The 115,343-nt window shown below is 56.8% G+C and carries 94 protein-coding genes and 1 pseudogene (2 of these 95 cut by a window edge); 42 read left to right on the top strand and 53 right to left on the bottom strand.

Features of this window, described 5'->3' with window-relative positions; translation table 11 throughout:
* Positions 1-65, bottom strand: the 5' portion of a protein-coding gene (locus tag LPW13_RS00885) for an isopeptide-forming domain-containing fimbrial protein (protein WP_230437571.1). It extends 5,824 nt beyond the left edge of the window; the window shows 65 of its 5,889 coding nt (coding positions 1-65); it begins with the start codon at positions 63-65; its stop codon lies beyond the left edge, outside the window.
* Positions 66-609: 544 nt separating this feature from the next.
* Between LPW13_RS00885 and LPW13_RS00880 the strand changes: the two genes are divergently transcribed.
* Complete coding sequence (locus tag LPW13_RS00880; protein ID WP_230437570.1) at positions 610-990, top strand: hypothetical protein; 381 nt, start codon at positions 610-612, stop codon at positions 988-990.
* 46 nt (positions 991-1,036) lie between these two features.
* Here LPW13_RS00880 and LPW13_RS00875 read toward each other — a convergent pair whose 3' ends face one another.
* From LPW13_RS00875 to LPW13_RS00845, 7 genes are all read right to left on the bottom strand, one after another.
* On the bottom strand, positions 1,037-1,771 hold the full coding sequence (locus LPW13_RS00875; protein WP_230437569.1) for a hypothetical protein: 735 nt from the start codon (positions 1,769-1,771) through the stop codon (positions 1,037-1,039).
* A 159-nt stretch (positions 1,772-1,930) separates the two neighbouring features.
* Entirely contained in the window at positions 1,931-2,839 is a 909-nt protein-coding gene (locus LPW13_RS00870) for a tyrosine-protein phosphatase (protein ID WP_230437568.1), read from the bottom strand.
* A gap of 93 nt (positions 2,840-2,932) precedes the next feature.
* On the bottom strand, positions 2,933-5,479 hold the full coding sequence (locus LPW13_RS00865; RefSeq protein ID WP_230437567.1) for a TonB-dependent receptor: 2,547 nt from the start codon (positions 5,477-5,479) through the stop codon (positions 2,933-2,935).
* A gap of 169 nt (positions 5,480-5,648) precedes the next feature.
* Positions 5,649-6,707: a hypothetical protein gene (locus tag LPW13_RS00860; RefSeq protein ID WP_230437566.1), complete on the bottom strand. Its 1,059-nt coding sequence runs from the start codon at positions 6,705-6,707 to the stop codon at positions 5,649-5,651.
* Entirely contained in the window at positions 6,697-7,584 is an 888-nt protein-coding gene (locus tag LPW13_RS00855; protein WP_230437565.1) for a hypothetical protein, read from the bottom strand. The genes LPW13_RS00860 and LPW13_RS00855 overlap by 11 nt, the downstream gene beginning before the upstream one ends.
* A 139-nt stretch (positions 7,585-7,723) precedes the next feature.
* Complete coding sequence (locus LPW13_RS00850; protein WP_230437564.1) at positions 7,724-8,791, bottom strand: helix-turn-helix transcriptional regulator; 1,068 nt, start codon at positions 8,789-8,791, stop codon at positions 7,724-7,726.
* Positions 8,792-9,214: 423 nt separating this feature from the next.
* Positions 9,215-9,631, bottom strand: coding sequence for a CBS domain-containing protein (locus LPW13_RS00845; protein ID WP_230437563.1), 417 nt, complete (start codon positions 9,629-9,631; stop codon positions 9,215-9,217).
* A gap of 218 nt (positions 9,632-9,849) precedes the next feature.
* Between LPW13_RS00845 and LPW13_RS00840 the strand changes: the two genes are divergently transcribed.
* The 5 genes from LPW13_RS00840 to LPW13_RS00820 all read left to right on the top strand — a co-directional run bounded on the left by LPW13_RS00840 (position 9,850) and on the right by LPW13_RS00820 (position 13,683).
* Positions 9,850-10,290 (top strand): host attachment protein, encoded by a 441-nt coding sequence (locus tag LPW13_RS00840; protein ID WP_230437562.1) that lies wholly within the window; start codon positions 9,850-9,852, stop codon positions 10,288-10,290.
* A gap of 118 nt (positions 10,291-10,408) precedes the next feature.
* Entirely contained in the window at positions 10,409-11,362 is a 954-nt protein-coding gene (corA, locus tag LPW13_RS00835; RefSeq protein ID WP_230437561.1) for a magnesium/cobalt transporter CorA, read from the top strand.
* A 275-nt stretch (positions 11,363-11,637) separates the two neighbouring features.
* Positions 11,638-12,285, top strand: coding sequence for a hypothetical protein (locus LPW13_RS00830; RefSeq protein WP_230437560.1), 648 nt, complete (start codon positions 11,638-11,640; stop codon positions 12,283-12,285).
* Between the two features lie 227 nt (positions 12,286-12,512).
* Positions 12,513-13,097 (top strand): cytochrome b, encoded by a 585-nt coding sequence (locus LPW13_RS00825; protein WP_230437559.1) that lies wholly within the window; start codon positions 12,513-12,515, stop codon positions 13,095-13,097.
* Positions 13,098-13,116: 19 nt separating this feature from the next.
* Positions 13,117-13,683: a YceI family protein gene (locus LPW13_RS00820; protein ID WP_230437558.1), complete on the top strand. Its 567-nt coding sequence runs from the start codon at positions 13,117-13,119 to the stop codon at positions 13,681-13,683.
* Positions 13,684-13,835: 152 nt separating this feature from the next.
* Here LPW13_RS00820 and LPW13_RS00815 read toward each other — a convergent pair whose 3' ends face one another.
* The 10 genes and pseudogenes from LPW13_RS00815 to ectA all read right to left on the bottom strand — a co-directional run bounded on the left by LPW13_RS00815 (position 13,836) and on the right by ectA (position 28,569).
* On the bottom strand, positions 13,836-14,234 hold the full coding sequence (locus LPW13_RS00815) for a hypothetical protein (RefSeq protein ID WP_230437557.1): 399 nt from the start codon (positions 14,232-14,234) through the stop codon (positions 13,836-13,838).
* Positions 14,231-14,662, bottom strand: coding sequence for a hypothetical protein (locus tag LPW13_RS00810; RefSeq protein ID WP_230437556.1), 432 nt, complete (start codon positions 14,660-14,662; stop codon positions 14,231-14,233). Before LPW13_RS00810 ends, LPW13_RS00815 begins: the two co-directional genes overlap by 4 nt.
* 36 nt (positions 14,663-14,698) lie before the next feature.
* Entirely contained in the window at positions 14,699-19,990 is a 5,292-nt protein-coding gene (locus tag LPW13_RS00805; RefSeq protein ID WP_230437555.1) for an RHS repeat-associated core domain-containing protein, read from the bottom strand.
* Between the two features lie 51 nt (positions 19,991-20,041).
* A pseudogene (locus LPW13_RS18210) lies at positions 20,042-20,719 on the bottom strand (hypothetical protein); the annotation flags it as partial.
* A 1,311-nt stretch (positions 20,720-22,030) separates the two neighbouring features.
* Positions 22,031-23,449, bottom strand: a complete 1,419-nt coding sequence (locus tag LPW13_RS00800; RefSeq protein WP_230437554.1) for a sodium/proline symporter — start codon at positions 23,447-23,449, stop codon at positions 22,031-22,033.
* A gap of 107 nt (positions 23,450-23,556) precedes the next feature.
* On the bottom strand, positions 23,557-24,546 hold the full coding sequence (locus LPW13_RS00795; RefSeq protein ID WP_230437553.1) for a tetratricopeptide repeat protein: 990 nt from the start codon (positions 24,544-24,546) through the stop codon (positions 23,557-23,559).
* A complete protein-coding gene (locus LPW13_RS00790) occupies positions 24,534-25,979 on the bottom strand; it encodes an aspartate kinase (RefSeq protein WP_230437552.1) in 1,446 nt (481 codons plus the stop codon). Before LPW13_RS00790 ends, LPW13_RS00795 begins: the two co-directional genes overlap by 13 nt.
* Before the next feature lie 94 nt (positions 25,980-26,073).
* Positions 26,074-26,478: an ectoine synthase gene (locus tag LPW13_RS00785; RefSeq protein ID WP_230437551.1), complete on the bottom strand. Its 405-nt coding sequence runs from the start codon at positions 26,476-26,478 to the stop codon at positions 26,074-26,076.
* An 83-nt stretch (positions 26,479-26,561) separates the two neighbouring features.
* Positions 26,562-27,890, bottom strand: a complete 1,329-nt coding sequence (gene ectB, locus LPW13_RS00780) for a diaminobutyrate--2-oxoglutarate transaminase (protein WP_230437550.1) — start codon at positions 27,888-27,890, stop codon at positions 26,562-26,564.
* A 67-nt stretch (positions 27,891-27,957) separates the two neighbouring features.
* Positions 27,958-28,569 (bottom strand): diaminobutyrate acetyltransferase, encoded by a 612-nt coding sequence (ectA, locus tag LPW13_RS00775; protein ID WP_230437549.1) that lies wholly within the window; start codon positions 28,567-28,569, stop codon positions 27,958-27,960.
* Between the two features lie 380 nt (positions 28,570-28,949).
* Between ectA and LPW13_RS00770 the strand changes: the two genes are divergently transcribed.
* From LPW13_RS00770 to LPW13_RS00740, 7 genes are all read left to right on the top strand, one after another.
* Entirely contained in the window at positions 28,950-29,465 is a 516-nt protein-coding gene (locus tag LPW13_RS00770) for a MarR family winged helix-turn-helix transcriptional regulator (RefSeq protein WP_230437548.1), read from the top strand.
* Between the two features lie 459 nt (positions 29,466-29,924).
* On the top strand, positions 29,925-30,908 hold the full coding sequence (locus LPW13_RS00765; RefSeq protein ID WP_230437547.1) for an FHA domain-containing protein: 984 nt from the start codon (positions 29,925-29,927) through the stop codon (positions 30,906-30,908).
* A gap of 84 nt (positions 30,909-30,992) precedes the next feature.
* Positions 30,993-32,504, top strand: a complete 1,512-nt coding sequence (locus LPW13_RS00760) for a serine/threonine-protein kinase (RefSeq protein WP_230437546.1) — start codon at positions 30,993-30,995, stop codon at positions 32,502-32,504.
* Positions 32,505-32,677: 173 nt separating this feature from the next.
* Positions 32,678-33,631, top strand: coding sequence for a tetratricopeptide repeat protein (locus tag LPW13_RS00755; protein ID WP_230437545.1), 954 nt, complete (start codon positions 32,678-32,680; stop codon positions 33,629-33,631).
* A 103-nt stretch (positions 33,632-33,734) separates the two neighbouring features.
* The gene (locus tag LPW13_RS00750; protein ID WP_230437544.1) at positions 33,735-36,065 is read left to right on the top strand and encodes a serine/threonine-protein kinase; all 2,331 of its coding nucleotides are present in this window, start codon (positions 33,735-33,737) and stop codon (positions 36,063-36,065) included.
* A gap of 70 nt (positions 36,066-36,135) precedes the next feature.
* Complete coding sequence (locus LPW13_RS00745; protein WP_230435866.1) at positions 36,136-37,104, top strand: IS30 family transposase; 969 nt, start codon at positions 36,136-36,138, stop codon at positions 37,102-37,104.
* The gene (locus tag LPW13_RS00740) at positions 37,101-37,436 is read left to right on the top strand and encodes a tetratricopeptide repeat protein (RefSeq protein WP_230437543.1); all 336 of its coding nucleotides are present in this window, start codon (positions 37,101-37,103) and stop codon (positions 37,434-37,436) included. The genes LPW13_RS00745 and LPW13_RS00740 overlap by 4 nt, the downstream gene beginning before the upstream one ends.
* On the opposite strand, the gene LPW13_RS00735 is transcribed toward LPW13_RS00740, so the two are convergent.
* The gene (locus tag LPW13_RS00735; protein ID WP_230437542.1) at positions 37,433-37,930 is read right to left on the bottom strand and encodes a hypothetical protein; all 498 of its coding nucleotides are present in this window, start codon (positions 37,928-37,930) and stop codon (positions 37,433-37,435) included. The two genes, LPW13_RS00740 and LPW13_RS00735, sit on opposite strands and share 4 nt — an antisense overlap.
* Positions 37,931-38,766: 836 nt before the next feature.
* Here LPW13_RS00735 and LPW13_RS00730 point away from each other — a divergent pair.
* The 8 genes from LPW13_RS00730 to LPW13_RS00695 all read left to right on the top strand — a co-directional run bounded on the left by LPW13_RS00730 (position 38,767) and on the right by LPW13_RS00695 (position 46,009).
* Complete coding sequence (locus tag LPW13_RS00730) at positions 38,767-40,134, top strand: S1C family serine protease (RefSeq protein WP_230437541.1); 1,368 nt, start codon at positions 38,767-38,769, stop codon at positions 40,132-40,134.
* The gene (locus tag LPW13_RS00725; RefSeq protein WP_230437540.1) at positions 40,125-41,186 is read left to right on the top strand and encodes an FHA domain-containing protein; all 1,062 of its coding nucleotides are present in this window, start codon (positions 40,125-40,127) and stop codon (positions 41,184-41,186) included. Before LPW13_RS00730 ends, LPW13_RS00725 begins: the two co-directional genes overlap by 10 nt.
* Before the next feature lie 84 nt (positions 41,187-41,270).
* Positions 41,271-42,338: a histidinol-phosphate transaminase gene (hisC, locus tag LPW13_RS00720; protein ID WP_230437539.1), complete on the top strand. Its 1,068-nt coding sequence runs from the start codon at positions 41,271-41,273 to the stop codon at positions 42,336-42,338.
* A gap of 392 nt (positions 42,339-42,730) precedes the next feature.
* Positions 42,731-43,249 carry a hypothetical protein gene (locus tag LPW13_RS00715; protein WP_230437538.1) on the top strand — a complete coding sequence of 173 codons (519 nt, stop codon included), beginning with the start codon at positions 42,731-42,733 and terminating at the stop codon, positions 43,247-43,249.
* Entirely contained in the window at positions 43,246-43,467 is a 222-nt protein-coding gene (locus LPW13_RS00710; RefSeq protein ID WP_230437537.1) for a hypothetical protein, read from the top strand. Before LPW13_RS00715 ends, LPW13_RS00710 begins: the two co-directional genes overlap by 4 nt.
* Positions 43,454-43,600 carry a hypothetical protein gene (locus LPW13_RS00705; RefSeq protein WP_230437536.1) on the top strand — a complete coding sequence of 49 codons (147 nt, stop codon included), beginning with the start codon at positions 43,454-43,456 and terminating at the stop codon, positions 43,598-43,600. Before LPW13_RS00710 ends, LPW13_RS00705 begins: the two co-directional genes overlap by 14 nt.
* 366 nt (positions 43,601-43,966) lie before the next feature.
* A complete protein-coding gene (gene mepA, locus LPW13_RS00700) occupies positions 43,967-44,839 on the top strand; it encodes a penicillin-insensitive murein endopeptidase (protein ID WP_230437535.1) in 873 nt (290 codons plus the stop codon).
* A gap of 147 nt (positions 44,840-44,986) precedes the next feature.
* Complete coding sequence (locus LPW13_RS00695; RefSeq protein ID WP_230437534.1) at positions 44,987-46,009, top strand: D-alanine--D-alanine ligase; 1,023 nt, start codon at positions 44,987-44,989, stop codon at positions 46,007-46,009.
* Here the strand turns inward: LPW13_RS00695 and LPW13_RS00690 are convergent.
* Entirely contained in the window at positions 45,997-46,569 is a 573-nt protein-coding gene (locus tag LPW13_RS00690) for an HNH endonuclease (RefSeq protein WP_230437533.1), read from the bottom strand. The genes LPW13_RS00695 and LPW13_RS00690 overlap by 13 nt on opposite strands.
* 888 nt (positions 46,570-47,457) lie before the next feature.
* Here LPW13_RS00690 and LPW13_RS00685 point away from each other — a divergent pair.
* Positions 47,458-48,909, top strand: coding sequence for a PQQ-dependent sugar dehydrogenase (locus LPW13_RS00685; protein WP_230437532.1), 1,452 nt, complete (start codon positions 47,458-47,460; stop codon positions 48,907-48,909).
* A 111-nt stretch (positions 48,910-49,020) separates the two neighbouring features.
* On the opposite strand, the gene LPW13_RS00680 is transcribed toward LPW13_RS00685, so the two are convergent.
* The 4 genes from LPW13_RS00680 to LPW13_RS00665 form a co-directional block, all read right to left on the bottom strand.
* Positions 49,021-49,560 carry a response regulator transcription factor gene (locus tag LPW13_RS00680; RefSeq protein ID WP_230437531.1) on the bottom strand — a complete coding sequence of 180 codons (540 nt, stop codon included), beginning with the start codon at positions 49,558-49,560 and terminating at the stop codon, positions 49,021-49,023.
* Positions 49,557-50,840 carry a sensor histidine kinase gene (locus tag LPW13_RS00675; protein WP_230437530.1) on the bottom strand — a complete coding sequence of 428 codons (1,284 nt, stop codon included), beginning with the start codon at positions 50,838-50,840 and terminating at the stop codon, positions 49,557-49,559. Before LPW13_RS00675 ends, LPW13_RS00680 begins: the two co-directional genes overlap by 4 nt.
* 105 nt (positions 50,841-50,945) lie before the next feature.
* Positions 50,946-52,505 carry a PepSY domain-containing protein gene (locus LPW13_RS00670; RefSeq protein WP_230437529.1) on the bottom strand — a complete coding sequence of 520 codons (1,560 nt, stop codon included), beginning with the start codon at positions 52,503-52,505 and terminating at the stop codon, positions 50,946-50,948.
* 21 nt (positions 52,506-52,526) lie between these two features.
* Positions 52,527-54,683, bottom strand: a complete 2,157-nt coding sequence (locus LPW13_RS00665) for a TonB-dependent receptor (protein WP_230437528.1) — start codon at positions 54,681-54,683, stop codon at positions 52,527-52,529.
* 243 nt (positions 54,684-54,926) lie between these two features.
* Between LPW13_RS00665 and xseB the strand changes: the two genes are divergently transcribed.
* Both xseB and LPW13_RS00655 read left to right on the top strand, forming a co-directional pair.
* Positions 54,927-55,184 (top strand): exodeoxyribonuclease VII small subunit, encoded by a 258-nt coding sequence (xseB, locus tag LPW13_RS00660; RefSeq protein WP_230437527.1) that lies wholly within the window; start codon positions 54,927-54,929, stop codon positions 55,182-55,184.
* A 24-nt stretch (positions 55,185-55,208) separates the two neighbouring features.
* On the top strand, positions 55,209-56,108 hold the full coding sequence (locus LPW13_RS00655; RefSeq protein ID WP_230439228.1) for a polyprenyl synthetase family protein: 900 nt from the start codon (positions 55,209-55,211) through the stop codon (positions 56,106-56,108).
* Positions 56,109-56,178: 70 nt separating this feature from the next.
* On the opposite strand, the gene LPW13_RS00650 is transcribed toward LPW13_RS00655, so the two are convergent.
* Positions 56,179-56,904, bottom strand: coding sequence for a response regulator (locus tag LPW13_RS00650; RefSeq protein WP_230437526.1), 726 nt, complete (start codon positions 56,902-56,904; stop codon positions 56,179-56,181).
* A 231-nt stretch (positions 56,905-57,135) separates the two neighbouring features.
* Between LPW13_RS00650 and LPW13_RS00645 the strand changes: the two genes are divergently transcribed.
* The 12 genes from LPW13_RS00645 to LPW13_RS00590 all read left to right on the top strand — a co-directional run bounded on the left by LPW13_RS00645 (position 57,136) and on the right by LPW13_RS00590 (position 69,753).
* Entirely contained in the window at positions 57,136-57,555 is a 420-nt protein-coding gene (locus LPW13_RS00645; protein ID WP_230437525.1) for a Rap1a/Tai family immunity protein, read from the top strand.
* Positions 57,556-57,630: 75 nt separating this feature from the next.
* On the top strand, positions 57,631-58,206 hold the full coding sequence (locus LPW13_RS00640) for a Na+/H+ antiporter subunit E (protein ID WP_230437524.1): 576 nt from the start codon (positions 57,631-57,633) through the stop codon (positions 58,204-58,206).
* Positions 58,200-58,484 carry a monovalent cation/H+ antiporter complex subunit F gene (locus tag LPW13_RS00635; RefSeq protein WP_230437523.1) on the top strand — a complete coding sequence of 95 codons (285 nt, stop codon included), beginning with the start codon at positions 58,200-58,202 and terminating at the stop codon, positions 58,482-58,484. Before LPW13_RS00640 ends, LPW13_RS00635 begins: the two co-directional genes overlap by 7 nt.
* Positions 58,477-58,812 (top strand): monovalent cation/H(+) antiporter subunit G, encoded by a 336-nt coding sequence (gene mnhG / locus LPW13_RS00630; protein ID WP_230437522.1) that lies wholly within the window; start codon positions 58,477-58,479, stop codon positions 58,810-58,812. The genes LPW13_RS00635 and mnhG overlap by 8 nt, the downstream gene beginning before the upstream one ends.
* Entirely contained in the window at positions 58,812-59,891 is a 1,080-nt protein-coding gene (locus LPW13_RS00625) for a DUF4040 domain-containing protein (RefSeq protein WP_230439227.1), read from the top strand. The genes mnhG and LPW13_RS00625 overlap by 1 nt, the downstream gene beginning before the upstream one ends.
* Before the next feature lies 1 nt (position 59,892).
* Positions 59,893-60,309 carry a cation:proton antiporter subunit C gene (locus tag LPW13_RS00620; protein WP_230437521.1) on the top strand — a complete coding sequence of 139 codons (417 nt, stop codon included), beginning with the start codon at positions 59,893-59,895 and terminating at the stop codon, positions 60,307-60,309.
* Position 60,310: 1 nt separating this feature from the next.
* A complete protein-coding gene (locus LPW13_RS00615; RefSeq protein WP_230437520.1) occupies positions 60,311-61,801 on the top strand; it encodes a monovalent cation/H+ antiporter subunit D family protein in 1,491 nt (496 codons plus the stop codon).
* Positions 61,798-63,273 carry a proton-conducting transporter transmembrane domain-containing protein gene (locus LPW13_RS00610; RefSeq protein WP_230437519.1) on the top strand — a complete coding sequence of 492 codons (1,476 nt, stop codon included), beginning with the start codon at positions 61,798-61,800 and terminating at the stop codon, positions 63,271-63,273. The genes LPW13_RS00615 and LPW13_RS00610 overlap by 4 nt, the downstream gene beginning before the upstream one ends.
* A gap of 1 nt (position 63,274) precedes the next feature.
* Positions 63,275-63,607: a hypothetical protein gene (locus LPW13_RS00605; protein ID WP_230437518.1), complete on the top strand. Its 333-nt coding sequence runs from the start codon at positions 63,275-63,277 to the stop codon at positions 63,605-63,607.
* Positions 63,600-65,327 (top strand): Na(+)/H(+) antiporter subunit D, encoded by a 1,728-nt coding sequence (locus LPW13_RS00600; RefSeq protein ID WP_230437517.1) that lies wholly within the window; start codon positions 63,600-63,602, stop codon positions 65,325-65,327. The genes LPW13_RS00605 and LPW13_RS00600 overlap by 8 nt, the downstream gene beginning before the upstream one ends.
* A gap of 188 nt (positions 65,328-65,515) precedes the next feature.
* Positions 65,516-67,447, top strand: a complete 1,932-nt coding sequence (dxs, locus tag LPW13_RS00595) for a 1-deoxy-D-xylulose-5-phosphate synthase (protein WP_230437516.1) — start codon at positions 65,516-65,518, stop codon at positions 67,445-67,447.
* 422 nt (positions 67,448-67,869) lie between these two features.
* On the top strand, positions 67,870-69,753 hold the full coding sequence (locus LPW13_RS00590; protein ID WP_230437515.1) for a DUF885 domain-containing protein: 1,884 nt from the start codon (positions 67,870-67,872) through the stop codon (positions 69,751-69,753).
* 84 nt (positions 69,754-69,837) lie between these two features.
* Here LPW13_RS00590 and LPW13_RS00585 read toward each other — a convergent pair whose 3' ends face one another.
* The 4 genes from LPW13_RS00585 to rsgA all read right to left on the bottom strand — a co-directional run bounded on the left by LPW13_RS00585 (position 69,838) and on the right by rsgA (position 75,306).
* Positions 69,838-71,817, bottom strand: a complete 1,980-nt coding sequence (locus tag LPW13_RS00585; RefSeq protein ID WP_230437514.1) for a TonB-dependent receptor domain-containing protein — start codon at positions 71,815-71,817, stop codon at positions 69,838-69,840.
* Between the two features lie 168 nt (positions 71,818-71,985).
* Complete coding sequence (locus LPW13_RS00580; RefSeq protein ID WP_230437513.1) at positions 71,986-73,362, bottom strand: sensor histidine kinase; 1,377 nt, start codon at positions 73,360-73,362, stop codon at positions 71,986-71,988.
* A complete protein-coding gene (locus LPW13_RS00575) occupies positions 73,359-74,054 on the bottom strand; it encodes a response regulator transcription factor (protein ID WP_230437512.1) in 696 nt (231 codons plus the stop codon). The genes LPW13_RS00580 and LPW13_RS00575 overlap by 4 nt, the downstream gene beginning before the upstream one ends.
* A gap of 130 nt (positions 74,055-74,184) precedes the next feature.
* Positions 74,185-75,306 carry a ribosome small subunit-dependent GTPase A gene (rsgA, locus tag LPW13_RS00570; protein ID WP_230437511.1) on the bottom strand — a complete coding sequence of 374 codons (1,122 nt, stop codon included), beginning with the start codon at positions 75,304-75,306 and terminating at the stop codon, positions 74,185-74,187.
* Between the two features lie 941 nt (positions 75,307-76,247).
* Here rsgA and pulA point away from each other — a divergent pair.
* Complete coding sequence (gene pulA / locus LPW13_RS00565) at positions 76,248-79,688, top strand: pullulanase-type alpha-1,6-glucosidase (protein WP_230437510.1); 3,441 nt, start codon at positions 76,248-76,250, stop codon at positions 79,686-79,688.
* Positions 79,689-80,059: 371 nt separating this feature from the next.
* Here the strand turns inward: pulA and ribA are convergent, their stop codons facing one another.
* The 18 genes from ribA to LPW13_RS00475 all read right to left on the bottom strand — a co-directional run bounded on the left by ribA (position 80,060) and on the right by LPW13_RS00475 (position 95,665).
* Positions 80,060-80,668 (bottom strand): GTP cyclohydrolase II, encoded by a 609-nt coding sequence (ribA, locus tag LPW13_RS00560; RefSeq protein WP_230437509.1) that lies wholly within the window; start codon positions 80,666-80,668, stop codon positions 80,060-80,062.
* A 31-nt stretch (positions 80,669-80,699) separates the two neighbouring features.
* Positions 80,700-81,374 (bottom strand): retropepsin-like aspartic protease family protein, encoded by a 675-nt coding sequence (locus LPW13_RS00555; RefSeq protein ID WP_230437508.1) that lies wholly within the window; start codon positions 81,372-81,374, stop codon positions 80,700-80,702.
* A 12-nt stretch (positions 81,375-81,386) separates the two neighbouring features.
* Positions 81,387-81,869, bottom strand: coding sequence for a phosphatidylglycerophosphatase A family protein (locus LPW13_RS00550; RefSeq protein WP_230437507.1), 483 nt, complete (start codon positions 81,867-81,869; stop codon positions 81,387-81,389).
* A 19-nt stretch (positions 81,870-81,888) separates the two neighbouring features.
* Positions 81,889-82,890 (bottom strand): thiamine-phosphate kinase, encoded by a 1,002-nt coding sequence (gene thiL / locus LPW13_RS00545; RefSeq protein WP_230437506.1) that lies wholly within the window; start codon positions 82,888-82,890, stop codon positions 81,889-81,891.
* A gap of 9 nt (positions 82,891-82,899) precedes the next feature.
* Positions 82,900-83,340 carry a transcription antitermination factor NusB gene (gene nusB / locus LPW13_RS00540; protein ID WP_230437505.1) on the bottom strand — a complete coding sequence of 147 codons (441 nt, stop codon included), beginning with the start codon at positions 83,338-83,340 and terminating at the stop codon, positions 82,900-82,902.
* Between the two features lie 16 nt (positions 83,341-83,356).
* Positions 83,357-83,827 carry a 6,7-dimethyl-8-ribityllumazine synthase gene (ribH, locus tag LPW13_RS00535; RefSeq protein WP_230437504.1) on the bottom strand — a complete coding sequence of 157 codons (471 nt, stop codon included), beginning with the start codon at positions 83,825-83,827 and terminating at the stop codon, positions 83,357-83,359.
* A 211-nt stretch (positions 83,828-84,038) separates the two neighbouring features.
* Complete coding sequence (ribBA, locus tag LPW13_RS00530; protein WP_230437503.1) at positions 84,039-85,154, bottom strand: bifunctional 3,4-dihydroxy-2-butanone-4-phosphate synthase/GTP cyclohydrolase II; 1,116 nt, start codon at positions 85,152-85,154, stop codon at positions 84,039-84,041.
* A gap of 332 nt (positions 85,155-85,486) precedes the next feature.
* The gene (locus LPW13_RS00525) at positions 85,487-86,149 is read right to left on the bottom strand and encodes a riboflavin synthase (RefSeq protein ID WP_230437502.1); all 663 of its coding nucleotides are present in this window, start codon (positions 86,147-86,149) and stop codon (positions 85,487-85,489) included.
* Positions 86,150-86,161: 12 nt separating this feature from the next.
* Positions 86,162-87,271, bottom strand: coding sequence for a bifunctional diaminohydroxyphosphoribosylaminopyrimidine deaminase/5-amino-6-(5-phosphoribosylamino)uracil reductase RibD (ribD, locus tag LPW13_RS00520; protein ID WP_230439226.1), 1,110 nt, complete (start codon positions 87,269-87,271; stop codon positions 86,162-86,164).
* Between the two features lie 14 nt (positions 87,272-87,285).
* A complete protein-coding gene (gene nrdR, locus LPW13_RS00515; RefSeq protein WP_230437501.1) occupies positions 87,286-87,771 on the bottom strand; it encodes a transcriptional regulator NrdR in 486 nt (161 codons plus the stop codon).
* 95 nt (positions 87,772-87,866) lie between these two features.
* Positions 87,867-88,964, bottom strand: coding sequence for an extracellular solute-binding protein (locus LPW13_RS00510; RefSeq protein ID WP_230437500.1), 1,098 nt, complete (start codon positions 88,962-88,964; stop codon positions 87,867-87,869).
* A 409-nt stretch (positions 88,965-89,373) separates the two neighbouring features.
* Positions 89,374-90,639: a serine hydroxymethyltransferase gene (gene glyA, locus LPW13_RS00505; RefSeq protein WP_230437499.1), complete on the bottom strand. Its 1,266-nt coding sequence runs from the start codon at positions 90,637-90,639 to the stop codon at positions 89,374-89,376.
* A gap of 288 nt (positions 90,640-90,927) precedes the next feature.
* Positions 90,928-91,710 carry a heme ABC transporter ATP-binding protein gene (locus tag LPW13_RS00500; protein ID WP_230437498.1) on the bottom strand — a complete coding sequence of 261 codons (783 nt, stop codon included), beginning with the start codon at positions 91,708-91,710 and terminating at the stop codon, positions 90,928-90,930.
* A gap of 26 nt (positions 91,711-91,736) precedes the next feature.
* Complete coding sequence (locus tag LPW13_RS00495; RefSeq protein WP_230437497.1) at positions 91,737-92,804, bottom strand: FecCD family ABC transporter permease; 1,068 nt, start codon at positions 92,802-92,804, stop codon at positions 91,737-91,739.
* 23 nt (positions 92,805-92,827) lie between these two features.
* Complete coding sequence (locus LPW13_RS00490; protein ID WP_230437496.1) at positions 92,828-93,724, bottom strand: heme/hemin ABC transporter substrate-binding protein; 897 nt, start codon at positions 93,722-93,724, stop codon at positions 92,828-92,830.
* Positions 93,725-93,783: 59 nt separating this feature from the next.
* On the bottom strand, positions 93,784-94,239 hold the full coding sequence (locus tag LPW13_RS00485; protein WP_230437495.1) for an ExbD/TolR family protein: 456 nt from the start codon (positions 94,237-94,239) through the stop codon (positions 93,784-93,786).
* The gene (locus tag LPW13_RS00480) at positions 94,236-94,934 is read right to left on the bottom strand and encodes a MotA/TolQ/ExbB proton channel family protein (protein WP_230437494.1); all 699 of its coding nucleotides are present in this window, start codon (positions 94,932-94,934) and stop codon (positions 94,236-94,238) included. Before LPW13_RS00480 ends, LPW13_RS00485 begins: the two co-directional genes overlap by 4 nt.
* A gap of 35 nt (positions 94,935-94,969) precedes the next feature.
* Positions 94,970-95,665 (bottom strand): energy transducer TonB, encoded by a 696-nt coding sequence (locus LPW13_RS00475; RefSeq protein ID WP_230437493.1) that lies wholly within the window; start codon positions 95,663-95,665, stop codon positions 94,970-94,972.
* A 344-nt stretch (positions 95,666-96,009) separates the two neighbouring features.
* Between LPW13_RS00475 and LPW13_RS00470 the strand changes: the two genes are divergently transcribed.
* The 3 genes from LPW13_RS00470 (at position 96,010) to LPW13_RS00460 (ending at position 99,392) form a co-directional block, all read left to right on the top strand.
* Positions 96,010-98,088, top strand: a complete 2,079-nt coding sequence (locus LPW13_RS00470; protein ID WP_230437492.1) for a TonB-dependent hemoglobin/transferrin/lactoferrin family receptor — start codon at positions 96,010-96,012, stop codon at positions 98,086-98,088.
* A 206-nt stretch (positions 98,089-98,294) separates the two neighbouring features.
* Positions 98,295-98,807: a heme utilization cystosolic carrier protein HutX gene (gene hutX / locus LPW13_RS00465; protein ID WP_230437491.1), complete on the top strand. Its 513-nt coding sequence runs from the start codon at positions 98,295-98,297 to the stop codon at positions 98,805-98,807.
* 15 nt (positions 98,808-98,822) lie between these two features.
* Positions 98,823-99,392 (top strand): HugZ family pyridoxamine 5'-phosphate oxidase, encoded by a 570-nt coding sequence (locus LPW13_RS00460; RefSeq protein ID WP_230437490.1) that lies wholly within the window; start codon positions 98,823-98,825, stop codon positions 99,390-99,392.
* Positions 99,393-99,396: 4 nt separating this feature from the next.
* Here LPW13_RS00460 and fnr read toward each other — a convergent pair whose 3' ends face one another.
* The 4 genes from fnr to LPW13_RS00440 all read right to left on the bottom strand — a co-directional run bounded on the left by fnr (position 99,397) and on the right by LPW13_RS00440 (position 103,855).
* Positions 99,397-100,122 carry a fumarate/nitrate reduction transcriptional regulator Fnr gene (gene fnr / locus LPW13_RS00455; RefSeq protein ID WP_268932659.1) on the bottom strand — a complete coding sequence of 242 codons (726 nt, stop codon included), beginning with the start codon at positions 100,120-100,122 and terminating at the stop codon, positions 99,397-99,399.
* A 77-nt stretch (positions 100,123-100,199) separates the two neighbouring features.
* Positions 100,200-101,606, bottom strand: coding sequence for an oxygen-independent coproporphyrinogen III oxidase (gene hemN, locus LPW13_RS00450; RefSeq protein WP_230437488.1), 1,407 nt, complete (start codon positions 101,604-101,606; stop codon positions 100,200-100,202).
* Between the two features lie 102 nt (positions 101,607-101,708).
* On the bottom strand, positions 101,709-102,617 hold the full coding sequence (mmsB, locus tag LPW13_RS00445) for a 3-hydroxyisobutyrate dehydrogenase (RefSeq protein WP_230437487.1): 909 nt from the start codon (positions 102,615-102,617) through the stop codon (positions 101,709-101,711).
* A gap of 131 nt (positions 102,618-102,748) precedes the next feature.
* Complete coding sequence (locus tag LPW13_RS00440; protein ID WP_230437486.1) at positions 102,749-103,855, bottom strand: enoyl-CoA hydratase/isomerase family protein; 1,107 nt, start codon at positions 103,853-103,855, stop codon at positions 102,749-102,751.
* Positions 103,856-104,215: 360 nt separating this feature from the next.
* Between LPW13_RS00440 and ettA the strand changes: the two genes are divergently transcribed.
* A complete protein-coding gene (ettA, locus tag LPW13_RS00435) occupies positions 104,216-105,880 on the top strand; it encodes an energy-dependent translational throttle protein EttA (RefSeq protein ID WP_230437485.1) in 1,665 nt (554 codons plus the stop codon).
* 210 nt (positions 105,881-106,090) lie between these two features.
* On the opposite strand, the gene LPW13_RS00430 is transcribed toward ettA, so the two are convergent.
* Complete coding sequence (locus LPW13_RS00430; RefSeq protein ID WP_230437484.1) at positions 106,091-109,126, bottom strand: TonB-dependent receptor; 3,036 nt, start codon at positions 109,124-109,126, stop codon at positions 106,091-106,093.
* Between the two features lie 702 nt (positions 109,127-109,828).
* Complete coding sequence (locus LPW13_RS00425) at positions 109,829-112,663, bottom strand: TonB-dependent receptor (protein WP_230437483.1); 2,835 nt, start codon at positions 112,661-112,663, stop codon at positions 109,829-109,831.
* A gap of 878 nt (positions 112,664-113,541) precedes the next feature.
* Between LPW13_RS00425 and LPW13_RS00420 the strand changes: the two genes are divergently transcribed.
* Positions 113,542-115,343, top strand: partial view of a LamG-like jellyroll fold domain-containing protein gene (locus tag LPW13_RS00420; protein WP_230437482.1) — the 5' portion only. Its footprint extends 1,699 nt past the window's final position; only the first 1,802 of its 3,501 coding nucleotides appear in the window; it begins with the start codon at positions 113,542-113,544; the stop codon falls past the right edge of the window.

The following is a 115,343-nucleotide window of genomic DNA, read 5'->3' as shown; positions in this document are numbered from 1 at the left end:
TTCTTTGGCGGTCCGACTACCGGGGTCGGCATAACAAACGGCTCCAGCAACAATAGATGCGCCATCCTGCTCTCCAAGACTGCATTCAAGCGTCGGTCAGCAAAAGGAAACATGGCACGCGGAGCGATTGCAGAATAGATAGTTCTTTATTCTGACCTGACATAAGTTCCTTCTTTGTTATAAAAATCCACTGCACTTAATTAGCAGCCACCGGAGTTTCAATGTTGCAACGGCCGACAAAATTTTTCCGCCATGCGAGCAGGTGGCAAATCATTACTGACCGCTGATCACCCTGTGATACCCAGTGAAACTGACACTGTGCGGAACCATTGACGCCATTTTTAACGAATATCAAGTATCAGGAAGTTGGGAACTGGGAGTTGAGAAAGGGAACCGCCAAGGAAACACGGGGACTGCCCCACCATTGCCCCCCTCTAGAGCACATCCCGCCGCACAGACGCACATTTGCACCTCGTTGGTGCTTCCACACAGTTGTGAACCGTGACAGCAGTCACCTGTGTCATGTGGACTGAATGCAAACTGGCCCGGTATTTGCTCGTCAACTGTTACCCAAGGAAAACATAAAAAGACAACACAGGCTCAAAGACGATGAACGATCACCAGTGGTTGATGAATTCCCAGGCTCTCAATACGCTGCGCAAACTGCGCAAACGGATTCAGGCAGAATTTGATATCAATTTGCGCTTTTCTGATTTCGACTTTGAAACCCAATTGGCGGAGCTCAAACACCGCAGTCACGACACCGACACCCTGAATCTGATTACCGAACTGGAGGCACTCAAGGGTGCGCCGTTCATGACCGGTCACGAACCACCGGAAAGGCTCTATCGGGGACAAAAGATACTGCAGGAAAAAAAGGGGCAGGATATATACGAGCTGATTTATGGGAAGGACCTGGCGCTTCACAATGGTCGGGGCAAACCTGAACTTCCGCGCAAAATGTATCGCGGCCAGCCAGTACGCAACTGACGGCCACATTGACCAACTTGAAGTTGAAGGTAGCCGCTAACGGATATCATCTGTGGGCCATAGCCAGCAGAGCATCTGCCTCCAACGTATCTTCAATTTCGTCGAGTATTTCTTCGGCCATTTCCGCCAGCAGACGCTCGGTAGCCTCGCGAGTGGTATCCTCAACGACGCCACCATCTTTCGGGGCTCGGGTACTGTAGTGGGTCTTGAGTTTGAGGCTGGACAAATCCACCGAACCCTCGCGCAGGGCTGTCGCCCCCTTTACGGCCCCCTGCACACGATAATGGAACTGGCCATACGCCGACATGGTGCCTTTCTCCAGGTCGTAGTCACGGCGGCTGAAAATATCGAGAATTTTCTGGCGGATGATCACATCAAAGCTGGTGTATAACGTCAGCGGCGCCCCAGCATCCACCAGATGCACACGCTCGCCGGCAAAAAAATCACCGAACCGCTGCTGTACCTGCTGACTCAGATAAGCACTGAACTCCCGGCTGGCCTTCTCGCGCAATTCCCCCAGTCCCCCATTGCTCCCGGACAGGGCAAGCAGTAATTGCAGATTGTTGCCAGAGAGCGGTGTCGGGGCCTCTATGCGAATTTCAACGGGCGTTACCGCCAGCCGGATGACAGGATTCTCCCCGTTGTATCCGGGCCAGGTGCTGGACGCCTTGGCAAAGATCGCAGAAGACCAGCCCGCTGCTACAGCAAAAAACAGAGAAAGGGATACTCTCAGGGGGTTGGCAGTAAGGGCTTTCAGGTAAACAAATCGATTGAGGGGCATGGCATCGCTCTCGTGCGCTCCGGGTTAGTGGATGGAGCACTCCCGGCCTCAACCAGAAATGCCCGATCACCACTCCCTGCAATCAGCGGGCCAGATACAGCGCAGCCCGCTATTGCATGTTGCCTCTGAGCAATACGAGCATTATCGCCCGGAGCAGAGTTATTGCAGGTAGCGCGACTTCAGCAGAGCCAATTCCTGAGCATCCACATCCAGCGCATGCTCGATATAGCCTTCCACAGAGCCATGTTCACGCTCCATCTCGGCGAAAGCCGTTTCCAGCCAGGATACTTCTACTCCCGCCAGCACCTGACGCACTTCCGGGGGGAGCTGAGAGAAGAAGGCAAACATCTGCTTCTGCTTCTCGGTGGCGTCTTCCGGCAACTCCATCATATTCGAACCCTGCAGGGCTTTGTTCGACAGCATGTAATCCTGCTTGATGGTTTCGCGATCCACCCCCAGGGCGGTGAGAATCAGCGCAGCGCCAATTCCCGTGCGGTCTTTACCGGCGGAGCAGTGGAATAATAACGGATCGTCGCTCTCGATCAATTTCTGGAACATGGCGCGGTAGGCCGGCGTCTGCTGCTTCACAAGGCCCACATAGCCTTTGTCCATCATTTCCACCAGATCTTCTTTGCCGAAGTCAGGTTTGGACATGACCTTGGCGAACTCCTGCTCCCAGTTGCCCATGTCGTAGTCCCACTTCAGTTGCATCACGCTGCCCGCCTGCCAGTTGGTAGGTTCTTCTGTGCGTTCGCGGGTGGAGCGGAAATCCACGATAGTGGCAATTGCACGATCACGCAGGTAGTCATAATCATCGCCGGTCAGGTTGGTCAGCACGCCGGAACGATACAGTTTGCCCCACTTCACGGTTTTGCCATCGGTGGTCTCATAACCGCCGAGATCGCGGAAGTTGCGCCCGCCTTCCAGCGGCAGCACACGGGTCTGCTCTACGTTGGATTTAACCGCAGCGGTCTGCGCGCTATCCGCAACCGGGGCCGTTGCACTGCAGGCCCCGAGGACCAGAGAAATCGCCGCCGCCAGGATTCCATGGATGAATTTATTTTGCATGGTCTACCTCAATATCAGTTTGTAAGTGGGTATGGATACCGGGCCAATGGGCTGGCCCAAGCACCCTGAAAAAGGACATTCACGAAAAGGAAATCAGAAGTTCACCCGGAAGCCAGCCAGGTAGCGGCGGCCGAAGTTTTCCACCTGATTGGGCATACTTTCATCACCGGTGTAACGCACATCCTGTTCATCGGTCAGGTTGTTAGCATTCGCATACAGGGTGACATCCGCACCCAATACCGGCGTCGGCAGGTCGTAGCTCACTGACAGATCTACACGCTGCTGCTCTGCCCAGTAATCGGTCATGCCGACGTTCTCGGTGGTGGAGAGCCAATCGTCGCGGTACTGGTGGTTCAGGCGGATGGAGAACCCTTCCATCTCGTAGAACACGGAGGCATTGAAGATACTGTCGGAAGTACCCGGCAGGCTGTGGCGACTGCCATCGCGGGTTTCAAACTCGCTGTCCAGCAAGGTCAGGTTGGCGCTGATGCCGAAGCCATCCAGTGCCGGCAGAAAATCCGCCGCCTGGGCGATAGCATTGAACTCGGCGCCGCGCATCTTGCCGTTGCTGCCATTGATGTACTGGGTGTAGACCCAGCCATCGGCCCCCACGTCCGGCAGGTAGGCATCACCGGGAATGTAGTCGCTCTGCGCGTAGATCACGTTGTCGATGTTCCGGGTGAACAGGCCGGCACTCAGCAGGCTGGCATCGCCCGCATACCACTCCAGCGCCAGATCCGCACCCAGGGATTCTTCCGCGTCCAGTTCCGGGTTGCCCGCGGTGACTGTGCTCTGAATAAAATCCACCATGTCGTCGCCGCGCCACTCGGAATAGGTCGGGCGGCTGACGCCGGTGGAGACGGACATACGCAGTTTCACATCCTCCGCCAGGTCCACATTCAGGTGTGCACTGGGAAGCACATGGGTGAAGCTGTCTTCGAAGTTGCCGGTGGGGCCTTCGCTCAGGTAATCGGTATTTTCCGCCCGTGCGCCCAGTACCAGATTACCCCAGTCGTAGCGGGTGGTTACCATGACGTAACCGGCGGTGACGTCTTCTTCCAGGCGGATGGCCTGGGAATCGTTCGGGGTCAGGTTCAGGCCGCCAGCAACGTCGGCCCAAGCTTTACGCAGAGCTTTGTTGTCGTAATAGGTTGCGCCGGTAATGCCGTTGCTGAAGTTGCTGTCCCAGGCTTTATCGGTGGCGTAATCGGCGATATTGATTTCCGCCGGGAATTCACCCATGGCCAGTACCATGCCGTAACCGTCGGCCTCACGGGAATCCATTTCCACACCGGTTTTCACAGTGGCGTCCAGGCCAAACAACATCAGGTCGCGCTCGGCGTCCAGTTTGAACTTGGTGGCATCGATACTCATTTCGGAACCGATCTGCATGCCCAGTCGTCCGCGAGCGCTGTACTGAATATCGTTGATGCCGACTGGCGTCTGGGTGGCAAAATCCACCAGGTCAGAAACTGCCGGGTCGTACAGATCGCTGACATCAAAACTCGCCATCACGAAGCCGCCTTCGCTGCGGGGCATCGGCAGGTACATGATGTTTTCGGTTTCGGTGAAGTTGATGCGGGATTCCAGCAGCCACTCACCCAGGGCAAAGTCGGCACCGAGGGTGTTGGTGAAAGTGGAGTTTTCGTACAGCCCGTATTCCAGCGCGCGTCCAACCAGGGCGAACTGATTTTCACCCACCTCTCCGCTCACTTGCGGTGCGCCTACTGCGTCGGCGCCGCCGGCGAAATCGAACACAAACTGGTTGCGCTCTTCAAAGTCCTGAAATTCGTTGTACAGGGTACTGACAAATACCCGCTCCACCGCACCGTCGCCGCGGAACTCGAAGCGGCCACCGTGGGCGCGGTCTTCACGGGTCACTTTATAGCTGCGAAAGTCCAGCTCGTTGACCAGCAGCTCGCCATTGGCATCGCGCTCGATGCCGTATTCGCGGTTGTCGGTGGTCTGCTCGCGGCTGTTCTCGGAGGTGAACAGGGAGAATCCGAAATTGTCACCGGACCAGGAAGTGCGCAGGGCGAGCTTTTCGATATCGCCGTCGCCCAGCTGCTGGTTGCCGAGCCCCACATCGGTAGAAACCGCCCAGCCGGACTGTGCGAATGGATCGAAGGTGGAAATATTGATGTAGCCGGAAACCGCCTCCCCGGGCATGTTGGGCATGATCGCCTTATTGGCGTCGATGCGGCTGGTGATCACCGACGGAAAACTGTCAAAACGCGGCACACGACCGTTCTCGGCACCGGGAATACTCAGACCGTCGATGGCCAGCGAGGTATAGCGGAATGGGGCACCGCGGAAATTGATATAGCGCGCCTGTCCCTGGTCGCGCTCGATGGCGAGGCCCGGTACACGGCCGAGGGAATCCGCCAGGTTCTGGTCGGGGAAGCGGCCAATGGTATCGGCGGAGATCACGTCAACATTGTTGTCCGCATCGCGCTTGGCATCGATCGCGGCCTTTTGACTGTCGCGGATCGGCGATGCCATCACCACGATTTCTTCAACCGCCTCCGCTGCGCTACCGTCGACGCTCTGCGCCATGCCCGGCAGGGCCACACCGGCAAGGACAAGGGAGGGGGAGAGTGAAATCAACAGAGAAAGTCTGTTGCGCTTGAATTTGATCATTGTTCTGCTCCGAATAAGACTCGGTTGTTTGCACGTCAGGTCTCGCAAGGGCCCGGATCATTGCCGGGGCGTTCGGAGCGCATGATCAAAATTGCCTGTGACAGTCGGGTTAAAAAGACACCTCAATGGCAAAAAGAGATATCTCTAAAGAAAAAATCCTTATTAATCATTAAGTTATAAATTCAATCTGCCGGGCATCCAGGAGCAGCCGGTAGCGGTAACGACCGCTTTTGAGATCGCGTTCAGAGGCAAAAAGGTAGGGCGCAGCCAGATCTTCTCCCAGTACAGTGATCAGTTCATCGCGGATTTTATTGCGGTTCTGGTCCAGGGTTTTCGCGCGCAGCCCGTGCTCCTTCAGGTCGTTGATGGACTTATTATGGCCACCGTGGGCTTCCATCAATGTAATCAGTGACGCAGCGGCATCGCGATCAGGACGGTTTACCGGCGGGTTCCGATACCAGCCATCTCCGTATTGGCGCTGGCGGGCATACCAGAGAAAATAGAAGAACGGCGTTTTCGCCAGCGCAACCGGGATACCGTGCACAATCACCCGGCGCTGCCTGCAGTCAAAAACCAGTGAATCCTCACAAACGGCGGCCGCCAGGGCCTTTTCTCCATCCATATCGTCCGCGCGCAACGCACAATCAAACCAGGCCATGGCACGATCCGAAAGCTGTGCTGCACGTTGCCGTGCATTGCCCGGTGCAATACCGGCTTCGACCAGTCGGCGCATCCGCTGGCGGTGATTGATCGACATTGGGTGCGGTAACAGTGCGATCGATAAAATGGCCATCAGCGCCAGCAGGCTCTGGCTGCCCAGCAGCCACCCCCACCGGAAATCACATGTCAGCTGCAGCTGCACAAACCGCGGCTCACTGCCAAGAGACCAGGGCACGCTGATAACCCCCGCTGCTGCACGGTGTTGTTCGGCTTCGAGCTGCAGCACATGCAGCTGGCATTGCTCGACCAGATTCAGAGGGCCATCGACCGGCAGCGACTGCAGGTCTTTACCCAGCTTTTCCGCTACCAGATCCGACACGGTATCGTCCCCAAAGCGAGACTGCAGCGCCAGTGACAGGCGGGAAGGTAGTTCGACCTGTAGCTGCCGGGCGAGATCTTGCGCAACGGTCCGCTGTGCCTGCCAGTAGGCCAGACCGGACAGCAATACAGATACCAGCAGCCACAGTCCGGCGAGCCGGATAGTCTGTCGAATACGCTCAGGACCCACAGCGCTGCCCTCCGGCGAACACACGCTGGCTGCGCAGGTACTCCCCGGTAAACTGGTCGAGCGCTGACGCTACCGCACAATCTACCTCCGTAGGACGATCTTTACGCACAAACAGTGTCGCCGCGGTGGCGTTGCCGGCAATCAGAGTGCGAGACAGGGGGATATCCAGATCCTGCTCCAGAAAAAGCCCACCGCTGACCAGATCCAACTCACCGCGGGCAAAGGCGCCGTAGAGACTGGGCGCATCGTCAAAGTACACCAGCTCCTCGGCGGAGAAATCGATCCCCGCTTCCTTTAGTGATGCCAGCGGTAGCAGGTACATGGTGTGACTCTGGCGATCATTCAGCAGCCCGATCCGTTTACCGTGAAAGTACTCGGGAGTGAGCCTGGGTGGGGCGCCGCGGCTGAACCAGTAAACCTGGTAGTGATCGTAATGCAGTAGAGGTTCGTAATAGGACGCATATTCCGGCACCAGGCCAGTCATGGTGTGCTCCCGGCTCCAGATCAGATCGTAGGTTTCATTGAGGATATCCTTTGCGCTCAGCTGGCCACGGGGCTGCCAGTCGATCCGAACTGCGCTGTAGTACTGCCCCATAGAGGCAGCCGCGCACAGGTGGTCCGCTACCTGGCGCGCGCGGTGTGAGGAAACCGCGAGAAGGTCAAACACCGGCGCAGATGTCACTCCGCCGGTCTGGCACTGGTATACGTGATACTTCCCCAGGGTATCGAGTTCAATATGCTGGCGCGCCAGCAGGGAGGAAACTGCGATTGTAACGAGCAGTAAACCCAGCAGTGCAGCCGTGTAACTGCGCCGGGACGAGACGCCGATAGTAGGAAGCCGGCGATTTATCCATCGGTTGGGAGAGAAAGACGACATGAAACTGCGGCCTGCAATTGCAAGGCGACCAACTGTTCCGGGCCGCCAGGTTATGCCCGCAGTCTATGTATTTTTTATGACAAACCGATGACCAGTGGCGCACGCGGCAGGAAGCCGCGTGCGGCGATTCCACTTCAGGTTACTCAGCAGTTTCCCGCTCTGCCGTGACAGGTTGACGCTGCCGATTGCGATGCTGGCGCACCAGCCGCGCCGGCGTGACATCGAACTGACGGCGAAACGCCGCGACAAAATTGGACGGATGGTTGTAGCCGGCCATATAGGCCGCTTCACCGATACTGATGCCGTCAATGACCAGTGCCGAGCGGGCCATTTCCAGCCGGCGGCGACGCACATAGTCGATTACCGTGTATCCGTAGGCGGCTTTAAACTTTCTCTGCAGTGTGCTGACAGAGATTCCCAACGCTGTGGCGACGTCTTCCAGCCTGCGGCATTCTTTCAGGCAGGTATCCACTTTGTCTTTGAAGGATGGAAGGACAGGAGGAAAATCATCGCACTTTTCACTGGGTTCCGGCAGCTGATCGATCAGCTCCTGCAACAGCGCTTCCAACAGCGCGAGGGTGCGGCATTCGAGACTCAGACGCTGTGGCAGCCCCGGTGACTCAGGTTCCGCCAATTGATCGTCAAGCAGGGACTGCGCCAGTCCGGCTGTATCCTGTTGCGGCCGCCACACCCGCAACTGTCCGTGACCGGCAAACAGCCTGTGCAATTGCGCCTGTTCCGCTTCCAGGCGGCAACGCTGCTGCAACCAGCCCCGCTCCACAAATACACTCAGTTTACGCACATGCATGCCGCTGCAGGTGAAGCGCGTCATTATATCCGGGCGCGCCAGGACATAGGCGGAACACTCCAGTGACCGGTATTCACTGGCCCCCAACCTGCAGCGTTGCGGGCCAAGGGTGAAATCCACCTGCCCGGCAAAGATCAGGTTGAAGCTGATCCCGGGTTGTAACTCGCTCATACTGCTCAGGTTCTGCAGCTCTACCGCGTCGCTACCCTGCACTGACAGGCCACCACTGAAACTGTGGTGGAAAAACTTGCCACGCAAGACACCCTCGCCTATTGGCGTACTTCTCCCCCTCGCTGTTTGGCCGGGTGCCTGCAGCTGGTGACCGGTCACCGAATGATCCAGCATCCCCTGCCTACCATTACCGGCGATGATGGGCGACTTATCCGTGTCCGTGGTCATGTCCATTTCCCACCACTCTTACTCTTCCCCTGCACTACTGTTCTGCTCTCTACTGCGTGTGGCCGATACATCCCCTGCACCGGCCTGATTGCTTCCCGCAAATCCGGACAACATGGGGGGCTGACGATTGCGCATAGCAATTGCCCCTCGCGCAATACCATAAACACTTCACTGGGGCTGCCCATTAACATAACATAAACAATAACGATTCGCATTCTCCGATCAGAGGTAGGATTGCGTCATCGTCAACAGGTTTTGTTCACAGAACCAGGGAAGGAATGCCCGCTTCCAACATCTCCCGGAAACGGGCCGACCAGTGATATACGCCCACCGGTCGTCATTTTGTGCACGGATGCACATTTTTTGGACAGTAGCGCCCCCGTAAACGGGTACGAAAACCAACTGACCAGTACACTCACACGGTCAATGATGTGCCGAAACCGCCGAGGCGTAACGGGTGCATTCTTCGTCATTCGCGCCGTGGGAAATATCCCCCATACTGAGCATTCCCACCATGCGTTTGGCGCCATTCACTACCGGCAGCCGACGGACCTTCTCGCGCGCCATATGCGCAATGGCCTCTTCCATATTGTCATCGGCAAAACAGAACTCCACACCGTCACTCATCACATCGCGAGCCGTCAGGCCACTCAGGTCCGAACCTTCCGCCACACCGCGACAGACGATATCGCGATCCGTGACCATCCCGATCAATTTGTCATTTTCCCCTACCGGTATTACCCCCACATCGTGGTCTCGTAACATCTCTGCGACTTCCCGTAAGGGCGTTTCCGGCGGGCACCAGGTGACTCCCCGGTGCATTGCCTGTTCCACTTTCATCGCACACCTCCTACTCAAGATTTCGGACTGGGTCTAGGGTTTGAAACCCCGGTTGATTACACCGCCAGTATAGTGCGCTGATCCGGGTCTCACGGTTGGATTACGAACTGCCTGCCGCACTCTCTACCATTGAATTCTCTATCAAGGAGAAAAGTCGCACGGGGTCTGTATCGCAGTCCTGTCGCAACCGACCCAATGAAAATGAGAGGTAAAAGGTCATGTCAAAAGCCTGGGTACTGGTAGCAAACCATACGCACGCGCGCCTCTTTGAGGGGGAAAAGCGGGCCAAAACGCTCCACGAAATCGAATCCATGGTGTATCCGGAAGGTCGCATGAAAGGGCGCGACCTGATCACCGACGCCCCGGGGCGCAGTTTTGACAGCAGTGGTGAGGGGCGCCACGCCATGTCCCCCTCCACCGGACTGCGCAAACAGGGTGCGCAGAAGTTCGCCCGGGACATTGCGCACGCCCTGGAAAAAGGCCGCGTGGAAGGCCGTTACGACAAACTCTACATTGTTGCGGAGCCGTCGATGGCGGGCACACTGCGTATGTCCATGAGTTCACCGACCCTGGCCACCATTGCCGGAGAGTCCCGCAAAAATCTGGTCACCTGCGATTCGGAAAAAATCCGTGCAGAGCTCCCCATGTGGCTTTCCTGATAGTGTGAGTCTTGATCAGCAGCGCCAAGCACCTTATTGCCGCCACAGCGACGGCAATTGATTTGTCGCGGGGAGCTTGCGAACATGGCGTAAGCAATATCATCATCAGGACGCGGCAATGCTCAGACTGTTTGAAATCCAGCACGGCAAGATCAGGGAGTCCAATTCCGGTAGTCATTACGATAACCGGGCCCTCGCAGAAGCGGCGTGGATTGATCTGCAAGAGCCCGAGGCAGATGAACGGGACCTGCTGGAACAGTTACTGCGCACCGAACTGCCAGAGTCGGAAGATGTCGACGAACTGGAATCTTCCGCACGTTATTTTGTGGATACCGCAGGTATTCACGTTCACTCCCTGTACCTGACCCAGAGCGAAGGTCGGCATGCAACCGCCACTGCGGCGTTTATCCTCCAGCCGCAACGCCTGATTACCGTGCGCGACAGCGAACTGGCGGACTTCCGCCTGTTGCGGATGCGGGCACGACGCGACCAGGTAGAAGCCCACAGTGCCCAGGAGTTACTCACGCTACTGTTTGAACAGAAAGTGGAAAACCTGGCCGATGCGTTGGAAGACAACTATCTCAAGCTCGGAGAGGTCAGCCACCTGGTGCTGGAAGACGAGGGCGCAGATCTCGAAGAAGCCATCGACTACCTGGCAAAACTGGAAGACTCCAACGGTAAGATCCGCCTGTGCCTGATGGATACCCAGCGTTCTGTGGCCTTTCTGCAACGGCAATTCAAAGACGATGCCAACCTGCGCGAAAGCTGCTGGGGTATCCTGCGTGATATCGACACCCTGCTTTCCCACACCACGTTTCTGTTCGAGAAGATCAACTTTCTGATGGATTCCACCCAGGGGTTTATCAATATCGAGCAGAGCAAGATCATCAAGATCTTCTCCATTGCCGCGGTGGTTTTCCTACCCCCCACCATGGTCGCCAGTATCTACGGAATGAACTTTAAATACATGCCGGAGTTGGACTGGCTTTTGGGCTACCCCTGGGCACTGTTATTGATGTTGATGGCGGGTATGGCGCCATTTCTGTATTTCAAGAAGAAGGGATGGTTGTGAAGCGAAGGCGGCGATACCGGGTATGTCCCTGCGAGACCTTCTGCGACAGGGGACCTCGCAGAAGAGCCCCCAGGGATAGGTTACGGGGGCACCTAGCTCGTGTCTCGCAGGGGCATACCCGGTAGCGACACCGCCACCCAGCTAGTCAAAAACTAAAGCTCCTGAGCCAACAAAACCCATCGCTACCTGCTACCCTTGATGGGTAAAACTCCATAAAGCCATAGGGAGCGGAGATGGCACAGGCTGGCAGCAAAACCGGCAGCAGACCCTTCCATATGCGGCGCTGGCTAAGTATTCAGCAGGCGGTCGATCACCTCAGCGCCCTGTCCGAAGAGCCCCTCACCAGCGACGATCTCGCACGCCTCGCAGAAGACCACCAGCTTGATCTCTACTGGTACCGCCCCGGCCAGCAACTCCATTATGTCGACCACCCCCATACCCCCACCACCGAACTCAGCCAACCGCTGCGCCTGTGCCCGACGATCGAAAGCGACTGGCAGGCAATCGTCGGTGTGCTGCGCCAGCGCCCCGCCTTCCCCGCGGAAGAAAACGATACGCCCCTGCTGCGGGACGCTGATGGCAACAAAATGCGCATCACATTCGACTTCAACGGCCGTCCAGAGCCGTTCAGTGGGCGTTGGTATCCCCAGTACGGAGAGCTGGTGGTCAAGCGGCGTGACATTGAGCGGCTGGAACAGCGCCTGTTCCAGAGTGATGAAGACAGCGACCTGGAACCACAACTGTTGCTGGACGTCATCTGGGAACTGGAGCAACTGGCGCTGGAAAACGGCAACGCCAACGATCCCTCCCGGCACGACCTACAGTGGCTTGCCCATACCCTGAGTGACCGTACACAACTGGAGCCCGCGATCCTCGACCGCGTGCTGCACGCCGCGGAGCGCCGCCACCAGTCCCACCACTGAAACCTTCTATCCTGCCGACTCTCGCCACCAGCCCCTGATCGTACCTGAACTTATCGCGGTAAATCTGATCTATTACCTCTTGGCCAGCTGGCAATAGCCTGCCGCTATTTGCGCTCATGCGAAAATTTCGAACAATAGATTCAGCTTTTTGCGCTATTCCCTGCGCGTAGAATTTTTATAATGCTGCCCTGACCTGAGATAAGCGGTCGCGGATCAAGGAGTTTACAGTGCAGACCCGTAATACAGACACTCACTACGGCTGGGTCGCCGTCGCGTTCCACTGGCTGATGGCGCCGGCAATCATCGGTATGTTCGCGCTCGGCTGGTGGATGCGTGGGCTTTCCTATTACGACCCCTGGTATCGTCAGGGACCGGAAATCCACAAGGCGGTAGGGATTATCCTGTTTGCGTTGCTGGTCGCGCGGCTATTGTGGCGCTGGGCCAACCCCGCACCGGCACCGGAAGCGGCTCCCCGCTGGCAGCAGAAAATCGCCGGCGCGGCACACGGCCTGCTTTACCTGCTGCTGATTGTGATCTCCATCGCCGGTTACCTGATTTCCACCGCGGACGGACGCGCTATTGAAGTCTTCAACTGGTTCACGGTACCCGCAACGCTGCAGGGGCTGGAGAATCAGGAAGATATCGCCGGGACCATTCACAAGTGGCTGGCGTGGACGCTGATGGGATTGGTATTGCTGCACGGCCTGGCTGCACTGAAACACCATTTTATCAACCGCGATGCCACATTGCGCAAGATCCTGGGGCTTGGGCCCCGCGCACACGAAAAAAGCTTACAAACCAATCGTCCATAAACCAAAACAGGAAGAGACCATGAAAAAACTTGCAGTTCTGCTGTTTGCCACACTGATTGGCGCCACCGCCCAGGCCGCTGATTACAAATTCGACACCAAAGGCGCCCACGCATTTGTCCAGTTCCGCATCAAGCACCTGGGCTACAGCTGGCTGTATGGCCGTTTCGACAAGTTCGACGGCAACTTTGTTTACGATGAAGCCAAGCCCGAAGCCTCTACTGTTGAAGTCACCGTGGACACCACCAGCCTGAACAGTAACCACGCGGAGCGCGACAAGCACCTGCGCGGCAAAGATTTCCTGAACGTGGCCGAGTTCCCCACCGCCACCTTCAAGAGCACCAGCTTTGAACCGCAAGGCGACGGTAAAGCGCTGCTGAAGGGTAACCTGACCCTGCACGGTGTAACCAAGCCGATCACCATCGATGTCAGCGAAGTGGGCGGTGGTAAGGACCCGTGGGGCGGCTACCGTCAAGGCTTTACCGGCACTACCGAATTCAAACTGAAAGACTTCGGCATCGACTACGATCTGGGCCCGGCCTCCCAGACCGTTGAGATGATCCTGGATGTGGAAGGTATTCGCCAGTAATCGTCAGATTTCATCTCTCACAGGATGAACGTTTGAGAACCCGGCCTTAGTGCCGGGTTTTTTATGCCTCGTGAATAGATAAACGCCAAGGTATCACACCTTATTCAACTGTGAGTCTATATGGCTGACACAGAATTCTGAACACCCTCTTTCTAGTCGCTGTTATCGCTTGATCCATCCATCTCATTCCTGACCTCCATGTCCTGATGGAGAAAACCCTCAAACCACGCCTCAAATTCCTTTTTCGAACCTGCCACCCATGCTTGGGTCTTTAACTCTATGCTTTGTCCTTCCGTTGCAACGGACCGCTTAACCACTGCAGGGTGTGCTGTATGGTTAGGCTTTGTAAAAAAATAAACAGCCATTTCATCGGGAACATCCACTCGATAACTAGTCCCCTCGTCAATGACAGCACTACCCGTTGCACTAGTCACCTCTTGCCACATGGAATCCCATTTTTCTTTCGGAATATCCTCCACCGATACCTCAACTTGACCTTGGGCCTGTGTTAAAAGGGCAAGGCCTAATACGAGCCCTAGAATAACTCTCATAAGTTCAATTTCTTGTTATCAATAACAACCTTAAATACCACTGCCGCAACAGCCCCACAAAAAGCCAGCTTGGCTAAATTAATAAAAAACCTTCTCCACCAATGTATTGTCAAATGACCGTCCTCAATAAGTATACGACTGCCGGACCGCAAATACTGATGATCTAAGCCACTCATTAGGTGCAAAACTGCCCAAGGTAGAACAGCACACAAAACGGCTGCTCCCATTATAGGCATCAACCTTAAATTACCCTTTGCTTTAAGCCATAAATAGGCTGGACCTGCAAACAAAAAGGATTGCAAAAGCGCCGCCACGAAAACAACTGGAAATACTCTTGCATACAATGCGAGATCTCCACTAACTGCCCAGAAAGTGTAAATGGCGCTTGCCGCAATCGAAGCAGACAAAAAACCAAGTGCGGCCATCATAAAACAGACCTTCTATAACACCTGTTATGCGACAACCTATTCATTATATATCGCATTACGTATCTTCCAATCCACCGGCTCCCAGACAACATTGTCTAAAATCTCATTCATAGTTCCTAGCGGGCCAGTACCATCACCATATGTATTCACATAAATTTTCGGCCCCTCCACAACAACACTCCTCACGACTTTGCCTGGATAAAGCAAGTGGTCACCCATTGTCACATTCACAACTGACATTCGATCATCATTAACAATATGTGTTACGTGTCCCAAGCCTGGAACATTTGCAACTTGTCCATTCTCAACGGAACTTGTCCCATCATATCCAGGTGCAGGGAATCGTTTCAGTGCTGAATAGACATTCTGCGCTGTACAACTAGTTGTCATCGTATGACAAATTTGGGTGCGTAATTCGTACTCATGATAATTTGGGTCGTTTGAATTGAACTGCGGATCCTCTTGTGCACACTCTCCGGTTTCTGGATCCGCATTACAAACAACTTCGTCAATTGTTTCATCCTCACCATCGGTCGATGAAGCTATAGCTATTTCTTCACCAGGAGTCCTACGGTTGTCATAGTAGTTACCGTATTCACGGATTACATCATTCCAGGTGGTCTCCTTAAATCCACTACCCAGCCGATTTCCAACAACATAGACGTCCCAGCCATCAGAGCTTCCTCCACCTGTCGAGTCGTGGAACTTCTGGCGGATTCCTATGAAACCACTAGGGTCAGTGAAATTAAGTGGACTGTTAAATACATAACTATAACGATTCCAACTTTGACTATTAGCTGGCGCCTGGACAAATGGGTCGGGACTCAGGAACCGGCCTAAGGTTGGGTCGTACAAACGCCCATTCATATGAATCAAACCAGTACGATCCAAATGTTCGTGACCAGTGAATCCTCTCTTGGTGGTCAATCCCTGGGCAGTGAGAACACTCTCCAAGTCACTAGCCGATATCTCGCTCTGCCAGCTGGTGTCGCGACGAGAACCAAATGCATCGAAGCTACTATCAAGAATGATATTGCCGGTTTCATCGGTAACCTTTTCAATGGAACCGAGATGATCTCTGTGTATGTATTCAAACGTTCCAAAAGAGATGCCTGCGATATCAGTAAGCGCCACGTGCTGGATATTTTTCTCTATCTGCACCTTTTGAATACGCTGGTAATCTGGATCATTCGCCGGAAGAACATCTTCATAGCCCCCGACTATAAACACCTTTTCTGATTGCATGGACTGACTCGCTTCATCCCACCATGCGCTTTCACGGTAGAACCTCTGCCCACTCGGACCGTACTTGAATCGATCTCGAGCCGTCGGTGTTTCCGTCGACTTGGAGCTACCCACCGTGATCTCCGTCGGCAGATGCCTTCCATTCCAGGTTATCCACTTATCGTCACCAGATACAGCGTCGTATCTGGTGATAGCTCCATTATTATCATAATGTAGGTTATATCCCTCTCCATTTACGGATACGTAACTGACAGCGTTGCGACCAGCATTACCGCCCTGTCCATATTGATAACCGCTGACACTAGCGTACTCAGAGTTAGTGCTAGTTTTCGATAAAATATTCCCTAACTTGTCATACTCGTTCGAGAGTGAACGAATCAAAGATCCATCCACTCTAGTATCCGAAGTTTTGAGTCGATTAATCGAGTCGTAGGTAAACTCTTCGCGCTTTACAGCGCCGACCGATGATACTCTGCTCTCCAGCGTTCCGTTAGTCCGCCACTCGTATGTATTATCCTGAATAGTACTTGCGCCCAGTGTCGCTATGGATTCAAGTTGCCCTGTCATCGGATCGTATACACGACTTGTCGCAACGCCATTTCCGTAGGTCTCTGCGATAGAGTGACCACCAGCTGTAGTATCTACGATGCTTTTAAGCGTGGAGCTACCATCTGTAATCGCTTCCAAATAGCCTGCAGAGTTATACTGATAATGCGCCTCAACGCCACTGGGGTAGGTGATGTATTGTAAGCGCCCCAGCCCGTCATAGTCATAATCATGACGATAGGACTTACTCAGCCCCCCGGCAACCAAAGCGGTGGTTTTATAATCAACTTTCGAGTCGATATAGAAATAGCTTTCACGGAAAATTTCCACGCCATCTTCTGTATAAACAGTGTTAGCGAGCTGGCCGATTGCACCTTCAGGGTCGTAATTCCAGTGAGCAACCCCATCAGAATTCGTCTTTTCTACAATGCGACCTAACTTATCATAGCGATAATCTATTTCTTGAAGTTTTCCATCAATCTGGTTCCAGACTTCATTAAGTGCGGTATAAGTTGTAGTGACTGTGCCCAAATTGGGATCAGATAGGAAGGTACGATTTCCTGCCGCATCGTAATCGAATGTTGACTCTGTTGCAGGGTCACCATTAATCACCACACTCTCAAGCAGCCCCATCCCATCATGCTCATAAACAGTCGATACCTGATCCACGGTCCCGAATGCATCGATCGTTTCAACCAGGTCACCCGCTACATTGTAGTGCGATACCTTCTTTTGCGTTTCAACAAAACTTCCACCGTGATCATATACATCCTCTTCAACAGTGACTTTCACTTTCCCTTCTGAAGACAGAGGACTATAAGTTGCTCTTACCTCACCGCCAGCAGCCTTTTGTATTGATTCAATTCGATTTCGAATATCGTACTTATAAATCGATATCGGTTTAGTTTCGTTTTCATAATACGGCTCGGTTTCCAAGTACAGGCGACCAGCCTCATCGTAGTTGTATTCCTTTCGCGACACCTTAGTGCCATCGAATGACTCGACATCAAGCTGTACCGGCCGACCGAGAATATCAAAGTATCGTTCAGAAAGAGGTGTAACCGGTGAACTTGTCGTCACCTTATATGCGGTAATTACATTGTTGTAAACAGGACAAGTAGAGGAATAACACACACTATAACTTGTCGTGAACTCGACACCATCAATATTCTTCCGAGAAATCTCTCGACCAAACTCATCGTATGTAGTTTCTGTTAACTTGGAATTAGCGTTGGTAATTTTTTTAGGCGCTCCAAATCGCTTGTCGTAAGTGACCGTCATCGGCTGTTCGAGCGCATTCGTGAGCTGGCTAGGGTACCGAGCATCGATGTAACCACTTGCGGAAGCTGTTCTTGTATCAACATTAACACCGAATGTTGTCTCCGTTAATACATTACCGTAGCCATCATAAGTATAGGTAGTAGATAACTCTAGGTCTGGGTCTTCAGGGAAACGTGTAACAGCTCCTACCTTATTACTACCTTGGTAGGGAATAGCGGTAACAATCTGGCTTCGATCAGGAGCTAAGTCACTTGCACCATCATAGTGATTTACTGCTTTACCGCTTACAAACCCAACTATCCAGGGAGAAACACGGTTATCGAGGGTAAAGACACTTTCGGTAGTTCGCTCTACTTCTGAAAAACTGGTAACCGAAACATCGCCCCAGGTACTACCAGGGGCACTAACCTGGGCATCCTGCGCATACACTTTTGTATGCACCTCTCCATCAATAAGTTCTCCATAGCCACTAATCAACTCCGTCGTCAGATCCGTTTCTTCTGCTACGTACCCAATGACTTCGTTGTTTTCAAGTTGTACCTGAAGCTTTTGCTTCACAAACGGATAGAGAGTAGAGCCGCCTACTACATCAAGAGAGAGAGATTGATAATGGAATTGTTGCGCTGTTAGACGCTGTAGATTGTCATCATAGTTTCCTTCGTACTGCTCGATACGCGCGACTTTCCCAATGTAAGGGAAATCGGAACGAAACTGTTTATAGGTAACGACTCCAGTCTCAGCGTCGGCGATTTTCTGTGCATAGTAGCCAAGGAAACCCCAGTGGTTCTCACTAACTAGACCCGTACCTTGGTAGCTGTAGCGAGTGACGTGCCAGCCATCGGCGAAGCCATTAGATCGATGCACTTCGGTGACAACACAGCGATACTCACCATTTACGGGATCCAGTAGTTTCACCCCTGGTGGTACCACACCCTCGCCAAAGGGACGCTCACTGAAAAGGCCATCGACAGAGCCTTCGCGCATCATCGCGTGATGAAATTGCGTCGTTTTACCTAAGCCGTCTGTGACCTCGCCCACACCTGTTTTAATATCAATTGGGTTTTCGCCGTCCGGATCTAGCCACCCAATAGATAAGGGTTCAAGGCATTCGGAGCTCTGCCCAAACTCGCCATACCCACAAAGCTGGACGTACTTCAGGCGCCGATATTCTTCGGTATCAGGTTCAGTAATAAGTCGGTATTCACGCTGTAGATTTCCATCCAAACTGACTTTGATGTGATGCAACAATACCAACTGTTCTTGCTCAATTTCACCATGGCTCAACGGTTGTGGTGGTGCATCATTCCGAGTCCCGTACAAAAACTCGATTTTTGCATCTGCATTGTTTCCATAAGTAATCTCAAGCGGATAATTGATACCCTCAACTGTATCGCGGTGGTAAAGATAGTTAATTTCGTTACCAAAGGAGTCTTCGACCCTATTTAGCGTCCATCCAAAGTGCACTGAGCTTCCGGCCTTCAGTCGGCTATCAGCTGTCTTTCCGTATTCCTTAACCTCACCACTTGGCTCGGACACTTGGAACCACGTTTTTCCATTTAGAACTTTCAACTCGATTAGGCGAAAGCTATCACGCAAAGTTCTGTACGTTGCACCTGCCTGCCAATGTGCCCCTGAAACAAGAACAAGCGGCTCACCGTCCAAACAGATTGAGTCAGTGGTATCGAGTTCAATTGAATCTTCCGCCGGTCGATTTTTCACACACCGACGGATAGCGCTCATACCGGAAATACGCCAGCCGTAACCGAGAATATCTTCGGGCAAAACCTCATTATTACGCTCTCGATATCGCGCGCCAGAGTAGTGGATACCGACATTTGGCATAAGACCATTAACGCCAGGAGCAACTTCCACTGGTACTGAAACAGCAGCATCCCCTTGGTAGGTCACGCTTGCGTCATATTCGATGCTGCCAGGGCTTGTAGCAGAAGTTAACGATACCGCGGGAGCCACCCCCTCTAAGTTATGCACATCAATCCAAGCCGTAGTAGCCCATGAATTGGCACACGCATCGACATTACAACCCTTCACGCGATACTGATATTTATCTGCAATATCTCCTCTAGCTTCAAATATACGACTTAGAGGCCCGCCAGTAGGCTCAATTTCATGCCAGCCAGCAACGCCACATGTCGCGCCCCCCAATTTGCACCGTCTTTCCAGTTTATAGGAAGTCACGCTGCCGGATGGTAATTTCCAACGAATGTCATAGTCACCGTAGTCACTCTCCTCAGGCAACTTATCGAACGATGCTGTGCTAGGTGGGGGAATCGGTATATCGACTACTACCACCTTTGCAGGAGACCAGTCGCCACACCCTCGTCCATTACATGCGCGTGCTTGAAATCGATATTGACCTTCGGACCCGGTCTCCAAGTTAATTGTCTTTTTCGTACTAGTTCCGTTATTGGTGGCGCTGTCATCCCATTTGGTACAACTTGAATCGCCCCATTTAGATTGGCCTGGAATCTTGCACTGAAGTTCATATCTAGTCACAGTATCGAACTGACCAGATACTGGACTCCATGCAACCTGAAACGCTGTTGTTTGGGTCCCAGACCCGGGCTGTGTAAATGAGCCAACTGGATCCGGTTTTCGGTTAACAGTTATGGTACTCGAGTAGCGGAAATCCCCCCAATTGGTAGTGCTTCCAACTGTTGTGAATGCGCGAACACGATATCGATAGGTACCATCCGCTAGCCTTCCAGATGACGGCCTTTGGATTGATCGAGTTGTAGTACTTGACTTCCTGTAGACCTGTGACCAGCCACCGCCATTTACTTGTTGCTGAACTTGATAGCCTGTGATTTTCGGAGGTGTCTGAGACGTCCCCCAGTTGAATTTAAACTGGCCATTTCTGTCTACTGAACCACTAGTTATTTCTGAAAAACTGGCGCTAGTTGGCCTATTAGGCTTAAGGGCTACATCGACATAGTGAAAGGCTGACTGATAGCCGTCTGGTTCCATGCATGTACTGTAGTAAAATTGCAAGCAGGTAGTAGCTACCGTAAGCTTAAACCTATACTTACCAGATTCGCCAAGAGAAACGTCTTTGTAGTTTTTACCCAGGGTATCCGATCTACCTAAGGTTTCTCCGTCCCGCGATATATAGAAACTAGATACGTACCCACTATTTCCTTCCAGATTAATCCTAAACTGACCAGTCTTATCTGTCGTCGGTCCGGATAACCCTACAGCAAGAGCCGAACTTGCCACAAAAAACAGTATGAATCCCGAAATTCTTCTTAGAATTTTTGTCACTTGATTTTCCCCAGAAAATACTGACTGGAAGCGATGTCCAGTCTATCCCCCTAACTTAATTTGGCGGAAATCCTAGCATTACCCTGTCTCGATTGAAGGGCTGGGGCTCCAACTTAGAGTTTTTGACCACGCTTGACTAAAGACGCTCTGTGAATACTTCCCTAAGAAATAAAGATTAATAGACTTATGGCCTTCCACACCCGCAATACCAGTAACTATTGGTGACGAAATTTTTACTGGCATGAAAAAATCTTTATTCAACTCCTTCAATATAATCCACTTTTTTTGGCTGATGACACTGAACGGTCAATACACAGGCTGAGCTTTTTTTGCCCAGAAACTAAATGGTAAGCTTTGTTCTCTATTCCCTTCAATTTGAACTGGACCATTCATAGCGCATCAAATGCTGACTTCCATTCACTTCAGAACTCCTCGCCAGTGAATTAACCACATAGCCCCGCTACATTAAAAACCCCAAACTATCAGGGCAGTATTAATATCCCTTCTAATAGATTCATATTCACAGATCACATAATGGAAAGTTCAGTGCTGCTCGAATAGGCCCTCTTATATTTGCGCGCGGAATCGAGAGAGCCAAGTTGAATTTATTACAAAAAAGGGGGCCATAGATACTATAAGTGGCCAAATGGCAGTCAAGATTGAAATGAATGAAAGAAGTTTTCTTACAACCTGCTATCTATAGAACCGCCTTCGATTCTAAATGGCCTTGAACCACACGAATATCTGGCAAGGCATCGATGGCGGATAATAGAGCGAGGGTGAAATCGGAGCTACGAAGCGCATTGCCAGAATTGAAGGCAAAGTGCCGGGTATTCCTTTCAGGAGCGTCGGCGACAGGGGCCGAAGGCGCCGCGTTGAAGCGGCCGGGCCACGTCGCCGCCGCAGCGTACAGGGAAGTGTCCACAGGTGGGGGGCGGCTAGCTCGGTCCCGAAAAGGAATACCCGGTGCTTCGCCGCCACCCGAGTAGAACCAAAGCTCGGCAGGCACAGGACCAATCACGCGTTCACGGTGCGCCCAACAGGTTCCCGGGCCAGAAATCGGCCAACCGCAAAGGTCACCAATCCCATCAGGATACCCGGCATACCTTCGTACACAAATGCCTGCCAGCCCAGCCAGCGCCAGATCAGTGCCGTTGCCAGCCCCAACACGCTCATGATGATCGCCAGGCGCTGGGACGGACGGCCACCGGCGGCGAGCACCATCAGCAGCGGGCCGAAGGCCGAGGCCAGAGCCGACCAGGACATCACCACCAGGCTGAACACACTCTGCTGATTTACCAATGCCCAGACCACCGCCAGGGTAGTGATTCCCAAGGTCGCGATTTTCAGTATCCGGGTATCTTCGGTGCGCTTGGGCAGTAGATCGCTGGTCAGTGCCGCAGAACAGCTCAGCACCAGGGAATCGGCAGTGGACATAGTCGCCGCAAAAATACCCGCCAGAATCAGCCCCACCAGCGCCGGCGGCAACAGTTCCATCGCCATCATTGGCAACGCCAGCTCTGCGTCGAATGTTCCCGGGTCACTGAGCAGGATGCGAGACAGCATACCCACCGCAGTGGCCATCATGTAGAACACCGTAAACCACAGGTAGTACCAGCAACGCGCCTGTACCATGCGGCCGGCATCGTCCAGCGCCATAAAGCGCACCATGACATGGGGCTGGCCTACCACCGAGATACCGGCAAACAGCCAGCCCAAGGCAAACAGCACGAGACCAGCAATGCCCGGCAGTGCCAGATCCTGCGGGTACAGGTCGAGATAGCCCTCTACCTGTCCCATCGCCGTCCAGGCGGCGCCGAGGCCACCGATGGAACTGGTGGCCACAACCAGCAACAGGCCCATGGCTACCACCATCACGATGGACTGGGCTGCATCGGTCCAGATGGAAGCGCGGATACCGCCGGCCAGGCAGTAGGCAGCGACGATAATGCCGCCGATCACGGCACCACTCCAGGCGGGCATTCCGAGGACCACCGAAAGCGCCTTGCTACCGGCAACCAGCTGGGCACTGGCGTAAGCGAGAAGAAATATCAAAGACAATAATCCGGCGAGTTTTTGCCAACCGGCGAAGCGGGTGCCGTTCCAGCTGGCCAGCACGCCCGCGTAGCTGGACTCGCCACTACGTTTCGCGGCCTCGCGCAGGTTTTTGTGCATCCACAGGGAACCGAGGAAATCCCCCAGAATCCACCCCACCATCATCCAGATGGAAGCGAGGCCCGTCGCGTAGGTATAACCGATCACGCCAATAAACATATAACCGCTGTTGTTGGTGGCAACAGCGGAAAGCCCCACCAGCATCGGGTGCACGTCCTGACTCGCGAGATAGTAGTCTTTTTTGGTACCGCGACTTTTGCGGAATGAGCTGATCCCGACCGCGGCAAACATACCCAGGAATAATAGGAAACTGATAAGCACGACTTCTCCCCTTTGTCGTTTTTATTAAATATGGCGTGTTTCTTTGCTAATTCGGGCAGAACATCAGACCCGCATCAGAATTTACGGCACTAACATTTCAGACAGTCTCATCCCTTGAGGCTTCCCTCGTCTGACTGAATCCCCATCAGTTCAACAAATGGCTGGTATTCGTGCAACTTGTTAAACGCGGAGTCCTCCAGCGCTTCATCCCGGTAGGTAACTGAAATATCCAGTGCTTTGGACAGGTATTCCACCGCCTCATCACATTGCTCCAGATAAGCGTAGGCACAGCCCAATTGGTAATAAGCGTTGCCGTTCTGACTATCAATCTGCAACGCCTGAAGACAGAGATTGATCGCCCACTGAGGCTCGTCCAACTCCAGTACTGCATCTGCTTTGTAGGTCAGCGCCTCACCATCATTGGGACGCAACTTCAGGATCTGATCGTAAACCGCAATTTTACCGGTAGGCGTCTGTTCGCGACCGGCGCGCAGCCATAGGGAATGGACTTCCTGGGTGAGCTCAATTTCATCGCGGTTGTCTTCAATATGCTGGGTCTTTTCCGACAGCTGCTCTTCAATACTGCGCAAACGCGCCTCGTACTGCTCTACCAGTTTGGAGATTTCTTCGTTGGCGAGGCTGTGGACCTTCTCCTTCACGTCGCGAATGGAAGTCCAACCCATGATCACCAGCAGGGAACTGAAGCCCGCGATCAGGTAAAAGAAGTAGGTAATGGTATCCGTGGCGTATGAAATCGCCTTGTCCGCGGCGCTCAGCTGCCGGTCGGTGATACTTTCTGTGAGGGATACCTTTTGCGCGGCCATATCGGTACGCAACTGTTTGAGCTCATCCAGCACATAGCGCTCGATGAAGGGGGAATAGAGGGGCTTCTCGAGCTCATCAACCGCCCGCTCGGCACGGCGTTGTTGTTGCTGCTGCTCCGCAGTGGCCGTCTCCGTTTGTCCAGAAACCTCTGCAGGCTCCTGGTCTTGCGCGAGGGAGCAGGTGGCAAAAAACAGGCCGCCACACAGCGCGAAGACACGCAGATACCAAAACGGCGGGCAAATGCCCGCCGTTTGCGATACTACGCTGCGCATATCGCTTCGCCGTGCTCGTGCACTTCCACCAGTGCCTCGTGCAGGCTCTTGACCGCGACTTCATAATCGCTTTCGTCGACCACAAACTGCATGTCCACCTGACGCATGGACTGATGTACTGCAAGGATGCTGAGACCGGATTTGGCCAGTGCGCTCACCGCGCGGGACAACATACCGGAAATTTTCATGTCGCTGCCAATCGCCGAAACAACCGCAACTTTACGTACCTGCATATCGCAGTCCGGGAAGCGCTCGCCAATCGCACTCTTTATACGCTTGACGGTTTTCAGGTTGTTACCCAGATAGTGGGTAATGGTGTTGGCGTTGATATCCTTGGTCACCACACTGCCTTTGAAGCGTGCGATGATTTCGTTAATGGCGCGGTCGTACACGGTCATGCTGCCCATCATGTCCTGATCGAAACATTCAACAGCATAGATGCTTTTGCGCCCCGCAATGATTTCCACCTGCGGCTTCTCACTGACGTAATCACCGGTCACCAGGGTACCGCGGTGTTCCGGCTCAAAGGTGTTCATGATCCGCAGGGGGATTTCCTGCTGGCGCAGACCTTTAGCCGCGCGCGGGTGGATGGCTTCCATCCCCAGATTGGCGAGCTGGTCCGCCACATCGTAGTTGGTGCGGCCGATGGGTACGGCCTGCTCTTCCCCGACCAGGCGGGGATCGGCACTACTCAGGTGATATTCCTTGTGAATGATCGCTTCGCTGGCATCGGTCTTTACCGCGAGACGGCTGAACGTCATCTCACTGTAACCGCGGGCGAAGGTTTTCATCAGGCCGTCGGCAGTGTGCGCGTACCCGGTCACAATCGGCAGCTCGGTGGCCAGATCAACGTCCGCAAACGCACGCTCGATACGCGCGTCCAGGGTCATGTGATCGCCATCGCGCCAACCAGTCAGGTCAACAAAACGCGCATTTACACCTTCCTGCTTCAGCAGTTGCACGGTATTCCAGGCACTGTGGGCTTCCCCCAGGCTCGCGAGCATTTCACTCACGGTATCCAGATGACCTTCCAGGGCAAAGTGACCGTGCTGACACACCCGCTCCAGGTCCGACAGGCAGTTGGCCGCATCGTCCAGGCGCTCACCAATAAACTGGTTGGCTTTGGTCAGTGTCGCCTGGTCGGTAAACAGACTCGCGTTGATTTCTTCCATGCGTTCGCGCAGACCGCGCACCGCATCGGACCACTCCATCTCGTCGTCCGCACCGGCAAACAGGGCAAAGACACCCGGCTGACCAGACTTTTTGTGCTCTAGCAGCAGGTCGGTAATACCGCCGTAGGCTGAGACCACGAAAATGCGCTGGTACAACCCCTCGGCTTTCGCTCTGCCATTTTTAAAAATGATGTTATCGCGTACGGCCTGGTAGTCGCTCATGGACGTACCGCCGATTTTTTCCACCGTATGAATCTTCATGGGTTCCTTGTTTGCCTTGTGCGTGAGTTGCAAGTGTGGGGCGCGGTTAGTCGCACCCCAGAACTCCAACGCCTTGTTGTTGGGCGCGGACGGCTTATTTTTCGTCCGATACCTCTTCCGCATCCAGCTCGTATGCGCCTTCCGCGTTGTGTACTTCTTTGCCGTGCAGCGGCGGGTTGAAGACACAGGCCATTTTCATTTCAGTTTTGCCTTTGAGCACGTGTTTATCATGCTTGTCCAGCAGGTAGATGGTTCCCGGAGTAATCTCGTGCACCACACCATCGGACTCCGCCATCACAGAACCTTCACCGGAAATGCAGTACACGGACTCCAGGTGGTTCTGATAGTGCAGGTGCAGCTCGGCGCCTTCGTAAATGGTGGTGATGTGGAAGGAAAAGCCCATGTTGTCGTTCTTGAGCGCCAGACGGGTGCTTTCCCAGCCTTCTGAAACAATACGACGGTCAGTTTTTTCACAATCTTGTAGTTGACGAACGATCATGTTCTACCTCTAATTTCTCGGTGTTCACTTGTAAAAAGAAGCCGCTTTGCGACTTCTTTCCGTTAACTCAATTTCCGGGCCGATCAGGCCGCGGCTTCGGTGCCTTCCTCAGAAGAGGACTCATCGTCAGCGAAGAAATCGTGCTCTTCCGGAACGTCCTGCCCTTTGAGCACCTTGGCTACCGCTTGTTCCACGATATCCAGTGCTTTGGTCAGGTTTTCGTCGCTGATGGTCAGTGGGCACAGGGTTTTCACTACGTGATCTTCCGCACCACTGGTCTCAATCACCAGGCCATGCTTGAACGCTTCACGGGTGATCTCGCTGGCCAGATCGCCGCTGACGCAGTTCAGACCGCGGAACATACCGCGACCGCGGGTAGTCATGTTGCCGTCACCGTATTTATCGACGATGGTCTCCAGGCGCTGGCCGATATAGTCACCCTTACGCTGTACTTCCTTGGCAAACTTGTCGTCGCTCCAGAAGTTGTCGATCGCAGCCTTGGCAGTAACGAACGCCAGATTGTTACCGCGGAAGGTACCGTTGTGCTCACCCGGCTTCCACTGGTCCAGCTCCGGCTTCATCAGCACAACAGCGAACGGCAAGCCATAACCACTGAGGGATTTGGACAGGGTAACGATGTCCGGCTTGATGCCCGCCTCTTCAAAGCTGAAGTAACTGCCGGTACGGCCGCAACCAGCCTGAATGTCATCGACGATCAGCAGCACGTCATGCTTGGTACATACGTCCTGCAGGTTGCGCAGCCATTCGAAGCTGGCGGCGTTGATGCCACCCTCACCCTGCACGGTTTCGACCATTACCGCCGCCGGCAGATCGATACCGCTGGATGAGTCGCTCAGCACCTTGTCCAGGTATGCTGTGGTGTCGATATCATCCCCCAGGTAGCCTTCGTACGGAATGCGGGAAACGCCGCTCATGCTTACGCCGGCAGCACCGCGGTGATGGGAGTTACCGGTAGCGGCCAGGGCGCCCATGCTGCAGCCGTGGAAGCCGTTGGTGAAGGAAATGATGTTCTCGCGGCCTTTGTACTTGCGCGCGATTTTCAGCGCAGCTTCTACCGCGTTGGTTCCGGTCGGGCCGGTGAACTGCATGACATAGGACATGTCGCGCGGCTTCAGGATGTGCTCGTAAAAAGACTCCAGGAACTCGCGCTTGGCCTTGGTGTGTAGGTCCAGACCGTGAGTAATGCCGTCCTGCTCGATGTACTCGAGCAGCGCTTTCTTGAAGATCGGGTTGTTGTGCCCGTAGTTCAGGGTGCCGGCACCGGCGAGGAAGTCCAGGTACTGGTTGCCTTCTTCGTCGTACAGGTACTCGCCCTGCGCCTTGTTGAATACGCGCGGGAAAGAACGGGCATAACTCTGAACTTCTGATTCGATTTCTTCAAAAACTTTCATGATTCCAACCTTTTGAGTGGATTATCTAAATACGGATTCGGAAAACTGTGACGGGCCCGCTGCGGTATCAGAGAGCGCTGCTGCCGGCAGACTGACCCGCAAACGGACCAATTCGCAGCAACATCTCACTGTCGTGACGCCCCAGGAAATGGCGCTCGCGGTCAAACATCACGGAATCGTTACATTCGGCTTCGAGCTTGCGCGCGAGACTGCGGAACAACGCCCAGGAGGCGTCGTTGTCCGGTGTAATCGTGGTTTCTACGAAACGCACCTCACTGCAGGCCGGGCGCTGCAGTATCTCGCGCAGCATACGGCCGGCGAGCCCCATGCCACGGCCCTGCTCCGCCACCGCTACCTGCCATACAAACAGGGTGTCGGGACGATCGGGCACGATGTAACCGGAAATGAACCCCACCAACGCACCATTCAATTCGGCAGCGACACTGGTGGCGGAAAAATGGCTGGTCTGCAACAGGTTGCAGTAAATGGAGTTTTCATCCAAAGGCGGGCAGCGGCCAATCAGATCATGCACATGAGCACCGTCTTCACTGACCGGGCGGCGCAGTACTACTTTTTTAGCGCCGATTTCGGCGGAATCGTTGGGCGACTGCGCCGACGTGACCTTTTCGTCACTGGGTTCTTCATCCTTGCCTTCTTTACCTTCGCTGCTAGCGCTCAAATCAACACCTTTAGTTGTCAAATAATTAGACCTGGATCGACCGTTCGGTAGCGGGCAACCTGGATCCCTTAAGACCAGCTTATACCCCGGAAGTGTGACGCCTGGTTGACGTTCACACGAGAAAATTATTTACTGGTCTAAACAATTAAATCTATAGTACTCTAAACATTATCCACGACGCAAGGCCGAGGCTCATGCCACCAGATCAAAATACAAACACCCCTAAGGCGGAGGAAGACAGGCCCAGCGGCCACAGCGCACCCTCTGGCGGGCGCGCCCAAACCGCACACGGGCGTCAGCAAACAGTTGACAAAGACGCCCCAGCACATAAAGTCAGCCGCGGGCAACTATCCCGCCGCGAACTCGAGAGCCTGCTGCTGATGGATAAGATTGAAGAAGTACTGATCACCCTGCGCCGCCTGATCCGCGCCACCGACCTGCACTCCAAGCAGCTGGTAAAAACCGCCGGGCTTACCGCGCCACAACTACTGTTGTTGCAGGCCATTCGCGAACAGGGCCAGGTCACCATCGGCGCCCTGGCCAAAGAAATCAGCCTCAGCCAGGCAACCGTCACCACTATTCTAGACCGCCTGGAAAAACGCGGATTGGTTTATCGCGAGCGCTCATCAGAAGACAAGCGCAAAGTGCACGCTCACCTGACGGACAAGGGCATGGATATCATTCGCGATGCGCCCACTCCCCTTCAGGAGCATTTCGTGCGCCAGTTCCGCGACCTGCGGGAATGGGAACAATCCATGATCATCTCCTCCCTGCAACGGGTCGCCCTGATGATGGACGCAGAGCATATCGACGCCTCCCCGGTTCTGGACGTGGGCGACCTGGACCGCAAAGACAGCCGCAACCTGCCTTCCCAGCTCCCCCACGGAGAAAGGTGACCTGGAGCAAGACAGGCCCCTGAAAAGCCTCGCAAAAAGTGTCACAAATGGTCACAAGGCAATCTCTGTCTGGTTTATAAGCAATTCTCATTCAATCATTGCATTCGTTCCGCAGTCCGGTATAAATAACCCAACAACACTGAAGTCTCTGCGGTTTACTCCGTTAGTGACCACTTACTCAAGACAGGGGCCGAGCACGTGCCCGGCACCGCTGGAAAAGCGTTTATACGGACTTGACTCCCGCTGGGGGCCATGGTTGGCGGTATGTATGACGTGCAGCGCTCCCGGCGAAATCACTCGCTCGCATCACACGATGTAGCGCCCGGCACAAAGCCGTGTCCGGTGTCACTCCCGGTTACCCGAAGACACCATCTGCCTCTGTCTTGCAGAACACTGTAATTGCGCCTCGCCAACTTGCGCAGAGGCCAACTGCAGCATTTTTTGAGGGAAGGGGGAAACATGGCTTGCCTGCAGCATCCCGATCGGGATCAGCCTGTCTATCTATTGGCGCACCACACCATTGGCCGCCGTGCAGGGGCTGCCGATACGCGTATCACCGCGCCCGAGATTTCCGGAATTCACGCCTCTATCCAGTGGAGCGGCTGTCAGTGGGTAATCCGCGACCTCAGCCGTAACGGCACCTGGGTCAATGGCATTCAACTGATCCCCGCGAAAAATCAGCCCCTGGGGCTCGGCGACGAAATATGCTTCGGCCGTGCCGGCAACCCGGTGTGGAAAGTGGAAAACCTAGACCCGCCGGAAAACCTGCTGCTCGACCTGCACAGCGGCGAGGCGCAATCCCTGGAAAGCTACCACCTGCTGCCAGACGAACACGACCCCATCGCCAGCCTGCACTTCAATCCCGTGAACGGGGTGTGGATCTATGAACTGCTGGACGGCTCAGATACCCGCGAAACCGCGCGTATCGTCAATCACGGCAGCCGTATCGATTGCGCCCGCGACAGCTGGGAGCTGTTTCTCGGCAACAGTCAGGGGGCTACCACCGAACTGGCGATGAAGAACCTGTGTATCTCAGACTTCCGCCTGCGCCTTACCGTCAGCCACCATGAAGAACACGTTCAGCTACAGCTGACCAAGTCCGACCTCACCGTAGACCTGGCGGCGCGCTCGCACAATTACCTTCTGCTGTACCTCGCGCGGGCCAGAATCCGCGACCTCAACCGCGGCATCGATGTGCCAGACCAGGGCTGGGTGGCCATCGATCTGGCCACACGGGAACTGGGCATCACAGTCAATCACCTCAATACGCAGATTTTCCGGGCGCGCAAGCAGATCTCCAACAGCCTGCCAGACGCCATTGACACCTCCAGCCTGGTAGAGCGCCGATCTCATGAGATGCGTCTTGGCTGTAACCAGCTGGATATCTTCAAGGGGTCACAGAAAGAGATCATAGAGGCCAGCACCGAGGCGGCCACCGAGTAATACCAGATACGACACACCTGCAGGGAGCATACAACCAGGGACGGCGATGCGCAGGTAATCGTAATAACCGCAGCCAGTACTGAAATGAACCCACAGCAGTCGCCCTTCCATATCGGACGCTACCTCGTCACCGGCAAACTCGGCGCCGGCGGTATGGGTGTGGTGTATCTGGCCAGCGATGAACACCTGAACCGCCAGGTGGCCATCAAAAAACTCCACGCCAACCCCAACAGCAGCAATGCCCACCAGCGCATCCGTCAGGAAGCGCGGCTGCTGGCACAACTCAACCACAACAACATCGTACAGATTTACGATGTGGTGGAAGACGGCGCCGATATCGCCCTGGTAATGGAGTACGTGGACGGTTGCAGCCTGGACCGCTGGCAACGGGAGCGGGAACCGAACCTGCGCCAGAAACTGCAACTGCTGAAGCAGATCTGCGAAGGCCTCACCCGCGCCCACAGCGCCGGCATCATCCACCGCGACCTGAAAGCGGAAAATGTGCTGGTGGACTCCAGCAACACCATCAAGATCACCGACTTCGGCATCGCCAAGAACTGGCTCGAAGACAGCCAGATCACCCGCGAACAGCACGTTGCCGGCAGCTGGGGCGCCATGTCGCCGGAGCAGGCCCAGGGCAAACCCCTGGACAACCGCAGCGACCTGTTTGCGTTTGGCGTACTCGCCTATCGCCTGCTGTGCGGGCAGAATCCGTTTGGCGACGGCAGCAGCCCGTATACGGTGATCGATCGCATCGTCAACAACCCCCATCCACCGGCGATAAAGCTCAACCCGGACCTGCCACAAGCACTGTGCGACCTGCTCGATCGCCTGCTGGCCAAAAACCCGGACCAGCGGCCCTTTAACGCCGCCGCGGTGGCGGCAGAGATCGAGCACCTGTTGCAGGATGAACGTCACAGCACCGACAGCTTTACCCGCACCGAAAGTGTCACCGCAACGGTGGAAAGCTACTACCATCGCCAGCACCGCAAGCGCCGCTGGCAGAAATGGTTGTTGATCCCCTCCGCCGTTGTCGGCTGCCTTGCCCTATTGGCCACACTCGCTTATTTCGGTTTCACCCAGATGCCAGAACATGAAACCGAAGGGCGCTATATCGCCGTTGTCAGCCCTGACTGGCAACCGGATTCCGACGCACAGCGATTGCTCAAAAGCAACGTAATGAGCGCCCTGAAGCAAGGACTTTCCACCCGCGATGGCCTGCTTCTGATCCCTTTCAGCGAGTCGCGGAAATTTGCCGGGCAATCACTGGAGCAGCAGGCTCGCGCGCTCAATGCACAACTGCTCCTCGTCCCGCAACTGGACTGCAACGACACGACCTGCGAGCTCACACTGGATCTGATAAACGCCAATAGCTTTGCCGTCGTCGCCAGCCGCAGCACGCACCTGGCACCAACCGAAAGCCTGGGCAGCCGCTCGCGCACTCTTTACCAACTCAATTACCTGCTGCCGGACTACCCGGCAAACGATGCTGGCGACATACAGCCAATCAGTGCGCAGCACTACCAGCGCTACCTGGAACTATTTTTGAGCAAAGAGACGACGAACGGCACCAGAAAGAAATTCTCGACGCATTAGAACAGTTACAACAAAAAGCCAGCACCTTTGCCCCCCTGTACGAGTTCTATGCGGCAATCGCCTTCGATTACAAGTACAACAGCAACAGCACAGAGGCAGGAGAGCGACTGGCGGCCATCCTGCAGCAGGTGCCGCAAGCCATTGCCCATACTCCCGAAGTGCTAAAAGCCAAATTGCGCCTGGCAATTATTCACAACGACCCGATACAGGCCGAAAAGCTGCTCACCCAATTGCACCTGACCCTGCCCGACCACGCTGCCGCACACTACCTGAGCGCCATCTACTACCAGCAGCGAGGAGAAACCGGCAAAGCACTGGAAGATATCGACAAGGCCATTGCGCTGCGCCCCAGTTACATCTACCGGGTTCAGAAAGCCATGATCCTGAGCCGGGGTGGCGAACTGGAAGCGGCCAATGCGGTATTGCAGGAAGCCATCGCGCAAAACCACGATACGGTTTTCGCCATCTCACTGCTGGCCGGCAACCTGCTCGATGGCGGCCAGCCCGGTGAAACCATTCGCCTGCTCACCCGAGCCGGCCTGGACCGTATCGGTGCCATGGATACCTACAATCTGTGCCTGGCGTATTATATCGAGCAACGCTACACAGAGGCTCAATCCTGCTTTAAACGCGTATCTGACCTCGCCCCCAAAGATGCCGACCCTCTGCTGTACCGCGCAGAAATCGCCCGCGAGCAGCAACAGCCGGAACAGGCGCGGGCGCTCGCCCAGAAGGCACTGGCCCTGACCATCGGCAGGGACGACTGGGAAGGACTGCTGATGCAGGCGCGCGCCTACGCAGAACTCGACCAGGCGGAGAAAGCCGTGGAGAACCTGATCCGCATCCGCCGGGACGCACCGGACGATCTCTACGTCAACTACGCCCGCGCCCAGGTGTATATCACCACCGGAGACCTGCTCTCCGCCAAGGCGCATATCCGCAAAACCCTGGAGCAGGGCATCTCTCCCATCTGGTATTGCACCGCGCAGTTTGCCAAAATCTGCAACCTACCCGCCTTCGACGACCTCCGGCAGCAATATCCGGGGCTCTGTGGCGGCGCTAAACACAACAACAAAGCGGACGATTCCCAGATCGCCCGCAACGGCGAGACCAGCGCAAATCTTTAACGGGCCCGGCCCCGCTGCAGATCCCGCAGGCTCGGCACGCACCGGCGCCAGAGTATGGACTGACCGGGCACCCAATAGGCTCTAACAAAAAGAACACCCGCAGATGGATATTGCAGATCCCGAGGTTGAACAGTTGCCCGGCACGGCCATGCCTGAATTTCCGGGCGGCGACCGCTACCGTCTTCAAAGTACACTCGGTGCCGGCGGCATGGGCATCGTCTATCTGGCGGAAGACCTGAAACTGCACCGCGAGGTGGCGATCAAGAAGCTCAAGGACGGCCTCACCAGCCAGAACGCCCGCGACCGCATCCAGCAGGAAGCGCGCCTGCTCGCCCGCCTCAACCACCCCAATATCGTCGCCCTGCACGATGTGCTCGAAGAATCCCGGGAGAATGGCGAAAACAGCGTCGCCCTGGTGATGGAATATATCGAGGGCACCACGCTGCGCGCGTGGATGCGCGAGCGCACCCCAAGCTTGCAGCAGAAGCTCAATCTGCTGATGCAGATCTGCCAGGGCCTGTCTGAGGCCCACAACCTCGGTATCATCCACCGAGACCTGAAGCCGGACAACATCCTGATTGCGGAACCCCCCAAGGGCCAGCCCACTGCCAAGATCACCGACTTCGGCATCGCCAAATCCCAGCAGCTGGATGAGAAAACCCTCACCGAAGAAAACCAGCTCGCCGGCACCATCACCGCCATGTCGCCGGAACAGGTACAAGGCAGAACCCTGGACGCCCGCAGCGACCTGTTCAGCCTCGGCACCATTGCGTTTGAACTGCTGTGTGGCAGCCGCCCGTTTGAAAAACACGAGGCCGGCGCCCTCGCCATGGCCCACCGCATCACCAGCGAACCCCACACCCCGCCACAACAGGCGTGGCCACAAATCCCCGAACCGCTGGCGATACTGCTGGACAAACTGCTCGCCAAAGACCCGGCCCTGCGCCCCGAAAGCGCACTGATCGTGTACCAGGGTTTTGCGCTACTGCACAAACAGGGCCTGGAAAGCGACACCGAAGACTACACTGCGACACTGACCGACCTGTTTACCCACCACAAAGTCAAAAAACGCCGCCGCTGGCAGCGGGTAGTGGCCGGTGTCGCTGCAGCACTTACTGTGGGCACCGGAGGCTACTGGGGCTGGAAGGAAATCACCCGGCTGGAACCGCAATATATTGCGGTGATGCCGGTGGAGATTAACGGCGAGATCCGCGGCGAGGAAAATGCCAAAGCGCTGACCAAAACCATGGTGCGGCAGGCGTTGATGAATTCGGTTTCGCAGTTGAAGGCGAGTGCGTTGGTGAGTTTTGAGCCTAAGGAGGGGATGGATTTTGAGGCGCAGCTTAAGAAGCTAACGGATAAGGGCGTTACCGATGCACTGTTTGCGCGGTTGGAGTGTGCGGAGGTCCGGTGTGAGATTGAGCTGCAGCGCTTGGGAACTGCAGACAGCCAAATCAAACAGCAAGAGAGCTTTACTTTCCTAACCGACAAAACTCAAGAGGCGCAATATCGCACCAGCAACAGTGCCGTCAAGTTGTTCACCGCTTCTTACCAACGGAACGAGCTTAAGCTGGTTTCGATGTCCGATAATGACTACGGCCATTACCTTGATGTTCTCAGTCGAATGGAGGCGAAGAAACTCAGTGAAGATGACTTAAATACACTTATCTCACTGAGTGAGCGCTACCCTCAAAATATATACATCTACCAAACACTAGCTGATGTAGCAGCACGCCTATTTGTTCTTAGCGGAAAAACCAATTACTTAGAAGCTGCATTGCGGATTCTCGACAAAGTCACTGAGTTCGGCATTAAAGAGTCGGAAATACTACACCAAAAACTCTTTCTATACGGATTGGGCGACTACCCAGAACAATATCAGCAATTAATTAATAAAGCAGAAGCAACTGATTTCCCGGCTGCGGAACTGTTTAGTGAGCGCGCACGCCAATACTATCGCAATGGAAACTATGAAGCAGGTTTGAAATATGCCAGATTGGCTGCGGCGATGAACCCTTCTGCTGACAATCTATATTTAATTGCAATAAACCATACTGCAACCGGAGATTACCCGAGCGCTCGCCTAGTTTTAAAACAGATTATAAGTGCGCACCCAGAGCACTGGTCCTCTTATTCATTAACCGGAGTAATCGAGCTAGAGAGCGGGAACTTTTCTGAAGCAGAAAAATTCATCACCTCAATCCCGGAAAACTTACGCGGGTTTCGTACAAAATCAAACCTAGGAGTAGCCTACTTTCTACAAGAAAAATATTCCGAATCATTAGAAGTAAACCTAAAAATATTAAGAGAGATTCCCAATAACGCGCCCGCGCTTGAGCAAGTTGCTCAAATATATCTATTAAGAGGCCAAAAAGAGGAATCTCAACAAAAATTCTACCAACTACTAAACACTACAAAGCGCGGTTTCGGATAATAAGTGCAATTGGTAAGAGAGAGGCCAGCTGGTAGAGTCGGCGCCTCTCCCGACCAAGAGAAAAGCACTGATGAGCTACTACCAGCTGACCGAGAACGAACGATACCAGATTTACAGCCTGAGAAAAGCCGGACACTCACAAGCAGAAATAGCGGAGCTGCTGGAAAGGCATCCATCGACGATCAGTCGAGAACTGCGGAGAAATACGGGGCTGCGAGGGTATCGCCCTGGTCAAGCCCATAAGCTATCAGATGTCCGGCGACGAGAGGCCCATAAGGCGCGGAAAGTGACCGACGAGGTGCAGCGTCAGATTGAGCTGCTAACCATGCAAGATTTAAGCCCGCAGCAGACTGCGATCTACTTGGAGAGGCACACAGGTGTTTCGCTACACCATGAAACGATTTACCAGATAATTTATGCAGATCAAGCCAGCGGTGGGGATTTGTATACACATCTGCGGATAGCGTCCAAGCCATATCGTAAACGCTATGGCAGCTACGACCGGCGGGGAAAGATCAAAAACAGGGTGAGTATAGAAGAACGTCCAGTTGTTGTTGATCAGATGAGTCGGATTGGAGACTGGGAAGGTGATACTGTCATTGGCAAGGGACGCAGCGGAGCATTGCTGACGATGGTTGAGCGCAAGACATTGTTTACAGTCATTGTGCGACTGACGGGTAAACGAGCAGACTTGCTGGCCGATGCAGCTGTTGCTCACATGGCTCACCTGAAGGACAAGATTAAAACGATAACCTTCGACAACGGGCTTGAGTTCTCCGGACATGAGGTTATAGCCAGAGGGCTGGGCGCGGATATTTATTTCGCGCACCCCTACGCCTCTTGGGAGCGGGGGATCAATGAAAACACCAACGGTCTTATTCGGCAGTATTTTCCAAAAGGAACGGACTTCAACAAGGTGACGGACGATCAGGTTCACTTTGTTATGAATCGGTTGAACAGCAGGCCGAGAGAAAGTCGAGGCGGCAAGTCACCAAATGAATTATTTATGGGGCAGCGAGACGATTTGCTCGCTGCGTGAAGAAATTGCAGTTATTACTTGAAACCAAGAAGAACAAAACTGGCCTGATAAACCAACAATATTATGCTCTAGCGTTAGCCCATACTAACCAGGCAGAAAAAGCCATCCCTTTAGCCCACCAGTTGCTTAGAGATGCTCCGAGCGACACCTACGTTAAATATACTGTCGCTCAAGTTTATGCGTTAGCCAAAGAATGGGGCTCCGCTATTTATTATTCTCAGCAATTGGTGGATCAAGGTATGAGCGCAGAATGGTTTAATTTATCGGCGTTCGAACAGCTCTGCCCTCATACCCAGACATCCGAAAAACTAAAGGATATTATTTGTGACTAGAGAGGTTCAATTTGGGCTCTCGGGTCACCAGAAACAAAATGCATCCCACCATCCACACACTCACACAGCCACAGAAACTTAAAGTTATCCGGCCGTTTCTCTTTGTCCTTGATGACAATCTTCAGCTCGGTATAACGTCCATCAATCCGCTTGGCGGTGGTTTTGAACTGATGCTTGAAATCCGGACTTAGCGCCAGAATACCATCCAGCTTGCGGCTGGTACTCAGGGCAAATTCCAGGTCGCGGCCCGGTATGGCGGAAAGGTCCAGGGCCAGATTGATAATCACCTTGCCCCCACGGCCACCGAATTTAAAGTCCATATTGCCGAACAGCTCGTTCGGATTGCACTTTTCATAAAACGGCCAGTACTGCGCCACACCGTCTTCCGGCTCGGTCGGGCGCAGCATCATATCGATTTCAATCTTGTCTTCCGGCACTTCGATCTCCAGCACCGGCAACGATTCGCAATAATTATCTACTTCTGCTTTGTTCATGTTGTCATCCCTTTTATTGTTGATGGTGAGTACCTGCTCACTCTCCCCAGCCGACCGTCCGGGGCAACCAATGGTCTTGAAATACTCTCTGAAATAAACGCGCCCTCAGAACGAGAACTACGTCACATAGCTTACTGCAACCGATCTGCAGGGTTCCATAAAAATTTGATGAAAAAAAACCGGCAGTAAGCGAACTTACTGCCGGTATGAATCAGATGGTCCCAGCCATCTACGGTTACAACAACACTATCAAGAGCGAAAATGAGGCATCCGTGCCCCCGCCAGACCCTTCCCCAAATCCCGATTTCCTAGGCTCTGCGGTTACCGGGCCGGCCTGGCTTTCCGGCTTGCGCCGAAACTCTTCCTGACTTACCGAACTTTCCTGCAAAAATCCCAGCAAAAACAATTCGGCTACCAATCCTTTGGCAATAGCTGAAGGCGCGGTACTGTTATCCGAGTGGAGAGCATTTCCGTCGCTCTCCCCTATTCCTTTGAATACAGCCGTCTTCCATAACGGACTCAGATAACAGGGTGTCTGCAATCCACCTTGCCGCGGCTCCTGTGAAGACCGGGCATCGCGTCCCTCAACCTTGGTCGCTACTTTACGGACGAGCCCATTACAGGTCGATCACACGCCGTTACACACAATTACACGACAGCGTGTTGTGGCGCACATTCCACTTCAACCAGCAGCCACAAGATTCACTACACTATCGAATCGGCCTTTCTTATATTAAACGGAGTAGTTTGCAAGCCGGGCCGGCTTGTTGCCCCCGCGGGGTTCCCGTAATATCAGGCCTCTTCCGCCCACAAATTAATCAGCGCCAAAAAACAAGATGTCGAAACCTTTAACGGGCCTGATCGCCCTGCTGTTGTTGTGTTGTGCCAGTGTTACCCGGGCACAGAGTTACGAACAGCTCTACAGCGAATATCGGGGCAGCCTCTACCAGATCCGGCTGATCGAGCAGTCCTCCAATTCCAAGGCCGGGCTCGGCTCCGGGTTCCAGATCTCCGCCAACGGACTGGTCGCCACCAACTACCACGTCGTCTCCGAAGCCGTCAGTCACCCCGAAAAATACAATCTGCAATACCTTTCCGTCGACGGACAGGAAGGTGAGCTGGAGCTGCTGGACGTCGATGTCGTCAACGACCTCGCCATCCTGCGCCAGAAGGGCAAGCCCGGTGATAAGTTCCTGCAGCTGGCGCAAACCGCGCCCAGTAAAGGGGAAACCATCATCTCCATGGGCAATCCCCTGGATTTAGGCATGACGCTGGTACCCGGCACCTATAACGGCATCGCCGGCGGCAGCTTCTACGACCGTATCCACTTCTCCGGCTCCATCAACCCCGGCATGAGCGGCGGCCCGGTGATCAATCGCAACGGTGAGGTCGTGGGAATCAACGTTGCCACCGCCGGCAATCAGATCAGTTTTCTGGTACCGGTGAACAAACTGGTGAGCCTACTGGCAGACTTCAAGAAAGACAGCAGCAACGGTGCAGTGGAATTGCAAAAGGTGATTCACCGCCAGTTACTGAACAATCAGCAGCGCATTATCGATGAAGTGCTTGAGGCCAACTGGCAGCTGCGCCCCCTGGGGGACGCCATGGTGGTGGGGCCGATCGTGCCGTCCATTCAGTGCTGGGGCAATTCCGACGAAGATGAAGACAACCCGGTGACCCAGATCGCCAAGGGCTGTACTGGCCAGGACGTGGTGTACCTGTCGGAAACGTTCAATACCGGCCGGGTGGAATACGAGTTTTTCTGGCTGGAAGCCCGCGACCCGATCAGTACCACCCGCTTTTACAATGTCTACGAAGAAAACATGAGCGGCTTCTACCCGGGCAACAGCGCCGGGGAAGATGACGTCACCGACTTCAACTGCAAGCAGCAGTTCACCACCCATCCCCGTGATGGCGATGGTGGTGACAACAAACCAGACAGCGACACGGCCAGTGACGACACAGAGCAACAGGAAGTCACACCGCCCAGAGCCAATGGCAGCACAGAACCGGTAGTAGCCCGTACCTCCTACTGTGTGCGCCGCTACAAAGAGTTCCCGGATCTGTACGACGTGTTCTATGTCAGCCTGACGGTGGATCAGGACAACCGCGCGCTGGTGAGCCATTTCACCCTGTCCGGTTTTACCCAGGAGTCTGCCAGCGCCTTTACCAAGAAGTTTGTGAGTGAGATCCAATGGCACTGATTATCGAGGAAATCAATCGTGCCCACCGGGTGCACACCCGCGTCCGCGTCGATGGCGAGCGCGCCACACTGGGGCGCTGTTTCAGTAACGCGGTGATCGTGGAAGACCCCCATGCGGATCCGGTACATGCGGAACTGGTGCGCGACCAAGACGGTTGTTACGTACTGCGGGACCTGGGCAGTCTCAATGGCACACGCCTGCTGCGCAATTACCGCGATAAGTCCGTCAAGGCCGCCGGGGTGCGCGAGCATCTGATCCAGTCCGGCGATGAAATCGAGATCGGTAAAAGCAAACTGCGGTTTACCGACACCGAAACCAGCGTGCCGCCGGCTGTGCCACTGCACCACGCGGAAACCCTGTTCGACCGCATCGCAACACCCACCGTGGCCATCGGGCTATGCCTGCTGGTAGCAGCCCTGGGACTGTGGCGGGCATACCTCGGCACCGTACAGGAGTTTGAATGGCCCCGCGGTGTGGAAGTACTCACAGACTCAGTGATCGGCCTGCTGGTGTACGCCGCGATCTGGTCGTTTATCGGTCGCGTGGTCAAACATGAAGCCCACTTCCTTGCCCACCTTTCCATCGCCGCCGGTGCCACGCTGCTCTATGTCGGCTGGGAGTGGATCCTGGCGCTACTGAATTACAACTTCTCCCTGGCCCAGGTGATGCCGCTGCTGAAGCTGATCGCGCCCGCCGTTCTGATTCCCATCATGTTATGGTGCGCCGCTTTCCTGGCGCTGAATATCGCCCCCCACTGGCGACTGCTCGCGTCCGTACTCCTGCCGTGGGGGTTTCTGGGGCTGGCGGCAGCAATGGAGCTGGGCAGAATGGATGAATTCAGCGAGATCCCGCCGGTTTCCACCGCACTGGAATCCGACAACCGCCTGTGGCGCGAGCCGGTGCCACTGGAGCAGTTCCTCGCCGGTACACCGGCACTGTTCGATATCACTATCGAACAGGATGAGGAAGATCGGGAAGCAGCGCCAGACGAGGCTGAAGACGATTCCGATAGCGATAGCACAGCCAATAACAACACGGATAATGCGGGCTGAGCGGAATCCCCGCCCGTTCGATTGTAAGACCACAAGATCGGAGTGCGCCGAACAGATTCTTTCGGCGGCACTCACGGAGATAGCATGAGCAACCCCTACTGGAGCCCCGCCATCGCGCGGCTACATCCCTACGTGCCCGGCGAGCAGCCGAAAAGCACCGAGCGCCTGATCAAGCTGAACACCAACGAAAGCCCGTATCCGCCCTCCCCCAAGGCTCAGGCAGCGCTTTCCGCCGCTGATCTCGGTGACAGCCTGCGCCTGTACCCGGACCCGGAATCCACCACCCTGCGGGAAACCATTGCCGCCCAGTTCAAGTTGAAGCCGGAGCAGGTGTTTGTGGGCAACGGCTCCGACGAGGTGCTGGCGCACGCGTTTTACAGTTTCTTCCAGCGCCCGGAGCCGCTGCTGTTCCCGGATATTTCCTACAGCTTTTATCCGGTGTACTGCGATTTCTACGGCATCGAACCCAAGTGCCCGCCGCTGCGGGACGACTTCTCCATTGCCGTGGAAGACTACGCGATTGACGGCGCCGGCGGCGTGATCCTGCCCAACCCGAACGCGCCCACGGGGCGTTTTCTGCCGTTGGCGGAGATTGAAAAGCTGCTCGAACTGCACCCGGAGCGGGTGGTGGTGATCGATGAGGCGTATGTGGATTTTGGCGGTGAGAGCGCGGCGAGCCTGGTGGACCGTTATCCGAACCTGCTGGTGATCCAGACGCTGTCCAAGTCTCATGCCTTAGCCGGGTTGCGTCTGGGGTATGCGATGGGGCAGGCACATCTGATCGAGGGTTTGAACCGGGCGAAGAATTCGTTCAACTCTTACCCGATCGATGGCATCTGCCAGCGGGTGGCGACAGTGGCGATTGCAGACCGGGAGTGGCTGGCGGACAACTGCACCAAGGTGATCAATACCCGCGAGCGTACCTGTCAGGCGCTGTCTGAACTGGGCTTTGAAATCGTGCCTTCTTCCGCCAATTTCATTTTCACCAAACCACCAAAGATTACTGCCGAGGCGCTGTATCAGGCCCTGCGCGAGCGCAATATTATTGTGCGTTACTTCAACAAGCCGCGGATTAGTGAGTACTTACGGATCAGTATTGGTACCGATGAAGAGATGGATGCGTTGATTGCCGCCTGTCGGGAAATTTTGTAGCTCAGGGGCTCGTTCTAGCGAAACCCGGTGGCAGCTCTGCTGCCGGGCACCCTCTAGTGAGACACGTCATAAAATCACCTGCAACCGTTGCTATTACCGGATTTATCGCTAGTTTTTTTCACAGTGGGCCGCCCGGTAGGCCACGCTTCCGACTTTCATAGGCCAATGCTAATCTATGCGTCAGAATGGCCTACCAGTGGCAAGTTCTGGCGCCATTTTGGGTAGTAAGCCACAATTCTCCATCCAATACGTCAATCTATGTGCCACGATTTGACCATTTCTTCTCGTCCGCCGGTATGATAGGAAGAAGTAATCAACAACAACAACCAAATGATTTATAGGGGCATTCCCCCTTCTGTTCTACCTACGCCATGGCAAAAGGAGAAATTGACTTGACGGCCTATAAGCTAAGGATGCGAGATGATTTGGAACGTAGGTATGGCCAACTACGCTGGCAATCTATACAGATGGCCAATCAAGCGTTAAGAGTACCTGACACCAGACTCGCGCTTGTTGACCATACCTCATATGCCGCCTTTCAACGCTGGCAGAATCATCCCGACAGAAGGGTTGATTGGGATTGGCCAACTTCATGGCAAAGCTGGAAGCTCAATTATCCCAAGCGTTTTGAATGCGCCACATGGAAGGGTGATCGGTTAATCGGTTTTGCGATGGGACGGCCAACATATCAGACAACGGGGCTGAGACTGGATTACATAGAAAAGTCACCTGAAGCCAATGAGCCACATTTGGACTTGACATATCTTGCCCTTTACTCCTATGCAACTTTACTGGGCGCCACACATGTTAAAATTTTGAATCCAATAAATAATGAAGTTCGCGATTATTACGAGCAAAAAGGCTTCAAGTATGACCCGAAAAGTAATAGCTGTATTCGGAGGATTATATGACGGATAAAAAAGTCAAAGATTTTGACGTTGCACACAAAGAGAAACTCAAGCACCTATCCAAAGAGGAGCGAGTTAAAGCTGGATTGAAAAAGCTGGCTCAGGAGCTGGAAGCAAACCGGGATAAAATTAAAGAGCCCAAGGGGTTGGCTTCTGGCAAAACTGACAAGAATGGGAAAATGACTGTTGATCTAGAAGAGGATTACGATGATGAGCGATAAGCCGTTAACCGACAGGGAAAAACAATTTACTGTTCTACCGGGGGAGGCAGACCCCAAAAACGCTTTAGCAAAAGCCAATCAAGCTGTGATCAAAGCGCTCGCGGAAATAAAAAAAGCAAAACATCCATATTAAGCCAATGAATACTGGGGCTTGTGGCCCGACGCGCACAGCCGCCGTATGGATGATTAGGACAGTGCACGCAGATCTTCATCGAGACAGGAGCACAATTTCCGACAACAGACCGGATATGGGAACAACCCTGTCCCTGCCATTAACACCTGGAGCCTTGCAAACGGAGAGGAGACCATATATAGGTTGAAGGGCGCGCCTAGCTCGTGTCTGAGAGCATACCGGCTAGCCGAGCCGCCACCCAACCAGCCAAGTAAAAACCACCAAACCCAATCAAGCCCAAGCGGACCATTCCACAGAACCCCTCTACGGAACCTCTATAATTCCCCGAGTATCTAACCCACAAACCGACAGCAACGCAGTAAATCCATGTCGTCACCCGCTCGTACCCTATGCCAATGGACCCTCGCCACAATCATCTCCCTGCTCGTGGCAACCAGTGCACACGCCCAGAACACCTGGGGACAAGTAAAAACCCCCTCCCAACAACCCCCCGAAAGCATCGGCAGCTACAGCAACGGCTGTGTCAGCGGCGCACAACAGATGCCACTGCGGGGCGAAGGATTCCAGCTCGTGCGCACCGGGCGCGACCGGCACTACGGCAGCCCCTACCTGGTGGAATTTCTCAAAGACCTCTCCAACAGCGTGGAAGAAAACGACCTCGGCCGCCTGCAGATCGGCGATATGTCCCAGGCCCGCGGCGGCCCGCTGATCGGCGGACACAAAAGCCATCAGACCGGGCTGGACGCCGATATCTGGTATGCACAGGATCACCGTGCCGCCAAACGGCCGCTGACGTCCTGGGAACGGGACAACATCTCCGCCGTACCCCTCGCCGATGAACGCGCACACCGCCTGATCGAAAAAAACTGGGATCCGCGTATTCCCAGCATCCTGCGCCTCGCCTCGGAAGATCCCCGGGTCGCGCGGATTTTTGTACACCCCACCATCAAGCGCAAAATGTGCGATATTTCAGGTACCGACAATGAATGGTTGCGCAAGGTCCGCCCCTGGTGGGGGCACAACTACCACTTTCATGTGCGCCTGAATTGCCCGCCGGAAGACAAACACTGCAAACCACAGTCACCGGTAAAGGGCGATCCCTGTGAAGGGGGGCTGGACTGGTGGTTTAGCGACGAGTTTTACGCCATCCTTAACGGTACTGCACCAAGCAAACCCACCAAGCCGAAGAAGAAAAAAGAAATGCCTGCGCAGTGTCGCCAGGTGCTGAAAGCGCAGTAAAGAATCTTCGCTAAAATTGCTCGGGTGTAGCAAAAGAGCAAACGTGTAATCCTGGGCTGTGCTTGAGGCGCGATCACACTATTTAGACGCAGCAGAAGCAGCCAGAACAAGTAACCAGAATTTGTATAACAGTCAGATGAGAGCTCGATGAATCAGAAGGCATCCAACCCCATCCAGGTACTGCTGATCTGCGGTGGTGGCAGCAGTGAGCACGAGGTATCGCTCCGCACCGCGGACTTTATCGAGCGCGAACTGCAGAAATGTGGCGACCTGCAGCTGACCCGGGTCACCATGAGTGCCGAGGGCCAGCTTCATGACGGCAGCGGCAAGCTGCGGGAGCTGCGCTCGGATCGCCTGCTATACAGCAGCAATGGCAGCGCGCAACCGGTGGATTACGTGATTCCGGCGATTCACGGCTACCCCGGTGAAACCGGCGACCTGCAATCGCAGCTGGAGATACTCGGCCTGCCCTATTACGGCTGCGGACCGGAGGCAAGTAAGCTGTGCTTCAACAAGGTCACCACCAAACTGTGGCTGAGCGCGCTCGGTATCGACAATACGCCCTATCGTTTCCTGTGCGCCAATACCGCCGAAGAGACCGCGAAGGCGCGGGATGCGCTGAAAAGGTGGGGTGCAATATTTATCAAGGCTTCCAACCAGGGCTCCTCCGTGGGCTGTTACAAGGTGACGGAGGAAGCGACGCTTGCGCAGGTTCTGGATAAGGCCTTTCGCCTTTCTCCCTACGTGCTGGTGGAAAAGTGCCTCACGGTGCGGGAGCTGGAAGTAGCCGCCTATACCTACAAGGGGGAGTTGGTCATCACGCCTCCCGGTGAAGTCTGCGCGCCGGCGGATACGTTTTACAGTTACGAAGAAAAGTACGCGGAGAACAGCCGCGCCGAAACCCACGTGGTGGCGAAGGACTTGTCAGATGCGCAGCTGGGCTGGATTTACGAAGCCTCCAAACGCGCCTTTATCGGCCTGCAACTGAAAGATCTGTCGCGAATCGACTTTTTCCTGACCGATGAAGGGGATATCTACCTCAATGAGGTAAACACCTTCCCGGGCATGACGCCCATCTCCATGTTCCCGAAAATGCTGCAGAATCAGGGGCACGATTTCAATGTCTACCTCGCAGATCTGATCCGTAGCGCAGTCAATCAGACCGCCTGAAGCCAGCCCTCCTGTCGCGGCCGGGAGAACTGGCCGCGCAGAAACTCCATCTGATCCCCCCGAATCCGCGCGCTGTTGGTGAGTGCCAGGTATTCCGCTGCATTGGGTACAAACGGCAGTGCCAGCAATTCCAGTTCAATGTTCTCCAGCAACCGGTTGCCCTTGTGCTGGTTGCAGCGACGGCAGGCGGTGACCACATTTTCCCAGATATCGCGTCCGCCCTTTGATACCGGGTGGACGTGATCCCGGGTCAGTTCGCGAATCGGGAAGCCATTGCCACAATACAGGCAGAGATGCTGATCGCGGGCGAACAGCGCGCGGTTGGTCAGTGGTGGACGGGTACGCGGGCGCGCCAGGCGCTCACCGCCACAGGCAATGATGGCCGCCAGATCCAGCTTTGAACGCTCGCCCTGTCGGTTGATGCCGCCGTGTACCGTCTGCACGATACCGCCCAGCGTCCAGGTCACCAGGTCCCGCACATACAGGCAGGCCGCTTCCTCCCAGCTCAGCCACTCCAGTGGCTGCCCGGCCAGGTTCAGTCTCAGGATTTGCGCATGCACAAGTGATCCTCCCCTTCAGCAAACAGATGGGATACAGAGCGCGGAACAAAAATGGGGCTCAAGAAACAACAAAGCCCCGCAGGCAGTCCGGCGAGGCTTTTTAAGTTGGGTAGATATAAATCGGGCAGGTGTAAATCGGCTAGGTGTAAATGGGCCAAGTGTAAATGGAAAGAGCGGCGGTCAGAAGCCGTGGTACCGGGCCTTGCAGAGAGGGAAACCCGAGGCTGATACAGGCCCGGCCACCATGACAGGCAGAGCGGCTGATTGAGATGCTGGGGTAACCGGTAGTTACTGAACGCGCCATCCTCCTCGGTCAGAAAAATTTGACCCTCTTTATGCAGATTAAAGCGGAGAAGTGTGACGTTTTCCAGACAGGCGAGAACATTTTTGCGTAAACGTGGCAAACTACCGTTCGACGGCGTTTTCCAGACTGCGCCCCGGAGACAGGAAATTTTCAATTGCCCAAATGTAAAACACCGCCTGGGCAATCCGGCCCAAGCGGTGCGTCTCACAGGATGGTGCCCACTCCTTTGGGCTGGCGGCGCGGTCTCCAATCCGTGGAGGCCAAGTCCCTTGCCGCCGATCAGTCCATATCTCGTCCTTGCAAATACATTATGGTCGCTGGCGAAGATAACGGTAGTGGAAAATCACTGAACTTGTTGTAAGAGATGTCTTACATCGATGTGATGAAAATCACGCTTTTGAGGGAAGAGGCGCCCGGAGGGAGAAGGCGACAACTTTTAGAGCGGGTAGCCAGTGCGAAACTGGTACAGTCGTACGCCCTTGAAGGCTGCGCATTACTATAGTTACTTTTGTTACGGGATCAAGAAGGAAGTGATCAAAAAACCGAAAGAGGCGCCACTTTTTTACACAAGTCTCACTATTGTCGTGGTACTCCTCTTAATATTATTCGTCGCCGTCGAGCGTGGATTTTTCCCGGGGATCAATGTCCCCTGGGGACAACTGTTGGGCGCCAACACCAACGCCGAAATCGTAAAAGGTCAATTAAAGCTGGCACCCGGTTATCGCCTGCAGCTGTTCAGTGACGATGTACCCAATGCGCGCTTTATGGAAGTGACCCGCCGTGGCGCCGTTCTCGTCGCTCAGCCCAAGCTCGGCCAGATCAGCCTGTTGCAGCCGGACCAGGACGGCGACGGCGCCGCGGACGATCAGCGGGTGCTGATCGACGGCCTCACCCGGCCCCACAGCCTGGCGCTGTTTGAAGACTGGCTGTACATCGCCGAAAGCAACGGTGTCGGTCGCGTGCCGTTCGATCATTCCGATGGGCGCCTGGCGGGTAGTTACCAGCGGATCGTCAACAACCTCGGCGACGATGGCAACCACTGGACCAAAACCATCGCCATGGGTCCCGATGGCTGGATGTATCTCTCCAGCGGCTCCACCTGCAACGTGTGTGAAGAAACGGATCCGCAACGCGCCACCATCATGCGGTTCCGTCCCGACGGCAGCAATCTGGAAATTTACGCCACCGGCCTGCGCAACAGCGTCGGCTTCGACTGGTCCCCCAAAGACGGCGCCCTCTACGCCACCGATAACGGCCGCGACTGGCTCGGCAACAACTTCCCACCTTGTGAGCTGAACCGGATCGAGCAGGGCGAGTTTTACGGCTGGCCCTATGCCAACGGCAACCGCGTACCGGACCCGGACTTCGGCGTCGATGCGCCGCCGGAAGTCCAGCAGAAGATCGCCAACTCCGAAGTGCCGGTATTCCGTTTCCGCGCCCACAATGCACCGCTCGGTATTCAATTCCTGCGCAGCCAGGAACAGCCCATTTACTACCACGAAGCGGCACTGGTTGCCCTGCACGGCTCCTGGAACCGCGACAAGAAAGATGGATACAAAGTGATTTCCCTGCACTGGGACGAACACGGCGACATCATCGCCCACGATTTCCTGTGGGGGTTCCTCGATCCGCAAACCGATACTGTCTACGGCCGCCCGGCGGCCATTGCCGAAGACATCCGCGGCAATATCTACATTTCCGACGACTATGCAGGGGCTATCTACCGTGTACAGCCCGGAGAATCCGCACAGGACACCACCGTAGCCACACCGCACTTCAGCGGCCCCAAAAAACCGCTGGCCATCGACCGCAGCGCCGCCCGCCAGGGGGAAAAAATCTATCGCCAACGCAACTGCGCGCGCTGCCACCGCTACCTGCCCCTGCGGGACCTGAGCCGCAAATACACCCTCAAGCAATTGGCCGACACCTTCGACACCCCCACCCCGCCCATGCCCAATTACGGCTTCAGCAACAGCCAGAAGCGCGCGCTGGCGCATTTTTTGATGGCACGGGAAATCGAGGCAAGCGAGCAGTAGCGAGAGAATTTCTTGCGGTGACAAAATGATCGATACGCAGCGGTTCGGACAGCGTCATACCGTAAGACGTGAAGGTCCCCGCTGCTCCACCGCCACTGAGCCCCAACAGAATCATTGCCCCTTCGGGCGCTTCTGTAGTTTTCTTTGCAGCGTCCTGCGGTGCATGCCCAGGGCCCGCGCGGTAGCAGAAATATTGCCATCGTGTTCCGCCAGTACCCGCTGGATATGCTCCCACGCCAGGCGATTTACCGACGGCGGCCGCTCCGGCACCGCCGGCAGTGGCTGCACCTCAGATTCCGTACCGAGGTCCAGCGCCGCCAGCAACTGCGCGCCACTGGCCGGTTTGCACAGGTAATCGTCCGCCCCCAACTTGATCGCCGCCACGGCAGTGGAAATACTCGAATAGCCCGTGAGTAGAACAATGCGCGCTCGGGGATTGGCCGCGCGCAGCGGCCCGATCAGCTCCAGGCCACTGTCTGCACCAATTTTCAGATCCACCAGCGCGCCATCAAACTGCTCGCGCTCGATCATCCCGAGCGCCTCCGCCACTGTGGCCGCGCTCACCGTATCAAAACCGTGTCGCGACAGCACCCGACAGAGCATATCGCGGGTGCTGGTTTCGTCGTCGACGATCAACAGCCGGCGCTTCACGATAGCTCTCCCTCTGTACCCGACGCGCTCTCAGAGGGATTGTTCGGCAACCGGATCGGCAGCCGGATACGGGCGACCGTCCCGCTTCCGCGCCCGGGCTCCGCATCGTTCACAGTCAATGCCCCTCCCAGCTGGGCCAGCGCCGCTTCACCCAGAATTAGACCAATGCCGAAGCCGCGGGATTCACCGGCACGGGCGGGATTCACCCCCGGGCCGCGATCGGTCACCGCAATTTCCAGCTGTCGCACGTCCCACTGGGCCGCAATCGAAACCGGCTCCCGGCAGGCATCGGCGGCATTATTGAGCAGATTGATCAGCGCCTGCTCCAGCGTCAGTGGCAGGCAGGCCTGGGTATCCGCCGGCCCGTCACACTGGAGCCTGAACCGGGCATCCGGCCGCAGCAGCTGCCAGCGCTCCAAACAGCGCGCAATAAACGCGGATACGGGCTGGACCTCTTCACTCTGCTCCGGATCCCTGGCCCGTTCACGCAGCTGTGCCAGCGCCTCTTTGCACAGGTTGACCTGTTGCTGCAGTAGCGTCAGATCTTCATTCAACGCAGACGAATTCTCCTGACGCGCCTGCAACTCCTCTACCAGCAGTGCAATGGTCTGCAACGGTGACGCCAGTTCATGAGCGGTGCCCGCCGCCAGCGTACCGAGAGAGAGTATCTGTTCGCGCCGCGCCTGCTCCTGACGCAACTGGTGCAGGTGGCGGTCCCGCTGGCGCAGGGTTTCCGCCATGCGATTGACGAAGCCGGCAATCAGCAGCGCGGAGAAAACAAAGGTCGCCCACATACCCAACAGGTGACGGTAGAAATCCATCCCGGTCGCTGCGCCATTGACATGCCCTCCGTGAGGACCGTGTGCGCTGGATTCGGCACCGGGGAACATCACCATCAGGCCGGTGTAAATGGCAATGCTCAGAATCGCCATCAACCAGCTGTAAGTGCGCGGCAGTGTGGCCGCGGCAATGGTGAGGGGCACCAGCAGGTAGGTCACAAATGGGTTGGCGGCGCCGCCGCTGAACGCCAGCAGTGGCGGCAGCCACAGCCAGTCCATCAGCAGGTGGCCGAAAAACTCCAGTTGCTGCAGACTCTGGCGACGGCCGCGCCAGCCGCTGATCACCGTGGTAACGGCCCCCAGGCCGACAAAAGCCAGCGCCGGTGTACTCAGGGTATCCCCGAGCAACACGCTGGCGGCGATATAGCCGCCGAGGGCGATCGCCCGCAGTGCGGTGAGCCGGCGCAAATTGGTAATGGCGGTGTGCTGTTGAGCCTGCATGGTCCTGTCAGTGAGAATCGCCGGAGCGTACCGAGACGTCCCGGCTGTGGGATGACTGACGCTATTTTCTCCCGCCGGAGCGCGCGCTGTCACCAACTGTAGCGATCAGCTATTGGCCGGGGCCGGCTGCGGGGCCGAGTCCGGGGTTTGCACCGGCGACGCCACCGGAGCACCGGGCACCGCAGTCCGGCGGCGGCGCTTGTTGCGCCCGAGCAGCAGTATCGCCCCCAGCGCGCTGATGGTCAGCAATAGCATCAACGTCGCCACGATCATCACGTCCCGAACCTGTCGCCCGGTAAATGGGGTGAGATGACTCCATTTGTGCAACAACGAGAACGAGAGACGCTCGCTGCGATCAATACGACGGGACTGATCCACCAGCACGCCGGTCACCGGGTCCACAAACAGCATGGTGCCCCGGCCGTCATCCACCGTGACCCGCCACACCGGCAGGCGCTTGTTGCGGAAGTCGTAGTCCGGCCCGTAACGGGTCACCAGCTCGGTGTCGGTAATGGTGACCGCTGCACCGGCAAAACGGCCGGCCAGCAACTGCGCCTGCTGTCGATCGCTGTAGTCCTGTAACAACCGCCCGGTGCGCGCGTTGACGAACAGGGCCCCGCCCTCGCTGGGGCGGCCGTCGAAACGCTGGTTGCGGCTGCCGGGCGCGGTGCCAGCCTCCGGTGCCAGACCTATTCGATACAGCGGCTCGCCGCCGTCGCCGGCAATCAGGGAGACGCTGTTGAAGGCGCGCCCATCGAGCTCTGACAGCCAGGTGAAGTCACCACTCAGCTCCACGCTGACCACAGTCTCGCCGAGGCGTAATCCCTCCACCGGCTCCACCAGTGACGACTGCAGCAGATGGTAGAACCCACTGGCGGACCAGCCCAGCAGCGGCAACCACAGCGCGTAGCCCAGCCAGCGATGATAGCGGCGCTTACCGTCTGTGATTTTTCTGCTTTTCAACGCAAACACCAGCGCCAGCCCGGTGGTGGCGAATACCGCGAGGGTGAGCATCAGCAGGCCGATCAGCATCAACCGCCCGTATTCCAGCTCGTCCAACCAGGCGAAGGTATGCAACTGTCGGAATACGCCCTGCAACAGGGTTTTGCTGGCATCGGTCATGGAGGCCAGGGCGGCGGTCTCGGTATGGACAAACAGCGTCAGGCGATCGTCACCGGCAAAGCGTACCCGGTAAACCGGTAACAAACGGTTAACCGAGGGGTACGCATTGTCAAAGCGGGTCTGCAGCTGGATATCGGCGATCTCTTCCGTCGGTCGACCGCTGTAATAGGCCGCCAGCCAGCGGGCCTGCTGCAGATCTCCGTCGGTCACCGGCGCGGTGCTGCCCGGATGCTCGTCGAGGCGATAATAACTGCGCGCATCCCGCTCATTGCGGGTGATCTGTAACAGCGCTCCCTGTGCCGAGGGCACCAGTTTGATCACCCGCGCATCAGCGGTGATGGCAGGATCTGCCAGCAGGTCCGGTAGCCGCCCCACTGCTCCCTGAGACAGGGTCATGGAAGGGGGAAAGAACTTGGCCGCCGAAGGCCCGAACCAGGCCATCATCGGGTGGGAGATACCAGAGATCGCCCATACCAGGATGCCCGCCAGCGCATACCAGCCCAGCCGATTGTGCCACTGCAGCCACTGTTTTCTCAGGTTCATGTCTTATCTCGTCGTCAGGGCTCAGAAACGGTAGCGCACGCCGGCAAACAGGGAGCGCGGCAGGCCCGGGCGGTAGCTCAGGTCTTCGTCGCCCACCTGATTGGCGGTGTAGGTGGAATAGCGCGCGTCGGTGAGATTGAACAGGCGCGTATAGAGCGAGAGATTGTCGCCAAAGTCGTGGCTGGCGCGCAGGTTCAGCAGTTCGTGGCCGGCGTATTGCCGGGTGTTGGTCTCATCGGTGTAGTAGCTGCCCAAGTGGGACCACTCCAGCTCCGCGCGCAGGCCGGTAAGCCAGCCGGGGGTGTAGGCCAGGGTGATGTTGCCCAGGGACTCCGGCGCGCGGCTGATATCGTTGCCGGCAAAGTTGAGGTTTTCCTGTACATAGCGGCCCAGCACGAAATCGTAGTGGCCGTAGATGTAGGAGAAGTCTCTGTACTCCTGGCGCATGGCAGCATAGGAGACGGCCAGCTCCCAATGCTCGCCCACGGGCGCCCGCACCGAGACTTCCACGCCCTGGTGGCGGGTTTCGCCGGCGTTGGTGGTCTTGCGATCACTGCCTTCGTCGGTATTGGAGATAAAACTGACGATGTCGTTCTCGGTGGTCATGTCATACACCGCCACCTCGTAGTTCACCGCGTCACCGACAATACCGCGCAGGCCGATCTCCTGGCTGACACTGGTGACCGGGTCCAGCTCGGTGGTGCCCTCCGAGGAGCCGGGACGGAACAGGGTGCCGACGGTGGGGGCGCGGAAGGCGTGACGGTAACTGGCGTAAAGCTGGTGGTTGTCGGTGATTTTGTACACCGCGCCCAGTTTCGGGCTCAGGTTGTCGTAGTCGCGGGACTGGGACGCGGGGCGGAAATGCGCAGAGTCGGTGTTGGGCGTACCCAGCTGATCGTCGTAATCGACCTCGAACACGTCATAGCGCACCCCGGCGCTCAGGCGCCAGCGCTCGCTGGGGGCGAACTCTGCGTGCAGGTAGGGCGATACGGAAGTCTGCTCGGCTTCAAAGTGATAGGTGCGCTCGCCGGTGCGCACGAAGTCCGTAAAGTAATCTCCTTCCTGAGTGACCTCGATGCGCTCCTCGCGGTATTCCGACGGAGTGTAATCCGCATCCACTCCCACGATCACTTCGCCGCGATCGAAATCCCGGCGGTACTTCAGCAGCAGGCCGTAGGAGCTGAACTTGGTATCGCGGATATTCGGGTCGTAGGTCACCATCCAGCTGGGCATCATCGACATGGTGTTGTGGCGCACAAACGGGGTGGCGGTAATCAGGCTGGTCTCGTTCGGGGTGTAGGCCAGTTCAGATGACAGACGGAATGCCTCCACCTCCCGATTGCCAATATCTCCCTGGTACAGATTCTTTTCCGCTTTGTGGCGGTAGTCCGCTTCCTCCAGACCGGAGACACCACTCTGGTCGATGGTGGAATAGGACAGCACGGTCTTGCTGTCCCAGCCCTCGGCAAACTGGCTGTCCAGCCGGCTGCTGAAGGAGGTGCGGGTATAGTCCGCGGCATCGCGAAAGCCCTCGCTGGCGGTGCTGTTGAGATCCATGCGGATGGCGGTGTTCTCACCCACGCTGTTGCCCCCGGAAATCAGCGCCCGCCGCCAGCCGTTGGCGCCGAACTCTCCGTTCAAGCGCAATTCGGCGGATTCCGGCGCCGCTTTGGTGACGGCGTTGATCACACCGCCAATGGCATCACTGCCATAGAGTGCGGACGCCGGGCCTTTGGTGACTTCCAGCTGGGCGCTCTGGGGGACATTGATTTCGTACAGGCCGTTGTGATTGAAGAAACCGGTAGGCCGGGTGGGGATGCCGTCTTCCAGGAACAGATAGACCCCGGCAGTGGAGATGGGCTGACGGATCGAGGTCATATGCCCCTCCCCGCCCAGATTGTTCACGTGCACCCCGGCCACCCGATTGAGCGCATCCGCCGGGTGCGCGGGGGCGATATCTTCCAGCTGCGCCTCACTGATCACGCCCACGGATTCCGCCAGTTCCGAGCGGGCCTTGGCCTCGCGGGTGGCAGTGACGATAACCTGTTCCAGGGCGTTGTCGACGTGCAGGGGGGCTTCGGCTAGCGCACCGGACGCGACCAAACCGGGGGCAAACGACACTGGCAGCAGGAGACAGGAACGGGTCAATAAAGGACGGAGGGCAAATCGGCTGGGCACGGTATCTTCCTTGCTTGGCTGCGTTATCGGTGATTATTTGCACCCAGGAAATGCTAACGAAAAAACGCGCCGCGCAAGTGCGCCATATTGTCGCAGGCTGTGCCAACCACCAACGGCCCCGACCGCCAATTGACCGTTTCGGTGCCAGCGGCTAAGGTTGCGGCGCAACAGGTAGGCTCCCCTAAGAAGTAGGTTCCCTTAAGTAAGTAGGCTCCCGTAGAGTCACGGTGAAGAGGCACGGTCATGGCAGCAAAGAAGAAAGCGGCAACCTTCGAAAGCGCACTGGAAGAGCTGGAACAGCTGGTAGAGCGCCTGGAAAGTGGCGATCTCCCCCTGGATGAGGCACTGGCGGACTTTGAGCGCGGGGTCAAACTGACCCGGGAGTGTCAGAAGAAACTGGCCAACGCCGAGCAGAAAGTGAAAATATTGATGGAGGAGAATGGCCAGGTGCAGGAGCTGCCCTTCGATACCGATGAAGACCTTACCGGAGATGCCGGGTAAGTGAGCACTTCCACAACTGCGGCCATGCCCGCTGGCCTGCAGGACTTCCTGCGCGCCACCTCTGCGCGGGTGGAACACACCCTGAAAGTTGCCCTCGCGGACCACTCCCCGGCGGAAACGCTGCTCGAGGCAATGAATTATGCCGCCCTCGGTCCCGGCAAGCGCCTGCGCCCCGCGCTGGTTTACGCCAGTGCCAGCGCGCTGGCGGGCTACGATATCCTGCCCAAATGTGATCGCGCGGCGGCGGCACTGGAATGTATTCACGCCTATTCCCTGGTCCACGATGACCTGCCGGCAATGGACGACGACGACCTGCGCCGCGGGCGTCCAACCTGTCATATCCAGTTTGATGAAGCGACGGCGATTCTCGCCGGTGATGCGCTGCAGACCCAGGCATTTGAATTACTGGTGGCGGCACCGCTGGATGCGGACCTGCGTCTGCGCCTGATCGGTGAGCTGGCGAAGGCTTCCGGTGCCCGCGGGATGGTGGCGGGACAAGCGGTAGATCTTGCGGCGGTGGACCGCGCCCTGTCACTGGAAGAGCTGAGACGGATGCATCGCCTGAAGACCGGCGCCCTGATTACCGCCAGTGCGCGCATCGGTGCACAGATCGGTGGCGCGACGATTCCTCAGCTGGATGCGATCACCCGCTATGCGGAGGCGATCGGGCTGGCCTTTCAGGTACAGGATGACATTCTGGATGTGATTGCGGATACCCGGGTGCTGGGCAAGGCCCAGGGTGCGGATGCCGCCCGCAACAAACCGACCTATGTGTCGCTGCTGGGGCTGGAAGGGGCCCGGGACAAGGCGCGGGAACTGCATGAGGAAGCCAGCCGGGCGCTGGATAGAATCGCCGCCGGCGGTGCGGTGGATGTTCAGGTGCTGCAGCAGCTCGCGGACTATGTGGTGGCTCGTACCCACTGATTATTATTGAATTGCTCTCTGTGGCGGTGCCGCTACCGGGTGGGGCCTTCGCCCCAACTGCTATTGCCAATTACTCAGCCTCAACGCCATACGTAAAGATATACCCGGTACCCCAGGCGGTCTTGATGATCTCCGGGTGCTTGGCATCGTCCCCCAACTTGCGCCGCAGGCGGCTGACATGGGAGTCGATGCTGCGGTCGAACGGGAAGCTTTCACGCCCTTTGGTCAGGTCCAGCAAACGATCCCGGGACAGGGGTTCCTGGGGGAACTGGACGAAGGCGAGCAGCAATTCACTTTCGCTGGAAGAGAGCGGTATCGCATTGCCCCCGGGTGCGGTCAGCTCCATCTGTGCGGGGCAGAAGGTCCAATCGGCGAAGCGGTATCGTCCGGTCTTGCCGCTGTGTGACGCGCGCTGGGCCCGGCGCAATACAGCCTTTACCCGCGCCAGCATCTCGCGCTGGCTGAAGGGTTTGACGATGTAATCATCCGCGCCCAGCTCCAGCCCCACCACACGATCCACTTCATCGCCCTTGCTGGAGACAAAGATCACCGGCGGCGCGGTGTCGTCGCTGCACAGGTGGCGGCACACTTCAAATCCGTCGGCTCCCGGCAACGCAGCTTCCATCAGGATCAGGTCCACAGTGTGCCCAGCCAGGTGGCTGAGCAGCTGCTCCCCGGCATTCAGTAAAGTGACTTCGAAGCCTTCTCCCTCGAGGAGGGCCACTAGCTGGTCTCCCGCCTCCGGGTCACCGTCAACAACGAGTACTCGGGCCTTCGGCGCCCCGGCTGATTCCATTCGACACCTGTTGTTTGTTCATTAAAACCAATTACCCGCCATTTGTGCAAAATTCACACTAACGCACACACTTTTTCACATTTTTAGCAATCTTCCGCACAACTTAAGTGCCAAAGTAAATGGAAAACTAAAAACTCACAACAAAACGATAATAACAATGTCGAGAAAATAGCTATGCAGAGAATAAGAAGCGTCCTGTGTTCCGCCCTCGTACCTGCAGCTTTTGCTGCGATGACCGTAGTCATCCCAACGGTCGCAATGGAGCCACTGACCGCGCCGGAACTGGTGGCGGCCTGCAAGGCGTATCAGGCAGGTGGAGCATCAAAAACAAATACGGAAAATGCTGGAGCATCCAGTTGCAAGGGATTCATTCAGGGGTACGTTTCTGCCAGCACCGAAATTGTGGACGAGGAAGACCGTCCATCGGCATTTGTTACCCGCGCCATGCGCACCCGCACCAGCCGTTTTTCAGAAGAAGCCGAGCAGCGGCTCAGCAGCCGTTACTGTCTGCCTAAATCCGAGTCCGTTGATGTCCTGATTGCCAAGGTGGCAAATATTTCGCAGCCGTTTGCAGAAAATGAAACGGCCGAGTCCGTGATCGTCCAGGTACTGGAAAGCCATTACCGCTGCGAGGACGTTTTGAAAAAGTAACCTTTTGGCTTGGTTCTGCCATTTGTTGTAAGCAACACTGCCGGTATTCCGGTTTAGGCTGAGTAGTATCCATTCATGCGTTACACCCTGTGTCTTGTAGCCGTTCTGGCATTTATCTGGCTGGCCAACTCCGGCCATTACACACCCCTGATTCTGGGCTTTGGCCTGCTTTCGGTGTTTTTCGTGGTGTTGGTCGCACGGCGAATGAAACTGGTCGATGGTGAATCCCTGCCGCTGCAACTGTGGTCCACCCTGCCCACTTATTATCTATGGCTGTTCAAAAAGATTGTCGCGAGCAATCTTGAAGTCACCCGGTGCGTGTGGAGCGGACTGCTTCCCGGAACGGGTTCCATTGAACAATCCATCACTCCCGCCAGCGCGCGCTTGCCCACCGTACTGCGTACGGATCTTGGGAAGGCTATGTACGCAAACTCCATTACCCTGACCCCCGGCACCGTGGCGATCGATATCGACGGTTCGTCGGTACTGGTGCACGCACTTACCGGGGACGGTCTGGCTGAGTTGCGCGAGGGTGAGATGGAGCGACGGGTCAAACGGCTGACCGAGGAAGAGTTATCGGAGCAGTCCCCCCCGGAAGACCAGCGCGAACAACAACGTCAGGAACCGTTTGAGCAGGAGACAACATGCTGAGTGCGACACTGATTGCTTTGTTGGCAGTGATGGCGCTGGCGTTGGTACGGGCGGTACTCGGCCCCAGCATTCACGACCGGATTCTCGCAGTCAACATGTTTGGCACCAAAACGGTCCTGCTGATTGCCGTGATCTGTTTCACTCTCGGCAAGCCGGAATTTCTCGATATTGCTCTGGTTTACGCGTTGATCAATTTCATCAGTGTGATCGGTGTGCTGCGTTATTTTGAGTTCCGCACCCGGGTAACCGACCGCACAGCGGAGGTGAGCGGTGATTGATTCAATTATCTCGATGCTCAGCGGACTGCTACTCGCACTGGGCTGTTTTTTCATGCTGACCGGGGCTATCGGCGTATTGCGTTTTCCGGATTTTTATTCGCGCATGCACGCGGCGGGTGTGACCGATACCCTGGCCACCTTCCTGACCATCAGCGGCCTGATGCTGGTGGCCGGCTGGAGCCTGGCGCTGTTCAAGCTCGGGCTTATCCTGCTGTTTATTTTCTTTACCAGCCCCACTGCCAGCCACGCTCTGGCTCGCTCCGCGCAACACTGCGACTTGAAGTTACCGCGGAAAGGCGATCAACCTACAATCACGGAGTGCGATTGATGGAGCTGTTACTGGATATCGCACTACTGGCTATGCTTCTGATCACCGCAGTGTCGATTGCGTGGATCAAAGACCTGCTTGCAGCCGCGATGCTGGCCGGTATTTACGGCCTTCTGTCGGCGGGTTTTTTCATGACCATGGGTGCCGTGGATGTGGCCTTTACCGAGGCCGCGGTGGGCGCCGGTATTTCTCCGCTGCTGATCATGCTGACTCTGGCCCTGTGCGGCAGATATCAGCGCGGCGATGCCAAACGAGCCATGCTGACACTGCTACTGGTGATTCCGGTGGGCGCGCTGTTGATGGTCGCCACCCACGATATGCCCGCGTTCGGTGCCGCCGACGCACCGGCGCAACTGCATGTGGCACCGCACTATATTCGCCAGTCGATGGCGGAGATCGGCATCCCCAATATCGTCACCTCGGTGTTGGCCAGCTATCGTGGTTTCGATACTCTGGGGGAAGTTGTGGTGATTTTCACCGCCGGTCTCGGTGTGCTTTCCCTTTTACAAACCTCACAGCACGCTGGCTCTCCAGCCTTGCAAACAATACCAGCAGCATCCGCCGCACAATCGCGGGATATTGTGCTGCGCGTGGTCGCCAAGGTATTGATCGCACCAATCATGCTGTATGCGCTGTATGTGCAATTCCACGGCGAATACGGCCCCGGCGGTGGCTTTCAAGCGGGGGTGATTTTTGCGGTGGGATTCATTCTGTATGGTCTGGCGTTCGGCCTCGACGCGGTGACCCGCGTGGCCAGCCACGGCCTGGTGCAGTTTCTGTCTGCCGTCGGTGTGTTGATATACGGCAGCGTTGGCCTGTTGAGCCTGGCCAACGGCAAAAATTTCCTGGATTACAGCGCGCTGGCGAGCGATCCCATCGGCGGGCAGCACATCGGCATCATTGCCATCGAACTCGGGGTTGGTATTACCGTCGCTTCGGTGATGATCATGGTGTTCTATCTGTTTTCCGCACAAATGCGTCAAAGCGCTCAAGACGTACCCGCGGCGGCAAGCGGCCAAAGAGAGACGCTTACACCGATCACTGTCGACACGCCTTCCATAGAACAGGGGGCCGGATAAGGTGTTACTGGCATCGCACTACAATTACTGGATTGTGATCGCGCTGATGATGATCGGCCTGTATATGGTCATTGCCCAGGGCAATCTGGTGAAAAAAATCATCGGCCTGAATATCTTCCAGACTTCTGTTTTTATTTTTTATATCAGTGTTGGCAAGGTGAATGGCGCCGCTGCGCCCATCCTGTCCGAAAGCGACAGTCTCTACTCCAATCCCCTGCCCCACGTTTTGATCCTGACCGCAATCGTGGTGGGCATTGCCACCACCGCACTGGCACTGGCGCTGACAATTCGCATCAAACGCGCCTACGGTTCCATCGAAGAACGCGATATCCAGGTCGCAGAAGATCTGCACGAGCGCGCGCTGACACCGCCGCGTAGCGGGCAGCACGACGGCCGGCAAGAAAGGAAGGAGCAATAACATGCTGGCGCACCTCCCGATTCTTCAGGTGATTCTGCCACTGGTGGCGGCCCCCTCATGTCTGATTATCCGCAAATCCACCTTGGTATGGCTGTTCACACTGCTGGTCAGCTTTGCCGCGATGACCGTCAGCGTTCTGTTGCTGCAACAGGTCTATGCGGGCGGCCCCATCAGCTATCAGCTCGGGGGATGGAACGCGCCCTGGGGGATCGAATACCGTATCGACCTGCTCAACGCCTGGGTGCTGTTTATCGTATCCGCACTCAGCAGTATCGTTTTGACGGCCGCCCACGCCAGTGTGTCAAAAGAGCTGGAGCACAACCGCCAGACCATTTTCTACACCCTGTATCTGCTGTGCTTTGCCGGATTGCTGGGGATCGTCGCCACCGGCGATGTATTCAATGTGTTTGTGTTCCTGGAGATTTCTTCCCTGTCCACATATGCACTGATTGCGCTGGGCAAAGACCGGCGCGCACTGTGGGCGGCTTTCCAGTACCTGATCATGGGGACCATCGGTGCCACGTTTATTCTGATCGGGATCGGTTTTCTCTATATGATGACCGGCACCCTGAATATGGCGGACCTGGCCGCGCGCATTCCCGCCCTCAGTGAGTCCACCACGGTGCTTGCGGCATTTGCCTTTATTTTTATCGGCATCTGCCTCAAGCTCGCACTCTTTCCGCTGCATCTGTGGCTGCCCAATGCCTACAGCTGTGCGCCGTCCATCGTCACCGCCTTTCTCGCCGCCACCGCCACCAAGGTTGCGCTGTATCTGTTATTGCGATTCACCTTCACGGTATTCGGGGTGGATTTCTCACTGTCGCACCTGCCGCTGGATACACTGCTGATCGGGCTCGGGCTGGTGGGCGTGTTTGCCGCTTCCGCGGTGGCCATCTACCAGGCCAATATCAAACGCATGCTGGCGTTTTCCAGCTTGGCGCAGGTGGGTTATATGGTGGTGGGGATCGGTATCGGCACCGCCACGGCACTACAGGCGACCCTGCTGCACCTGTTCAATCACGCACTGATGAAAGGCGGGCTGTTTCTGGCCCTGGCGGGGCTGGTGTATCAGCTGGGCGGTTGCCGGATCGAACATTTCCGCGGCCTCGGGCGCACCATGCCGTGGACCATGGCGGCGATTGTGGTCGGCGGTGTCAGCCTGATCGGCATGCCACTTACCGTGGGTTTTGTCAGCAAATGGTATCTGATTGCCGCCGCCCTGGAGCAACAGCTTTGGTGGGTTGCGGTACTGGTGGTACTGGGGTCACTGCTCGCAGTAGCCTATATCTGGCGGTTGGTGGAAGCGGCCTACTTCCAGGCCCCGGACAACGCCAGGCCCAAAAACGACACCTCCAATGAAGCCCCGCCGGGTATCCTGTTGCCGGCCTGGCTGCTGATTGCGGCCAACATTTATTTCGGTATCGATACCCGCCTGCCGGTCGAAGTGACCTCTGCAGCCTCGCAATTTCTGCTAGGAGGCGCTGCACAATGAGTGATGCCAACCTGTTACAACTGAGCCTGTTGTTGCCACTGCTGGCACTGGTGGGCATCCAGTTCACTGCCCGCCGGGAAAACCTGCGCGAGGCGGTATCCCTGGTTGCCGCCAGTGCCCTGTTTGTGGTGGTCGCCCAGCTGTACCAACCGCTACTGGCAGGACAGACCATTGCCGTGCACTGGATCGATGTACTGCCCGGTCTGGCACTGGCTTTTCGGGTTGAACCGTTGGGACTGATGTTTGCGCTGGTGGCGAGCTTCCTGTGGATCGTCACCACGCTCTACGCCATCGGTTATATGCGCGGCCACGGTGAGCGGAACCAGACACGCTTTTTCAGCCTGTTTGCCCTGTCCATTGCCGCGGTGATGGGCATCGCGTTTGCCGAGAACCTGTTTACCCTGTTCGTGTTCTACGAAATCCTCACTCTGTGCACCTATCCGCTGGTGACCCATGCCGGAACCGACAAGGCCCGACAGGGTGGGCGGGTTTATCTGAGTATCCTGCTGGGGACTTCGGTGGGCTTTTTCCTGCTGGCTATTGTCGCCACCTGGCTGCTGGCGGGCACCCTGTCCTTTCAACCGGGCGGCATATTTTCGCCGGAAACTTCTGTCGCGCTGTTGTCGGTATTACTGGTGCTGTTTGTGTTCGGTGTGGGCAAGGCGGCGATCATGCCCTTCCACCGCTGGCTGCCCGCTGCCATGGTGGCACCCACGCCGGTGAGCGCACTGCTGCACGCGGTGGCGGTGGTGAAGGCCGGGGTGTTTGTGCTGCTGAAAGTCTGCCTGCTGATTTTTGGTATCGATACCCTCAAGAGCATTCCCGCCACCGAGTGGCTGCTGTATCTGGCGGGTGCCTCCATTCTGCTCGCCTCCATTGTCGCCCTGCGCCAGCAGAATCTGAAAAAGCGCCTGGCCTACTCCACCGTCAGCCAGCTGGGTTACATCACCCTGGGTGCGCTGCTGGCCACCAGCGCGGGCATGACCGGCAGTGCCCTGCATATCGTGATGCACGCCTTCGGTAAGATCACCCTGTTTTTCTGTGCGGGCGCGATTCTGGTGGCTGCACACAAGACCGAAGTGGGCGAGCTGCGCGGTCTGGGCCGACAGATGCCGGTGACCATGACTGCGTTTTTTGTCGCCAGCCTGTGCATTATCGGCATCCCGCCGACGGGCGGCACCTGGAGCAAGTGGTACCTGATGCTGGGCACTTTCGAGGCCGAACAGTGGATCCTGATGGCATTGCTGATGGTGAGCTCCCTGTTGAGCATCGCCTACCTGCTGCCGATTCCACTGCGGGCATTTTTCTCGCGTAATCCGGATCTGCAGAATACGCCGACAAGCGACGGGGCCACGGTCATCAAGGAGGCTCCGCTGCCGTCCCTGATTGCCCTCGGCGTGACCGCTGCGGGCTGTATTTATCTGTTGCTGTTCCCCAATGCGTTTTACCAGTTGATCAAGGCCGGAATCTGATATGAGTGGCGAAAAACAGGCATTCTTTGATAACCCGGACAACATCCGACGCATGCTGCGCGTGTTTTACGGCCTCTGCATCTTGCTCGTCGCACTGGATTTTATGGTGCACCGCCATACCGAATTCCGCTGGGAGGGCCTGCCGGGGTTTTATCCTGTCTACGGTTTTGTGGGCTGTGTGATTCTGGTGTTTGCCGCAAAGTGGATGCGCACTTTCCTGATGCGCCCGGAGGACTATTACGATCAACGGGAACTGAGTGACTCCGCCGGCGACCGCGAAACACCGCATCAGGCCCCGGTAACGCCAGTAAAGGGAGGCAGTGCGGATGTTTGAGGTAGCACCGTTTATCCCGTTCTTTATCGCCGCCGCGCTGGGCTTGTTTCTGCGCGGCTGGGCACGGTCGCTGTTATTTATTGCCGTGCCGGTTCTGGGACTTGTAAACCTGTGGCTACTGGGATCGGGAAACTCCAGCGCCGAATCCGGCCTCTACTTCGGCCATTACGGGATTCTCGATTTCAATTTAGTCCTGTTTAAAGCCGACAAGCTGAGCCTGCTGTTCGGTTACCTGTTCCATGTCGCCGCGCTGATTGCGGTGATTTACGCCCTGCACGTACGCGATACCCTGCAACAGGTGGCGAGCTTACTGTATGCGGGCAGTGCCCTGGGGGCCGTGTTCGCCGGCGACCTGCTGACGCTGTTTATTTTCTGGGAGCTGCTGGCGCTGACCTCGGTGTTCCTGGTGTGGGCGCGGCGCAATGACCGCGCCTATGCGGCAGGGTTGCGCTATTTCACCCTGCATATCCTGTCCGGGCTGCTGTTGCTGGGCGGGATCATTTTCTACAGCCAGGTCCACAGCTCGCTGGCATTCGGTTTTATCGGCCTCGAGGGCAGCCCGCTCGACAATCCCGCCGGCTGGCTGATCTTCCTCGCCTTCGGCATCAAGTGTGGCTTCCCCTTCTTCCACGGCTGGCTCACCGACGCCTACCCGGAATCCACCCCCACCGGCACCATATTCCTGAGCGCGTTCACCACCAAGGTGGCCATCTACGCCATGGCCCGCGCCTTTCCCGGTACCGAACTACTGGTCTATATCGGCGCCACCATGGCCTGCTTCCCGATCTTTTACGCGGTGATCGAGAACGACCTGCGCCGGGTGCTGGCCTACAGCCTGATCAACCAGCTGGGCTTTATGGTGGTGGGGATCGGTATCGGCACCTCGCTGGCGATCAATGGCGCCGTGGCACACGCCTTCAACGATGTGATCTTCAAGGGGCTGCTGTTCATGTCCATGGGCGCGGTGCTGCACGTCACCGGCAAGATCAACGGCTCCGAGCTGGGCGGGCTGTACAAGAAAATGCCCAAAACCACGGTACTGTGCATCATCGGCGCCGCGTCGATCTCCGCCTTCCCGCTGTTCAGTGGCTTTGTCAGTAAATCCATGGTGATGAGTGCAGCGATCAAGAACGGCTATGACAGCGTATGGCTGATCCTGCTGTTCGCCTCCGCCGGCGTGTTCCACCACGCGGGGATCAAGATCCCCTACTTTGCCTTCTTCGCCCATGACGCCAAGCTCCCGGCGCGGGAGCCACCAGTGAACATGCTGGTGGCCATGAGCATCGCTGCGGCCCTGTGCCTGACCGTGGGGATCTATCCCCAGGCCCTGTACAGTCTGTTGCCGTTCGAGATGGCCTACACCCCGTATGACGTCACCCATGTGCTCACCCAGTTGCAGCTGCTGTTCTTCTCTGCATTGGCGTTTGTGTGGCTCAACCTGCGCCACCTGTATCCGCCGGAGTTGCCGTCGGTGAACCTGGATGTGGACTGGATCTACCGCCGACTGCTGCCGGATGCCGTCCGCGGCCTGGCCAACCGCCTGTTCGCCCTGGACCAGCGCCTGCGCGCCGGGGCCATCCGCGGCATCGAGCGCCTGGTCGGCGGTGTGGCGGACCACCACCGCGCCGACGGCATCATGGCCCGCAACTGGCTGACCGGCAGCATGGTGGCCGGGGTGGTACTGCTATTGGGGATCTACCTGGTACTGGGAAGCCTTTGATCCCCCTACAATCGACCCGAAAGACCGCTGAGCCAGCCCAAACCGGACCGAGCGGGATGCAATATCCCGCCTGTGGGCATACAATCCCCAACATCTATCAGTTGCAATTGATACTTTGGGCCCGACGCCGCTTTTCCCCGAAAGCGGCACCCGAAACCGGGCCCGAATGCCCGAATTCAGGACCCTAGATGTTCGACCAGATACCCCGCCAGCGCCCACACACACCGCTGCTCGACCAGATCGACGACCCGGCCCAACTGCGCGCCCTGCCGGAAAAACAACTGCCAGAACTGGCAGAACAGTTGCGCGAATACCTGCTCTACTGCGTCGGCCAGACCGGTGGCCACTTCGGTGCCGGCCTCGGCGTGGTCGAGCTCACCATCGCCCTGCACTACATCTACAACACCCCGGAAGACCGCCTGGTGTGGGATGTGGGCCACCAGACTTACCCCCACAAGATCCTCACCGGCCGCCGCGAGCAGATGCTCACCATGCGCCAGCAGGGGGGCCTGTCCGGCTTTCCCAAGCGCAGCGAAAGCGCCTACGACACCTTCGGCGTGGGGCATTCCAGCACCTCCATCAGCGCCGCCCTGGGCATGGCCCTGGGGTCGCCGGACGAGCGCAGAGTGGTCGCTGTAATCGGCGATGGCGCCATGACCGCCGGCATGGCCTTCGAAGCCCTGAACCACGCCGCCCACACCGGCAAAGACATGCTGGTGGTACTGAACGACAACCGCATGTCCATCGGCCGCAACGTGGGTGGTCTGGCGACTTACTTCGCCAAAATCCTCGCCAGCAAAACCTACCTGTCCATGCGCGAAGGCAGCCGCAAGATCCTGTCCGCGATCCCCAAAGCGTGGGCACTGGCGCGACGCACCGAAGAGCACGTCAAGGGCATGATCACCCCTGGCACCCTGTTCGAGGAGCTGGGGTTCAACTACGTGGGCCCGATCGACGGCCATAACATGCACGACATGGTGCACACCCTGCGCAACCTGCGTAATCAGCGCGGCCCGCAGCTATTGCATATCGTCACCACCAAGGGCAAAGGCTTCGGCCCCGCGGAAGAAGACCCGGTGGGCTACCACGCGCTGAACAAGCTCGAGCCGGAACCCAAGGTGCAGGTGGCAGTGCCCGCCGAGAAAACACCGAAGAAAAGAAGCCCCAAATACCAGAGCATCTTCGGCCAGTGGCTGTGCGACATGGCTGAGCAGGACGACAAACTCATCGGCATCACCCCGGCCATGTGCGAAGGCTCCGGTATGGTCGATTTCGCAGAGCGCTTCCCGGAGCGCTTTCACGACGTCGCCATCGCCGAACAGCACGCGGTGACCTTGGGCGCGGGCCTCGCCTGTGAAGGTCAGAAACCGGTAGTCGCCATCTATTCCACCTTCCTGCAACGGGGCTACGACCAGCTGGTGCACGACGTGGCGATCCAGAACCTGGACGTCACCTTCGCCATCGACCGCGCCGGCCTCGTCGGCGAAGACGGCCCCACCCACGCGGGCAGCTTCGACCTCACATTTATGCGGTGTCTGCCGAACATGGTGATCGCCGCCCCCAGCGACGAAAATGAATGCCGACAGCTGCTGTACACCGCCTACCAGCATGCGGGCCCCGCTGCAGTCCGCTACCCCCGCGGCACCGGTCCCGGAGTGGAAATCGAACAGACCATGACCGAACTGCCGGTGGGCAAAGGCCGCACGGTCCGCGAAGGCAAGGACATCGCGATCCTGAACTTCGGCACCCTGCTGGCCCCGGCCCGCGAGGCGGCGGAAAAGCTGGGGGCGACCGTGGTGGATATGCGCTGGGTGAAACCGCTGGACGAGGCGTTGATCGACGAGTTGGCCGACAGTCACTCGCTGCTGGTCACCCTGGAAGAAAACACCATTGCCGGCGGTGCGGGCAGTGCGGTGGCCGAATACCTCAACCGCCGCGCCACCCCGGTTCCGCTGTTGCAGCTCGGCCTGCCGGATACCACCATTGAACACGGCAAGCACCAGAAGTTACTGGCGGAGATCGGCCTTGATGCCGAAGGTATCGAAGAGCAGATTCGCAAGCGAATTGATGCGATGTCCGAGCAAAACAAATGGGCGAACGGACAAACCGCTGCGCTTTAAAAAAGCGCCCTGATACCAGGCACAAAAACTCGAAGCGAAGGCTGGGTGGCGGGCGCGGGTTTTCAGGATCGTCGCAAACAGGATGTTTGCGCCGAAGCGCCCAGGGATGGGTTCACAGCGGTCCTGAAAACCCGCGCCCGGTGCCCAGCCGCCACTGCACTCCGAACAGAACTCCGTCACCGGACTCCGAAATCGGTAACAGTGGCGCCGGGCCACAGGGGAAGGCTTTTCGGAACCGCTCTGAATACATCCCTGTACGCTCCGTCGGCAACGTGGCCCGGCCGCTCCAGGCATTCACGGCGCCTTCGGCCCCTGTTGCCGACGGTTCCGAAAAGCCTTCCCCTGCGTCCCGCCTTCGCATTCACCATATGCGCTTCGAATCAATTTCGTTACACAAATATAAATCAGAGACAGGAAGTACGATGTCCTTTTCCACTTCGATAAAAAAAATCCTGAATCCTAAAGTGACCTGTATCGCCGCTGCGGTAATGGCCCTAAGCCTCAACACTCAGGCCATGGATCACAAAGCATTCAAGCAAGCCATGAAAGAACTGCCCAAAGGCGACGCCAGCGAACAGCTGATCGCCCTGCAGGATCTGCGTTACCGCTGGCTGATGGAAAGCTACCCCGAATCCGCCACCTATCGCGGATACCCGGGTATGGAAGAAAACTGGACCGATCAATCCAGCAAAGGCATCGAACGCCGCAAAGGCCAGGTGCGCGACCTGCTCGCCGCCAGCCGCCACCTCAACAAAAACAAACTGAATGACGACCAGCAGCTCGACTACCAACTCCTGTACCAGGACCTGCTGGAGGACGTAAAAGGTTACCAGTTCCCCGATCACCTGCTGCCCGTCAACCATATGAGCGGCATCCAGCGCAGCGTGCCCGGCGTACTCAACGCCATGCCCAAAAACAACGCCTCAGACTATGACCATATTCTCGAGCGCCTGGAAAAACTGCCCGAACTGATCGAGCAGACCCAGGGCCTGATGGAGCGCGGGCTGGAACAGAAACTGACACCACCACAGATTACCCTGCGCGATCTGCCCGGCCAGATTCGCGCGCTAATCCCCGCTGAACCCAAACAGAGCCCGTTGTTGAAAGCCTTCTACGATATGCCGGGCAGTATTTCGGCCAGCCAACAAAAACGTCTCCAGAGCCGCGCGCAGAGCATCTATGAAAAGTCCCTGAAACCCGCCTGGCAGGCATTCGCAGAATTTGTGGAGCGGGAATACGTTCCCAACGCCACCACCGAAACCGCATTTACCAAAAATACTGACGGTATCCGCTGGTATGCCCACAAGGTCGGCGAACAGACCACCACCGACCTGAGCCCGGAAGAGATTCACCGTATTGGCCTGCAAGAGGTGCGTCGAATCCGCAATGAAATGGATGCGATCATCAGGAAGACCGGCTTTGATGGCGACTTCAAAGCGTTCACGGAATTCCTGCGTACCGACCCGCAATTCTATTTTGACAGTAAAGAAGAACTACTGAAAAACTATCGGGATATCGCCAAGCGCATCGATGGCGAACTGCCCAAACTGTTCGCCACCCTCCCCCGTCTACCGTACGGAGTAAAACCGATTCCGAGCTACGCGGAAAAGTCCCAGACGACCGCTTACTACCAGCCGGGCTCTAATGAGGCGGGCCGTGCCGGGGTGTTTTATGCCAACACCTACAACCTGAAGAGCCGCCCGACATGGGAAATGGAAGCGCTGACCGTGCACGAGGCGATGCCGGGTCATCACCTGCAGATTGCACTGGCGCAGGAGCAGAAGGATATTCACCCGCTGCGTCGCAATACCATGTATACCGCGTTTGTGGAGGGCTGGGGCTTGTACTCCGAAAGCCTGGGTTACGATCTCGGACTGTATAAAGATCCCTACAACGAGTTTGGTGCACTGACCTATGATATGTGGCGTGCAGTGCGCCTGGTGGTGGACACCGGGATGCATCAGTTGGGCTGGAGCCGCGACGAGGCGATTGCGTACTTCAAGAACAACAGCGCCAAGCCGGAGCACGATATTGTGGTGGAGATCGACCGCTACCTGGTCTGGCCCGGTCAGGCACTGGCGTACAAGGTGGGGCAGATGCAAATTCAGGAAATCCGGGCGCGGGCAGAAGAGGCACTGGGAAACAACTTCAATATTCGCCAGTTCCACGACGCACTGCTGGGTGCCGGCGCTCTGCCGCTGAATGTCCTCGAGCAGCGCATGAACGGCTGGATTGACGCCCAGGGCGGGAAGATCAGTGGTGCTCCTCCTGTAGCGGAGGCGGCCGGGCAGGCAGCCTTGAACTAGTGTGGTGTAACGAACTAGTGTCTCCTCCACTAAAAAAGGCGCGGTGTTTGCACACCGCGCCTTTGTTTTACCGCCCGTAAATTATCAGAATCGATAATCTACGGAAAGGCGGACATCGCGTCCGGCTTCATAGATGCCCGACACAATTTCCCAACCGGGAATATCGGAGTAGTCGGCAACACTGGAATGGTCGCGATAGTGCTCGTCAAACAGGTTCTGTACCGCGAAGTTGACCGCCAGGCTGTCGTCCTGCAACGGCTGCCAGCGCAGGTAAATATCGTGTACCTGATAACCGGGCTTGTCCACGGTCTGCACACTGTCGATCCAACCAAGCTCGACGGAGCGCTGCAGCACTTCAATGTTATTCAAATCCTGCACGTGGGTGAAGTTCCAGCCCAACTCCAGTTGCTCAGACAGGGCGTAGTCCGCAGCCAGGGTGAGGGTATCGCCACGGGTGTTACCCAGCCCGTTGTATTCGTAGCCTTCGATCTCATCGCCGTTCAGGGTGGAATCATTGTGACTGTAGGCGGCGGAGAAATACCAGCTGTCGATACCGTACGCCGCGCTCAGTTCAAAACCGTCGGACGCCAGCTCGCCGATATTCTCAAACCCATCTTCATCGTAGATCACGTCGTCGATGGTGCTCTGGTAGACCGCGGCTTTTACGGCCAGGCTATCGGCACTGTATTCCAGGGCCAGTTCATTGTTGGCCACGGACTCGGCCTGCAGTTGCGGGGCGATGGTGGCGACGTCAATGGTGAAGGCATCGCCGATTTCCTTGCCGCGCACGGCCTGTGCGTGGCCCGCAGTCAGGGTCCAGGCGTCGTTCAACGCATAGTTGAAGCCGATATTCGGGCTGACGTCGTCACTGCTGAATTCACCATCGAACTTGCTTTGCTCCAGATCGTAGGTGTCGTAACGCACGCCGAAACTGACCAGCAGTGGCGCGGTTACCTGCCAGTGATCCTGAACATATACGCCCTGCACCCGCCCACTCTCGAAAAGACTCGATGAGGAATCCACTTCGCGCCCACCGGCAACCACTTTTTCATTGCGGCGCTCAATACCGTAGGTGAGCTTGTGCTGGCCGAAGTAGCTGGTGTTGCGGATATCAAAACCGATGGACTGGGTATTGCCGCCATAAAGCCCCCAGGGGCCATCCTGCACCATGTCCGAGTTGGTATCGTAGGCAGTAAATTCCAGATTAACCGCTTCGCTCAGGTTGGCGCTGTAGTTGGCTACCAGGGTCTCGCGCTCTGCATCCATCGGGAAGAGGGGGTCACCTTCCAGCACAAACCAGTTGGGCCTGCGCCCCAACTCACCGGACTCTTCCCGTTTCTCATAACTGAAGGTCAGTTTCTGGTTGTCGGCGACATCGCCACTGACTTTGATAAATGCCAGGCTCTGGTCGGAAGCCGTGGCCAGAACTTCGCTGCCGTCGCCATCCTGCATATTGTTGCGATCGACCTGGACAAAAGAACCAACCACGCCCCAGTGCTCACCCAGTTTGCCGTAAACGGAAGCGCTGCCCTTTGTACCATCGTTACTGAAATAACCGCCCTTGACCCGCGCTCCCAGCTGTTCACCACTGGCGAGCAGGTCATTGGCATCCTTGGTTTTGAAGCGGATGGCACCGCCGATAGCACCGGGGCCGCTGGTGGCTTCACCGGCACCGGACTGCACTTCCACCCGCTCCAGCAATTCGGGCTCGATGGAAACGCGGCCGATATGGTGGAACAGGGTGCCGGTCTGCGGTGCACCGTCCACGGTGACGTTGAGCAGGGTGTCTTCCATACCGCGGATATAGATCTTCTGCGCCATACCCAGGGAGCCACCCACGGATACAGACGGGATATGGCGGAACACGTCGCTCAGGTCATTGGCCTGCTGCTTTTCCAGTTGCTCCGGAGTGATTTCAGTATCGGTGGCAACACCTACAACCACGACCGTTTCCAGGGATTCCCGATCGGGCTTCTCCTCGGCGAAGGCCGGGGCTGCGGTGAATGCGCCGGTGGCAAGCAGTGGCAGCAGCGCACAGTGGTTGAGTAGGGATTTATTCGACATTGGGCTTTCCTTCCGGATGGATTCGCGTTTGCTTTGCTTTCAGCATTTATGCAAACGCGAATTATTCCTATTAACCCTTTCAAAGTACAGCGCTGTTGCATTTGTTACATTGCGTTCCAGTATCCGGGGCCGCACTAACGGAAACAATCCGCCGAAAAACAGAGCGGTTTAGCAGGCTGCTGGCAGGGAAATGGTCATACACAGCCCACCTTTTGCCCGGTTGCGGGCAACCACCTGGCCACCCACAGCGGTGAGTTGACGGCGGGCCAGTGCCAGGCCGAGACCGACGCCGCCCGACTTACCGTTGCCCACACCGCCTGCACTGCGCGAGGGATCGGTCTGGTAGAAGGGGCGGAAAATGGTTTCCAATAGTGCATCCGGCACACCGGAGCCGCGATCTTTGACGGTCACCTGGAATTCGGGCACTCCGGCTTTTGTCCGACACGCGAGCAGCGCAACGTCCACCGTCTCGCCCGCCGGGGTGTAGCGCAGCGCATTGCGCAGGATATTCTCCAGCGCCTGCCCCACGGCCTGATGGCTGCTGTTTTTCAACTCAGCGGAATCCGGCAGTTGGGTCTGTATCACCCGGTCGGGGAACTCAAAGCGGGCGTCTTCGACAATCACGTCGATCAGATCCACCAGGTCCAGGGTCTCCTGTTGCAGCCTCGGCTGTTCATTGTCCAGCCAGGCCAGCGCCAGGGTATCTTCCGTCAGTTTGCGGAAGTGGTTGGCTTCCCGTCGCAATCGCTGCACGTTCGGGTCATCGGGATAGGTTTTACCGAGACTGCCGATGGCAATCTCCAACCGCGTCAGCGGCGTTCTCAATTCATGGGAAAAGTCGGCAATCAACTGGCGTTGGTTGACCAGCTGCTCACCGATACGTGCCGCCATCTGATCGAAAGCAGTCGCGAGTTCGCTGAACTCGTCCTTGCGCGCCCCCAGTTGCGGCCGCACGCGCACGCAAAAATCTCCTCGGCTGAACTCCCGGGTGGCGCGCTGCAGGCTGATCAGCGGCTGCATAATATGGCGGTACAACAGCACGGATAAAATGGCCAGAATCAGCGCCGGCAGGAAAATCTGCAGCAGCAGACGCGTTGTCTGCCAGTAACTGCCGGGGCGCATGCGGTCTGGGAGCAGCACCAGGAAGCTGGTATCCGACTGCTCAAACGGGATTTCCATTACCGGATTATTTTCAAAGTACAGATGGATTTTCCACTCCACATCCCGCCCCAGCTTATTTCCGCTGTAGCGCTCTTCCAGCCCGCGACTGCCGGCCACATGCCGAATTTCATAACCCACCACCGCGGCGAAAGTGTCCTCCCGCGCCTGCAGCTCCGTGAGCCAGCGCTCCAGGGATGACCTGTCGCCGGCAAAATACAGCGCCTCCGCCTGCTTTCCCCAGTCGCGCAGCTCGTCGCGGTGGGCCTGGCTCAGCATGCTCATCTCTTCTTCCGCACGTACGGTGACGTAATTGATCAGATAGAACATGGCGACGATGCCGGCGGTGATCAGCAGGATCAGTTTCCACAACAGGCGGCGATTCATTTCAGGCAGTACCCCTTTCCCCGTACCGTCTGTAACCGCTCTCCGCGCCAGCCGGCCCGGGAGAGTTTTCGCCGCACCCGACTCAGGTGCATATCCAGGCTGCGGTCATAGGCCCCGAGGGGACGGTTCAGCACCTCGCGGGAAAGGTAGGCCTTGCTGAGCACGTCTCCACGATTTGCCGCCAACTCCCACAGCAAATTGAACTGGATCGCGGTGAGTTCCAGGTCCTCGGCTCCCACCCTGGCCTGCAGGTCAGAGAGTTTCAGGGTCAACTGGTCGATTTCCAGGGCTTCCGGTTTCTCCACCACCATCGGCTGGGCGCGACGCAACAGCGCCTCGACCCGCAACAGCAGTTCCACCTGGTTAAACGGTTTGGAAATATAGTCATCCGCTCCGTGACGCAGACCGGTAATCCGCTCTTCTTCCGCCCCTTTGGCGGTGACGACGATCACCGGAATCCGGCTGGATTTACGCAACAGGCGAAGTACGGAGATACCATCCAGTTTGGGCAGCATCAGATCCAGCAGGATCAGCTGATAGGGCTGCCTGGCAACCGCTTCCAGCACCGCTTCACCATCCAGACAACTGCCGGTCTGGTAGCCCGCATCGTCCATCATGGTGGTGATCTGCTGATTCAGCTCGGCATCGTCTTCGGCGATCAGGATGCGGCAGGAAGAGGGGTTGGGAGTCATGCGGTCATACTGGAGAGAATCGATTAACTGCCGGGCAGACTACCAAAACTCCAGCGAAAATACCCGGAGGGCGAATACGGTGAGCATATTCGGCCTCCGGGAGAGTGGGGGAGCGGATTTTACCGACCCATCAAGTTTTGTTTTTGCGCGAACGCGAATGCTTCAACGCATGGTGCACCAGTTTCGTAAAGGCCCGCTCGTCTGCACGAGATTCTGCCAACGTTTTACTGTTACGCGCCACCTCCCGCTCCAGCTTGCGCCAGTTGCGCAGGCGGCGCTCGTCCAGCTCTTCAGACTCGATCGCCGCCTGCACCGCACATCCCGGCTCCGCATCGTGGGCGCAATCGCCAAAGCGACACAGAGAGGCCAGCGCTTCAATATCAGAGAAAGTTGCAGACAATCCTGCACTGACATCCGCGAGCCCCAGCTCGCGCATACCGGGGCTGTCCAGTAACAGGCCGCCATCGGGAATGGTGTACAGCGCCCGATGACGGGTGGTGTGGCGGCCCTTGCTGTCGTCTTCGCGAATACCCGAAGTCGCAGCCAGTTCGCTGCCGGCGAGGCTGTTCAGAAGCGTAGATTTCCCTACACCGGAGGAACCCAGGAGCGCGAGGGTTTCACCGCTTTCGCAGTATTCCCTCAATGCAACTACGCTCTCGCTATCCAGCGCATTCACCAGAACCACCGGCAGGTCGCGATAGGCCTTCAATACCTCTCGATATTGCTCGTGGTCATCACTCATATCTGCCTTGGTCAGCACCAGGCAGGCACGGCAGCCCGCCTCCTTGACCAGCGCGAGATAACGCTCCACCCGCGACAGGTTAAAGTCGTGATTGCAGGAAGACACGATCAGTACGTTATCGACATTCGCCGCAATCAACTGCGCCTGCTTTGCACCCGGTGCCATACGCTTGAACAGGCTACTGCGGTCCAGTCGGCGCAGCGGTTTACGGCTGTCTCGCGCCAGTAGCAACCAGTCACCCACAGTGGGCTTTTTCAGTGCGTCTTCAAACAGGGGGCCAGAGACCCGTACCGGCTCCTCCCCCGCTTCACCTGTCACGTCAATCTGACTGCGGTGCACCGCTACGACCCGTACCGGATCACAGTCGGTCAGTTCATCCAGAGATAGCTGCTGCTGAAAAAATGGCTTCCAGCCCAACTTGTTCAAGGGAGATTCTGTGCCGCGGGCAATACCGCCCGCTGCCGCGCCGCGGCGGAATGCCGGGCGGCGTGAGATCAAAGATTTACTCAATGTTCCAAACCCTCAGGGTGCCGCGCGATTGGTCATTCACGCAGACACACGATTTCATTGCCGCAGACTCAAGTCTGGGCAGTCATTGAAAGGGTTTCCAATAGAGGGGAAACCCGACAAGAAGAAACTTGCCGGGCAGGAAGCGATTCAGACGTCGCGGCTGACCCGGCGGGGATTGGAAACAATCATCAATCATCCTCCGCTGGTGTAATTTTGCACATTAACAGTGAAATGTCCCCTAGGCAACTGAATGGTAAACAAAATCGCTGTTCAGTGCTCTACGGGTTGAGCTGAAGGCAAAGCGCCGGGGGAATGGTTTCCGACAGAGCGTACAGGGATGTATCCACAGGGGAGCGCCTAGCTCGGTTCCAAAACCGTTCCCCCTGTGATTTGCCGTCACCGAACTTTATACGGCGCTCCTCGCGGCCGAAGGCCGGAGCAAGCAGGCGAAAACCCAGCAGAGTCACGCCTCTGTGCCAGTGTTTTCGCCTGCGTCGGATTTGAAAACGACATGGACGTCATTTTCAATTCCGGCACATAAAAAGAAAAAGCCGGCATAAGCCGGCCTCTTATATCGGAGAGCTGCCGGTACATCACCTTTCTCGACCCGCAGCAATCTGATGTCTTGAGTATAGACGCCCTTCCCGATCCCGCTTCCCCTTCCGTGACTGATCTGCTCTTCCTGAGCACTTCGCGAGATCTGCATCTTACTCGTGCACAGAATGGCGTGATCAGGTTTCGTTCACATGAAGATTTTGTGAAGGGTTTGTTACAGAGAGGCCCGCTCACAGCCACCGGCCGATGAGCGACTGTGTCGCAGTTTTCATTCAGCCTCCCCCAGGGGAGGAGGCAGAGCCGGGCAAACTTGCATCCAATGGGTACCGGGGAAGCGATGCCCCGTCTCGAATGCAATAACAACAATCAGCCCAGAGAGAATCCCAATGCGAGCAACCAATTCCGCAACCACTCCCGCATCCACCAGCCTGTTGCTGGCCGCGAGCGTACTATCCCTATCGGTCTTCCATGCCACCCGCACCCAGGCCGCCGATACCCCGGACCCGAGCTCAGTCAGTATTCCCGGTAGTATGCAGACCGCCCTTGGCTGCCCGGGGGACTGGCAGCCGGAGTGCGCGGCCACCCAGCTCACCTATGACGCCGGCGACGACAAATGGCAGGGCACCTTCACCGTCCCCGCCGGCAACTGGGAATACAAAGCCGCCCTCAACAACAGCTGGGATGAAAATTACGGCGCAGGCGGCGTCCGCAGTGGTGCCAATGTCGGACTGCAGCTGGATGAAATCCGTACAGTGCAGTTCTACTACGATCACCAAACCCACTGGATCACCAGCAATGCCAACAGCACCATCGCTACTGTGACGGGCAGTTTCCAGGGCGCACTCGGCTGTTCCGGTGACTGGCAACCGGGCTGCCTGCGAAGCTGGATGCAGGACAGCGATGGTGACGGACTCTACACCTTCCTGACCAGCGAAATTCCTGCGGGCTCTTACGAATTCAAGGTGGCGCTCAACGAAGGCTGGAGTGAGAGTTACGGTAATAACGGGGCAAATATTCCTTTCACCGTGGCGGAAGCCGGTGACGAAATCTATTTCGCCTTTGATGCTGACAGCAAGCACGTCACCGTCAGCACCAACGGTATTCCCCGCGGCGATCTCACCCAGGAAAAAGCCCACTGGATCAGCGCCGATCAGTTTGCGTGGGATATCAACCCCGCAGAGGGCGACCAGGTCAAACTGTTGCACAGTGCCGACGGCACACTGCAGATCACGCCGGACGGCATCGATGCCGACAGCAGCTATAACCTGCAGCAAACCGGCGGACTGCCGGCGAAACTGCAGCAGAAATTCCCCCACCTTGCCGGCCAGTCTGGTTTTGTCCTGAACCAGGAAGTTGACCTGCACGCGTTGGTTAGCGGACAGCTCGCCCTCGCCCTGTACGACAGCGACGGCAACCTGAAAGATGCCACCGGCATCCAGTTTGCCGGCCTGCTGGATGATCAGTTTTACTATGATGGGAAGCTCGGCGCGACGGTGGGGGACAACACTATCGACGTCGCCCTGTGGGCACCCACGGCACGCTCGGTAAAACTGCACCTGTTCAGCGATGCCACTGCTGAAACCGCGGATATGGTGGTGGACATGGCGCAGCTGGACGGCGCCTGGCAGGCAAGCATCGGCAAAGAGTGGGACCGCGCCTATTACCTGTACGAAGTGGAGGTCTACTCCTACTTCTCCGACGCGTTGGAAACCAACCTGGTGACCGATCCCTACTCCCTGAGCCTGTCCATCAACAGCGGCAAGAGCCAGATCATCAACCTGGACGATCGCGACCTGCAGCCCCGCGGCTGGCGCCATGTGCGCAAACCCAGGCTGGGAAACCCGGAAGATATTTCCGTATACGAGCTACACGTGCGCGATTTCTCCATCGCCGATACAACCGTTCCGGAACCAGAGCGCGGCACGTTCAAGGCCTTCGCCCGGCACCGCAGCGATGGCATGCGCCACCTGAAAAAGCTCGCCCACGCGGGCATGACACACATTCACCTGTTGCCGGCATTCGACTTCGCCACGGTGAATGAAGACAAAAATCAGCAGGTAGTGCCGCAAGATCTTTCTGTCTACGCACCCGACAGCCCGGAACAGCAGGCGGCCATCAGCAGTATCCGCGACAGCGACGGCTTCAACTGGGGCTACGACCCGCTGCACTTCACCGTGCCCGAAGGCAGCTATGCCACCGACGCCAACGGTCCACAACGTATACGCGAATTCCGCGAAATGGTACAGGGACTCTCCCGCTCCGGCCTGCGCGTGGTGATGGATGTGGTCTACAACCACACCAGCTCCTACGGCCAGTACCAGAATTCGGTGTTGGATAAAATCGTCCCCGGCTATTATCACCGTCGCAACAATGACGGCGGCGTGGAAATGAGCAGCTGCTGCGCCAATACCGCCAGCGAACATCGCATGATGGAAAAGCTGATGCTGGACTCGATGGAAATCTGGGCCAGGGACTACAAGGTGGACGGCTTCCGCTTCGACCTGATGGGCCATCACAGCCTCGACAACATCCTTAAAACCCGCGCCATGCTCGACGCCCTCACCCCACGTAATGCCGGCGTGGATGGCAATGACATTTACCTCTATGGCGAGGGCTGGAACTTCGGTGAAGTCGCCAACGACGCGCGCTTCGAACAGGCGCGCCAGGGCAATATGGCAGGCTCCGGCGTAGGTACGTTTAACGATCGCCTGCGGGACAGCGTGCGCGGCGGTAATCCCTTTGGCGGCTTTGAGGAACAGGGTTTTGGTACCGGGTTGTTTACCGACAGCAACGGCCGATTTAATGACAACGGGGCTGGTGAGGATGAGCGTCAGACACTGCTGACACTGGCGGACAAGGTCCGCGTTTCCCTCGCCGGTAACCTGCGCGACTATCGTTTCATCGATTCCTACGGCAGTGAAACCACCGGTGCCGAGCTGGTCTACAACGGCCAGCCTACTGGCTACACCGGCGACCCGCAGGAATCCATCAACTACATTGCCGCCCACGACAATGAAACCCTGTTCGATGGTATCCAGATCAAGGCCAACAGCACCGCAACCATTGAAGATCGCGCGCGTATCCAGGCCTTCAGTAATTCACTGGTCCTGTTCGCCCAGGGCGTACCATTTATTCACGCCGGCCAGGATTTCCTGCGCTCCAAGTCCATGGACCGCGACAGTTACAATTCCGGTGACTGGTTCAATGCGCTGGACTTCAGTTTTGAGAATGGCAACTGGGGCAAAGGCCTGCCGGTGGCAGACAAAAACAAAGACAGCTGGTGGATCATGCAGCCATTGCTGGCCAATCCGGACCTGGCGCCACAAAAGGACCATCGTGAATTCACTGCAGCGATCTTTCGCGAGCAACTGGCCATCCGCAACAGCTCTCCGTTGTTCCGGTTGACCACCGCCGATGAAATCCAGGATCACGTCAGCTTCCTGAATACCGGCCCCGAGCAGGTGCCGGGTTTGATTGCGATGCAGTTGGAGGACGCCGATGGTAAGATCGACCGCCGGTACGGACGTATTGTGGTGCTGTTCAATGGCGACAAGGAAGGTGTCACCTTTTCCAATGACACTCTTGCAGGCTCGCACCTGAAACTGCACCCAATGCAACGCCACTCTGCGGACCCGGCACTGCGCCATGCAGATTTCAATCGCAACACCGGCACCTTCACTCTACCGGGCCGTGCTACTGCTGTGTTTGTGGAAAGCCGCCATGCAGCCAAGAAAGAAAAGCTGAAAGAGAAAGTCGAAGAAATAAAACAGGAAAACAAGGAAAAGCTACAGAGCGTCTTCGATTTTCTTAAATCGCTTTTCTCCTAAAGCCTTAAACGAAGCAAAGCAGCCGAAGCGAAGGTTCTGCTACCGGGGATTGCCTTGCGAGACCTTCTAAAACAGGGATGTTTTAGAAGAGCCCCCATGGATGGGTTCACGGCGTGTCTCGCAAGGCAATCACCGGTAACAGGACCGCCACCATAGAAGTTCTGTGCGAGCGATGGACCTCGGGAGCTTCGTAGAGGAGGTGGTGGCGGCCCCGCTGCAGGGAAGCGTTTCCGGGACACGCCGTAAACCCATCCCTGGGGGCTCGGCTGCGGCCGTCCTGGCCGCAGACGGTCCCGGAAACGCTTCCCTGCAGCGGGGCCTTCACATCGTCGTTATAGGTTCTTGAGGACCTTCAGTGGTCAGAAAATAAATTACTTTTCGGAGTTCTCATCATCATCGAAGAGATGGCCCAGCTTGCCCTTTTTGGTGGACAGGTAATTCAGGTTGTGGGGGTTACGGCCAGACTGATGTGGAAGGCGCTCGGTAACCGTCACGCCCAGGTCTTCCAGCGCCTTCACCTTGCGCGGGTTATTGGTCATCAAACGAATCGACTGAATACCCAGATGATCGATCATCGGCTTCAGGATCGAATAATCCCGCATATCCGCACCAAAGCCCAAACGCTCATTGGCCTCCACCGTATCCGCCCCACAATCCTGCAACTTGTACGCACGGATCTTGTTCAGCAGACCGATACCACGGCCCTCCTGGCGCAGGTAAAACACCACACCGCGCCCCTCCGTCGCAATCCGATGCAACGCATACTGCAACTGCGCACCGCAATCACAGCGTAGAGAGAACAGCGCATCTCCCGTCAGGCACTCAGAGTGAATACGGGCCAGCACCGGCGCATCGGTATCCAGGTCACCCATGGTCAGGGCAACATGCTCCTTACCGGTTTCCACCTCCTCAAAACCATGCATCTCAAACATACCCCACGACGTGGGCAGCTTGGAGGATTCCACATAGCGAATGGTCAAACTGATACCTCGCGATCCATCAAAATCGTCATCAATTGCGCGCACGGAGCAACAACAGGCCATCCTGCTGCTGCATATCCACACGGCTCAAAAAACTGTTACCCAGCAACGTCACGCGGGGAAAGTCACTCCCCAATACCGTGGCTTCCACATTGTGGACAGTGATGCCACCGATGGTGACGCTGCTCAACTGAATATGATACGCCTGTTCCACGCCGCTGGCAGTGGAAACAGTCACCGGTTTTGCACGGCTCAGATCGAGCCCCAGACTTTTTGCCATGGGATAGTTCAGGGCAATGCTGGTCGCACCGGTATCCACCATCACCGGCACCCGTCGGCCGTTGATCCACGCGGTGGTGCTGTAATGGCCACGGCTGTCCGGGTTCAAGCGGACTTCCGCTTTGCTTACTTTGGCATAACTGGCGGCCACCGGTGCTGCCAGGGAAAGCCGCTGCTCGCGGCCATTCATTTCGATCAACGCATAATCGCTGGTGACCGAGACCAGTTTCACTCCCTCGGGGGAGGTCTTGCCGGACTTCAACAAGCGCTTATTGCCCTCAATCTCGAACATGGCACTGCTGCCAAAGATCGCCTGCAGACGCACATCCTGCGCGATGGTTTGCAGTGGTATCAGAAAGAATCCCGCAAGGACAATTCCAAGCCCTCTTCTGACTCCACGATTACGCTCTTCAATCCCTTTACTCATCGGCGTCCTGCCTCAGAAAGTGGTTAATAGATAGACCGTGCCCTGTAACACCAGCGCGGCGTAGATACCGGCGAGTATATCGTCCAGCATGATCCCGAGACCACCGTGAACCCGGCGGTCGACCCAGCCGATGGGCGGGGGTTTGGCGATATCGAAAATGCGGAACAGTACAAATCCGTACAGGGCCCACAGCCAGCCGGCGGGCGCCATAAACATGGTGAGCCAGTAACCGACAAATTCATCCCACACGATGCCGCCGTGATCGTGTACTCCAAGCTTTTTCGAGGCGGCACCACACAGGTAGCAGCCGAGAATAAACGTGACCACGATGACCGCCATATAGGCGGGCGCGGACAGAAACTGCAATCCATACCAGATCGGGACTGCGGCCACAGTTCCGAAGGTGCCCGGGGCCTTTTTCGCCAGACCAGATCCGAAGCCGAAGGCGAGAAACAGTACCGGACTGCGCATGAGCTGAGAGAAAGTCGGGGTCATCTTTTCGTTATCCTGCCGTTCAGAAGTGCCGGTAGCCGGTGTGTTCGGGTTGCCAGGGGCTGCCACTGCGCAGCAGGCGTATGCCCTTTTCCGCGGTCATTCTACCAATCGCGGTGATCGGCAGACCATGGGCCGCTCCGGTATCAAAAACCGCCTGCAGATGCTGCTCCGGCACGGTGAAACAGAGCTGGTAGTCATCGCCGCCCGTCAACGCGGTTTCCAGCGCACGGGTAGGCATATCCTCTTCGCCCTGCTTCCTCAGCATCGTCTCTACCAGCGCCGCCACCGGCACCTGCTCAGTAGTCAGCTCGGCGCCGAGATCGCTGGCTTCACAGATATGCCCCAGGTCTCCAAGCAAGCCGTCGGAGATATCCAGCGCGGCCGAAGCATAGTCGCCAATCAGGTGCGCAATCTCGAATTGCGGCTCGGGGAAATAGTAAGCGGCGTCCGCCTGCTGCCGCTGTTCATTACTCACCGGTTCTTTGCCGGTGACAATGGGCAACGCGGCGGTGGCGGCGCCGAGAGGGCCGGAGACGAAGATATGATCGCCGGCACCGGCACCGTCGCGCCGCAGCGGTCGCTCGCAGGTACCGGTGACCTGGATGGTGATGGACAGCGGGCCCTTTGTCGTGTCGCCGCCTACCAGGGTAATCCCATGCTGTCTGGCGGTATCCGCGAGCCCGCGGGCGAATGGCTCCAGCCATTCGGCGCTGTTTTCCGGTAACGTCAGGGCGAGGGTAAACCACAAAGGTGTGGCGTTCATGGCGGCGAGGTCGGAGAGGTTGACCCGCAGGGCGCGGCTGGCGATTTTGTAGGGATCGGCGTCCGCGGGAAAGTGCACGTCGGCCACCAGGGTATCGACACTGGTGGCGAGCATTTTGCCAGCGGGTGGGTTCAGCAGGGCACAGTCGTCGCCGATGCCCAATTCCACACTCCTGGCAGCACCACTGCCCGGTTCACCTGCCTGAATACGGGAGGCAAAGTACTCCCGAATCAGTTCAAATTCACCGGGGCCGGACATGGGCGGGCATCAGCCTTTGTCGGCCTGGACTTCGGCGCTGCGCACTTGGACAGCCACTTTGTCGAGGATGCCGTTGATGTATTTGAACGCGTCGGTGGGGCCGAATTTTTTCGCCAGCGCGACCGCTTCGTTGATCACGACTTTGTAGGGGACGTCGATGCGGTTTTGCAGTTCGTAGGTGGACATGCGCAGCAGGGCGCGGGATACCGGGTCCAGTTCTTCGACACCGCGGTCGAGGAAGGCGGCGTAGGTGCCTTCGACGTCATCGAGGTTTTTCGCTACGCCGTGGAACAGATCGCGAAAGTAGTCGACGTCGGTTTTGCTCATGTCGTTGTCGGCATGAAACTCGGCTTCGATGGTGTTCAGGCTGGCGCCGGCAATCTGCCATTGATACAGGGCCTGCATGGCGTAGTGACGGGCCTTGCGGCGGGCGGATGCGGTTACGGTCATTTCAATTCAGTCCGGTTCAGATTTTGCCCAGCAGGGAGACCATTTCGAGGGCGGTTTCTGCGGCTTCGCAGCCTTTGTTGCCGGCTTTGGTGCCGGAGCGTTCGATGGCCTGTTCGATGGAGTCTACGGTGAGTACGCCGAAGGTCACAGGGATGCCGGTGTTCATGGAAACCTGGGCAAGACCTTTGGTGCATTCGCCGGCGACGTATTCAAAGTGCGGGGTGCCACCGCGGATGACGGCACCCAGTGCGATGATGGCATCGAACTTTTTGCTTTCGGCGAGTTTCTGCGCGGCCAGTGGGAACTCGAAGGCGCCGGGGGCGTAGTAGATGGTGATGTCTTCGTCTTTGATGCCTTTGCGACGCAGGGTATCCAGCGCGCCGTCTTTGAGGCTCTCTACCACGAAGCTGTTCCAGCGGCTGACCAGCAGTGCATATTTACCGGTGCTGCCGATGAAATCCCCTTCGATGACTTTGATATTGCTCATGATCTTTTTCCGTTTTCTGTTTTTTCCACTTCGGGCCTTTTTAGAGCTTCGGCCCGCTTTTAGTGGCGGCGGAGCACCAGGGATGCGTTTTCAGGACCGCTGTAAACCCATCCTTGGGCGCTGCGGCGCAAACATCCTGTTTGCGACGCTCCTGAAAACGCATACCCGGCACTCCGCCTTCAATTCAAGGTTTTGAGTTCTTACTTACCGGTCAGATCTCATCTGCGTTCAGATATTCTTCCACTTCCAGATCAAAGCCAGAGATGGCGCTGAACCGGAACGGTGCACTCATCAAACGCATTTTGCGCACTTTCAGGTCGCGCAGAATCTGTGAGCCGGTGCCCACCTGCTTGTACACCTGATCCTGGCTGGGGCGCTGCTGTTTGCCGCTGATCAGCCAGTCGATACTCTCTTCAATTTCCTCGGTAGTTTCGTTGTGGCAGATCACCACTACGACGCCCTTGCCCTCTTCCGCCACTTTTTTCAGGGCGTTGCGGAAGGTCCAGGGTTCATACTTCTCGTCGCCACGGCGCAGGCTGAAGACGTCGCGCAGGGTGCTGGCGACATGAACGCGCACCAGGGTCGGCTCTTCCGGGTGAAACTCCCCCAGGGAGAAGGCGAAGTGGCGTTCGCGGCGGGCTTTGTCTAGATAGGTGCGCAGGCTGAATTCGCCGAATTCGGTATGCACTTTGCGCTCATTGACGCATTCGACGGTTTTCTCGTTTAGCGCGCGATAGGTGATCAGATCGGCGATGGTGCCGATCTTGAGATTGTGCGTTTTGGCGAATTTTTCCAGGTCCGGGCGGCGGGCCATGGTGCCGTCTTCATTCATGATTTCGACGATGGCGGCGGCGCCTTCGAACCCGGCCAAACGCGCGAGATCACAGCCGGCTTCGGTATGGCCGGCGCGGCTCAGTACGCCGCCGGCCTGGGCCTTGATCGGGAAGATGTGGCCGGGCTGGACGATGTCGGCGGGTTTGGCGTTGCGAGCGACGGCGGCGCGAATGGTGCGGGCGCGGTCGGCGGCGGAGATGCCGGTGGTGACGCCTTCGGCGGCTTCGATGGAGACGGTGAAGTTGGTGCTGAACTGGGCGCCGTTGTCGCGAGACATCAGCGGCAGGTCGAGCTGTTCACAGCGCTCGGCGGTGAGGGTCAGGCAGATGAGACCGCGGGCGTGGGTGGCCATGAAGTTGATATCTTCGGGCCGGACCTGCTCGGCTGCGATCACGAGGTCACCCTCGTTTTCACGATCTTCGTCGTCCATCAGGATGACCATTTTGCCCTGACGGATATCGTCGATCAGTTCTTCAACGCTATTCAGTTCCATAAAACCTCTGGTCTTTTCGATCTACCTGCTTGGTCGATCACAAATGTCTCAAGTTGCACCGTTCTTCGATGCGAAGCCAACAGTCCGAAATCACTTCGTAGCCAGATCCGTGGCGCGCCTACTACCGGGTAAAGCTTTGCGAGACACGCCGTGAACCCATCCATGGGGGCTCTTCCGCGAGGTCCCTCTCGCGGAAGGTCTCGCAAAGCTTTACCCGATAGCAGCCGCTTCAATTCAAACTTCTCAACTTGCACCACTTTCTGATGCGAAGGTCCTGTCGCTGGGCAGGACCGCCACCCCGATGGATAAAAGTCACCTATCAAACTCGGTGTTCAGGCCTTGTAGAAACCGTGCTGCGCCAGAAACTCCATTGTCAGCCCGTCATTTTTTGACTGGGCGGCGGCATCTCCCAAGAGTAGCCGTTCCAGGTAGCGCGCAATCAGGTCCACTTCCAGGTTCACCCGGGTGCCCGCCTGATAGCCGCCGATCACGGTTTCGGCGATGGTGTGCGGCACGATGGTGAGTTCAAACTCCGCGCCGTCTACCGCGTTCACCGTCAGGCTGGTGCCGTCGATGGTGATCGAGCCCTTGTGGGCGATGTACTTGGCCAGCTCATCCGGGGCGCGCAGGCGGAACTGTTCCGCGCGGGCGGTGGATTTGCGCCACACCACTTCGCCGATGCCGTCCACGTGGCCGCTGACCATATGGCCGCCGAGGCGGGTCTGTGGCGTCAATGCCTTTTCCAGATTGACCCTGTCGCCCTGCTTCCAGTTGCCCACGGTGGCGACGGCGAGGGTCTCCGCGGAGACGTCCGCCCAGTAGCCATCGCCGGGCAGATCCACCACGGTCAGGCAGACGCCGTTGGTGGCGATACTGTCGCCCAGCTTTACGTCGGAGAGATCCAGCTTGCCGGTTTTGATCCGTACACGCAGGTCGCCGCCACTGGGTTGCAGTGCGGTGATTTCTCCAACGGCTTCTACGATTCCTGTGAACATAAATGGAACCTGTTAGCGCTCAATGTCAGTCGTTGCCGTAATGCGCCAGTCGTGGCCGACTGCGCGCATGTCGGTAATGGTGATCGGCAGCATGGAACCCATGCGGGCGATCGGCAGCTCGAACAGCGGTCTGGCGCTGGAGCCGAGAATCTTGGGCGCCATGTAGACGATGATTTCATCCACATGGCCCTGGTACATAAATTCACCGGAGAGGGTTGCACCGCTCTCCACCAGTACTTCGTTGCATTCGCGACGGGCCAGTTCTTTCAACAGTTCACCCAGGTGTACCCGGCCGTTTTTGTCCGCGGGCAGCTCCAGCACCTCGGCGCCGGCTTTTTCCAGCCGCGCGCGCCGCTCGCTATCGGCGGCAGATGTCGTGACCACCAATGTGGGGGCGATGCCCTGCAAAATAAAGGCTTTCGCCGGCGTGCGCAGTTTGCTGTCCACAATCACCCGCAGGGGCTGCTTTTCTGCCGCGTCTGCTGCTTCCGCCTCGGGCAGCGCCAATTCTTCCGGACGCACATTCATATTCGGGTTGTCGTCGCGCACGGTATCCACGCCAGTGACAATGGCGCAGCTGCGCGCGCGCAGGTTCTGCACATCGGCGCGGGCGGCGGGGCCGGTGACCCACTTCGACTCGCCGCTGGCCATCGCGGTGCGGCCATCGATACTCATGGCGGACTTGGTCCGTACCAGGGGCAGACCGAGAGTCATGCGCTTGATAAACCCGGGGTTCAGCGCCCGACAGGATTCTTCCAGCAACGGGCCTTCCACTTCAATGTCCGCATCGCGCAGTTTCTGTAACCCATTGCCGCTGACACTGGGGTTGGGGTCTTGCATGCCGAAAACGACCTTGGCGACACCGGCGGCGATCAGGGCGTCGGCGCAGGGGCCGGTCTTGCCGCTGTGACTACAGGGTTCCAAGGTGACATAGGCAATATTGCCACGCGCTTTCTCTCCGGCATCTTGCAGGGCTTTCACCTCCGCGTGCCCTTCTCCGGCGCGCTTGTGCCAGCCTTCACCGACGATATTACCGTTGCTATCGGCAATCACACAGCCGACGCGGGGATTGGGCATGGTGGTATAGGTACCGCGCTCAGCCAGTTGAATGGCGCGGGCCATCAGCTCTCTCGGGGTCACTGGGCACCTCCGGACTCGCCGGAAGATTTACCGCGGGTATTGAGACGCTCGATCTCATCACTGAAGTCGCTGACGTCTTCAAAGCGGCGGTACACGGAGGCAAAACGGACAAACGCCACCTGATCCAGCTCGCGCAGCTGCTCCATCACTAGTTCGCCGATATGCATGGCCGGGAGCTCGCGCTCGCCGGTGGCCTGTAGGGCGTGTTTGATCTGGGCCACGGCGGCTTCCACCCGCTCGGTGCTGACCGGGCGTTTCTCGACCGCACGCTGGATACCGGCGCGGAGCTTGTCTTCGTTGAAGGGCTCACGCTGACCGTTCTGTTTGACGACCCGGGGCAGGACCAGCTCGGCGGTCTCGAAGGTGGTGAACCGCTCGTGACATTGCAGGCACTCGCGCCGACGGCGCACCTGGTCGCCATCGGCTACCAGGCGGGAGTCTACGACTTTGGTTTCATCTGCGCTGCAGAAGGGACAGTGCATGGAGAGTGGGCCCTATCAGAAAATGCGCGGCAGTTTACCACACGACAACGATTTAGGCCTGAACTGCGCACCGCACAGCGGACAGCGCTGCGCGGTTAAATATCTTCCCGCTCGATAATCCGCTGCCACAGCTTGTGGCGCAGGGCCAGGATACGCGGCTCGGTGGCCGCTGGGATCCACGTGCGCTCCAGCACTTCCGGGCTCGGGTAGACAATGGGGTTGCTGCGCAGTGCCGGGTCCACCAGGTCCTGGGCATCCATATTGGCGTTGGCGTACTGGGTCTCGTTGCTGATGCCGGCAATCACGTCCGGGCGCATCAGGTAATTGAGGAACTCATAGGCTTCATCAATGTTACTCGCGGCCGAGGGGATCGACACCACATCGATCCACAGCGGAAAGCCCTCTTTCGGCATCACATAGCGGATATCAAACGGCTTGCCGGCCTCTTTTGCCATCTGCTGCGCCACCAGCACATCGCCGCTCCAGGCGTGAGCAATACAGCGCTTGCCGCTGGCCAGGTCTTCCACATATTCACCGGAGTCGAAATCGGTGACATGCAGGCGCACCTTCGACAGCAGGTTGGCCACCATGAACTGGTGCGCCATGCTCATGGAGTTGGGCTCTTTGCCCAGATACTTGAGCGCCACATCAAAAATTTCCTCCGGCGAGCGCATCAGGGTGGCATTGCAGTGATCGAGTTTGCCGAGGTTTTCCGGGTCAAACAGCAGATCCCAGCTGTCGTCCGGCAACTGGCCGCCAAAGGCCTTGCGCACCGCCTGCACGTTATAGCCAATACCCACGGTGCCCCACAGGTACGGGAAGGCGTATGCATTGTCCGGGTCAAACACGGCCAGGCGCTGCATGAAGTTGGGGTCGTTGTTGGACCAGTTGGTGATCCGGCTGCGATCCAGCTTCTGCAGCTGTCCGGCGGTAATGTATTTGGGGATGTTATTGGAGCCGGGGACGATCACGTCGAAGCTTCGCCCCTCTTCCAGCCATACCTGCTCCAACTCTTCGATATCGTCGAACTCGAAATAGTGCACCTCAATGCCGGTGGCTGCTTCAAAGTTGGCGATGGTGTCGTCGGCGATGGACTCGGACCAGTTGGCGAAATGGAGCTCTCTCGCCTGCGCCCCAAACGCAAACCCGAAAACAACGGTCAGAATGACCAATAGATTGAATACTGGACGCATACTCTACCCTCGCTCCGCAGCCGTGCTGCGCGGTTATTCAAAGCTGATCACCGTGCATTCCAGCGACTGGCGAAAAGCATCGAATCCTGAAACCGCTTGGACCCGAAAGTACCGGCCGCTTGCGCGAACCGCCAATGAGCAACAAATCCCTCGTGCTGCTGAATCCGGGTGCAAAATCCGAGCCCGGCCGACCTCGCTCCGCTCCCGAATAAAACAAGAACTGAATTCGAATTCGGTTTTCAAGGCCGCGTATTAAAACAGAAACCACCAGTCATTTCACAGAACCGAGAACAACTTTCCATATTGGATACAGCACAAACAAAAAACGGCCCCTATAAAGGGACCGTTTCTGTCGAATCCGACTGTCGCCGGGTCGATATGGCAGCCGACGAATAGCCGGCCTCTCAGCTCACCCCTTGTAGACGGGGAACTTGGCGCAGATTTCCAGCACCTTGGCTTTTACCTCGGCAATGGTGGCATCCGCGTCGCCCTTTTCCAGTGCATCCAGCACGTCGCAGATCCAGTGGGTGAGCTGCTTGGTCTCTTCCACACCGAAACCGCGGGTTGTGATGGCGGGGGTACCCACACGCAGACCGCTGGTGATAAACGGGGAGCGCGGGTCGTTGGGGACCGCGTTCTTGTTCACGGTGATATTGGCGTTGCCCAGGGCTGCATCCGCATCTTTACCGGTGTATTCCTTGCCGATCAGATCCACCAGCATCAGGTGGTCGTCGGTACCGCCAGAGACGATGTTGATACCGCGATCGAGGAAGGTCTCCGCCATGGCGCGGGCGTTCTCGACCACTTTTTTCTGGTAGGCCTTGTATTCCGGGGTCATGGCTTCCTTGAAGGAAACCGCCTTGGCCGCGATCACGTGCATCAGCGGGCCACCCTGACCACCGGGGAATACCGCGCTGTTCAGCTTCTTCTCGATCTCTTCATTGGCCTTGGCAATGATCAGACCACCACGGGGACCGCGCAGGGTTTTGTGGGTGGTGGAGGTGACCACGTCCGCGTGCGGTACCGGCGTCGGGTACTCACCCGCGGCAACCAGACCGGCCACGTGAGCCATGTCCACCATCAGGTAGGCGCCTACTTTGTCGGCGATCTCACGGAATTTACCCCAGTCCATAATGCGGCTGTAGGCGGAGAAGCCGGCGACGATCATCTTCGGCTTGTACTCCAGCGCCAGCCGCTCCACTTCCTCGTAGTCCACTTCGCCGGTTTCCGGGTTCAGGCCGTACTGCACCGCGTTGTACATCTTGCCGGAGAAGTTGACCTTGGCACCGTGGGTCAGGTGGCCGCCGTGGGCCAGACTCATACCCAGTACGGTGTCGCCCGGGGCGCACAGGGCCTGGTAGACCGCGGCGTTGGCCTGGGAGCCGGAGTGGGGCTGAACGTTCGCGTAGTCGGCGCCGAACAGTTCCTTGGCGCGCTCAATGGCCAGCGCCTCAACCTTGTCCACATATTCACAGCCACCATAGTAACGCTTACCCGGGTAACCTTCGGCGTATTTATTGGTCAGGCTGGTACCCTGGGCTTCCATCACCGCCGGGCTGGTGTAGTTTTCCGAGGCAATCAGCTCGATGTGTTCTTCCTGGCGACGGTCTTCGTCCTGAATGGCGGACCATACATCCGGATCGTAAGAAGAAAGGGTGACGGATTTATCAAACATGGTATTCCCTCGGATGATAAGGCGCGGGTCGCGCAAGCATAATCTCGACAAGGGCAAATCCCGACCCGTTTGTGACCGGCCCGCCCCAGAAAGCGGCGCATTGTACACCAACGGAGCGGCGTCGGTGCAAAGGGTGCACATGAAACAAATTCAATTCAGCGCCCCTCTTTATTCAAGTTGGACCTGCGGCGGCCTGGTGGTCGCCGCGCCCGAAGGGTGCGGGGCTTGCCCCGAGTCAACGTCTCACAAGACTGTACCCGGCATCGTCACCTTCACCCACATTCCCCATCACAGCAATGCGCGATAACCAGCCACATCCACCAGCTGTCCACGGTAGCCGTAAACCTGCTCCACCAGCTCCGGCTGCAGCAACTCTGTCGGGGTGCCATCGGCCTGCACTCGGCCCTCTGCCAGCATCACCATCCGGTCGGCGTAGCGGGCGGCGAGATTGAGATCGTGCAGCACCGCCACAACGGCGGTGTTTTCGCCGGCGATTGCCCGGGCCAGTGCCAATACCTGGTGCTGATGCTTGAGATCCAGCGCCGAGGTGGGTTCGTCCAACAACAGGATTTTTTCATCGCCGCGCTCCGCCAGGCTCAACTGGGAAAGTACACGAGCCAATTGCACGCGCTGTTTTTCGCCGCCGGACAGGCTGGGAAACAGGCGGTCGCGCAGGTGCCAGACGTCTGCACGCTGCATGAAGTGCTCGATACGCTCCCCCTGCTCCCGCACCGACAGGCTGCCGGGCGCCAGGCCCAGTTGCACGACTTCGCGACAGGTAAACGCGAAACTGAGATTGGAGTGCTGAGGCAGCAATCCGTAGCGACGCGCCAATTGCCGGTGCTCCTTCTGGGTGCGATACCACGCTTCCTGGGGGCGGCCGAACAGCTGGATACTGCCGCTATGAGGCAACTCGCCGCTGATGGCGCGCAGCAGTGAGGTTTTGCCGCAGCCATTGGGGCCGAGCAGCGCGGTAACCTGGCCGGCGGCGAACCCCAGATTGATATCCTGCAGCAGCGGCGACGGCGCTCGGGGATAGGTGATGCAGAGATTGGAGATTCGAATCAGCATTGGCACATTCTCACTCAACACGCCGCTCAGAAAATCTGTCGACGCTGTTGCCACAGCAGGAACAAGAAGAAAGGCGCACCGAGCAGCGCGGTGACGATGCCCACCGGCATTTCCGCTGGTGCAAAAGCGCTACGCGCAATGGTGTCTGCCACCGTCAGCAACAATCCGCCGAGCAGTGCGCTGTAGGGAATCAGAAAACGGTGATCTGGCCCACGTAGCAGGCGCACGATATGCGGCACAACCAATCCCACAAACCCGATAACCCCCGACACGGAAACCGCAGCGCCCATGGCAATACCATTCAGTACGATGATCTGTCGCTTGAGGCCGACCACATCCACCCCCAGATGGCGGGCTTCCGACTCCCCCAGCAACAGCGCGTTCAGATCGCTGGCCCGGGACCAGAGCAGGCCACCGCAGATGGCGAAAATAATTCCGGACACCAGCACACCGGTCCATGTAGCGCCAGATAGGGAGCCCAACTGCCACATGGTCATATCCCGCAACGCGGTATCGGTGGCCACGTAGGCAAACATGCCGAGGGTGGCTCCGGCCAGGGCGGTGATCGCGATACCCGCCAGCAACATCATCACCACGGAGCGTCCGCGGTCACCCAAAACGTACACCAGCCAAGTAGCGAAAATGGCGCCAAAGCTGGCGAAGGCCGGCAGCAACAGCCACTGGATTTTTCCGAAAAAACCTCCCATCCACGCACCGAGAACACCCGTAAGTACACTACCGAACACCAGTACAATGCTCGCGCCCACCGCCGCACCGGAGGAAATACCGATAATGCCTGGCTCCGCCAAGGGGTTGCGGAACATGCCCTGCAACACCGCGCCACAGACCCCGAGGGTGCCGCCCACAATCAACCCCAACAACAATCGCGGCAGGCGAATCTCACCGAGCACCAGCGCGTACTGTTCCGGCACATCCACACTCAACAGCCCGGGCCAGCTCCACTCCATCAAACCGGCAAGAACATCCCGCCAGCTGATCGTCATGGCACCGATACCGAGAGAAACACAGCTTCCTATCAACAGCAGGGCGACCAGCGTCGGTAGCAGGCTTTTATCACTCAGGCGAAATTCCACTGGGTTACCTCAACAAATTGCCATTACTGACCGGCAAATTTTTTATTCAGCTTTTTCGCCTCATCCAGGCTGGCGAGACCGATACCACCCAGCAGCGCATATCCATCAACAGAAAAGAAGGCAGATTGTTTACCTGCCGGGGTCAGCTTCAACAAGGGCTGCCACTCCAACAACGCCGCCCCCCCTTTCAACTGCGCCGCCTGATCACTGGAAAACAGAATCCAGTCCGGACGCAGTTCTAACAGCGCCTCATCGGACAGTTGTTTATAGCCGGCGAACTCCACCGCATTCACACCGCCCGCCAGCCGGATCAGGCTATCCGGACTGGTGCCGGTACCGGCCGCCTTCACACCGCGCCCCTGCTGCGCACGCACAAACAGAATCCGCGGCGGCTTACCCAGCGCCGCGCGCGCTTGCTTCAGGGACGCCAATTGCGCGGCTACCCGCTGCTTGATATCCGCCGCCGGTTTTTCCAGCACCGCGGAGAGTCGATCGATATTCGACAGCAACTGTGCGCCGTTTTCCGCCTCCGGCAATTGCAGGATTTTTACGCCGGAATTTTCCAGCAGCGTGAGCGTATTGGGTGGGCCCATATGCTCGCCGCCAATCAGCAGTTGCGGGTTCTGCGCCAGCAGCCCCTCCACCGGCAACTGCCGGTAGTAGCCCACAACAGGCACTTTCTTGAAATCCGCCGGCAGGCGGGTGGAAGAGTCCACCGCAATCAGGCTGTCGCCACTACCCAGCGCCAGTACCAGCTCGGTAATCGAATGACCTGCACTGATCACCCGCTCGGGCGCTGTCGCGCTGGCACTGCAGGAAAACAGCAACGCGACAATCGCGATACATTGCCGGATGATTTGAGTGTGGATATTTTGAGTCTGGAAGATTCGTGCAAAGGCGCGTCTGTTAAGTCGAGTCATGGTGTGAATCCGGTCGAGTGATTTGATTCCAGTAGCTTCTTTCTATTGTCGGTTTGGCGCTATTGCCCGTTTGCAGTTGACGTATTCGATGCAGTGGACTGTAGCGCGATTTCGGCCACTTCCACGCCCTGCTCCTGCAGCAGCGCAAACAGGTCGAGCATGCGCTGTACCGGCACGTTGCGGTCGCTGGCGAGCGCCACCGGCCGCGTCGGGTCTGCTACCAGTGCCGCCGTCAATGCCCGCTCAAAAGTTTCCCGATCACTGTAGCCCCGATCCCCCAGTCCCCACAGGTCGGGGCCGCGATTGGACAGGGAAATGGTCAGCGGATCTGTGGGCATGGCTTCTGATACACGCTCGCTGGCCGGGAGATCCATGGGCAGCGAGGAAAACCGCATATTGGCGGTCAACAGCAGAAATACCAGCACGATAAAGATGATATCCAGCAGCGGCGTCAGGTCCGGTGCCAGGTTAGCCAGGGAAAACTCCCGTCGATCGGGGGGATTGATATTGATCACGACGCGGACACTGCCAGTTCACAGTCCCGACGGCGTTTCTGCACCGCCAGTTCGCGCCTGCAGGCACAGGGGTCGAGCCCTTCCAGCCACAGGTTGCCGCGATTGAACAGGTGCTCGAGATCCGCCACGGTGCGGTCACTCCACATGGCCAGCAGGTGCGCGCCGGAGATCGCCGGCAGCGCCACGATCAGGCCCGCGGCGGTGGTGTTCATCGCCATCCCCAGGCCGTCGGCCAACAGCGCCGGAGTGACCGGATCGTTGCTGCCGGAAAGACCCGCAAACATGCCGATCAGGCCCAGTACCGTACCCAGCAGCCCCACCAGCGGGCTGACGATACCGACCACCATCAACAGGCGCAGACCACTGTGCAACTGGCGGCGCTGATCCTGCAGCCAGACGGCGGCCACTTCTTCCCGCTGCACCTTCTCCGCATTGCGATGCTGCAACAACAAAGCGGTGGCGCGGCTCGCCAGCGCACGCTCATTGCTGCACTGCTCACCGAGGCGATCCAGCCCGGCCTCCCCGGTGCACTGGAGACGCCTGAAAGCGCCGGTGATGCCCCGGTGCCCGGTAGATACCAGGAACCACAGGCGCTCGCCCAGCAGCGCCACGGTGAGCGCGGAGAGGATCAGCAGCGGCCACCCCATGGGGCCCAGCTGGACAAAGAATTCAGACCAGTTTTGATGTTCGAACATAATTTGCTTTTCCAACTCTATCTACTGGCAAGTGGTCACAGGGAAAACCGGATCGGCAGGCGCACCCGCGACAAGCGCGTGCGACCGTTTTCCCGATAAGGCAGAAACTCCCAGTTCTTTACCGCCGTCAACGCCGCCTCATCCAGGCTGTCGATCCCGGAAGATTGCAACAGGCTGCGCATCACCTGCGCACCATTGCGGTCCAGCTGAACTTCCACCACCACCGTGCCCTGCTGTCGACGCTGTCGCGCCAGCTCCGGATACGCCGGTGCGGCGGGCGGGCTGGCAAACGCCGGGCGCTCTACCAGCACGGGCTCGTCGCTCACACTCAGCTGCGTGTTCTGCCGTGCACTCGCAGCCGGGGACGACTGCGAATCCGACGGCGGATCGACGTCTGCTTCCGGCACAGACTCGCTCGCCGGCGGTACGGGCCTAGTGGACTTCGGGGGCTGTTCTTTACGCGGCTGTTTTTGCGCTGTTTTCTGGTTTTTCACCACGTTCTGGCGCGGCTTGTGCGCTTTCGGTTTTTCTGACGGCTGCTGTTTTTCTGGTACAGCGTGGGAAGCTGGCTCCGCCAACGCGCTTTCCGTCGGTGCCACGGCGGCCATGTGCGATGCCGCCAGGCGTAGTTGCCCCAGCTTCAGTGCCACGGCACCGCCGGGCGCCTTCATTTCCGGCGCAGGCGCAGCCCACAACAACCAGCCATGCAGGGCCAGCGAGATGAACAACATGATGGACAACCGGGCTTTCACGAAAGTAGCCACTCTCTCTTTGTATCAGTCTCTCTGGGAATCAGCCTGTGTACGTCTGTTCGGTGGTGATTACCTGCTCGCCTTGCTTTATGCATCCCCTGCCATAAGGCCCGCTACAAGCACCCCAGCCCCAACTGCCAGAGTGCGCAACGAAGGTTAGCAACCTGCAGATACAATATCAAACGATAATAGTTCGTATTTACAATATCGATATCCAGCACTATCATTCGGCACAGACGTACCAGGCCGCCAGTGCATAAAACGAACATGACTGGCGCCGGGCGCACCGCATCGACAGGAATCATCAAAAAGGGGGCACCGACATGGGCCAATTCAAGGCAGCACGCGCAGGTAATACACTGACACTCAATCCGCTGGCAGCAGCCGTACTGGCACTGGGCGCCTCAGGCGCCCTGGCACAGGACAGCAATAGCGACGATCAACCGGTTATCCAGTTTGGCGAAGTACTGGTCGCCGCAGACCGCAACCCAGCTGCGAAAGAAAAGGATGAAAGCACCGTTGTCGTTGAGCGCGTGCAGCTGGAAGAGCAACAGCCGGAATCCATTGCCCAGGCGCTGAAATATGAACCGAATATCGAAGTGGTAGGCGGGCCCCGCTACTCGAACCAGGCCCCGAACATTCGCGGCCTGTCCGGTGTACGCGTGCTGCAGACCATCGACGGTGCGCGCCAGAACTTCAATTCCGGCCACCGCGGTACCTATCAACTGGACCCGGAACTGCTCAAGCAGGTAGAAGTGAAGAAAGGCCCGGCGTCCAGCCTGTGGGGTTCCGGCGCCATTGGCGGCGTGGTGGCTCTGACTACCAAAAATGCCGGCGATCTGCTGAAAAACGGCCAGGCCGTCGGCGGTTACCTGAAAGAAGAACTGGGCACCAATGGTGACTCCACCGAGACCACCGCAGCTGTCTATGGCAAGTCTGGCGACTTCGATTACCTGGTAAACGGCTCTGTTTCAGAAAACGACCATGTTGAAATCGGCGGCGGCGAAACACTGGAAAACAGCGCCAGTGAAAACACCGCACTGCTCGCTCGCGGCGGCTTCCAGATCAGCGACAACCAGCGTTTCGATATTGCCCTGCGTCACAGCAACCGCGAGGAAGGCGTTCCCTCCAACCCCAACACGAATGTAGGTAGCAGTTCACCGCTGGTGGAGCGCGATATCACCGACCAGAATGTGACCGCGAACTATCTGATACAAGCCGGTAAAAGCAAGTACACCAGCGGTGCCGCCAGCCACACCACCAAGATAACCCTGTACCGCAACGAGACCCAGTTCGACGAATTCCGCCCCACCATGGGAGTCGACGGTCAAAATGACAGTACTGAGATCAACACCACCGGCATTGCCGTTACCAATGCCACCGAGGGCCTGGGCGCCCAATGGGTGTATGGCCTCGATTGGTATCAGGACGACGTGACCACCGTGCGCGATGGCGACAATCGCCCCGCTGACATGAACGCCGATACCGATGTACTGGGTCTCTACGCGCAGGCGGATTTCACGTTTGCCGATGTACTGACCCTGACCCCCGGCGTGCGCTACGACCGCTTCGAGGCGGAAAGCGACCAACTGACGGATTCCGCCCGCGACGATAGCGCGGTTTCCCCATCCTTCGCCGCGTCAGTCAAAGCCGCCGAGTGGATGACCCTCACCGCCAGCTACGCGCGTGCCTTCCGCGCGCCGGGTACTGACGAGATGTACACTCAGGGTACACATTTCTGTTATTTCCCGGGCGTCTGCAACACATTTGTTCCCAACCCGGATCTGGCAGCGGAAGAAGCGCAGAACTCCGAACTTCGCGCGGACTTTTCTTTCAGCGGCCTAGTCACCGAGAGCGATCAGCTGACCGCCAGTGCCACCGTATTCCGCAATAAGGTGGACAACTTTATCGAGCAGCTGGTAGTAAATCCGCACCCGAATTTCTTTTTCCCCATGAACACGACTTACCAGAATGTGGACGAGGCGGAACTCAAGGGATTCGAGTTAGGAGCCAATTATCGGGTCAACGATCTGGCGCTGGGCCTGAGCTACGGCCAGACCGAGGGTAAGGACCTGAGTGACGGGAGCTATCTGAGTAATATTCCTGCAGACAAATGGGTATTGGACCTGGGTTACTACTTCCTGCAGCGCGACGTTAAAACCGGCCTGCGCACTTCGGTGGTTTCCGCCCAGGACGAATTACCGTCGGAAGAAACCCGCACATTCGACAGTTACACCCTGGCAGATGCCTACGTGACCTGGGAACCGGCTACCGGCAACCTGAACGGCCTCAAGCTGGGTCTGGCCCTGGACAACCTGACCGATGAGGAATATCGCGTGGCCTTCCAGGAACTGTATATGCCCGGCCGCAACATTAAACTGTCTGCGAGCTACCGTTTCTGACACTGGATTTTAAATAGTTTTGTGGCGGTACCGCTACCGGGTGCAGCTTTGTGAGACACGCCGTAAACCCATCCTTGGGGGCTCTGCAAAAACATCCATGTTTTTGAAGGTCTCACAAAGCTGCACCCGGTAGCGGCCCCTTCACAATGGGCTTTTCTAAACACCAACTCTCTTCCAGTGCCCAAAAGAATTGCTCAGGAAATGTTATGCAAGCAAAAGTACAGCAACTACTCGCCAGTGAATCCGGCTACACCCTGGAACAGATGGCGAAGGTGCTCGACACCAGTGTGCGGGAAATCATTGCCAACCTGCCGGCGGAAATGGCCACCCTCGCTGACAACAACGCGGTGTGGCAACTGATCGAAGAGCTGCCTACCTGGGGCAAAGTTACGGTCATCGTGCAGAGCGAGGGCTCGGTATTTGAATTCAAAGGTGAATTTCCGAAAGGCAGTATTGCCCGAGGTTACTACAACTTTATGCATCACAAAAACCCCTTCCATGGCCACCTGCTGGTAGACGGCCTGGTGGAAGTGGCGTTGGTGAGCAAACCCCACCGGGGGGCTGAAAGCCACTCCATGGTATTTCTGGCACCCAGTGGAAACTGCGTATTCAAAGTCTTCCTCGGGCGGGATGCCGAGCGCAAATTGATCCCGGAACAGGTCAAACGCTTCCAACAACTAAAACAGCAGTTGGCAGTAACAACTGCAGACAATTCTTAACCTGGGGATAAACCCATGAGTGAACAAAACAAGTCCACATCCAAAACCAATGACGGCGCAGATCTTGTCGCCGAGGTGCGCGATTTTATTGCCACCCGCAAGCTGCTGAATCTGGCGAGTCTTACAGCCGACAACCACCCCCACGCCAGCACCGCGCCATTTCTCGCCGCGGATGGTAATTTTTACCTGTTTATTTCCGATCTCTCCGAGCACGCCGCCAACTTGAAGGCCAACAACAAGGCGTCGGTGATATTCAATGCAGATGAGGCGGATACCAAGCAGGCGTTTGCCCGACTGCGGGTTACTTTCAATGTGGATGCGGCGATAATTGATCGCGAACAGCCCTTGTGGCAACAGCGTATCGAACAGCTGCGGGAAAAATTTGGCCCTGTGATAGATCACCTCAAAGACCTGGAGGATTTTCACCTGTTTGAGCTGAAGCCCAGCGGCGGTCGCTACGTCAAAGGCTTCGGCCAGGCTTACGCGCTGGAAGGGCTGGAAAAGCAGGTGGCGCTGCACCTGAAAGATGGCCACAGAGAAAAAGCGCCACAAGGCAGCTCAGAAGAAAAGCTTCAGACTGGCTAACTTTTTAACTTTCGTAGCTGCAGTGGGTACCGGCGAGCTCGCTGAGCGCCACCAGATCAATAATGGCAACCGCACGCCCCCGTACATCGATCAGTCCCTGTTTCTGGAAACGGGAGAACAGGCGGCTGACGGTCTCGGCGGTCAGTCCAAGATAGTTGGCGATATCCATGCGTGCCATGGAGAGAACAAACTCACAGGCGGAATACCCCCGGCGCGCATAGCGGCTGGAGATATTCAGCAACAGTGCCGCCAGGCGCATCTCCGCGGAACGCTTGCCCAGTAGCAGCAGTACATCATTTTCCTGCTTGAGCTCTTCTGAAAAGATGGTGTAGATCTGCTTCTGCAGCGCTGGCACCTTCTGCGCCAACCCTTCCAGCTGGGTGAATGGCAATATGCACACGCTACTGTCTTCCAGTGCTTCCGCGTAGCTCGGGTGCTCACTGCCACTGTAACCATCCAGGCCCAACAGCTCTCCCGGCAAGGCAAAGTGCGTGATCTGGGAATCCCCATCGGCACCAATCACCGCAGACTTGAAGCTGCCGGAACGGATGGCATACAGGCAGGAAAATGGATCTCCGGCGCGGAACAGCAGGTCCCCCGTTTTCAAGGTTTTCTTGTTGCGGGTGATCTGTTCGAGCTGCTCGACCTCTTCATCTGCCAACCCGGTGGGCAAGCAGAGTTTCCGGACCGAACAACTGCCGCAACTAACCGCTGGAGACGGGTTTTTCATAGTCAAATCACGCGGGGTCAATGTTCTACTGGTGGTTGTTCTATTGGTGTGTTCAGAATTGTATCTGCAACCGGCGCTTATAGCACCCGCGAGTAGCGGGCGTCCGAGCACGCACCATGCAGATGGGTGTCAAAGGACGCGGCGATATTGCGCAGGAACCAGCGCCCGCGCTCGGTGACGACAAAGTCAGTCTGGGTCTCTTCCACCAGGCCATCGGCAATCAACGGTTGCAGCCGGGCAAGATCCGCACGGAAGTACTGTGTGAATGGCACCGCGGTGCGTTGTGAGAGCTCGCCCTTGCTCACGCGCAGGTGGCACATCAGCTCCATGATCAACCACCGGCGCAGCCGGTCGTCCGCGGACAGCTGCCAGCCGCGATGGATTGCCTGGCCCCGCGCCGAGATCGCCGCGGCGTATTCCTTCAGGCGGTGCGCGTTCTGCCAGTAGCCATCGCGGCTGTAACTGATCGCCGAAGCACCCAGCCCCACCAGTGCGTCAGCGGGCATCAGGGTATATCCCTGGAAATTACGTGCGAGGCGCCCCTCCCGCGCCGCTACCGCCAGGCCATCCTCCGGGCGCGCGAAATGATCCATGCCGAGAAACTGGTAGCCGGCATCGGTCAGCCGCCTCGCCGCAGTCAACTGCATGGCGATCTTCTCCATCGGCGACGGGATCAGGTCGCAGCTGATCAGGCGCTGAGCCTTGAAGCGGTCTGGCAGATGGGCGTAGTGATACAGCGCGATCCGGTCCGGTGCCAGCGCCAGCACGGTATCGATAGTCCGCTCGAGACTGTCCACATTCTGCCCCGGCAGCCCGTAGATCAGATCGTAGGAGATAGATTCAAACCCGCGCTCGCGGGCCCGCTCAGTGAGCGTCCGCACCTGTTCCGGGTTGCAGATACGGTTGATGGCCTGCTGCACTGCCGGATTGAAATCCTGAATCCCCATGCTGAGCCGGTTGAACCCGAGGCGCTGCAGTGTACCCAGAGTTTCCAACTCCAGGGTGCGCGGGTCTGCCTCGATACTGTATTCCACGTCGCTGCCCGCGCGCAGATCAAAGATCTCGCCAAGCCCCGCAAGCAAACGTTCCAGATCCGAATCGCTGAAGAAGGTGGGCGTGCCGCCGCCGAGATGCAATTGCACTACCGGCACCGCGGCCACTCGGTCCCGATACCACTGCGCTTCCTGCAGCAGATTACTCAAGTAGCTGGAAGCCAGACCATACTGGCGGGTGATGACCTTATTGCAAGCACAGAAATAACACAGCGAACGGCAAAACGGGATGTGTACATATAAGGAAAGTGAATCCACCTGTTGCAGTGAGGACCAGGGCTCCGCGCCCGCTAATGCGGTAAATCGATCTGCGGTGGGGTAAGAAGTGTAGCGCGGACAGGGGCCCGCATAACGGCCCAACAGTTCGGGAGAGAGCGATGCATTTATACTTTGCGCCGCGCCGGCATCACCGACTTCCTGATTGAGCCCCATGATTGTGCCCTCGTTCTTTGTCTCGCCACTTTCGAATGACGAGACAGTACACTGCCCGGGGTTAGCGCCAATTGATCCAGGTCAACTGACGCAGCTTCGGCCTCAGTTGCCCACGGGACGCCGGAACAGGTTCTGGATGCTGGAGAAGTCCAGTGCGCGTATATCGGGATCGCCGCCGTGGAGCTGATAGAGGTTTTTCGCCAGCGCACCAAACGGCGTCGAAGAGGCGCTGCCTGCTGCCGTATCCATCGCAAGTCCGAGATCTTTCAACATCAATGCCACGGAAAATCCCCCGGCATAATCCCGCGCGGCGGGGACATCTTCCATCACTCCGGGGTAGGGGTTGTACTTTTCCAGTGACCAGTTGCCGCCGGAACTCGCGCGCATGATCTCGGAGAGCACACCCGGATCCAAGCCATTATCCACCCCGAGCTGCAGCGCCTCGGCGGTGCCGATCATATGAATCGCCAACAACATGTTGTTGCAGATCTTGGCCACCTGGCCACTACCTGCCGCGCCGGCGTGAAAGATATTCGCCCCCATGGCCGCGAGCACCGGCCGCGCACGATCCACCGCACTGTCCTCACCGCCACACATAAATGACAGGGTCCCCGCCGCTGCCGCCGCGGTACCGCCGGATACCGGCGCATCCAGCGCGTGGATACCGCGATCGGTGGCGGCGGCAATGACCTGTCGGGCGTCGTCCGCAGCAATCGTGGAGCAATCGATTAACAGGGTGTGCGGATCCATGACCTGCAACAAACCGCCCTCGCCCAGGTACAATCCACGTACCGCTTCGCCGCTGGGCAACATGGACACTACCGCGTCCGCGCCTTGCACCGCACTCCCGGCACTCGCCGCTTTTTCACAGCCATTGGACGCTGCCTGATCCAGGCTCGGTTGTGACAGATCAAACGCGGTGACCGAAAATCCTTTCTGCACCAGATTGGCCGCCATCGGCCCACCCATATTGCCGAGGCCGATAAAGGCGATGTTTTTGATCGGGTTCATTGGTTTAACTCCATGTATTTATTATTTTTCCAGGGTTGGATGGTGGATCTTGGTTGGTGCATGCGCAAGCTTACCCACCCCACAAAATTGCGTGACCACCGTAGGGGGATAAGCGCAGCGCATCCACCGACTCAGTTAAGGTCCGACAGCGGACTTTCAGCCCACGGCGCCCTGAAGCAGGCCTCCACCAGCTCCGTTTTAACATCTTCCAATCGCGCCGGCTGCCACTGCGGATTTTTGTCCTTGTCGATCAACAGTGCTCGCACCCCTTCTTTTACCTGGCCGTTGCTACACATGTTCACCGCCAATGCCAGCTCCATACGCAACACATCCGCCAGGGACATATGACGGGCGCGGCGCAGCTGCTCCCATACAATCCACGCCGTCAGCGGGCAGCCCGCTTTCATGGTGGCAGAAGCGCGTTGCAGCCATTTATCGTCGCCATCGTAGCTGGCAATGGTGTGGTAGACATCCGGCAAGGTGGCGCCATCGGTCAGCGCCTGAATCGCGTCGTAGTGGGTGCGCAGGTTCGGGGCCGGCGGCTCTCCGGCGGACATTTCCAGGCTCTGCACGGCTTTACTCACCAGAATATGGCGCTGCTCGGGGTCCGAAGTAAATTCGGTGGCCGCCAGATCCGCGAGCAATGCTTCTTTCTGGTCGCTCGGCAGCAGACGGTCGGCCATCCCGCAGTAGAGCGCATCGGTGCCGTTGAACTGGGCCCCGGTGAGGCCGAGGAACAGGCCGGTACGGCCGGGCATACGGTTCAAAAACCAGCTGCCGCCCACATCGGGGAACAGGCCGATGGTGATCTCCGGCATGGCCATGCGTGTGGTTTCGGTGACGATACGGTGGCTGGCACCACTCATGATGCCGATACCGCCGCCCATGACGATACCGTTGCCCCACACCACGATGGGTTTGGGATAGGTGTGAATCCGGTAGTCGAGACGGTATTCCCGGGTGAAGAAGTCTTCCACAAACTGACCGGCCCCCTGTTCCCCGTAGCTACCGGAGGCTTTGTGCAGCGCCACCACATCGCCACCCGCACACAGGGCTTTTTCCCCGGCGCCTTCAATCCAGATACAGGCGACACTGTCATCTGCTTCCCATTCATCCAGCTGGACGGCCATCAAGTCGATCATCTCGAGGTTGAGGGCGTTGTGGGCTTTGGGCAGATTGAGCGTCAACTTGCCGATGGGGCCCTGACGTTCGACGATGAGAGGTGATTCCTGGGTCATACTGGTTCCCGCTAGTTCTGTTTGGGCAAAGTTAAACATAGATGGGCGCGCACTGGCATTACCCGGAGCTTCGTACTCGGCATCGCGAAAGTAAGTACAAACTACAGAATCCAAAGCGAAGGCGCTGATACCGGGAAACCCCATGCGAGACCTTCTAAAACATGGACGTTTTAGAAGAGCCCCCATGGATGGGTTGAGGGGGGGCGCCTAGCTCGTGTCTCGCATGGGGTTTACCGGTAGCAGCGCCACCACTAAACCGTCCCGAAAACTACCGTGGAACTATCCTCCAACCGTAGGTTGAACTTTCCTACCAACCTGCTAACTTGCGCGCAAATTCTGACCGACTGGAATGATGCTCTAATGGCTGAATACGTATACACAATGAACCGCGTGGGCAAGGTTGTTCCGCCCAAGCGTGAGATCCTGAAAGATATTTCCCTGTCCTTCTTCCCTGGCGCCAAAATCGGCGTACTCGGCCTGAACGGTGCCGGCAAATCCACCCTGCTGCGCATCATGGCCGGGGTCGATCAGGACTATAATGGCGAAGCCCGTGCCATGCCCGGCATCAAGGTCGGCTACCTGCCCCAGGAACCGCAGCTGGACCCGGCCAAGAACGTACGTGGCAACGTCGAAGACGGCATGCGCGAAGCCATCGACGCCCTCGCCGGCCTGGAACAGGTCTACGCCGACTACGCCGAACCCGACGCCGACTTCGACGCCCTGGCCAAGAAGCAGCAGCAGTTCGAAGACGTCATCCAGGCCTGGGACGCCCACAACCTGGAGCACCGTTTAGAGGTGGCCGCCGACGCCCTGCGTCTGCCGCCGTGGGACGCGGATGTGAACAACCTGTCCGGTGGTGAGAAACGCCGCGTGGCCCTGTGCCGCCTGCTGCTGTCCCGCCCGGACATGCTGCTGCTGGACGAGCCCACCAACCACCTCGACGCCGAGAGTGTGTACTGGCTCGAACGCTTCCTGCACGACTTCGACGGCACCGTGGTAGCCATTACCCACGATCGCTACTTCCTCGACAATGTGGCCGGCTGGATTCTGGAACTGGACCGCGGCCACGGCATCCCCTGGGAAGGCAACTACACCACATGGCTGGAACAGAAAGAAAAACGCCTTGAGCAAGAGCAGAAAGGCGAGCAGGCCCGCGCCAAAGCGATGCAGAAAGAACTGGAATGGGCCCGCCAGAACCCGAAAGGCCGCCAGTCCAAGAACAAGGCGCGCCTGTCCCGCCTGGAAGAAATGCAGTCTCAGGAATTCCAGGCCCGCAACGAAACCAACGAGATCTACATTCCGCCCGGCGAGCGCCTGGGTGACAACGTGATCGAGCTGATCAATGTGAGCAAGGCGTTCGGCGATCGCGTATTGATCGACGACCTGTCGTTCCGTGTCCCCAAAGGGGCTATTGTCGGCATCGTAGGCGGTAACGGCGCCGGTAAATCCACCCTGTTCCGCATGATCAACGGCACCGAAAAGCCGGACTCCGGCGAGATCAAAATTGGTGAAACCGTACAGATCGCCAGCGTCGACCAGAGCCGTGAAAACCTGGACGATAACAAGACCGTGTGGGAAGCCGTGTCCGACGGTCACGACATGCTCAAGATCAACAACTACGAAGTGGGCTCGCGCAACTATATCGGCCGCTTCAACTTCAAGGGCAGCGATCAGCAGAAACGCGTAGGAGAACTCTCCGGTGGTGAGCGCGGCCGCCTGCACCTGGCCTACACCCTGAAACAGGGCGCCAACGTACTGCTGCTGGACGAACCGTCCAACGACCTGGATATCGAAACCCTGCGCGCCCTGGAAGAAGCTCTGCTGAGCTTCCCCGGCTGTGCCATGGTGATTTCGCATGACCGCTGGTTCCTGGACCGGGTAGCGACCCACATCCTGGCCTATGAAGGCGACAGCAACGTGGTGTTCTTTGAGGGCAACTACACCGAGTACCACGAGGATTTCGTGGCGCGCAACGGTGAAAATGCCACGCCGCACCGGATGCAGTACAAGAAGATCAAGACCTGATTTTTATCAGTCATCGAATACAGAAGCCCGCATTTTTGCGGGCTTTTTTTTGCCCGAAGCCGCGGAGCTCCAGCTTTATCACTTTCAACTTAAGATCCCAAATCAAATCAAAACGAAAAAAGCCCCGACCTGATGGTCGAGGCTAAATCTACTAAATTTAAAAGCCGGCTCCAAAGGAAACCGGTCTTTATTCGACAAAATTGATGCCTATCAGAAGTCGTAAGATGCCGTCAACATCACATAACGGGGTGTCTGGTAAGCCAGAGGTACATTGTAAGTATTGCTAACGGTGTAAGGCGCATCTTCTGAGGTCACATCCACTTGTGTTGCTTTGGTTTCGTTCAGCAAGTTAAACACGTTCATACTCAAGCGCAGCTTTTGATCCATGAAAGCCGGCGTATACGTCAAGCCCATATCAATGGTGCGAGTCCACGGGGTACGCTCTTTACCCGGCTGTGCTACGTCACCAAAACAGGTGTGATAGCTAGCACGATATCCAAGAGGGTCACCTGCTGGTGATGCTTCGTCGACTTCGCCATTGGGGTTGTAGTAACCAAGACAGCTTACCGGCATACCCGATAGGACACGCGCATTAGCACTGAGCAGCAATTCCTCGGTTAGCGCGTAGCTACCGCGAATTTTCAGCTGATGACGGCGGTCATTAGCCAAGTAGCCATTGGAAAATTCCATCAGTTCCGCCGCATCCCAGTCTTGGGTTTTGGAGATACTGTCTTGACCGAACTCGGACTTGACCTGTCCTTCCGTGTTGCCTTGTAGCTTACTGTAAGTGTAATCCACCCGCGCTTCCCACTTGCCATCGAATGGGCGTTCGATAAAGAGATCAATCGCGGTGTATTCACGCTTCAGATTCGGCATACCCCAGTCGTCAGCACTCATCGTTACTTCCGTACGGGTACCCGTCGGGTTTCCATCCGCACCGATATTAGCGAGGCTGAAGGTATTGGTACCGCCCGGGTTAAACATGTAGCAAGATTCCATAGCTACAGAATCAAGGTCTACGCCATTGGCTTCCAGCTTCAGCTCCATTCGATGTGGATCACACACATCATCGATACCGGACTTGAGGTCACGGAACGTAAACTTCCCGCCATAAGTCCAGTCGTCACCCAAGGTTTTCTCGAAACCGAGGATAAACTCATCCTGATACATATTCTCCAGATCCGCCGGGGCGAAAGTCTGGGGGTCTACCGCCTGACCATACTCTCCATTGGCAGATACAGGTCCGGGGCTTAGATGCTCATCAAGAACCGGCGACCCGTCTTCATTGACATCGGAATATGTATAGTAGTCACGGGTATAAGTCGCAGCTGACGCACCACGAATGGCCACACTGTTCGGCATCGCCAGATAGTAGCGGCCGGCGTTGGCATACACCTTCAGAGAGGAATCACCAAATACATCCCAAGCGGCACCCAAGCGCGGCGCCCACTGGTCGTCAGATTCCAAGTAGGGATCACCGTCGACATTGTAATTAGTAAATTTGTCATTGCGCAGCCCCAAAGACAATAGTACATCCGGAGTCACTTGCCAACGGTCTTCCAGATAATAGGCATCCTGTGCCAGCTTCATGCTGGTAGCTGTTTCGTAGAGGTACTTTTGCACAAAATACCCTTCGCCACCCGGATTACCCACGCCCAATGCGGCGTTAATGTCAGCTGATGGGTCTGTGGCCCGACTGTAAATCCATACATCAGTTTCTTGAGAATCCCCCTCGTTGGCGGCCTCAAACTCCATATTATCCACACCTAAGGTCAGAGTGTGATCGCCAACTATCCATTCAAGATTCACCCGAATGCCATCGGTATAATCTTTGGCATTGCGACCTTGATAGCCACCGGCAAGGTTGGGTCTTGGATTGTCGCCAACTATGGACGGATCCTGATTGAGGTAGCCAGAAATATACGGATAAACGGTATCGCCACCCAGCTCATTCTTGTAAGAAAAGCTCCCGTGACCATACATCGCTGTCAAGGTTAGATCATTAGTCAGATAACCGGTGTAGTTGAGAATAGAAAATTCACTTCGGTTATGAGTAGAGTTCGGTGCCGAGTCCAGCGCCTCACCGCGGGTGGAGGTTTCAAAATCCCAGGCGTTAAAGCTGCCTTCGTCAATTTCTTCTTCACCCATGTAAGTATATTCGAGCAGGTGATCTTCAGTAATGTACCAATCCAGCTTTGCATATACTTTGTTATTTTCACTATCCCAGTCTGTAACACGTGGAGTGCCATCTGCATAAGGGGAGTTCTGTGACTCTTCCATTTCGGTCTCGAAGGATACAAAACCGAATAGTTTATCCTGAATCAGTGCGCCACTGACATAACCGGTGAAAGTCTCCCCCCACGATAGGTTCTCACTGCCGTCCTCTCGTTTAGTACCAACCAGGTCAGGGTTGGTGTATTCATAACCTTCCGGCAACTCCATATCCTGAAAGTAAGTATCCGGCCTATCAGACTTCAGCCCCTTAGGGGTGAAAATAACTTGGGTGCCGAATTCCAGTTCATTCGAACCACGCGCACCGACCTGGTTAATAACGCCTCCTGAAGAACGACCATATTTGGAACCGTAACCACCGGTAAAGGTTTCTTGCTGGTCAACAGACGCATAAGGCAAGCTGAACCCACCCAAGTTAGACAGAGGATCATTGGCGAGAAAACCATTGATGTAATAGGCATTTTCAGAAACACCGGCGCCACCAAAAGAAACCATATCGCCAAAGTAACCGCTTGCACCACCATTTACACCCGGAGCGAGCAGGGCGATATTTTCAGCCGAACGGCCCATGGGCAAGCGCTCAAGCTGTTCTGCGGTTAAAACTACACGAGTGTCTGTAGAGCTAACATCAATTGCCGGCGCCAATTCGCCACCAACTACCGTCACTGTTTCCATCATGGCATCATCGCCAAACGAAACATCAGAGCTTCCGCCGAGACGCACAGGAATACTGCGAGAACCAACAGTTTCACCATCCTGCTTAGCGGTAACCACGTAAGTTCCAACAGGAAGAGATCCGACGTTGTAGCGGCCAGACTCATCAACCGTAATAGTGCGGCTAAAACCACTATTATTCTTGATAACTACAGTGGCACCTGCGGGTGCACTACCATAAATACCACCAGTCGTACTCTGTGCAAAAACTGCAGGCGCACTGGCAATTGTTGCCGTTCCGATAGCCAACGCCAATGCGCTTCTGGCGAGATTATTACGTAGATTGCGAGTAGAACTCATTGAGAGACCCCCTTGGTCATCGTCATTGTTATAAATTGAGTTACTTGATGCCCCCAAGCAATCAAGTTCCCAACACATACTCATAACGAGCGGGAGATCAAAACCCTCATTTCCTACCCAACAAGACAATCTGCACTTTCCCACCCTTTCGGTGTGTGCTGTCCCTTTCTCATAATCCACAACGATACAAACTACTTAAAAAACAATAACTTACCAAAAATATGTATTCTTGGCCGCCGGCGAGAGCACCAAAATAGATCGAAGGATTAAAAACTATAAAACCGGAATTAATTATGATGAAAACGCTAATATTCTGTAAATATACTCAAGGCATCCCTTTAAAAAACCACCATTAGGACGACTTAATCTTTTTCAGAAAATGTAGCTATCACCTTCATAACAATCATCTCCACTATAATTCCACCTTGGAAAACGAGTAAAAGTGGGGCATAAAAGTCACAATTGGCATTATATTTAGAAGCTGAAAGGCTGCCTCAATGAAGGCGTGCCGGAGAAAATACCGCGAAGTGTAGTGGTTAACTCTTTTTGGCAGTGACGCCCTTGCCAGTCGGATTGTCTTCCCTTCGGTCGGGGTGACGTCGCCCTCTTTCAGACGACCGGGTTTGCCGGCTTCGCCGGGCAAACAAAAAAGGCAGCCCGAAGGCTGCCTCAATGGAAGGTTGCGGAGATTAAGCCGCGGGATCAGAAGGAGTAACGGGCACCCAGTGCGAAGGTGCGGCTGAAGATGGCCGTATTCAGGTTATAGATATCGGCATTCTCATAGTAGGTTTGATACTCCTCATCCGTCAGGTTGGTTGCATCAAAGGTAACCATGAGGTTGTCTGTCACATCGTAACTGGCCTGGAAATCCACACTGGTTTCGGCGTCATTATAAATACCCAGCGGATTAGCAAATGAGCGCGCCTCATAGGTATAGAGGAAGTCGTCACGCCATACGTAGGATAGACGCATGTCCAGATCGTTCTTGTCGTAGGCAAATACAACACTGTAAGAAGAGTCCGATACACCGAACATCGGCGTGTCCGTCATACCGGTTTGATTCCCTTCCGCGTCGTATACTGGAATTTCCTGCTCGGAATCCAGTGCGGTATAGCTGGCCTGAATACCAAAGCCATCGAGAAGTTCAGGCAGGTTCTCCGGGAAGTAGGTCAGCCCCAGCTCCAGCCCTTCCAGAACACCGTTAGAAGTGTTAGCGGGCTGGGTCAGGATGTAAGTATCACCCTGATAGTCAATTACGCGAGCGGAATCGTGAACAAAGCCCTCAATGTCGCGACGGAACAGCGTTCCGTATAACGCACTGGAGCTGGAGAAATACCATTCTAAAGCCAAATCGTAGTTCTGTGATTTAACCGGCTCCAGGTCGGGGTTACCACCAGTTGCTGTGCCCAACTGCGCATCTGTCACACCGGCCTGGTAGTAGGTGAATGAATTGAGCTGATTGAAATTGGGACGTCGAACGGTTTCCGTGTACGAGAAGCGAGCAATCAGATCGTCGGTAATATGCAATCGAGTCGAAAGACTTGGCAGCAAATTGCTGTTGCTTGCAGAAGCGCTACTTTGCGAACTCTCACCGGTCTCTTCATTGAAATCGAAGAAGTCCATATCCGTATCTGCATTTACGTAACGCAGACCAAACTGGCCGTCGACTATTTTTCCAGCAACAGTCGTGTCGAAATCGGCTTCGATATAAACAGACGTGGTCTCCTCTTCAACCTCAAAGGTTTTCCGCAGAGCCTCTGCTTCGAGGCCGTACATTGCGCGTACTGCATCGGCATTTTTACTCAGGTAGTAGCCATTTGCGGATACCCATTCGGTAGGGATATTGGCCCGCCCGTCGAAAAAGCCGGAAGTAGTAGAGGCCAGCCCATCAATTGAATCCAAAGGAACAGCATATCGTGCAGTCTGATCTCGACCAGCTTCGGAAGCGCCGCGAACATCGTGTCGCAAACCAAAACGCAGGGTGTGAGCGCCACCAAATGCAATATCCAGCTCGCCGTCCACATCAAATGTTAAGGCATCACCCTCACTGGAACTTCCGTTATCGTAAAAGTTGGAGGTACTCCACTGACTGGCATCTGTCAGGTCACTTTCATCAACGTCAGGAGTGGAGGGATCGTCGTAGTACTCCCATGCGAGTGTGCCTCCTCCGGTATTGAAATCTACTCCCACGCCATAAGCTACACGGTCAGCCTGCATGGCGATAAAAGAAGTCTCATACTCGCTTTTCTGGTAGTAAACCTCGGACTTCAGGCGGAAGCTTTCACTGATATCCCAGTTCCCGCCGAGGGCATACACATAACTATCAGTTTTCCCCTCCGACAGATCACCACTGGTAAAGCCGTATGGGTAAATGACTTCGCGGGCTTTAACTACGTTGGTTCCATCATAGATGTCAAACTCACCACCATTTGGCAGCGCCGACGCGTCTCCCCAGTAGTCCACATTAGTGAAATTCAGCGAGTTGAACGATTCATTGCGAAAACCGTTATAAAACATCTCAAACAGGTATTCAGATGATTCATTCGGTGCCCACTGTAAAGAAATATTTGCAGCAGGGCGTTCACGCGTGCCGGTGAGATCATTCTGGAAGATGGCATCGCGAGATAGCATATATTCCGCTTCTTCACCCCCCACTACCAATGTTGAACCCGGCGCATTTGAAAGCCCCTGTTCCAGACCCGGGGTCCAGTTCTGGACGCCCCAGAATTCTGGGTCTACTGCCCAAGGCTCCAAACTGGTTGCGGAATACACAGAACGAATAATCTGGTTAGGCTCCATATTCGCAGGTGCGTCAGCGGTAGCGTAAGGCACTACTGCGCCGGGTGCCGCATTCTGATCTCGGTAATTGGTTTCTGCATAAGAAAGGTTGACCAGAGCACCGAATTCACCGGCACTGGTTTCCCAACGATTGCTGAACAGGCCACTCAAATTCGGATCGGTGGAATCGGCTTGCTCCTGGTAAATCCCACGGCCGGCCAGAACAACCTTGCTGCCATCGAAATCAAATGGGCGCTGGGTTCTGATATCAATCTGTCCGGCAATGCCACTCTCAATCTGGCTCGCGGAGCGGGTTTTATAAACGTTCACCCCTTTCAGCAGGCTCGCTGGAACATCAGCCAGGGCAACGGAACGGCCTGAGGACGTAAAGATTTGCCGGCCGTTGACGGTAGTGGTCACATCATTCAGACCGCGAATTGAAACCGTGTTTACTTCACCGGCGCCACGGTCGGTCACCTGTACACCGGAAACCCGTTGCAGGGCCTCAACCACATTGTTATCAGGAAACTTGCCGATATCCACAGCAACAATGGAATCCACTAACTGGTAACTATCTCTTTTAATATCGAGCCCTTGCTCAAGACTCGCACGCACGCCGGTAACCACTACCTCTTCCAGCGTAGCCCCTTTGTCAAACTCCGCATCATAGTCGGAATCCTGCGCCAACGCCGTCGCACTCATGCCCCCAAAGGTGGTGACCATCGCGATAGACGAACTGAGTAGATGTCGCTTGAACATATTGTCTCTCCCATCTGGAGTTTTTTATTGTGTTGCCGAATTCCGGAGGGTGTATTCACCGCTCCCGGCCTTTCCGCACAAACATTTGCGCGGGTTACTGCCAACCATCCGTAAGAACAACAGATCCGATCACTGTGTGACCGCAGCTGCTCCATCAATCAGATTGAAGGCTTCAGGGGACTGGTAGTGATCTATGAACACGAACCCCATTTCGGTTTCGGGCAGATGAGAGCCGCTCAGGCAGACATGAGGGGTACGCTGACGACACGGCGTGCCGACGGCTGAGGGATAAACGGGGAAGTCGTCTCTCGCTCATCGCTGGACCTCGACTCTCTTATTATTTGGTGCTCGTCTCGGCAGTACCGGCTTGCACTCTGCTTATAGTTCGGTGATTTTCACCGCTATTTGTATTACTATTTGCCATGCTATCCGCATATTTTGAACTCGTCAACGCGGTTTATACGCTTTTTATTATACAAAATGACGATTAGAGCAAAAAACACCACGAAAATAGGCACTACATCCACTCCCCGCCACATATCCCTCAATCGCCTTCATTCGGGTTCACTTACAGACCGTCAATCGACAATTGACGCATAATTCGTCCAAATATGGTCAATTAAGCCACAATTTCGTTGAATTTCCAGCCAAAACCTTTTGCGGGCAGCAGTAAGTTTCACGCAAAGTGAATCCCTACAGGTCAAAATATTATTGTAATACGATAAACCTATTGGCAGGATTGCGAGCCCCTTGGCCGGAAAATGGAGGCAGCGCTGCCACCGGGACCGGGCCCAGAGCGTACAGTGGCATCGAACGCAAATGGGCGGGATACAAAGCTGAGAGAAGACTCCAGATAATAAATACAAAAGGGATTCCCTATGGACGCCATCAACCGGGCCAGTTGCCTGGCCATCATCCTATCGACTCTAGTTTCTGCCTCCGGGTGCTTTGATTCCGGATCAGACGGCGGAAATAATGAATCTATAGTCACGCCCACCCCCGAACCGGAACCCGAACCGGAACCCGAACCGGAACCCGAACCGGAACCCGAACCGGAACCCGAACCGGAACGGGAGAAGATCCCGGATACCGACAATCCCACAGCCGACGCCGGCACCATCCAATTCAACGATATGGGCGTACACGACCCATCGGTGATCCGCGACAACGATGGCACCTTTTACGTTTTCGGCTCGCACCTGGCCGCGGCCAAGTCCACGGACCTGATGACGTGGGAGACGGTGTCGCAAGGCGGCACAACCTCTGAAGCGCTGAATGCCAGCCCGCTGTTCAACACTCTGGCCAGCGAACTTTCGGAGGGTATTGAGTGGGTCGGCGGCTTTGAGGGGAGCTGGGCAGCGGATGTCATCCAGATGAACGATGGCAGGTACTACTTCTACTACAACCACTGCGCCAACCCTGAAGCCACGACCGAAGAAGATGGCGGTGAGTGTTCGGCGCCCCGTTCCTACCTGGGCGTAGCGGTTTCCGACAGTATCGAAGGCCCCTATACCGATCTGGGTATTTTCATGCGTTCCGGCATGACCGCGGAAGAAATGGCCGCGGGTTACGGTCCCGAGGGCTTTACCGAAAGTGATTACGATCCATGGATCCATCCCAACGCCATCGACCCCGACGTCTTCTACGACAAGGACGGTAAGCTGTGGATGACCTACGGCTCCTACTCCGGTGGTATTTTTATCCTGGAAATGGATGAAACCACCGGCAAACCGCTGCCCGGTCAGGGCTTCGGCAAACACCTCACCGGCGGTGACCACAGTGCCATTGAAGGCACCTACATGCTGTACAGCCCGGAGAGTGACTACTACTACCTGTTCATGTCCTTTGGCGGTTATGTATCCACCGATGGCTACAACATCCGCATCGCCCGTTCTAGAAACCCCGATGGTCCATTTCTGGATGCCCAAGGCAATGATATGGCCGCAGCCCGTGGCAACTGGGAGAGCATCGCGCCCTACGGTGTGAAGATGATGGGCGGCTTCGAGTTTGCCTCCGATGTGGGCGACACCGACGGCAGCCGTGGTTATGTGGCACCGGGTCACAACTCGGCCTACTACGATGAGGAAACCGGCAAGCACCTGCTGATTACCCACACCCGCTTCCCCAATCGCGGTGAAGCCCACTCGGTGCGGGTACACGAGATGTACGTCAATGCCGACGGCTGGCTGGTGGCTTCACCACAGCGCTACGCGCCCATCGAAGGTGACAATATTGTCGACAGTAACGACCTGAACGGCACCTACAAGTTCATCAACCACGGCAAAGATATCAACCGCACCGCCAAGCCGACCCTTTACGTCACCCTGAACGACGACGGCAGCGTGAGCGGCGAGGTAACCGGGAAATATGTCCACGATGTGGAGAACCCGGCGCAGATCCAGTTCACCCTGGAAATCGATGGCGAAACCGTGGTGTACGAAGGCGTTACCCAATGGCAGTGGAACGCCCAAGCGCAGAAACTGGTGCCGGTATTTACTGCGGTTTCCGGCAATGGCCAATCGATCTGGGGCCTGAAGATGGATAACCAGAACAACGCCGATACGGTAACCGCCATCACGGCTGACTTGCGTCTGCCCACCTCCACCACCGCCAGCTGGATCGACCTGCCCACCCGCGGCACCCGCGGTGCGACCATCCAGTGGACCAGCAGTAACGAGCC

The sequence above is a fragment of the Microbulbifer celer genome, from assembly GCF_020991125.1.
In the GTDB taxonomy this organism is placed as follows: Bacteria; Pseudomonadota; Gammaproteobacteria; order Pseudomonadales; family Cellvibrionaceae; genus Microbulbifer; species Microbulbifer celer.
The sequence above is the reverse complement of the archived record's forward strand: the minus strand, read 5'-3'. Positions and strand labels throughout refer to the sequence as shown.

Excerpts from the sequence above, each read along its gene's own strand:
- LPW13_RS00880 (WP_230437570.1), top strand. The coding sequence starts at position 610 with ATGAACGATCACCAGTGGTTGATGAATTCCCAGGCTCTCAATACGCTG.
- LPW13_RS00875 (WP_230437569.1), bottom strand. The coding sequence starts at position 1,771 with ATGCCCCTCAATCGATTTGTTTACCTGAAAGCCCTTACTGCCAACCCC.
- LPW13_RS00870 (WP_230437568.1), bottom strand. The coding sequence starts at position 2,839 with ATGCAAAATAAATTCATCCATGGAATCCTGGCGGCGGCGATTTCTCTG.
- LPW13_RS00865 (WP_230437567.1), bottom strand. The coding sequence starts at position 5,479 with ATGATCAAATTCAAGCGCAACAGACTTTCTCTGTTGATTTCACTCTCC.
- LPW13_RS00855 (WP_230437565.1), bottom strand. The coding sequence starts at position 7,584 with ATGTCGTCTTTCTCTCCCAACCGATGGATAAATCGCCGGCTTCCTACT.
- LPW13_RS00850 (WP_230437564.1), bottom strand. The coding sequence starts at position 8,791 with ATGACCACGGACACGGATAAGTCGCCCATCATCGCCGGTAATGGTAGG.
- LPW13_RS00845 (WP_230437563.1), bottom strand. The coding sequence starts at position 9,631 with ATGAAAGTGGAACAGGCAATGCACCGGGGAGTCACCTGGTGCCCGCCG.
- LPW13_RS00840 (WP_230437562.1), top strand. The coding sequence starts at position 9,850 with ATGTCAAAAGCCTGGGTACTGGTAGCAAACCATACGCACGCGCGCCTC.
- corA (WP_230437561.1), top strand. The coding sequence starts at position 10,409 with ATGCTCAGACTGTTTGAAATCCAGCACGGCAAGATCAGGGAGTCCAAT.
- LPW13_RS00830 (WP_230437560.1), top strand. The coding sequence starts at position 11,638 with ATGCGGCGCTGGCTAAGTATTCAGCAGGCGGTCGATCACCTCAGCGCC.
- LPW13_RS00820 (WP_230437558.1), top strand. The coding sequence starts at position 13,117 with ATGAAAAAACTTGCAGTTCTGCTGTTTGCCACACTGATTGGCGCCACC.
- LPW13_RS00815 (WP_230437557.1), bottom strand. The coding sequence starts at position 14,234 with ATGAGAGTTATTCTAGGGCTCGTATTAGGCCTTGCCCTTTTAACACAG.
- LPW13_RS00810 (WP_230437556.1), bottom strand. The coding sequence starts at position 14,662 with ATGATGGCCGCACTTGGTTTTTTGTCTGCTTCGATTGCGGCAAGCGCC.
- LPW13_RS00795 (WP_230437553.1), bottom strand. The coding sequence starts at position 24,546 with ATGCGCAGCGTAGTATCGCAAACGGCGGGCATTTGCCCGCCGTTTTGG.
- LPW13_RS00790 (WP_230437552.1), bottom strand. The coding sequence starts at position 25,979 with ATGAAGATTCATACGGTGGAAAAAATCGGCGGTACGTCCATGAGCGAC.
- LPW13_RS00785 (WP_230437551.1), bottom strand. The coding sequence starts at position 26,478 with ATGATCGTTCGTCAACTACAAGATTGTGAAAAAACTGACCGTCGTATT.
- ectB (WP_230437550.1), bottom strand. The coding sequence starts at position 27,890 with ATGAAAGTTTTTGAAGAAATCGAATCAGAAGTTCAGAGTTATGCCCGT.
- LPW13_RS00770 (WP_230437548.1), top strand. The coding sequence starts at position 28,950 with ATGGATAAGATTGAAGAAGTACTGATCACCCTGCGCCGCCTGATCCGC.
- LPW13_RS00765 (WP_230437547.1), top strand. The coding sequence starts at position 29,925 with ATGGCTTGCCTGCAGCATCCCGATCGGGATCAGCCTGTCTATCTATTG.
- LPW13_RS00760 (WP_230437546.1), top strand. The coding sequence starts at position 30,993 with ATGAACCCACAGCAGTCGCCCTTCCATATCGGACGCTACCTCGTCACC.
- LPW13_RS00750 (WP_230437544.1), top strand. The coding sequence starts at position 33,735 with ATGGATATTGCAGATCCCGAGGTTGAACAGTTGCCCGGCACGGCCATG.
- LPW13_RS00745 (WP_230435866.1), top strand. The coding sequence starts at position 36,136 with ATGAGCTACTACCAGCTGACCGAGAACGAACGATACCAGATTTACAGC.
- LPW13_RS00735 (WP_230437542.1), bottom strand. The coding sequence starts at position 37,930 with ATGAACAAAGCAGAAGTAGATAATTATTGCGAATCGTTGCCGGTGCTG.
- LPW13_RS00730 (WP_230437541.1), top strand. The coding sequence starts at position 38,767 with ATGTCGAAACCTTTAACGGGCCTGATCGCCCTGCTGTTGTTGTGTTGT.
- LPW13_RS00725 (WP_230437540.1), top strand. The coding sequence starts at position 40,125 with ATGGCACTGATTATCGAGGAAATCAATCGTGCCCACCGGGTGCACACC.
- hisC (WP_230437539.1), top strand. The coding sequence starts at position 41,271 with ATGAGCAACCCCTACTGGAGCCCCGCCATCGCGCGGCTACATCCCTAC.
- LPW13_RS00710 (WP_230437537.1), top strand. The coding sequence starts at position 43,246 with ATGACGGATAAAAAAGTCAAAGATTTTGACGTTGCACACAAAGAGAAA.
- LPW13_RS00705 (WP_230437536.1), top strand. The coding sequence starts at position 43,454 with ATGATGAGCGATAAGCCGTTAACCGACAGGGAAAAACAATTTACTGTT.
- mepA (WP_230437535.1), top strand. The coding sequence starts at position 43,967 with ATGTCGTCACCCGCTCGTACCCTATGCCAATGGACCCTCGCCACAATC.
- LPW13_RS00695 (WP_230437534.1), top strand. The coding sequence starts at position 44,987 with ATGAATCAGAAGGCATCCAACCCCATCCAGGTACTGCTGATCTGCGGT.
- LPW13_RS00675 (WP_230437530.1), bottom strand. The coding sequence starts at position 50,840 with ATGCAGGCTCAACAGCACACCGCCATTACCAATTTGCGCCGGCTCACC.
- LPW13_RS00670 (WP_230437529.1), bottom strand. The coding sequence starts at position 52,505 with ATGAACCTGAGAAAACAGTGGCTGCAGTGGCACAATCGGCTGGGCTGG.
- xseB (WP_230437527.1), top strand. The coding sequence starts at position 54,927 with ATGGCAGCAAAGAAGAAAGCGGCAACCTTCGAAAGCGCACTGGAAGAG.
- LPW13_RS00655 (WP_230439228.1), top strand. The coding sequence starts at position 55,209 with ATGCCCGCTGGCCTGCAGGACTTCCTGCGCGCCACCTCTGCGCGGGTG.
- LPW13_RS00650 (WP_230437526.1), bottom strand. The coding sequence starts at position 56,904 with ATGGAATCAGCCGGGGCGCCGAAGGCCCGAGTACTCGTTGTTGACGGT.
- LPW13_RS00645 (WP_230437525.1), top strand. The coding sequence starts at position 57,136 with ATGACCGTAGTCATCCCAACGGTCGCAATGGAGCCACTGACCGCGCCG.
- LPW13_RS00640 (WP_230437524.1), top strand. The coding sequence starts at position 57,631 with ATGCGTTACACCCTGTGTCTTGTAGCCGTTCTGGCATTTATCTGGCTG.
- LPW13_RS00635 (WP_230437523.1), top strand. The coding sequence starts at position 58,200 with ATGCTGAGTGCGACACTGATTGCTTTGTTGGCAGTGATGGCGCTGGCG.
- LPW13_RS00625 (WP_230439227.1), top strand. The coding sequence starts at position 58,812 with ATGGAGCTGTTACTGGATATCGCACTACTGGCTATGCTTCTGATCACC.
- LPW13_RS00615 (WP_230437520.1), top strand. The coding sequence starts at position 60,311 with ATGCTGGCGCACCTCCCGATTCTTCAGGTGATTCTGCCACTGGTGGCG.
- LPW13_RS00610 (WP_230437519.1), top strand. The coding sequence starts at position 61,798 with ATGAGTGATGCCAACCTGTTACAACTGAGCCTGTTGTTGCCACTGCTG.
- LPW13_RS00605 (WP_230437518.1), top strand. The coding sequence starts at position 63,275 with ATGAGTGGCGAAAAACAGGCATTCTTTGATAACCCGGACAACATCCGA.
- LPW13_RS00600 (WP_230437517.1), top strand. The coding sequence starts at position 63,600 with ATGTTTGAGGTAGCACCGTTTATCCCGTTCTTTATCGCCGCCGCGCTG.
- dxs (WP_230437516.1), top strand. The coding sequence starts at position 65,516 with ATGTTCGACCAGATACCCCGCCAGCGCCCACACACACCGCTGCTCGAC.
- LPW13_RS00590 (WP_230437515.1), top strand. The coding sequence starts at position 67,870 with ATGTCCTTTTCCACTTCGATAAAAAAAATCCTGAATCCTAAAGTGACC.
- LPW13_RS00585 (WP_230437514.1), bottom strand. The coding sequence starts at position 71,817 with ATGTCGAATAAATCCCTACTCAACCACTGTGCGCTGCTGCCACTGCTT.
- LPW13_RS00580 (WP_230437513.1), bottom strand. The coding sequence starts at position 73,362 with ATGAATCGCCGCCTGTTGTGGAAACTGATCCTGCTGATCACCGCCGGC.
- LPW13_RS00575 (WP_230437512.1), bottom strand. The coding sequence starts at position 74,054 with ATGACTCCCAACCCCTCTTCCTGCCGCATCCTGATCGCCGAAGACGAT.
- pulA (WP_230437510.1), top strand. The coding sequence starts at position 76,248 with ATGCGAGCAACCAATTCCGCAACCACTCCCGCATCCACCAGCCTGTTG.
- LPW13_RS00555 (WP_230437508.1), bottom strand. The coding sequence starts at position 81,374 with ATGAGTAAAGGGATTGAAGAGCGTAATCGTGGAGTCAGAAGAGGGCTT.
- LPW13_RS00550 (WP_230437507.1), bottom strand. The coding sequence starts at position 81,869 with ATGACCCCGACTTTCTCTCAGCTCATGCGCAGTCCGGTACTGTTTCTC.
- thiL (WP_230437506.1), bottom strand. The coding sequence starts at position 82,890 with ATGTCCGGCCCCGGTGAATTTGAACTGATTCGGGAGTACTTTGCCTCC.
- nusB (WP_230437505.1), bottom strand. The coding sequence starts at position 83,340 with ATGACCGTAACCGCATCCGCCCGCCGCAAGGCCCGTCACTACGCCATG.
- ribH (WP_230437504.1), bottom strand. The coding sequence starts at position 83,827 with ATGAGCAATATCAAAGTCATCGAAGGGGATTTCATCGGCAGCACCGGT.
- ribBA (WP_230437503.1), bottom strand. The coding sequence starts at position 85,154 with ATGGAACTGAATAGCGTTGAAGAACTGATCGACGATATCCGTCAGGGC.
- LPW13_RS00525 (WP_230437502.1), bottom strand. The coding sequence starts at position 86,149 with ATGTTCACAGGAATCGTAGAAGCCGTTGGAGAAATCACCGCACTGCAA.
- ribD (WP_230439226.1), bottom strand. The coding sequence starts at position 87,271 with ATGGCCCGCGCCATTCAACTGGCTGAGCGCGGTACCTATACCACCATG.
- nrdR (WP_230437501.1), bottom strand. The coding sequence starts at position 87,771 with ATGCACTGTCCCTTCTGCAGCGCAGATGAAACCAAAGTCGTAGACTCC.
- LPW13_RS00510 (WP_230437500.1), bottom strand. The coding sequence starts at position 88,964 with ATGCGTCCAGTATTCAATCTATTGGTCATTCTGACCGTTGTTTTCGGG.
- glyA (WP_230437499.1), bottom strand. The coding sequence starts at position 90,639 with ATGTTTGATAAATCCGTCACCCTTTCTTCTTACGATCCGGATGTATGG.
- LPW13_RS00500 (WP_230437498.1), bottom strand. The coding sequence starts at position 91,710 with ATGCTGATTCGAATCTCCAATCTCTGCATCACCTATCCCCGAGCGCCG.
- LPW13_RS00490 (WP_230437496.1), bottom strand. The coding sequence starts at position 93,724 with ATGACTCGACTTAACAGACGCGCCTTTGCACGAATCTTCCAGACTCAA.
- LPW13_RS00480 (WP_230437494.1), bottom strand. The coding sequence starts at position 94,934 with ATGTTCGAACATCAAAACTGGTCTGAATTCTTTGTCCAGCTGGGCCCC.
- LPW13_RS00475 (WP_230437493.1), bottom strand. The coding sequence starts at position 95,665 with ATGTTGTTCATCTCGCTGGCCCTGCATGGCTGGTTGTTGTGGGCTGCG.
- LPW13_RS00470 (WP_230437492.1), top strand. The coding sequence starts at position 96,010 with ATGGGCCAATTCAAGGCAGCACGCGCAGGTAATACACTGACACTCAAT.
- hutX (WP_230437491.1), top strand. The coding sequence starts at position 98,295 with ATGCAAGCAAAAGTACAGCAACTACTCGCCAGTGAATCCGGCTACACC.
- LPW13_RS00460 (WP_230437490.1), top strand. The coding sequence starts at position 98,823 with ATGAGTGAACAAAACAAGTCCACATCCAAAACCAATGACGGCGCAGAT.
- fnr (WP_268932659.1), bottom strand. The coding sequence starts at position 100,122 with ATGAAAAACCCGTCTCCAGCGGTTAGTTGCGGCAGTTGTTCGGTCCGG.
- hemN (WP_230437488.1), bottom strand. The coding sequence starts at position 101,606 with ATGGGGCTCAATCAGGAAGTCGGTGATGCCGGCGCGGCGCAAAGTATA.
- mmsB (WP_230437487.1), bottom strand. The coding sequence starts at position 102,617 with ATGAACCCGATCAAAAACATCGCCTTTATCGGCCTCGGCAATATGGGT.
- LPW13_RS00440 (WP_230437486.1), bottom strand. The coding sequence starts at position 103,855 with ATGACCCAGGAATCACCTCTCATCGTCGAACGTCAGGGCCCCATCGGC.
- ettA (WP_230437485.1), top strand. The coding sequence starts at position 104,216 with ATGGCTGAATACGTATACACAATGAACCGCGTGGGCAAGGTTGTTCCG.
- LPW13_RS00430 (WP_230437484.1), bottom strand. The coding sequence starts at position 109,126 with ATGAGTTCTACTCGCAATCTACGTAATAATCTCGCCAGAAGCGCATTG.
- LPW13_RS00425 (WP_230437483.1), bottom strand. The coding sequence starts at position 112,663 with ATGTTCAAGCGACATCTACTCAGTTCGTCTATCGCGATGGTCACCACC.